General features: G+C 66.8%; 117 protein-coding genes and 2 tRNA genes (2 of these 119 running past the window's edge). 59 read left to right on the top strand and 60 right to left on the bottom strand.

Annotated features, from left to right (window positions below):
• From ACGFZ3_RS01530 to ACGFZ3_RS01490, 9 genes are all read left to right on the top strand, one after another.
• Positions 1–802, top strand: the final stretch of a protein-coding gene (locus tag ACGFZ3_RS01530) for a catecholate siderophore receptor Fiu (RefSeq protein ID WP_392915452.1). The gene continues 1,520 nt to the left of window position 1, outside the view; 802 of the gene's 2,322 nt are visible here — the last part of the coding sequence; its start codon lies beyond the left edge, outside the window; the stop codon is at positions 800–802.
• An 18-nt stretch (positions 803–820) separates the two neighbouring features.
• Complete coding sequence (locus ACGFZ3_RS01525; RefSeq protein ID WP_392915450.1) at positions 821–1,507, top strand: Fe2+-dependent dioxygenase; 687 nt, start codon at positions 821–823, stop codon at positions 1,505–1,507.
• 95 nt (positions 1,508–1,602) lie between these two features.
• The gene (locus ACGFZ3_RS01520) at positions 1,603–2,031 is read left to right on the top strand and encodes a hypothetical protein (protein WP_392915447.1); all 429 of its coding nucleotides are present in this window, start codon (positions 1,603–1,605) and stop codon (positions 2,029–2,031) included.
• Between the two features lie 148 nt (positions 2,032–2,179).
• Entirely contained in the window at positions 2,180–4,612 is a 2,433-nt protein-coding gene (locus tag ACGFZ3_RS01515) for a TonB-dependent receptor domain-containing protein (RefSeq protein ID WP_392915444.1), read from the top strand.
• Positions 4,613–4,694: 82 nt separating this feature from the next.
• Positions 4,695–5,336: a PepSY-associated TM helix domain-containing protein gene (locus ACGFZ3_RS01510; RefSeq protein ID WP_392915441.1), complete on the top strand. Its 642-nt coding sequence runs from the start codon at positions 4,695–4,697 to the stop codon at positions 5,334–5,336.
• A gap of 35 nt (positions 5,337–5,371) precedes the next feature.
• Positions 5,372–5,890, top strand: coding sequence for a DUF2271 domain-containing protein (locus tag ACGFZ3_RS01505; protein WP_392915438.1), 519 nt, complete (start codon positions 5,372–5,374; stop codon positions 5,888–5,890).
• A 54-nt stretch (positions 5,891–5,944) separates the two neighbouring features.
• A complete protein-coding gene (locus tag ACGFZ3_RS01500; protein ID WP_392915435.1) occupies positions 5,945–6,751 on the top strand; it encodes a DUF4198 domain-containing protein in 807 nt (268 codons plus the stop codon).
• A gap of 2 nt (positions 6,752–6,753) precedes the next feature.
• The gene (locus tag ACGFZ3_RS01495) at positions 6,754–7,728 is read left to right on the top strand and encodes an FAD:protein FMN transferase (RefSeq protein WP_392915432.1); all 975 of its coding nucleotides are present in this window, start codon (positions 6,754–6,756) and stop codon (positions 7,726–7,728) included.
• Entirely contained in the window at positions 7,725–9,335 is a 1,611-nt protein-coding gene (locus ACGFZ3_RS01490; protein WP_392915429.1) for a sulfite reductase subunit alpha, read from the top strand. The genes ACGFZ3_RS01495 and ACGFZ3_RS01490 overlap by 4 nt, the downstream gene beginning before the upstream one ends.
• Before the next feature lie 20 nt (positions 9,336–9,355).
• Here ACGFZ3_RS01490 and ACGFZ3_RS01485 read toward each other — a convergent pair whose 3' ends face one another.
• The 4 genes from ACGFZ3_RS01485 to ACGFZ3_RS01470 form a co-directional block, all read right to left on the bottom strand.
• Positions 9,356–9,967, bottom strand: a complete 612-nt coding sequence (locus tag ACGFZ3_RS01485; protein ID WP_392915427.1) for a HutD family protein — start codon at positions 9,965–9,967, stop codon at positions 9,356–9,358.
• A 14-nt stretch (positions 9,968–9,981) separates the two neighbouring features.
• Entirely contained in the window at positions 9,982–10,707 is a 726-nt protein-coding gene (locus ACGFZ3_RS01480) for a murein L,D-transpeptidase catalytic domain family protein (protein WP_392915424.1), read from the bottom strand.
• Between the two features lie 25 nt (positions 10,708–10,732).
• Positions 10,733–11,710: a L,D-transpeptidase gene (locus ACGFZ3_RS01475; RefSeq protein ID WP_392917527.1), complete on the bottom strand. Its 978-nt coding sequence runs from the start codon at positions 11,708–11,710 to the stop codon at positions 10,733–10,735.
• Between the two features lie 553 nt (positions 11,711–12,263).
• Entirely contained in the window at positions 12,264–12,593 is a 330-nt protein-coding gene (locus ACGFZ3_RS01470) for a ComEA family DNA-binding protein (RefSeq protein ID WP_392915421.1), read from the bottom strand.
• 199 nt (positions 12,594–12,792) lie between these two features.
• Between ACGFZ3_RS01470 and ACGFZ3_RS01465 the strand changes: the two genes are divergently transcribed.
• The 4 genes from ACGFZ3_RS01465 (at position 12,793) to murU (ending at position 16,404) form a co-directional block, all read left to right on the top strand.
• Entirely contained in the window at positions 12,793–14,286 is a 1,494-nt protein-coding gene (locus tag ACGFZ3_RS01465; RefSeq protein WP_392917524.1) for a M20 family metallopeptidase, read from the top strand.
• 66 nt (positions 14,287–14,352) lie between these two features.
• Positions 14,353–14,622: a GlsB/YeaQ/YmgE family stress response membrane protein gene (locus ACGFZ3_RS01460; RefSeq protein WP_392915418.1), complete on the top strand. Its 270-nt coding sequence runs from the start codon at positions 14,353–14,355 to the stop codon at positions 14,620–14,622.
• Between the two features lie 58 nt (positions 14,623–14,680).
• A complete protein-coding gene (locus tag ACGFZ3_RS01455; protein WP_392915415.1) occupies positions 14,681–15,706 on the top strand; it encodes an aminoglycoside phosphotransferase family protein in 1,026 nt (341 codons plus the stop codon).
• Positions 15,703–16,404 (top strand): N-acetylmuramate alpha-1-phosphate uridylyltransferase MurU, encoded by a 702-nt coding sequence (murU, locus tag ACGFZ3_RS01450; protein ID WP_392915412.1) that lies wholly within the window; start codon positions 15,703–15,705, stop codon positions 16,402–16,404. The genes ACGFZ3_RS01455 and murU overlap by 4 nt, the downstream gene beginning before the upstream one ends.
• 151 nt (positions 16,405–16,555) lie before the next feature.
• Here murU and hda read toward each other — a convergent pair whose 3' ends face one another.
• The 3 genes from hda to ACGFZ3_RS01435 are packed head-to-tail and all read right to left on the bottom strand — an operon-like array spanning position 16,556 to position 19,553.
• Positions 16,556–17,266 (bottom strand): DnaA regulatory inactivator Hda, encoded by a 711-nt coding sequence (gene hda / locus ACGFZ3_RS01445; RefSeq protein WP_392915408.1) that lies wholly within the window; start codon positions 17,264–17,266, stop codon positions 16,556–16,558.
• Entirely contained in the window at positions 17,263–18,432 is a 1,170-nt protein-coding gene (locus tag ACGFZ3_RS01440) for an AI-2E family transporter (RefSeq protein ID WP_392915405.1), read from the bottom strand. Before ACGFZ3_RS01440 ends, hda begins: the two co-directional genes overlap by 4 nt.
• Positions 18,429–19,553 (bottom strand): DUF2066 domain-containing protein, encoded by a 1,125-nt coding sequence (locus tag ACGFZ3_RS01435; protein ID WP_392915403.1) that lies wholly within the window; start codon positions 19,551–19,553, stop codon positions 18,429–18,431. Before ACGFZ3_RS01435 ends, ACGFZ3_RS01440 begins: the two co-directional genes overlap by 4 nt.
• A gap of 138 nt (positions 19,554–19,691) precedes the next feature.
• Here ACGFZ3_RS01435 and purM point away from each other — a divergent pair, with 138 nt between their 5' ends.
• The 7 genes from purM (at position 19,692) to ACGFZ3_RS01400 (ending at position 24,489) form a co-directional block, all read left to right on the top strand.
• Positions 19,692–20,717, top strand: a complete 1,026-nt coding sequence (gene purM / locus ACGFZ3_RS01430) for a phosphoribosylformylglycinamidine cyclo-ligase (RefSeq protein WP_392917521.1) — start codon at positions 19,692–19,694, stop codon at positions 20,715–20,717.
• Positions 20,718–20,735: 18 nt separating this feature from the next.
• The gene (locus tag ACGFZ3_RS01425; protein WP_392915400.1) at positions 20,736–21,194 is read left to right on the top strand and encodes a hypothetical protein; all 459 of its coding nucleotides are present in this window, start codon (positions 20,736–20,738) and stop codon (positions 21,192–21,194) included.
• Between the two features lie 9 nt (positions 21,195–21,203).
• Positions 21,204–21,641 carry a hypothetical protein gene (locus tag ACGFZ3_RS01420; protein WP_392915397.1) on the top strand — a complete coding sequence of 146 codons (438 nt, stop codon included), beginning with the start codon at positions 21,204–21,206 and terminating at the stop codon, positions 21,639–21,641.
• Positions 21,642–21,688: 47 nt separating this feature from the next.
• The gene (locus ACGFZ3_RS01415) at positions 21,689–22,300 is read left to right on the top strand and encodes a DUF2238 domain-containing protein (protein ID WP_392917519.1); all 612 of its coding nucleotides are present in this window, start codon (positions 21,689–21,691) and stop codon (positions 22,298–22,300) included.
• Positions 22,297–22,956: a phosphoribosylglycinamide formyltransferase gene (gene purN / locus ACGFZ3_RS01410; RefSeq protein ID WP_392915394.1), complete on the top strand. Its 660-nt coding sequence runs from the start codon at positions 22,297–22,299 to the stop codon at positions 22,954–22,956. Before ACGFZ3_RS01415 ends, purN begins: the two co-directional genes overlap by 4 nt.
• Positions 22,957–23,023: 67 nt before the next feature.
• Positions 23,024–23,803 (top strand): DUF3108 domain-containing protein, encoded by a 780-nt coding sequence (locus tag ACGFZ3_RS01405; protein ID WP_392915391.1) that lies wholly within the window; start codon positions 23,024–23,026, stop codon positions 23,801–23,803.
• Positions 23,804–23,805: 2 nt separating this feature from the next.
• On the top strand, positions 23,806–24,489 hold the full coding sequence (locus ACGFZ3_RS01400; protein WP_392915388.1) for a DUF3108 domain-containing protein: 684 nt from the start codon (positions 23,806–23,808) through the stop codon (positions 24,487–24,489).
• A 124-nt stretch (positions 24,490–24,613) separates the two neighbouring features.
• Here the strand turns inward: ACGFZ3_RS01400 and ACGFZ3_RS01395 are convergent, their stop codons facing one another.
• Genes ACGFZ3_RS01395 through ACGFZ3_RS01385 form a run of 3 tightly spaced genes read right to left on the bottom strand, consistent with a single transcriptional unit; the run spans position 24,614 to position 26,484 of the window.
• The gene (locus ACGFZ3_RS01395; RefSeq protein ID WP_392915385.1) at positions 24,614–24,925 is read right to left on the bottom strand and encodes an EF-hand domain-containing protein; all 312 of its coding nucleotides are present in this window, start codon (positions 24,923–24,925) and stop codon (positions 24,614–24,616) included.
• Entirely contained in the window at positions 24,922–26,193 is a 1,272-nt protein-coding gene (murA, locus tag ACGFZ3_RS01390; RefSeq protein WP_095363733.1) for a UDP-N-acetylglucosamine 1-carboxyvinyltransferase, read from the bottom strand. Before murA ends, ACGFZ3_RS01395 begins: the two co-directional genes overlap by 4 nt.
• Before the next feature lie 57 nt (positions 26,194–26,250).
• Positions 26,251–26,484 carry a BolA family protein gene (locus ACGFZ3_RS01385; protein WP_392915382.1) on the bottom strand — a complete coding sequence of 78 codons (234 nt, stop codon included), beginning with the start codon at positions 26,482–26,484 and terminating at the stop codon, positions 26,251–26,253.
• 53 nt (positions 26,485–26,537) lie between these two features.
• Here ACGFZ3_RS01385 and ACGFZ3_RS01380 point away from each other — a divergent pair, with 53 nt between their 5' ends.
• The 17 genes from ACGFZ3_RS01380 (at position 26,538) to ACGFZ3_RS01300 (ending at position 40,158) form a co-directional block, all read left to right on the top strand.
• Complete coding sequence (locus ACGFZ3_RS01380) at positions 26,538–27,539, top strand: KpsF/GutQ family sugar-phosphate isomerase (protein WP_392915380.1); 1,002 nt, start codon at positions 26,538–26,540, stop codon at positions 27,537–27,539.
• A gap of 41 nt (positions 27,540–27,580) precedes the next feature.
• Entirely contained in the window at positions 27,581–28,129 is a 549-nt protein-coding gene (locus tag ACGFZ3_RS01375; RefSeq protein WP_392915377.1) for a KdsC family phosphatase, read from the top strand.
• Positions 28,126–28,686, top strand: coding sequence for an LPS export ABC transporter periplasmic protein LptC (lptC, locus tag ACGFZ3_RS01370; protein ID WP_392915374.1), 561 nt, complete (start codon positions 28,126–28,128; stop codon positions 28,684–28,686). Before ACGFZ3_RS01375 ends, lptC begins: the two co-directional genes overlap by 4 nt.
• A 65-nt stretch (positions 28,687–28,751) precedes the next feature.
• Positions 28,752–29,312 carry a lipopolysaccharide transport periplasmic protein LptA gene (gene lptA, locus ACGFZ3_RS01365; RefSeq protein WP_392915371.1) on the top strand — a complete coding sequence of 187 codons (561 nt, stop codon included), beginning with the start codon at positions 28,752–28,754 and terminating at the stop codon, positions 29,310–29,312.
• Positions 29,312–30,031, top strand: coding sequence for an LPS export ABC transporter ATP-binding protein (gene lptB, locus ACGFZ3_RS01360; RefSeq protein WP_392915368.1), 720 nt, complete (start codon positions 29,312–29,314; stop codon positions 30,029–30,031). The genes lptA and lptB overlap by 1 nt, the downstream gene beginning before the upstream one ends.
• A gap of 41 nt (positions 30,032–30,072) precedes the next feature.
• Entirely contained in the window at positions 30,073–31,518 is a 1,446-nt protein-coding gene (locus ACGFZ3_RS01355) for an RNA polymerase factor sigma-54 (protein ID WP_392915365.1), read from the top strand.
• A gap of 56 nt (positions 31,519–31,574) precedes the next feature.
• Entirely contained in the window at positions 31,575–31,898 is a 324-nt protein-coding gene (gene hpf, locus ACGFZ3_RS01350) for a ribosome hibernation-promoting factor, HPF/YfiA family (protein WP_068849799.1), read from the top strand.
• Positions 31,899–31,918: 20 nt separating this feature from the next.
• Complete coding sequence (locus ACGFZ3_RS01345; protein WP_282246203.1) at positions 31,919–32,371, top strand: PTS sugar transporter subunit IIA; 453 nt, start codon at positions 31,919–31,921, stop codon at positions 32,369–32,371.
• The gene (hprK, locus tag ACGFZ3_RS01340; RefSeq protein ID WP_068849794.1) at positions 32,368–33,318 is read left to right on the top strand and encodes an HPr(Ser) kinase/phosphatase; all 951 of its coding nucleotides are present in this window, start codon (positions 32,368–32,370) and stop codon (positions 33,316–33,318) included. The genes ACGFZ3_RS01345 and hprK overlap by 4 nt, the downstream gene beginning before the upstream one ends.
• Positions 33,315–34,202, top strand: a complete 888-nt coding sequence (gene rapZ / locus ACGFZ3_RS01335; protein WP_392915359.1) for an RNase adapter RapZ — start codon at positions 33,315–33,317, stop codon at positions 34,200–34,202. Before hprK ends, rapZ begins: the two co-directional genes overlap by 4 nt.
• A 74-nt stretch (positions 34,203–34,276) precedes the next feature.
• Complete coding sequence (locus tag ACGFZ3_RS01330; protein ID WP_068849788.1) at positions 34,277–34,669, top strand: PTS sugar transporter subunit IIA; 393 nt, start codon at positions 34,277–34,279, stop codon at positions 34,667–34,669.
• Entirely contained in the window at positions 34,662–34,931 is a 270-nt protein-coding gene (locus ACGFZ3_RS01325) for an HPr family phosphocarrier protein (protein WP_392915355.1), read from the top strand. Before ACGFZ3_RS01330 ends, ACGFZ3_RS01325 begins: the two co-directional genes overlap by 8 nt.
• 2 nt (positions 34,932–34,933) lie before the next feature.
• Complete coding sequence (gene ptsP / locus ACGFZ3_RS01320; RefSeq protein ID WP_392915352.1) at positions 34,934–36,703, top strand: phosphoenolpyruvate--protein phosphotransferase; 1,770 nt, start codon at positions 34,934–34,936, stop codon at positions 36,701–36,703.
• 185 nt (positions 36,704–36,888) lie between these two features.
• A complete protein-coding gene (mgtE, locus tag ACGFZ3_RS01315; protein ID WP_392915349.1) occupies positions 36,889–38,250 on the top strand; it encodes a magnesium transporter in 1,362 nt (453 codons plus the stop codon).
• Between the two features lie 13 nt (positions 38,251–38,263).
• Positions 38,264–38,530: a hypothetical protein gene (locus tag ACGFZ3_RS01310; RefSeq protein WP_392915346.1), complete on the top strand. Its 267-nt coding sequence runs from the start codon at positions 38,264–38,266 to the stop codon at positions 38,528–38,530.
• Between the two features lie 67 nt (positions 38,531–38,597).
• Positions 38,598–39,401 (top strand): prolyl oligopeptidase family serine peptidase, encoded by an 804-nt coding sequence (locus ACGFZ3_RS01305; RefSeq protein ID WP_392915344.1) that lies wholly within the window; start codon positions 38,598–38,600, stop codon positions 39,399–39,401.
• Positions 39,402–39,693: 292 nt separating this feature from the next.
• On the top strand, positions 39,694–40,158 hold the full coding sequence (locus ACGFZ3_RS01300; RefSeq protein ID WP_392915341.1) for a transposase: 465 nt from the start codon (positions 39,694–39,696) through the stop codon (positions 40,156–40,158).
• A gap of 128 nt (positions 40,159–40,286) precedes the next feature.
• Here ACGFZ3_RS01300 and ACGFZ3_RS01295 read toward each other — a convergent pair whose 3' ends face one another.
• Genes ACGFZ3_RS01295 through ACGFZ3_RS01285 form a run of 3 tightly spaced genes read right to left on the bottom strand, consistent with a single transcriptional unit; the run spans position 40,287 to position 42,280 of the window.
• Positions 40,287–41,237, bottom strand: a complete 951-nt coding sequence (locus tag ACGFZ3_RS01295; protein ID WP_392915339.1) for an aspartate carbamoyltransferase catalytic subunit — start codon at positions 41,235–41,237, stop codon at positions 40,287–40,289.
• Positions 41,238–41,253: 16 nt separating this feature from the next.
• Entirely contained in the window at positions 41,254–41,721 is a 468-nt protein-coding gene (gene ruvX / locus ACGFZ3_RS01290) for a Holliday junction resolvase RuvX (protein WP_068849771.1), read from the bottom strand.
• Entirely contained in the window at positions 41,714–42,280 is a 567-nt protein-coding gene (locus tag ACGFZ3_RS01285) for a YqgE/AlgH family protein (protein WP_392915335.1), read from the bottom strand. The genes ruvX and ACGFZ3_RS01285 overlap by 8 nt, the downstream gene beginning before the upstream one ends.
• Positions 42,281–42,371: 91 nt before the next feature.
• On the opposite strand from ACGFZ3_RS01285, the gene ACGFZ3_RS01280 reads away from it, so the two are divergent.
• Both ACGFZ3_RS01280 and ACGFZ3_RS01275 read left to right on the top strand, forming a co-directional pair.
• Positions 42,372–44,162, top strand: coding sequence for a DUF4153 domain-containing protein (locus tag ACGFZ3_RS01280; protein ID WP_392915332.1), 1,791 nt, complete (start codon positions 42,372–42,374; stop codon positions 44,160–44,162).
• A complete protein-coding gene (locus ACGFZ3_RS01275) occupies positions 44,159–44,701 on the top strand; it encodes a DNA-3-methyladenine glycosylase I (RefSeq protein WP_392915329.1) in 543 nt (180 codons plus the stop codon). The genes ACGFZ3_RS01280 and ACGFZ3_RS01275 overlap by 4 nt, the downstream gene beginning before the upstream one ends.
• 60 nt (positions 44,702–44,761) lie before the next feature.
• Here the strand turns inward: ACGFZ3_RS01275 and ACGFZ3_RS01270 are convergent, their stop codons facing one another.
• The 6 genes from ACGFZ3_RS01270 to ACGFZ3_RS01245 all read right to left on the bottom strand — a co-directional run bounded on the left by ACGFZ3_RS01270 (position 44,762) and on the right by ACGFZ3_RS01245 (position 49,968).
• Positions 44,762–45,469 carry a YitT family protein gene (locus tag ACGFZ3_RS01270; RefSeq protein WP_184125063.1) on the bottom strand — a complete coding sequence of 236 codons (708 nt, stop codon included), beginning with the start codon at positions 45,467–45,469 and terminating at the stop codon, positions 44,762–44,764.
• A gap of 83 nt (positions 45,470–45,552) precedes the next feature.
• Positions 45,553–45,768: a DUF4287 domain-containing protein gene (locus ACGFZ3_RS01265; RefSeq protein ID WP_392915326.1), complete on the bottom strand. Its 216-nt coding sequence runs from the start codon at positions 45,766–45,768 to the stop codon at positions 45,553–45,555.
• A 125-nt stretch (positions 45,769–45,893) separates the two neighbouring features.
• A complete protein-coding gene (locus tag ACGFZ3_RS01260; RefSeq protein ID WP_392915323.1) occupies positions 45,894–46,877 on the bottom strand; it encodes an aldo/keto reductase in 984 nt (327 codons plus the stop codon).
• A 130-nt stretch (positions 46,878–47,007) separates the two neighbouring features.
• Positions 47,008–47,586, bottom strand: coding sequence for a hypothetical protein (locus ACGFZ3_RS01255; RefSeq protein WP_392915320.1), 579 nt, complete (start codon positions 47,584–47,586; stop codon positions 47,008–47,010).
• Between the two features lie 114 nt (positions 47,587–47,700).
• Complete coding sequence (locus ACGFZ3_RS01250) at positions 47,701–48,843, bottom strand: PilT/PilU family type 4a pilus ATPase (protein WP_102944162.1); 1,143 nt, start codon at positions 48,841–48,843, stop codon at positions 47,701–47,703.
• An 87-nt stretch (positions 48,844–48,930) separates the two neighbouring features.
• Positions 48,931–49,968 carry a type IV pilus twitching motility protein PilT gene (locus tag ACGFZ3_RS01245; protein WP_068849741.1) on the bottom strand — a complete coding sequence of 346 codons (1,038 nt, stop codon included), beginning with the start codon at positions 49,966–49,968 and terminating at the stop codon, positions 48,931–48,933.
• 130 nt (positions 49,969–50,098) lie between these two features.
• Here ACGFZ3_RS01245 and ACGFZ3_RS01240 point away from each other — a divergent pair, with 130 nt between their 5' ends.
• Both ACGFZ3_RS01240 and proC read left to right on the top strand, forming a co-directional pair.
• On the top strand, positions 50,099–50,770 hold the full coding sequence (locus tag ACGFZ3_RS01240; RefSeq protein WP_392915316.1) for a YggS family pyridoxal phosphate-dependent enzyme: 672 nt from the start codon (positions 50,099–50,101) through the stop codon (positions 50,768–50,770).
• Positions 50,771–50,807: 37 nt separating this feature from the next.
• Positions 50,808–51,629, top strand: coding sequence for a pyrroline-5-carboxylate reductase (gene proC, locus ACGFZ3_RS01235; RefSeq protein WP_392915313.1), 822 nt, complete (start codon positions 50,808–50,810; stop codon positions 51,627–51,629).
• 30 nt (positions 51,630–51,659) lie between these two features.
• Here proC and ACGFZ3_RS01230 read toward each other — a convergent pair whose 3' ends face one another.
• Entirely contained in the window at positions 51,660–52,544 is an 885-nt protein-coding gene (locus ACGFZ3_RS01230; RefSeq protein WP_392915309.1) for a LysR family transcriptional regulator, read from the bottom strand.
• Positions 52,545–52,640: 96 nt separating this feature from the next.
• Here ACGFZ3_RS01230 and ACGFZ3_RS01225 point away from each other — a divergent pair, with 96 nt between their 5' ends.
• Positions 52,641–53,243: a short chain dehydrogenase gene (locus tag ACGFZ3_RS01225; RefSeq protein ID WP_392915307.1), complete on the top strand. Its 603-nt coding sequence runs from the start codon at positions 52,641–52,643 to the stop codon at positions 53,241–53,243.
• A 3-nt stretch (positions 53,244–53,246) separates the two neighbouring features.
• Here ACGFZ3_RS01225 and soxR read toward each other — a convergent pair whose 3' ends face one another.
• Positions 53,247–53,681 carry a redox-sensitive transcriptional activator SoxR gene (soxR, locus tag ACGFZ3_RS01220; RefSeq protein ID WP_392915304.1) on the bottom strand — a complete coding sequence of 145 codons (435 nt, stop codon included), beginning with the start codon at positions 53,679–53,681 and terminating at the stop codon, positions 53,247–53,249.
• Between the two features lie 89 nt (positions 53,682–53,770).
• On the opposite strand from soxR, the gene ACGFZ3_RS01215 reads away from it, so the two are divergent.
• Complete coding sequence (locus ACGFZ3_RS01215; protein WP_392915301.1) at positions 53,771–55,129, top strand: MFS transporter; 1,359 nt, start codon at positions 53,771–53,773, stop codon at positions 55,127–55,129.
• Positions 55,130–55,132: 3 nt separating this feature from the next.
• Here ACGFZ3_RS01215 and ACGFZ3_RS01210 read toward each other — a convergent pair whose 3' ends face one another.
• The 3 genes from ACGFZ3_RS01210 to ACGFZ3_RS01200 form a co-directional block, all read right to left on the bottom strand.
• The gene (locus ACGFZ3_RS01210) at positions 55,133–57,064 is read right to left on the bottom strand and encodes an esterase/lipase family protein (protein WP_392915299.1); all 1,932 of its coding nucleotides are present in this window, start codon (positions 57,062–57,064) and stop codon (positions 55,133–55,135) included.
• Positions 57,061–58,038 carry a DUF4105 domain-containing protein gene (locus ACGFZ3_RS01205; RefSeq protein ID WP_392917516.1) on the bottom strand — a complete coding sequence of 326 codons (978 nt, stop codon included), beginning with the start codon at positions 58,036–58,038 and terminating at the stop codon, positions 57,061–57,063. The genes ACGFZ3_RS01210 and ACGFZ3_RS01205 overlap by 4 nt, the downstream gene beginning before the upstream one ends.
• 115 nt (positions 58,039–58,153) lie before the next feature.
• On the bottom strand, positions 58,154–58,372 hold the full coding sequence (locus ACGFZ3_RS01200) for a hypothetical protein (RefSeq protein ID WP_392915296.1): 219 nt from the start codon (positions 58,370–58,372) through the stop codon (positions 58,154–58,156).
• Between the two features lie 178 nt (positions 58,373–58,550).
• Between ACGFZ3_RS01200 and ACGFZ3_RS01195 the strand changes: the two genes are divergently transcribed.
• From ACGFZ3_RS01195 to ACGFZ3_RS01185, 3 genes are all read left to right on the top strand, one after another.
• Positions 58,551–60,641 (top strand): TonB-dependent siderophore receptor, encoded by a 2,091-nt coding sequence (locus ACGFZ3_RS01195; protein ID WP_392915294.1) that lies wholly within the window; start codon positions 58,551–58,553, stop codon positions 60,639–60,641.
• Positions 60,642–60,703: 62 nt separating this feature from the next.
• The gene (locus ACGFZ3_RS01190) at positions 60,704–61,840 is read left to right on the top strand and encodes a PepSY-associated TM helix domain-containing protein (RefSeq protein WP_392915291.1); all 1,137 of its coding nucleotides are present in this window, start codon (positions 60,704–60,706) and stop codon (positions 61,838–61,840) included.
• Positions 61,837–62,019: a hypothetical protein gene (locus ACGFZ3_RS01185; RefSeq protein ID WP_392915288.1), complete on the top strand. Its 183-nt coding sequence runs from the start codon at positions 61,837–61,839 to the stop codon at positions 62,017–62,019. The genes ACGFZ3_RS01190 and ACGFZ3_RS01185 overlap by 4 nt, the downstream gene beginning before the upstream one ends.
• Here ACGFZ3_RS01185 and ACGFZ3_RS01180 read toward each other — a convergent pair whose 3' ends face one another.
• The 6 genes from ACGFZ3_RS01180 to ACGFZ3_RS01155 form a co-directional block, all read right to left on the bottom strand.
• Positions 62,020–62,898 (bottom strand): LysR family transcriptional regulator, encoded by an 879-nt coding sequence (locus ACGFZ3_RS01180; RefSeq protein WP_392915286.1) that lies wholly within the window; start codon positions 62,896–62,898, stop codon positions 62,020–62,022.
• 49 nt (positions 62,899–62,947) lie between these two features.
• The gene (locus ACGFZ3_RS01175; RefSeq protein ID WP_392915283.1) at positions 62,948–63,829 is read right to left on the bottom strand and encodes an SDR family NAD(P)-dependent oxidoreductase; all 882 of its coding nucleotides are present in this window, start codon (positions 63,827–63,829) and stop codon (positions 62,948–62,950) included.
• Between the two features lie 87 nt (positions 63,830–63,916).
• Positions 63,917–64,297, bottom strand: coding sequence for a YbjQ family protein (locus tag ACGFZ3_RS01170; protein WP_392915280.1), 381 nt, complete (start codon positions 64,295–64,297; stop codon positions 63,917–63,919).
• Between the two features lie 46 nt (positions 64,298–64,343).
• Positions 64,344–64,673 carry a hypothetical protein gene (locus ACGFZ3_RS01165; RefSeq protein WP_392915277.1) on the bottom strand — a complete coding sequence of 110 codons (330 nt, stop codon included), beginning with the start codon at positions 64,671–64,673 and terminating at the stop codon, positions 64,344–64,346.
• Positions 64,674–64,974: 301 nt separating this feature from the next.
• Positions 64,975–65,415, bottom strand: coding sequence for a nuclear transport factor 2 family protein (locus ACGFZ3_RS01160; protein ID WP_392915273.1), 441 nt, complete (start codon positions 65,413–65,415; stop codon positions 64,975–64,977).
• 64 nt (positions 65,416–65,479) lie between these two features.
• A complete protein-coding gene (locus ACGFZ3_RS01155) occupies positions 65,480–66,292 on the bottom strand; it encodes a DUF2306 domain-containing protein (protein ID WP_392915270.1) in 813 nt (270 codons plus the stop codon).
• 88 nt (positions 66,293–66,380) lie between these two features.
• Here ACGFZ3_RS01155 and ACGFZ3_RS01150 point away from each other — a divergent pair, with 88 nt between their 5' ends.
• Entirely contained in the window at positions 66,381–67,592 is a 1,212-nt protein-coding gene (locus ACGFZ3_RS01150) for an ATP-binding protein (protein WP_392915268.1), read from the top strand.
• Here the strand turns inward: ACGFZ3_RS01150 and ACGFZ3_RS01145 are convergent, their stop codons facing one another.
• The 5 genes from ACGFZ3_RS01145 to ACGFZ3_RS01125 all read right to left on the bottom strand — a co-directional run bounded on the left by ACGFZ3_RS01145 (position 67,593) and on the right by ACGFZ3_RS01125 (position 73,079).
• Positions 67,593–68,435: an alpha/beta fold hydrolase gene (locus tag ACGFZ3_RS01145; RefSeq protein WP_392917513.1), complete on the bottom strand. Its 843-nt coding sequence runs from the start codon at positions 68,433–68,435 to the stop codon at positions 67,593–67,595.
• A 232-nt stretch (positions 68,436–68,667) separates the two neighbouring features.
• Positions 68,668–71,598, bottom strand: a complete 2,931-nt coding sequence (locus ACGFZ3_RS01140; protein WP_392915265.1) for a two-component regulator propeller domain-containing protein — start codon at positions 71,596–71,598, stop codon at positions 68,668–68,670.
• A 39-nt stretch (positions 71,599–71,637) separates the two neighbouring features.
• Positions 71,638–72,009 carry a helix-turn-helix domain-containing protein gene (locus ACGFZ3_RS01135; RefSeq protein WP_392915262.1) on the bottom strand — a complete coding sequence of 124 codons (372 nt, stop codon included), beginning with the start codon at positions 72,007–72,009 and terminating at the stop codon, positions 71,638–71,640.
• A 118-nt stretch (positions 72,010–72,127) separates the two neighbouring features.
• Positions 72,128–72,514, bottom strand: coding sequence for a hypothetical protein (locus tag ACGFZ3_RS01130; protein WP_392915259.1), 387 nt, complete (start codon positions 72,512–72,514; stop codon positions 72,128–72,130).
• A 112-nt stretch (positions 72,515–72,626) separates the two neighbouring features.
• Positions 72,627–73,079 (bottom strand): hypothetical protein, encoded by a 453-nt coding sequence (locus ACGFZ3_RS01125; RefSeq protein ID WP_392915256.1) that lies wholly within the window; start codon positions 73,077–73,079, stop codon positions 72,627–72,629.
• A gap of 70 nt (positions 73,080–73,149) precedes the next feature.
• Here ACGFZ3_RS01125 and ACGFZ3_RS01120 point away from each other — a divergent pair, with 70 nt between their 5' ends.
• From ACGFZ3_RS01120 to ACGFZ3_RS01110, 3 genes are read left to right on the top strand one after another with little or no spacing between them, the layout of a single operon-like run.
• A complete protein-coding gene (locus ACGFZ3_RS01120) occupies positions 73,150–73,512 on the top strand; it encodes an H-NS family nucleoid-associated regulatory protein (RefSeq protein WP_392915254.1) in 363 nt (120 codons plus the stop codon).
• Positions 73,513–73,520: 8 nt separating this feature from the next.
• Positions 73,521–74,387 carry a hypothetical protein gene (locus tag ACGFZ3_RS01115; RefSeq protein ID WP_392915251.1) on the top strand — a complete coding sequence of 289 codons (867 nt, stop codon included), beginning with the start codon at positions 73,521–73,523 and terminating at the stop codon, positions 74,385–74,387.
• 17 nt (positions 74,388–74,404) lie between these two features.
• Positions 74,405–75,646: an FG-GAP repeat domain-containing protein gene (locus tag ACGFZ3_RS01110; protein WP_392915248.1), complete on the top strand. Its 1,242-nt coding sequence runs from the start codon at positions 74,405–74,407 to the stop codon at positions 75,644–75,646.
• 12 nt (positions 75,647–75,658) lie between these two features.
• On the opposite strand, the gene ACGFZ3_RS01105 is transcribed toward ACGFZ3_RS01110, so the two are convergent.
• The 3 genes from ACGFZ3_RS01105 to ACGFZ3_RS01095 all read right to left on the bottom strand — a co-directional run bounded on the left by ACGFZ3_RS01105 (position 75,659) and on the right by ACGFZ3_RS01095 (position 77,236).
• The gene (locus tag ACGFZ3_RS01105; protein ID WP_392915246.1) at positions 75,659–75,874 is read right to left on the bottom strand and encodes a cyclase; all 216 of its coding nucleotides are present in this window, start codon (positions 75,872–75,874) and stop codon (positions 75,659–75,661) included.
• Between the two features lie 40 nt (positions 75,875–75,914).
• A complete protein-coding gene (locus ACGFZ3_RS01100) occupies positions 75,915–76,310 on the bottom strand; it encodes a hypothetical protein (RefSeq protein ID WP_392915243.1) in 396 nt (131 codons plus the stop codon).
• 92 nt (positions 76,311–76,402) lie between these two features.
• Positions 76,403–77,236 carry an oxidoreductase gene (locus ACGFZ3_RS01095; protein WP_392915240.1) on the bottom strand — a complete coding sequence of 278 codons (834 nt, stop codon included), beginning with the start codon at positions 77,234–77,236 and terminating at the stop codon, positions 76,403–76,405.
• 88 nt (positions 77,237–77,324) lie between these two features.
• Between ACGFZ3_RS01095 and ACGFZ3_RS01090 the strand changes: the two genes are divergently transcribed.
• A complete protein-coding gene (locus tag ACGFZ3_RS01090; protein ID WP_392915238.1) occupies positions 77,325–78,287 on the top strand; it encodes an AraC family transcriptional regulator N-terminal domain-containing protein in 963 nt (320 codons plus the stop codon).
• 295 nt (positions 78,288–78,582) lie between these two features.
• On the opposite strand, the gene ACGFZ3_RS01085 is transcribed toward ACGFZ3_RS01090, so the two are convergent.
• The 15 genes from ACGFZ3_RS01085 to ACGFZ3_RS01015 all read right to left on the bottom strand — a co-directional run bounded on the left by ACGFZ3_RS01085 (position 78,583) and on the right by ACGFZ3_RS01015 (position 91,721).
• The gene (locus tag ACGFZ3_RS01085; RefSeq protein WP_392915236.1) at positions 78,583–80,268 is read right to left on the bottom strand and encodes a DUF4041 domain-containing protein; all 1,686 of its coding nucleotides are present in this window, start codon (positions 80,266–80,268) and stop codon (positions 78,583–78,585) included.
• A gap of 328 nt (positions 80,269–80,596) precedes the next feature.
• Positions 80,597–80,671, bottom strand: a tRNA-Val gene (locus ACGFZ3_RS01080).
• Positions 80,672–80,736: 65 nt separating this feature from the next.
• The gene (locus tag ACGFZ3_RS01075; RefSeq protein ID WP_392915234.1) at positions 80,737–81,090 is read right to left on the bottom strand and encodes a PilZ domain-containing protein; all 354 of its coding nucleotides are present in this window, start codon (positions 81,088–81,090) and stop codon (positions 80,737–80,739) included.
• Positions 81,087–82,046 (bottom strand): DNA polymerase III subunit delta', encoded by a 960-nt coding sequence (locus ACGFZ3_RS01070; protein WP_392915231.1) that lies wholly within the window; start codon positions 82,044–82,046, stop codon positions 81,087–81,089. The genes ACGFZ3_RS01075 and ACGFZ3_RS01070 overlap by 4 nt, the downstream gene beginning before the upstream one ends.
• Positions 82,039–82,707: a dTMP kinase gene (tmk, locus tag ACGFZ3_RS01065; RefSeq protein WP_392915229.1), complete on the bottom strand. Its 669-nt coding sequence runs from the start codon at positions 82,705–82,707 to the stop codon at positions 82,039–82,041. The genes ACGFZ3_RS01070 and tmk overlap by 8 nt, the downstream gene beginning before the upstream one ends.
• Positions 82,704–83,768: an endolytic transglycosylase MltG gene (mltG, locus tag ACGFZ3_RS01060; RefSeq protein WP_392915226.1), complete on the bottom strand. Its 1,065-nt coding sequence runs from the start codon at positions 83,766–83,768 to the stop codon at positions 82,704–82,706. Before mltG ends, tmk begins: the two co-directional genes overlap by 4 nt.
• A 106-nt stretch (positions 83,769–83,874) precedes the next feature.
• Positions 83,875–85,230 (bottom strand): aminodeoxychorismate synthase component I, encoded by a 1,356-nt coding sequence (locus ACGFZ3_RS01055; protein ID WP_392915223.1) that lies wholly within the window; start codon positions 85,228–85,230, stop codon positions 83,875–83,877.
• Between the two features lie 86 nt (positions 85,231–85,316).
• Positions 85,317–86,579: a beta-ketoacyl-ACP synthase II gene (gene fabF, locus ACGFZ3_RS01050; RefSeq protein WP_307107384.1), complete on the bottom strand. Its 1,263-nt coding sequence runs from the start codon at positions 86,577–86,579 to the stop codon at positions 85,317–85,319.
• A gap of 136 nt (positions 86,580–86,715) precedes the next feature.
• Positions 86,716–86,955 carry an acyl carrier protein gene (acpP, locus tag ACGFZ3_RS01045; RefSeq protein ID WP_068849637.1) on the bottom strand — a complete coding sequence of 80 codons (240 nt, stop codon included), beginning with the start codon at positions 86,953–86,955 and terminating at the stop codon, positions 86,716–86,718.
• A gap of 153 nt (positions 86,956–87,108) precedes the next feature.
• Positions 87,109–87,852 carry a 3-oxoacyl-ACP reductase FabG gene (gene fabG, locus ACGFZ3_RS01040; RefSeq protein ID WP_392915217.1) on the bottom strand — a complete coding sequence of 248 codons (744 nt, stop codon included), beginning with the start codon at positions 87,850–87,852 and terminating at the stop codon, positions 87,109–87,111.
• A gap of 77 nt (positions 87,853–87,929) precedes the next feature.
• On the bottom strand, positions 87,930–88,874 hold the full coding sequence (gene fabD, locus ACGFZ3_RS01035; protein ID WP_392915214.1) for an ACP S-malonyltransferase: 945 nt from the start codon (positions 88,872–88,874) through the stop codon (positions 87,930–87,932).
• Between the two features lie 141 nt (positions 88,875–89,015).
• Positions 89,016–89,798, bottom strand: a complete 783-nt coding sequence (locus ACGFZ3_RS01030) for a serine/threonine protein phosphatase (protein ID WP_392915211.1) — start codon at positions 89,796–89,798, stop codon at positions 89,016–89,018.
• Positions 89,799–89,861: 63 nt separating this feature from the next.
• Entirely contained in the window at positions 89,862–90,839 is a 978-nt protein-coding gene (locus ACGFZ3_RS01025) for a beta-ketoacyl-ACP synthase III (RefSeq protein ID WP_392915208.1), read from the bottom strand.
• A 65-nt stretch (positions 90,840–90,904) separates the two neighbouring features.
• On the bottom strand, positions 90,905–91,102 hold the full coding sequence (gene rpmF / locus ACGFZ3_RS01020) for a 50S ribosomal protein L32 (protein WP_068849629.1): 198 nt from the start codon (positions 91,100–91,102) through the stop codon (positions 90,905–90,907).
• A gap of 109 nt (positions 91,103–91,211) precedes the next feature.
• Positions 91,212–91,721, bottom strand: a complete 510-nt coding sequence (locus ACGFZ3_RS01015; RefSeq protein WP_392915203.1) for a YceD family protein — start codon at positions 91,719–91,721, stop codon at positions 91,212–91,214.
• A 102-nt stretch (positions 91,722–91,823) separates the two neighbouring features.
• On the opposite strand from ACGFZ3_RS01015, the gene ACGFZ3_RS01010 reads away from it, so the two are divergent.
• Entirely contained in the window at positions 91,824–92,396 is a 573-nt protein-coding gene (locus tag ACGFZ3_RS01010) for a Maf family protein (RefSeq protein WP_392915200.1), read from the top strand.
• Positions 92,397–92,400: 4 nt separating this feature from the next.
• Here the strand turns inward: ACGFZ3_RS01010 and ACGFZ3_RS01005 are convergent, their stop codons facing one another.
• Both ACGFZ3_RS01005 and ACGFZ3_RS01000 read right to left on the bottom strand, forming a co-directional pair.
• The gene (locus ACGFZ3_RS01005; RefSeq protein WP_392915198.1) at positions 92,401–94,101 is read right to left on the bottom strand and encodes a hypothetical protein; all 1,701 of its coding nucleotides are present in this window, start codon (positions 94,099–94,101) and stop codon (positions 92,401–92,403) included.
• A 34-nt stretch (positions 94,102–94,135) separates the two neighbouring features.
• Entirely contained in the window at positions 94,136–95,977 is a 1,842-nt protein-coding gene (locus ACGFZ3_RS01000; protein WP_392915195.1) for a glycosyltransferase family 39 protein, read from the bottom strand.
• A 40-nt stretch (positions 95,978–96,017) separates the two neighbouring features.
• Between ACGFZ3_RS01000 and ACGFZ3_RS00995 the strand changes: the two genes are divergently transcribed.
• From ACGFZ3_RS00995 to ACGFZ3_RS00980, 4 genes are read left to right on the top strand one after another with little or no spacing between them, the layout of a single operon-like run.
• On the top strand, positions 96,018–96,971 hold the full coding sequence (locus ACGFZ3_RS00995) for an AAA family ATPase (RefSeq protein ID WP_392915192.1): 954 nt from the start codon (positions 96,018–96,020) through the stop codon (positions 96,969–96,971).
• Between the two features lie 42 nt (positions 96,972–97,013).
• Positions 97,014–97,928 (top strand): DUF58 domain-containing protein, encoded by a 915-nt coding sequence (locus ACGFZ3_RS00990; protein WP_392915189.1) that lies wholly within the window; start codon positions 97,014–97,016, stop codon positions 97,926–97,928.
• Positions 97,921–99,867: a DUF3488 and DUF4129 domain-containing transglutaminase family protein gene (locus tag ACGFZ3_RS00985; protein ID WP_392915186.1), complete on the top strand. Its 1,947-nt coding sequence runs from the start codon at positions 97,921–97,923 to the stop codon at positions 99,865–99,867. The genes ACGFZ3_RS00990 and ACGFZ3_RS00985 overlap by 8 nt, the downstream gene beginning before the upstream one ends.
• Positions 99,864–100,388 (top strand): Slp family lipoprotein, encoded by a 525-nt coding sequence (locus ACGFZ3_RS00980; RefSeq protein ID WP_392915183.1) that lies wholly within the window; start codon positions 99,864–99,866, stop codon positions 100,386–100,388. Before ACGFZ3_RS00985 ends, ACGFZ3_RS00980 begins: the two co-directional genes overlap by 4 nt.
• A gap of 45 nt (positions 100,389–100,433) precedes the next feature.
• On the opposite strand, the gene ACGFZ3_RS00975 is transcribed toward ACGFZ3_RS00980, so the two are convergent.
• Genes ACGFZ3_RS00975 through dnaX form a run of 4 tightly spaced genes read right to left on the bottom strand, consistent with a single transcriptional unit; the run spans position 100,434 to position 103,639 of the window.
• Positions 100,434–100,793 (bottom strand): histidine triad nucleotide-binding protein, encoded by a 360-nt coding sequence (locus ACGFZ3_RS00975; protein WP_392915180.1) that lies wholly within the window; start codon positions 100,791–100,793, stop codon positions 100,434–100,436.
• 48 nt (positions 100,794–100,841) lie between these two features.
• Entirely contained in the window at positions 100,842–101,438 is a 597-nt protein-coding gene (gene recR / locus ACGFZ3_RS00970; protein ID WP_392915177.1) for a recombination mediator RecR, read from the bottom strand.
• Between the two features lie 2 nt (positions 101,439–101,440).
• Positions 101,441–101,761 carry a YbaB/EbfC family nucleoid-associated protein gene (locus ACGFZ3_RS00965; RefSeq protein ID WP_145478448.1) on the bottom strand — a complete coding sequence of 107 codons (321 nt, stop codon included), beginning with the start codon at positions 101,759–101,761 and terminating at the stop codon, positions 101,441–101,443.
• Between the two features lie 6 nt (positions 101,762–101,767).
• The gene (dnaX, locus tag ACGFZ3_RS00960) at positions 101,768–103,639 is read right to left on the bottom strand and encodes a DNA polymerase III subunit gamma/tau (protein WP_392915173.1); all 1,872 of its coding nucleotides are present in this window, start codon (positions 103,637–103,639) and stop codon (positions 101,768–101,770) included.
• A gap of 133 nt (positions 103,640–103,772) precedes the next feature.
• On the opposite strand from dnaX, the gene ACGFZ3_RS00955 reads away from it, so the two are divergent.
• From ACGFZ3_RS00955 to ACGFZ3_RS00945, 3 genes are all read left to right on the top strand, one after another.
• Positions 103,773–103,865 (top strand) — tRNA-Ser (locus ACGFZ3_RS00955).
• A gap of 84 nt (positions 103,866–103,949) precedes the next feature.
• Positions 103,950–105,425, top strand: coding sequence for a DUF6538 domain-containing protein (locus tag ACGFZ3_RS00950; protein ID WP_392917510.1), 1,476 nt, complete (start codon positions 103,950–103,952; stop codon positions 105,423–105,425).
• A gap of 200 nt (positions 105,426–105,625) precedes the next feature.
• Positions 105,626–107,122: a restriction endonuclease gene (locus ACGFZ3_RS00945; protein WP_392915170.1), complete on the top strand. Its 1,497-nt coding sequence runs from the start codon at positions 105,626–105,628 to the stop codon at positions 107,120–107,122.
• Between the two features lie 612 nt (positions 107,123–107,734).
• Here ACGFZ3_RS00945 and ACGFZ3_RS00940 read toward each other — a convergent pair.
• Positions 107,735–108,852: the 3' portion of a MobA/MobL family protein gene (locus ACGFZ3_RS00940; protein ID WP_392915168.1), read on the bottom strand. It continues 415 nt past the right edge of the window; the window shows 1,118 of its 1,533 coding nt (coding positions 416–1,533); its start codon lies off the right edge, out of view; its stop codon occupies positions 107,735–107,737.

Genomic DNA, 108,852 nt, shown 5'->3' with positions numbered 1-108,852 from the left:
CCCGGTGGGCACGGTGATTCCCAACCCGTCGCTGGAGCATTCCGACACCCTGCTCAACTGGAAACTGGGCGCGGTGTACAAGGTCGGCGACATCGTCAGCCTGTACGGCAACTACGCGCTGTCCCAGCAGCCCCCGGGCGGCAGCAACTTCCAGCTGAGCAGCTCGGCCAGCAGCGCCGACAACCCCAGCCTGGACCCGCAGAAGGCCAAGACGCTTGAAGTGGGCACCAAGTGGGCGTTCCTCGATGACGCACTCGCTTTCAACGTCGCGCTGTTCAAGACCGAAGTCAGCAACGAGATCAACACCCAGGTGCTGGACGATGCCGGCAACCCGACCCAGACCGGCAAAAAGTCGGTGCAGGGCATCGAGGTGTCCACCGTGGGCCGCATCACCGAGAACTGGTCGGTGTCGGCCGGCTACAGCCACCTGGATACCGAAGTGGAGGAAGGCGCCAACGTGGCCGCCGATGGCACCCGCAACCTGACCTACACCCCGGGTGCGACCTTCACCAGCTGGACCAGCTACACCTTCCCGTTCGGCCTGACCGTGGGCGGTGGCGTGCGTTACGCCGGCCGCATGCACCGCGGTACCGACGGCGCGGTGGGTACCCCGGCGTTCACCAAGTCGTACACGGTGTACGACGCAGTGGCCTCGTATGAAATCAACGAGCACCTGGTGCTGCGCTTGAACGCCTACAACCTGTTCGACAAGGACTATGTGGCCGCGATCAACAAGAGCGGCTACCGTTACACCCCGGGCGCCCCGCGCAGCGTGCTGTTCAGCGCGGACTTCCGCTTCTGATCCACCAAGGACCCTGCCATGCTCCTGCACGTCCCCGATGTCCTCACTGCCGACGAACTGGCCCACCTGCAGCGCGCGCTTGCGGCGGCGGACTGGGCCGACGGCCGCGAGACCGTGGGCGTGCAGGGCGCGCAGGTCAAGCGCAACCAGCAGTTGCCTGACGCCTCACCGCTGAAGGTCGAGCTGGGCAGGATCGTGCTGGCGGCATTGGAACGGCACCCGCTGTTCTTCGCCGCCGCACTGCCGCTGCGTATCCTGCCCCCGCGTTTCAACCGCTACCAGGGCGGTGGCGAGTATGGCTTCCATGTGGATGGCGCGGTGATGATCACCGACAGCCAGGGCGTGCGCAGCCACCTGCGCTCGGACGTGTCATGCACGTTATTCCTCAACGCGCCGGAGGACTACGAAGGTGGCGAACTGGTCATCAGCGATACCTACGGCGAGCATGAGGTGAAGCTGCCTGCCGGCGACCTGGTGCTGTACCCGTCCAGCAGCCTGCACAAGGTCAACCCGGTCACACAGGGGGCACGGCTGGCCTCGTTCTTCTGGGTGCAGAGCATGGTCCGCGACGACGGCGCACGGCGGATGCTGCTGGAGATGGATGGCGCGATCGAGAAGCTGCGCGTCACCGGCGGCGATGCGGGGGCGGTGCTGCAGTTGACCGGGGTGTATCACAACCTGCTGCGGCGCTGGAGCGAGACCTGACGCTGTAAATCATTCCTATTTGCATTTGCGTCGGCCGCTCTCTACAATGCCCGCCGCGCCAGACCTGCTGGTGCGCCGTCAACAGGTATCCCGCCTTGCGCCACCCCCACCACCACCGCAGCTTTGCCCCCGCCATGCGCGGGCAGCGCCCGGCGCTGGCGACGGTGCTGGCGTGGCTGGCCCTGCTGTCGATGCTGCTGGGCAGCCTGCCCCTGCTGGAGCACCGCCTGCCCGGCACCGCCGCGCTGGTGCTGCAGCAGCCTTCCGAAGAACGTCCCAGCGGCGAAGGCCGCCTGCAGGAAGAAGCGCCGGCAAAGCCGCGCCGGATGGCCGGTGCCCGCCCGGCGGCCACGCCGCCGCGCCTGCCACAGCCGCCAGTAAGCGAATCGCTGGACGCACTGATGGCCACCTTGGCCGAACTGCCGCCGCAGGTGGCACCTACCATCGATTCTGCCCCGGCCACGCCGTTGCCGGCGGTCCCCGGATTGCGCGTCCAGCGCGGCCAGGCGCCACCGCAGGGCTGATTCCGCGCGCGTCCGCGTCGCTGCGCCTGCACGACCGTCGCTGAGCGCACCGCCGCTGCCTGCACTCCAGGCTCCTGACGATTTTCCGATTCGCTGCGGCCGCCGGCCACGGCATTGCCGCGTTCGCGTTCTTTTCGAGGTATTTCCCATGGCGCACCGCCATCGTCTTTGCACGTCCCTGTCCCGCAGCGCACTGAGCGTTGCCCTGCTCGGCGCATTGAGCACCCCCGCCTTCGCCGCCGGTGATGTCGCGGGCGACCCCAAGACCCTGGACCAGGTGGTGGTCACCGCCTCGGGCTTCGAACAGAAGATCGCCGACGCCCCGGCCAGCATCAGCGTGGTCAGCCGCGAGGAACTGGCCAAGCGCCCGTACACCAGCCTGGTGGATGCGCTGCGCGACGTGGAAGGCATCGACGTGGGCATGGAAACCACGGACAAGAACGGCCGCGCCACCATCTCCATGCGCGGCATGCCGTCCGAATACACGCTGGTGCTGATCGATGGCCGCCGCCAGAGCAACGTGGGCCAGCTGTACCCGAACAACTTCGGCGGCGGCCAGTTCGCCTACCTGCCGCCGCTGGATGCGATCGAGCGCATCGAAGTGGTGCGCGGCCCGATGTCCACGCTGTACGGCTCCGATGCCATGGGCGGCGTCATCAACATCATCACCCGGCGCAACCAGGACAACTGGCACGGTTCGGTCACCCAGGGCTTCACCGTGCAGCAGGACGACCAGTTCGGCGATGCGCGCACCACCGATGTGTACCTCACCGGCCCTCTGGTGAAAGACCGCGTGGCGCTGGCCGTGCGCGGCAGCTACTACGATGCCAAGGCGTCGAACCCGGAATGGGACGACCTGCCGCTGCCCGACGGCACCCTGTGGGCGCGCAGCATCGGCTTCGGCGGCGGCGGCAAGGCGGTGGCCAACACCAACTGGAACACCGGCGTGCGCCTGGGCTTCACCCTCAATGACGACCATGACCTGTCGCTGGATTACGACGTGTCGCGGCAGAAGTACGACAACAGCGAAGGCCAGACCGGCACGCTGGACAGCGTTGCCAGCCTGTGGCGCGTGGGCAATGCCACCCTCCCGAACCCGAACGGCACCGGCACCCTCACCCGGCGCGTGGTGCAGCCGCGCGTGGGCTACACCGCCTACCAGCGCTACGAGCGCGACCAGCTGGCGCTGAGCCACCAAGGACGCTATTCGTTCGGCACCTGGCAGACCACGCTCACCCACACCAAGAGCAACAACCTGGGCCGCTCGCTGCCGTTGACCCTGGACGAACGCGCCGACCTGCAGACGCTGTGGAACGACGTGTGCCGCCGCACCGGCGCGGCGAACAACTGCGCCGCCGGCACCCGTAACGGTCTTTCGGCGTTGAACCCGACCGAGCTGGCGCGACTGGAAGCCTTCCTGCCGCGCCCGCTGCGCACCATGGAGCTGGAAGGCTACGTGCTGGACACCATGCTGGACATGAGCTTCGACGCACACACGCTGACCGTTGGCGGCCAGTACACCGACACCGACATGGTTGACGGGGTGTTCGGCATGGATGGCGCCGGGTACCGCGACAACGTCAAGCAGAAGCACCGCATGTGGTCGGTGTTCGCCGAAGACAACTGGGCGCTGACCGATGCACTGACCGCAACGGTAGGGGTGCGCTACGACGACCACAACATCTTCGGCAGCCACGTCAGCCCGCGCGCCTACCTGGTGTGGAACGCCAGCGATGCGTGGACCTTCAAGGGCGGCGTGAGCACCGGCTACAAGACCCCGCGCCCGGACCAGCTGTTCCCCGGCGTGACCGGCTTCGGCGGCCAGGGCGTGCTCCCGCTGGTGGGCTCGCCCAACCTGCAGCCGGAAACCAGCACCAACCATGAGATCGCCAGCTACTACGAGGGCGAGCGCTGGGGCTTCAACCTCACCGGGTTCTTCAACAGGTTCGACGACAAGATCGCCAGCGGGGGTACCTTCCCGAACTGCGAAGTGGCCCCGGCCGGCAGTGGCTACTGCGTGGATGTGGGCCCGGGCTGGGCCGCGCTGGGCTACAGCACCTTCAGCCAGAGCGTGAACATCGACACCGCTGAAACGCGGGGCGTGGAGGCAGCCGCGCACGTGGACCTGCTGGACAGCCTGCAGCTGCGCGGCAACTACACCTATACGAAGTCCGAGCAGACCAGTGGCGTGGACAAGGGCAAGCCGGTAGGCGGCACCACCACGCCAGCCAAGCACATGGCCAATGCGAGCTTGAACTGGCAGGTCAGCGAGGCGGTGAGCCTGTCGCTGATCGGTGAGGGGCGGTACGACCGCTATCGCGACACGCTGGTGTCCAATGTGGGTGGGGTGAGCTCGTCGCAGGTGCGGTACTACGATGACTACACGATCTTCCACCTTGGCGGCAGCTGGAACATCAATCAGTGGCTGACCGTGAACGCGCGGGTGAACAACCTGTTCGACAAGGATTTCGTCTCGCAGTCGTGCGTGTTGATCAATGACAGCGAGTACAACTGCGTGGACGATTACGCGACCAAGGACCAGCGCCGGAGCTATTGGATTTCGTTGAACGCGAAGTTCTGAGGCCCGCCGCCCGCGCGACCAATAATTGCGAACCATTCTCACCAATGGTGTAATTCGGTATTCGCTCTCTTCCTGTGTGACCGTGGCCGCCCCTTCGCCCTCCTCTGCCGTGCAGCAACAGCAAAGCCGTGGCTTCTGGCTGCGTACCCTGCACCAGTGGCACTGGATCAGCTCGGCGGTGTGCCTGATCGGCATGCTGTTGTTTGCCGCCACCGGGATTACGCTGAACCATGCGGCGAAGATCGAGGCCACGCCGCAGGTGGTGAACCGGCAGCTGGAACTGCCGGCCGAACTGCTGGGTCAGCTGGGCGACCGCACCGACGGCAACGCCCCGGTGCCCCGCCCGGCCGTGCGCTGGCTGGACCGCGAGCTGGGCATTTCCATCGGTCGCCGCCCAGCCGAATGGTCGGCCGAGGAGATCTATCTCTCCCTGCCCAGCCCCGGCGGCGACGCCTGGTTGAGCATCGACCGCCAAAGCGGTGCGGTGGAATACGAAGCGACCTCGCGTGGCTGGGTGTCCTACTTCAACGACCTTCACAAGGGCCGCAACGCCGGCCCGGCCTGGGGCTGGTTCCTCGATGTGTTCGCCGTGGCCTGCCTGGTGTTCTGCATCACCGGCCTGTTCCTGCTGCACCTGCATGCCCGCCAGCGCCGCATGACCTGGCCGCTGGTGGGGCTGGGCCTGATGGTGCCGCTGCTGATCGCCCTGATCCTGATCCACTGACTTCCTTCGCCCTTCCCCGTCCCGGAGCCGCACCCATGCGCGTCACCCTCACCATCGCCCTGAGCGGCCTGCTGGCCACCTCGCCGGCCTATGCCACCACCCTGGACATCAACGTCGAGGTGCCCAAGCTCAACGTGGCCGAGTACCACCGCCCGTATGTGGCGGTGTGGCTGGAAGGGGCCGACCAGAAGGTCGCCGCCAACCTGGCGGTCTGGTACCAGCAGACCGGCAACAGCGAAGGCCACGGCACCAAGTGGCTGCCGGACCTGCGCCAGTGGTGGCGCAAGAGTGGCCGCGAGCTCAAGGTGCCGGTGGACGGCCTGACCGGCCCGACCAAGCCGGCCGGCACCCACGCGCTGTCGTTCAGCGACAGGCAGCCGGCGCTGAAGTCGCTGGCACCGGGCAACTACACGCTGGTGGTGGAAGCGGTGCGCGAAGTCGGCGGCCGCGAGCTGGTCAAGATTCCCTTCACCTGGCCGGCCACCGCGCCGCAGACCGGCAAGGCCCAGGGCAGCACCGAGCTGGGCCTGGTCACGCTGTCGTCCAAGCCCTGATGTTCCACTGCCCTCCCCGTCGAGGGCACCCCTCACCTGTACATGGAGTTGTTGATGAAGCGCTCGCTCGTCCTGGCCGCCGCCCTGGCCGCCGCCCTTCCGTTCTCCGCACTGGCCCACAAGGCCTGGCTGCAGCCCTCGCAGACCGTGATCGCCGGTGAACACCCGTGGATCACCGTCGATGCGGCGGTGTCCAACGACCTGTTCTACTTCAACCACGTGCCGCTGCGCCTGGAAAGCCTGGTCATCACCGCGCCTGACGGCACCACCGTGCAGCCGCAGAACGCCTCCACCGGCAAGTTCCGCAGCGTGTTCGATGTCGAGCTGACCCAGCAGGGCACCTACCGCCTGGCCTCGGTCAACAACGGCCTGTCGGCGACGTGGGAAGAAGACGGCAAGCCCAAGCGCTGGCGCGGCACCGTGGCGACCTTCGCCACCGAAGTACCGAAGAAGGCCAGGAAGCTGCAGGTGAGCCAGTCGGTCAACCGCATCGAAACCTTCGTCACCAACGGCACCCCGAACAGCACCGCGCTCGCGCCGACAAAATCGGGCATCGAGCTGGTGGCCGTGGGTCACCCCAACGACCTGGCCGCAGGCGAAGAAGCGAAGTTCCGCGTGCTGGTCGACGGCAAGCCGCGCGCCGGCCTGGCCTTCGAGATCACCCGTGGCGGCACGCGTTACCGCAACGCCCAGGAAGAGATCAAGGTCACCAGCGACAAGAAGGGCGAGTTCTCCGTCACCTGGCCGGAAGCTGGCATGTACTGGCTGGAAACCAGCAGCGAAGACAAGAAGACCACGCTCAAGCAGGCCAAGACCCGCCGCCTGAACTACGTCGCGACGCTGGAAGTGCTGCCGCTGTAACCATGTCCATCCTGCACGACATCGCCAGCCTCGGTGGCCACACCATGGGCACCACCTGGCAGGTCAAACTGACCACCGCGCCCGGCCGCGACCTGCACCCGCTGCATGCGGGCATCCAGGCGCAGCTGGATGCGGTGGTGGCGCAGATGAGCACCTGGGAAGCGGCCAGCGACATCGCAGCGTTCAACCGCGCAGCGGCCGGCACGTCGGTGCCGCTGCCAGCGCTGTTCGCCGAGGTGATCGACTGCGCGCTCGATATCGCCCGACGCAGCGAAGGGGCGTTCGACCCCACGGTCGGGCCGCTGGTCGCGCTGTGGGGGTTCGGTGCGCACGCACACGCGCAACGCATTCCTGATGCTGCCCAGCTTGCCGCCACACAGGCGCGCTGTGGTTGGCGACGGCTGCACAGGCAGGAGGGTCGCCTGCTCCAGCCGGGTGGGCTGGAACTGGATCTTTCCGCCATCGCCAAGGGGTTTGCCGTTGATCTGGTGAGCCGCTGGCTGCAAGGGCAAGGCATCCCGGCGGCGCTGGTGGAAGTAGGCGGTGAGCTGCATGGCTACGGCCGCAAGCCCGATGGACAACCGTGGCGGGTGCTGGTGGAAGCCGGCCCCGAAGAAGAAGCCGCACTCGCGCAGCCGCCGCGCGTGCTGGCGCTCGACGACCTGGCCGTGGCTACGTCGGGCGACCGCTGGCATCAGTTCAGCCACAACGGAGCGCAGTTCAGCCACACGCTGGACCCGCGTGCAGGCGCCCCGGTGAGTCGCGCGGCCGCGGCGGTCACGGTGGTCGCACGCGATGCGATGCACGCCGATGGCTGGGCCACAGCGTTGACCGTGATGGGCGCGCAGGAAGGGCTTGCGTTCGCCAATGCCAACACGCTGGCCGCACGCTTCATCACTCGCACGGCGCAGGGCATCGAAGAACGTCTCAGCACGGCGTTTGCCCGGTTGCTTGCCGAGCAGGAGGCTGCGACATGAAGCGCGGCCCGTCGCGCGCCGTGCTCGGCAATATCGCCGTGATGGCGGCGCTCGCCATGTTGGCGTGGCTGCTGTTGCGCCTGCACCTGCAGGAGGACTGGTGGCTGGGCGCGCCACTGGCCTCGCGCTGGCGCTGGGCGGCAGGAAGCCTCACCGCCTATGCCGCGCTGTGTGCGCTGCTGTGGTGGCGCGGAGCCCGACGCGACGATGCGGGCAGCGCCACCGGCGAAGCACCCACGCTGCTGGTCTGGGCCAGCCAGACCGGGTTTGCCCAACAGCTCTGCGAGCGCAGTGCCGAAGTACTGCGCGCGGCCGGCATGCCGGTGCGCGTGCGCGGACTGCACCAGCTGGATGCCGCGTTGCTCCGGCAGACCCGCCGCCTGCTGCTGATTGCCAGCACCACCGGCGAGGGCGATCCGCCCGACCACACCCTGCCCTTCCTGCGCCGGGTCATGCCGCAGGAGCTGGCGTTGCCGCAGCTGCACTACGGCGTGCTGGCACTGGGCGACCGCAGCTACGGGCATTTCTGCGCGTTCGGCCGCCAGCTCGATGCGTGGCTGCGCCAGCACGGCGCGCATCCCCTGTTCGACACGGTGGAAGTGGACAACGCCGACCCTGCCGCGCTGCGCCACTGGCAGCAGCTGCTGGGCCAGCTCGGCGGGAGCGCCACCGAGCTGCCCGACTGGGCGCCGGCGCAGTACCAGCCCTGGCAGCTGCACGCACGCCGCCAGGAAAATCCCGGCAGCCCCGGCGTGGCGACGTGGAGGGTGAGCCTGGTGCCGGTCGATGGCGTGCTGCCGGCGTGGCAGGCCGGCGATGTGGCGGAGATCGGTCCGCAGCACAGTCAGGTCGAGGTCGATGCCTGGCTGGCCACGCATGGACGCGATGGCGCGGCTCTGGTTGAGGGGCAGCCACTGCGCGATTGGCTGGCGCGTTCGCACTTGCCGGTGCTGCCCGATGCGGTACCGGCCGATGACGCGGCGCTTGTGGCTGCGCTCAAGCCATTGCCGCACCGTGAATATTCCATTGCCAGCATGCCGGCCGAAGGCCAGGTGCTGCTGCTGCTGCGTCGCCTCCTGCGCCCGGACGGCACGCCGGGGCTGGGCAGCGGCTGGCTGTGCGATCACGCGGCGCTGGGCGGGCGCATCGACCTGCGCTTCCGCAGCAACCCGAACTTCCACGCACCGGCGCCGGACGCACCGCTGATCCTGATAGGCAACGGCACCGGCATTGCCGGGCTGCGCGCGCACCTGCGGGCACGGGTGGACCTCGGCGCCCGGCGCAACTGGCTGCTGTTCGGCGAGCGTACCGCCGCGCATGATTTCTACTTCAAGGACGACCTGCAACGCTGGCAGCGTGACGGCATGATCGAACGCCTGGACACCGTGTTCAGCCGCGACGGCGGTGAGCATCGTTACGTGCAGGACCGCCTGCTCGCGCAGCTGGACACCCTGCGCCAGTGGGTCCGCGAGGGCGCCACGATCCTGGTCTGCGGCAGCCTGCAGGGCATGGCGCCGGCAGTGGATGCGGTGATCGAACAGGCGTTGGGCCGCGAAGGCAAAGAAGCCCTGATCGTCGCCGGCCGCTACCGCCGCGACGTTTATTGACCCAGCGCGGCAGGATCGGATTACGCCGTTATGTCGCGCTGGTCCAAGCGGATCGCGAGCAGCTCGCCGCCACCGCGCAACGCGTAGCGGCGGCGCGGTCCTGCCGCCAGCCACGCGGTATCGCCCTGCTGCAGCGGCGCCAGGTCCGCCTCGCCCTCGAACTCGGCCTGTCCGGCCAACAGATGGATCGCCCACGCCGTTCCCGGCTCGGTGAAGAAATACATATCGCCCACCAACGGGCGGTGCAACAGCTCGGCGTGCACCTGGTCACGCCGCCACATCAGGTTGAAGTCATGGGTCAGCCCGTCCACCAGCTCGCCATGGATCTCCGCTTCGCCGGCAAAACGCAGCCGATCATGCGGCGGCAGCAACGTGTGCACGCGGCCATCGGCAAAGCGCAGGCGCAGCCCTTCGCCGCGCAGCAGCACCAGTTCGCGCTCGATGCCGGGAAACGACGAGAACGCCGCATCCTGCTCGATCTCGGCAATCGACAACCGCACCTGCCAGGCGTCGCTGTCCGGCACACGCAGGATTTCACGGGTCCAGCCCAGCCCATTGCGCCAGCGTTCGCGGCGGTATTCAAAGCTGGGAATGACGCGCGTGGCAGCGCTCAATGCGGTGGCGGTCGACATGCCGCCATTGTGCCTCAGCCGGCCTTGCCGCCGCAGTCCGTTGCAAGCAGCTGCGACCGCGCCAGCCAGTCCTTGTCCGGGTAATAGGCGAACACCATCGCCCCGCCGCGCAGACTGTCGATCAACGGCCGCGCCACGGTCAGCCGCACTGCCGGGCAGCCCAGGCTGCGGCCCAGCCGCCCCTGCAGCCGGGCAATGGTGGGGTTCACGTAGGGCGCACCGTGGATGACGATGGCGCGGTCGCGCGCCTTGTCATTGAAGCCCGGCTCCAGCCCCTCCAGGCGCAGGGAATACCCATTGCCGCCCATGTAGGTTTCCTTCGCGGTGAATGCGCCGAGGCTGGACATGAAACTGCCATCGCGGTTGGAAAAGCGCTCGGTGGCGTTGCCGCCGCTGTTGCGGCCATGCGCCACCCATTCCTCGAACAACAGCTTCTGCCGGGCCAGGTCAAACACCCACATGCGCTGCTCGGTGGACGGACGCGAGTAGTCGATCACGCTCAAGCGGCCCGGATCCACGCCCAGCTCCGGCCGGCGCAGGGCGCAGGTCATTGCGTTGGCGGCCAGTTGCAGCACCTTGCGGTCCGCATTGGGTGCCGCGCGCGCCAACAGGTCGGCCAGCTGGGCCGGCGGCAACACGCGCGGGGTGGGGGCAGTCGCTGCACGGGCGATACCGGCCGGCGCGATCAGCGCCAGCCCGCACAGGGCAACGATGGCACTCGAAACGGAAAGGGATCGCATCAACGCGGTACCAGCAGGGCCATCCCTACAGGGTGGTCCCGCCTGCGTCGGATTCCAAGACCGGCTGAAGATGCTGTTCATCCGCCACCGGGCGCACCGCCGGCAGACTGGTCACCAGCAGCGTGGTGCCCGGCACCAGCGCCTTGTACAGCTGCGCGGCAAAAGACGGCGGCAGTGCCATGGGCAGGCTGGGCGTGGCCAGCAGATCCGGGGTGGCATTGCCGGCGCTCTGCCCCAGCAGCGGGTAGGCGGTCCACTTGTGCAGCTTCTGGGTTGCATCCAGCGGGCTGGCGGTGTCCGAATAGCCGTCCTGCATCACGAACAGCGTGGTGCCCTCGAACGCCGGCAGCGCCTTGGCTTCCAGCCGCGATTCACCGATCAGCACGCCATCGCGCAGCACATACAGGCGCTGGTCGTGCAGGCTGACCAGGATGCCCACCTGGCCCGCGGGTGCGGCGCTGTCGTTCCAGTAATGGTCCGGCGCATGGGTGGTTTCCAGCAGCGCCTTGCCGGTGCTGTTCACCGGCGCAAGCACCGCCGGATAGGCCAGCGTCATCGGCGCGCTCTTCGCGTCGGCCACCACCACGGTATCGCCCCGCTTGGTTTCGCCGAACAGCTTCTGCGCGAAGGCCTGGGGCAGGCGTACGCAGCCGTGCGACGCGGGATGCCCGGGCAGGTTGCCGCCGTGCAGCGCGATGCCGTCCCAGGTCAGGCGCTGCATGTAGGGCATGGGTGCGCTGTTGTAGAGATTGGATTTGTGGTCCTTGTCCTTCTGCAGGATGGTGAACACCCCGGTCGGCGTTTCATGCCCGGCCTTGCCCGAGCTGATGGTGCTCAGGCCGATGGCGATGCCATTGCGGTACACGTAGGCGCGCTGCTCATCCAGGCTGACCACCAGCACGATCGGCCCGGCCGGGGAAATCTCCGGATGCCAGAGGAACTGGCCCGGCTTGAGGTCGGTGGGGCTGGCAGCTTCGGGCGCGGACCATGCCGGGAGTGCCATGACGGCGATAAGCGAACCGGCGATGCGGTTCAGCAGCGTGCGACGTGTGAGCATGCAGCCTTCCTTCGGGTGGGTCGAGGACACGCAGGGCGTGTCGCTACCATGATGGCCAGCGCCATCGTCCTGCGCACGTAGAACTTCGTAGTGACACGCCATGCGTGTCAACCGCGCGCGGCCCGGTTCAACCATCCAGCACCGTAAAAGGTACGGTGACATGGGCAGGGCCAACGTTGAAACCCACCAATGCGCCAGACAAAATTGCCCGGTCACACATCCCTGTGCGGACCGGGCAATCGTCACGTCCTTGTCGGCATCCCGCCTTCCCCCTGTGCGTCCTGCCCAGTGTGGGTGCCGGCCATGCTCCATGCACTCGGCCGTATGTTGTTCCGCCATCCCTCCCCTTCCCGGGTATGGATGCCACCGTCCTGGTGGATCCGCGCCAATCCTTCCGCGCAGCGTCCCTGCGGGCCCCATCCCTGCGGCTGTCGAGGTGGCCGGCTCCTGCCTGGCCACCGTGACCGGCGTCATGCCGGTCGCGACCCATCCTGTTACGTCAGCGCCTTGGTACGGGTGCCGGTACTGCCCTCCTGGGCGGTGCCGCCGTGGGCGCCGCCGTGGCCCCCACCGTCATCCGTCGCCGATTCCGTTCGACCGTTGCTGTCCCTATCCCCTTCACCCGTGCCAGGTCCTCGACCCGGAGGAAAGGTCCGTGTTGTCGCCGGTACGCCACGATCGCCTGGGCCTTGTGGGGCCCCACGTTCGTCAATCCCTGCTGCAGCGTCGACGCATCTGCGGTGTTGATGTTGATGCGGTCGGCCGCCGAAGCGGTTCCGGTCAACAGCAATGCCAGCGCAAGCGCCTTCCACGAAAACCAAGGCCCCATCGTGCAGCTCCCTGTGGCGTCGAACCGACTCCTGCCGGCATCCCGTCGGGGCAGTCAGTGTGCGTCGCCACATACACACAGCCTATCGTCCACATGAACTTCACACAGCCAGCCAAATACCTGACGTGGTGTAGGGAAATCCCTACCCCCCACGCAGGCGTAGAATGGCGGGATCAGCCACATGCATTCGGAGTACCAGATGGACAGCGCCAAGCTCGGCCAATTCGTCAGTGACAAGTGGGACAGCGAGATCGTTCCTCAATTGGTCGAATACATCCGCATTCCCAACAAATCGCCGATGTTTGACGCCAATTGGGTCGAAAACGGCTACATGGAGCAGGCCGTCACCCTGATGGAAAGCTGGGCCAAGGCGCAGAAGCTGCCGGGCCTGAAGGTCGAGGTGGTGCGCCTGGAAGGCCGCACGCCGCTGCTGCTGCTGGAAATTCCCGCCACCGGCGCCGAAACCGGCGACGACACCGTGCTGCTGTACGGGCACCTGGACAAGCAGCCGGAAATGACCGGCTGGGACGACGACCTCGGTCCGTGGGTGCCGGTGCTGCGCGGCGACAAGCTGTATGGCCGCGGCGGTGCCGACGACGGCTACGCCATTTTCGGCTCGCTGGCCGCCGTGCTGGCACTGCAGGAACAGAACCTGCCACACGCCCGCTGCGTGGTGCTGATCGAAGCCTGTGAGGAATCGGGCAGCTACGACCTGCCGGCCTATGTGGACCACCTGGCCGAGCGCATCGGCAAGCCGTCGCTGGTGGTGTGCCTGGACTCGGGTTGTGCCAACTACGACCAGCTGTGGTGCACCACTTCGCTGCGCGGCCTGACCGGTGGCAACTTCTCGGTCAAGGTGCTCAACGAAGGCGTGCACTCCGGCGATGCCTCCGGCGTGGTGCCGTCCAGCTTCCGGCTGCTGCGCCAGCTGCTGTCGCGCATCGAGGACGAAAAGACCGGCCGCATCCTGCTGGACGGCATGCACGTGGACATTCCGGAAGAGCGCCAGGCCCAGGCCAAGCGCGCCGCCGAGGTGGTGGATACCGAGATCTTCGAGAAGTTCCCGATGGTCGACGGCCTCAAGCCGATGAACGATGACCTGACCGAGCTGGTGCTCAACCGCACCTGGCGCCCGGCGCTGTCGGTGACCGGCGTGGACGGCATGCCCCCGCTGGCCTCGGCCGGCAATGTGCTGCGCCCGCATACTGCGGTGAAGCTGTCGCTGCGCCTGCCGCCGACCGCCGATGGCAAGGCCTGCGGCGAGCTGCTGAAGGAAGCGCTGCTGCGCGACCCGCCCAATGGCGCTGAAGTGAAGCTGGACCTGGAAAAGGCCTCATCGGGCTGGAACGCCCCGGCGATGGCCCCGTGGCTGACCCAGGCCATCGACGACGCCAGCCAGACCTTCTTCGGCAAGCCGGCGATGTACATGGGCGAAGGTGGCTCGATTCCGTTCATGGGCATGCTGGGCGAGAAGTTCCCCGGCGCGCAGTTCATGATCACCGGCGTGCTCGGCCCGCATTCCAACGCACACGGCCCGAACGAATTCCTGCACATCCCGATGGGCAAGCGGGTCACTGCGTGCGTGTCCAAGGTGATCAGCGAGCACTACGCGGCCAGCCTGCGTGGTGAGACCAGCGGTTCGCCGGTGGCGGCCGACAGCGGCACCCGCCACGGCGGCCACGGCTGCTGCTGATAGCGACGATGACGGACGCAGCCTGCCCTTGGTAGGCTGCGTCAATCTTCTGCGGGAAACAGCGCAATGAATGGACTGTTCGGCAGCACCAGCTGGCTCTACATCATCCTGGTCGGCTTCGTGGTCGGCCTGCTTGGGCGCTTTGTGATGCCTGGCAACAACCGCATGGGCTGCCTGCTGACCATCGTACTCGGCATTGTCGGCGCATTGGTGGCCGGCTGGTTTGGCCAGTACATGGGCTGGTATGCGCGCGGTGAGCCTGCCGGCTTCATCGGTGCGATCCTGGGTGCCGTTGCCGTGCTGGCCCTGCTGCGGCTTTTCAGCAGCAAGCGCTGAACGCCCTTACCCCACTTCCTCCCGGGCGCCGCAGGGCGCCGCTTCGACGTACCTGTCCATGAACGATCCTGCTTCCGACCCACTGCGCGCCGAGCTTCGCCGGCAGTGGACCTGCGCCGCGCTGGGCGACCCCGACCTGCACCTGGACCGGGCGTCAGTGGACGCCGGTTTCCGCAGCTACTGGCGCGCTACCAGCGTGCACGGCAGCCACATCGTGATGGATTCGCCACCCGGGCTGGAGGACGTGCGCCCGTGGCTGCGCATGCATGACCTGCTGGAACCCAACGGCGTGCGCGTGCCGCAGGTACTGGCCCGCGACGAGGAACAGGGGTTGCTGCTGCTTGAGGACCTTGGCGGCCCGACCCTGGCCCGGCACATCGATGACGCCAACGCAGACGCGTGGTTCGATGCCGCCTTTGCGCAGCTGATCCGCCTGCAGCAGATCCCGGTGCCCGAGGGCATGGGGGCGTTCGGCGAAGCCCTGCTGCAGCGGGACGCCGGATTGTTCGACGAGTGGTTCCTGCAACGCCACCTGGGCCTGCAGCTGGACTGCGGCGAACTGGAAACACTGCAGCTCGCCCATCGCCGGCTGATGGACAACGCCCTGCAGCAGCCGCAGGTGCTTACCCATCGCGATTTCATGCCGCGCAACCTGATGCCGACCGAACCGGGCCCGGCCGTGCTCGATTTCCAGGACCTCGTGCGCGGGCCGATCGCTTACGACCCGGTGAGCCTGTTCAAGGATGCGTTCCTGAGCTGGCCGCTGGAACGCGTGGACGCCTGGCTGGCCCGCTACCACGCGCAGGCGCAGGCGGCAGGGCTGCCGGTGCGGCCATGGCCGCAGTTCCTGCGCGATGCCGACTGGATGGGCGTGCAGCGCCACCTGAAGATCCTGGGCCTGTTCGTGCGCCTGCGCGACCGCGACGGCAAGGGCCACTATTTCGCCGACGCACCGCGTTTCATCCGCTATCTGGATGAAGTGCTGCCGCGCCATCCGGAACTGGCCGGGTTGAACACCCTGCTGCAGGAGCGGATCAAGCCGGCGATGGCCGCGCTGGCGTTGCCGATATCCAGCCGCGCATGAAGGCGATCATCTTCAGCGCCGGCAAGGGCGAGCGCATGCGCCCGCTCACGCTCACCACGCCCAAGCCGTTGCTGGTGGCAGGCGGCAAACCGCTGATCGCCTGGCACCTGGAACGGTTGGCCACGGCCGGTTTCAGCGAGGTGGTGATCAACACCTCGTGGCTGGGCCATCAGTTCGAACCGGCGCTGGGCAACGGGGATCGCTGGGGCCTGCGCCTGCGCTACGTCAAGGAAGGCACGGTCCCGCTGGAAACCGGTGGCGGCATCCTCAATGCGCTGCCGCTGCTGGGTGACGCACCGTTCCTGGTGGTCAACGGCGATGTGTGGACCGATGTGGATTTCAGCACCTTGCCTCGGCAGCCGCAGGGCGATGCGCACCTGGTGCTGGTCGACAACCCGGTGCAGCACCCGCGCGGGGATTTCATCCTGCGTGCGGATGGCACGGTCAGTGATGACGGCGATGCACCGCGGCTGACCTATGCCGGCGTGGGCGTGTATCGCCCGTCGATCCTGCACGGATGGCGCGAGGTGATCGGTGCAACGGAGGGCGCGTCAGCGAACCCGCCGCAGTTCGGTCTGGCCCCGCTGATGCGCCACGCCATGGCAAACGGCCGGGTAACCGGGCAGCATCATCAAGGAAAGTGGACCGATGTAGGCACACCCGAACGTCTGGCGGCCTTGGACGCATCCCTGCGGTAGGGTTGGATCCCAATCAACCGCCGACAACGCCCATCGGCGCGGCGAACGCATGACCACGGCCGAAGCCCACGCCGTTTGAGGTCATGCCACAAAAGAACGTTGCCCGGTTACGTGCAGTCGATTGGGATGCGACCCTACCAGCGGCCTACCCTCACAACCGGTGCGAGCCTTCTTCCACCACCTGCCGCAGGAACGGCACGGTAACGCGCCGCTGCGCAGCCAGCGACTCCCGGTCCAGCCAGTCCAGCAGGCTCACCAGGCTGCCCAGCTCCCGCCCGGTGCGGGTCAACAACCACTCAATAGCGGCCTCATCAATCGACAACCCCCGCCGCGCCGCGCGCTCACGCAGCACGGCCGCGCGGCCTTCATCATCCAACGGCTGCAGCACCACGCGCACGCACTGCTGCAGGCGCGAGCGCAGGTCGGGCAGCACCAGGCCCAGCTGGTCGGGCGCGTGCTGCGCGGTATACAGCAAAGTGACGCCAGCACTGCGCGCGCGGTTGTGGAAATCGAACAACGCCACCTCGTCGTCGCGGTTGCCGGCCACCGCATCCAGCCCATCCAGCGCCACGAGATCGCGGCCTTCCAGCGATTCCAGCGCAGCGCGGGTACGACCCGCCACCGCCTTCAGCGGCAGGTAGGTCGGCTGCCGCCCGGCCTGTTCGGCCAGCGAACACATCGCCAGAGCCTGGTGGGTCTTGCCGGTGCCCGTCGCGCCCTCGAGGTACACCCACTGCTGGTCTTCGCCCACGGCAATGGCGCGCAGCTGCGCCAGCGCACCATCCGGTGCACCGATGAAGGTCTCCAGCCGCTCGTCCTGCGGGTAACGCAGGGCAAGCGGCAGCTGCGGCACTACGCTCACTGCGGGTCCGGGCCCTTGGGCGCGTCGACGATCAGGACCGGCTTCTCGATGTACGGATCAAGCACGATCGTGGTCTTTTCGCCGGCGTACAGTTCACTCTCGCGATAGCGCAGGTGCGCATAGCGCAGCAGCACATTGCTGACCGCCGCCACCGGCAACGCCAGCAGCATGCCCAGGAAACCGAACAGCTGGCCACCGGCCATCACCGCGAAGATCACCGCCACCGGGTGCAGGCCGATCTTGTCGCCGACAATGCGCGGGGTGAGCACGTAGCTTTCCAGCAGCTGGCCCACGGTGAACACGACGCCGACCAGGATCAGCAGCTTCAGGTCAAAGCCCTGTGCCTGCACCAGCGCGGCGAGCACCGCCATGACAATGCCGGTGGTGGCACCCAGGTACGGAATGAAGCTGATCAGGCCGGCGATCAGGCCGATCAACAGGCCCAGTTTCAGGCCGACCAGCGACAGTCCGATGGCATAGATCAGGCCGAGCGCGACCATCACCAGGAACTGGCCACGGATGAACGCGCCGAGCACTTCATTGGATTCCCGCGCCAGCTTGGTGATGGTGCCCACGTGGTTGCGTGGAATGGTCGAAGCAACGCGCTCGACCAGCTTGTCCCAGTCGCGCAGGAAGTAGAAGGCCAGGATCGGCAGCAGCAGGATGTTGACCACCCAGGTCACCATCGCAAAGCCCGAGCGCGATACGTAACCGAAGAAGGTCTTGGCGAAGCCGCCGGCCTGTTCCCAGTGGCTGCGCACCCACTCGATCAGGCGGTCTGGTTCCAGCCAGGGCATGATTTCCATGCCGGTCTTCTGCTCGAACCACGGAATGCCCTTCTCCATCAGCCATTGCTGGGCCTGGGGAATGGCCGCGATCAGGGTGGAGATCTGACGTTCGATCATAGGCACCAGGATCAGCAGCGCGGCGGTGATGACCAGCACCATTGCCACGAACACCAGCACCACGCCGGTGTTGCGCGAGCGGCCGTTGGCTTCGATGCGGTCCACCAGCGGATCGCCCAGCCAGGCCAGCGCCAGCGCGAGCACGAACGGGGTCAGGATCGGGGCCAACAGCCACACCACCCAACCTACCGCCAGCGCGAACAGGATGTACTTGACGCGGCGCAGGAACTGCGCGATCTCGGCTTCCGGGGTGAGGGTCATCGCAGACGGTACTCGTTGCTGGCGGGCGGTGGCGGGGTGCCGGGAGCGGCGTCCTCGTCGATCGGTACCGGCAGCGGGGCCAGCGGCACGATCACCCCGTTCTCGCCCAGCATGCGGTTCAACCCGGCCAGGCCGGCGGTCATGTCCAGCGACAGCTCCAGACGGTTGCCCGAGGCGCGCAGCGGCGTGATGTTGCGCACCACCGGGTTCTCGCGCAGGCCGGCGGCCAGGCGCATGTAGTCCTCTGCGCTGTCGACGCCGATCACAGCGATGGTGTAGGTGCCGGCCGCTCCGGTAGCCGCACCGGCCTTGGCGTAGCGCTTGACCAGCGCGTCAGCCGCACCGTCGGCGCCGCTGGACATGGCGCGGCGGGCGTCGCTGTCCTTCACCGTCCACTTGTTCAGCTCCTTGCCGCCATCCACGAACACCCAGTCGGCCACCCAGCCGCCGGTGGTGTCGCGGTAGAGCTTGCCGACCAGCTGCATCGGCGGGGCGTAGCGCGAGGAGGCGCGGGCCACGGCGGCGGTGTCCTGGCGCCAGATCGAGCCGACCACGGCCTGCTCTGCGGCGCTGCCGGTGGGCAGGCCGAGCTTGTAGCCGCGTTCGATGGCGCGATTCAGCAACGGCCGTGCCGCATTGGCCTGCTGCACGGTCACCAGGCGGGGGCCGGACCCATCATCGATGGCCAGCCAGACCACCGGCTTGGGCCGCGGCTGCGGCCACACCGGCAGGCCCAGTGCGGAAATCAGTCCGTCCACGTCGTCCTGGCGGAACCGGGCCACCAGCATGGTGCGGTAGCTGGGGGCGCCGCTGGCCGAGGTGCTCTGGTCCTGGCGGTAGTCATAGCTGACCACGTAGTTCTTCGCATCGCGCAGGGCCTGCATCACGCCAGGGCGGGACAGCACGCTGCGGTCGCCCGACAGCTTGGTCAGCACGTTGCCCAGCGCGCGGGCCAGGGCGCCATTGCGATCGGACTCGCCCTGGCTGTTGACCGGCACTTCGGCCTCGTAGGCCCCGCTGGCCGTGGCCACGTCGCCTTCGGTACGCAGGCCGCTCTGGGCCATCGTGGCCACCGGCAGGCACAGCGCGAGGAACATCATTACAAAGAGGCTGCGGCGCATCAGGACTTCCATTGAGCGTATCCGGGGGGAATTGTTGCCCGAATAGGGCCTGCGCGCCAACGTGGCCTGTTAAAATCCCGCTTTCACCCCAGCGCAGCGCCGACGCCCGTGACCAATTCCCCGTCCAACCCCTCCCCCCTGACCTACCGCGACGCCGGCGTCGACATCGACGCGGGCAATGAACTGGTCGAGCGCATCAAACCGCTGGTGAAGCGCAGCTTCCGGCCCGAGGTGATGGGTGGCCTGGGTGGGTTCGGTGCCCTGTTCGACCTGTCCAGCAAGTACCGCGAGCCGGTGCTGGTCTCGGGTACGGACGGCGTGGGCACCAAGCTGAAGCTGGCACAACAGCTGGGCCGCCACGACACGATCGGCATCGACCTGGTCGCCATGTGCGTGAACGACGTGCTGGTGCAGGGCGCCGAGCCGTTGTTCTTCCTGGACTATTTCGCCACCGGCAAGCTGGACATCGACACTGCCGCGGCGGTCGTGGGCGGCATCGCCAACGGCTGCACCGAGGCGGGCTGCGCGCTGATCGGCGGCGAAACCGCTGAGATGCCCGACATGTACGCCCCGGGCGAATACGACCTGGCCGGCTTCACCGTGGCCGGTGTGGAAAAGAGCGAGCTGAAGGACGGCGCCAGCGTCGCCGAAGGCGACGTGCTGATCGGCATCGCCTCCTCCGGCCCGCATTCCAATGGCTACTCGCTGGTCCGCCGCATCTACGACCGCGCCGGCCGCCCCGCCGACCTGGAGCTGGAAGGTGGGGTCAAGCTGGTCGATGCGCTGATGGCGCCGACCCGCCTGTACGTGAAGCCGATCCTGGCCCTGCTCAAGAGCCACGGCGCAGCCATCCACGGCATGGCCCACATCACCGGTGGCGGCCTGACCGAAAACATCATCCGCGTGGTGCCCGAGGGCCTGGGCCTGGACATCGACGCGTCGTCCTGGACCCTGCCGCCGGTGTTCCAGTGGCTGCAGCGTGAAGGTGCAGTGGCCGACAGCGAAATGTGGCGCACCTTCAACTGCGGCATCGGCTTCGTGCTGATCGTCGCCGCGGACCAGGTGGCTGGCGTGACCGCCGCCGTCGAAGCCCAGGGCCTGGCGCAGTGGACCATCGGCAAGGTCACCCAGGCCAACGGCGCCGAACGCGTGCGGATCGGCTGACCGCTCAAGGAGACCTGCATGGACGCACCGCTCCCGCCCGCCCCCTCGCTGACCGTGGAAGACGCGTCGCATCTGCGGCTGTTGTCGATCTTCCACTATGTGGTGGCCGGGCTCACCGCGCTGTTCTCGCTGTTTCCGCTGATCCATGTAGGCATCGGCATCGCCGCGCTGAGCGGCGCGATGCCCATCGAGAGCAATGGCGGGACGGCGTCGCCTGATGAGACCCGGCTGTTCGGCTGGCTGTTCATCGGGATCGGCTCGATCCTTATCCTGTGCGGGCTGACCCTGGCCGCCTTCATGGCCTACGCCGGGCGCTGCCTGGCCCGCCAGCAGCGGCATACGCTGTGCCTGGTCGTGGCCGCGCTGTCCTGCGTATTGATGCCGCTCGGCACGGTGCTTGGCGTGTTCACCCTGATCGTACTGCTGCGGCCGGCGGTCAAGGTTGCCTTCGATTCTTCTCCCACTGCCCACGCCTGAGGCCTGCCGATGTCTTCCACGCCCCCGCCGCTGAACGTCCCGCGCGGCTGGACACCGCATCAGGTCGCCTCGCACCTGCATACGCTGAAGATCCTGTTCTACATCCTGGGCGCGCTGGAACTGCTGCTGGTGCCGATCCTGGTGCTGGGCGCCGCCGGCGGCTACATCAGCGAAAGCAACAGCGCCAACCCCAACGCCCAGCCGGCGCTGCTGGCGGCGATCATGGTCGGCGCCGGCGCGATCTTCGCCGGGCTGGGTACCTTGAACATCCTAGGCGCGCGGCGCATGGCCGAGCGCCGTTCGCACAAGCTGTGCAAAATTGCCGCCGGTGCGGCCTGCCTGGCCGGCGCGCTCGGCATCGCGCTGGGCGTGTACGCGTTGATCGTGCTGATGCGCCCGGAAGTAGTGGCCAGCTTCAGGGATTCCGACGGTACGGTTGCGGCATGAGCGACGGCAGTCTCCTGCCAGGGTCCAGCCTGCCCCGCGCGCGACGCATGACGCCGGCCAAGAAGGCGGCGTTCGTCGGCGTGCTCGCGCTGTTCGCGCTGACCTGGATCCAGCCGATGTGGCCGGTCGAACAAGGGCTGCACAGCAGCCTCACCGTGATCGGTCTGGTTGCGCTGTGGTGGGTGGACCGGCGCTGGACGCTGGGCAGCGGCGCGTTCGCGGCCGTCTGCGGCTTCATTGCGATCCACTGCATCGCCGCGCGCTGGCTGTATTCCAACGTGCCCTACGACGCATGGCTGCAGGCCGCGGTGCACTGGTCGCCGAACGCGGCCTTCGGCTGGGAACGCAACCACTTCGACCGCCTGATCCACCTGTTGTACGGCATCTGCTTCACCCCGGCACTGACCCAGCTGACGCGCCACGCCTGGCCCACACTGCGTATCGGACAGGCCTTCGCGCTGGCAGTGATGGCTGTGATGTGTTCGAGCCTGGTCTACGAATGGTTCGAATGGGGCATTGCCCTGATGTTGTCACCCGAAGCGGCCGAGTCGTACAACGGCCAGCAGGGCGACCTGTGGGACGCGCATGCGGACATGCTGCTCGCCACGGTGGGCGCGCTGCTCACCTGGCCGCTGCTGAAGCGGAACGTACTGAAATGAGTTCACCCAGCCGCATCGCGGTGCTGGCCTCCGGCCGTGGCAGCAACCTGCAGGCGATCCTCGATGCGATCGCCGCCGGTACGCTCGACGCCGAGGTGGTGGCGGTGCTGTCGGACAAGCCCGACGCCTCGGCCCTGCATAAGGTCGCGCCCGGGCAGCGCTGGGCGCGTTCGCCCAAGGAGTTCGCCGACCGCGCCGCGTTCGATGCCGCGCTTGGCGATGCGCTGGCCGCCTTTGCCCCGGACTGGGTGGTCTGCGCCGGTTACATGCGCATCCTCGGCGAAGCCTTCGTGCAGCGTTTTGCCGGCCGGCTGGTCAATATCCATCCGTCGCTGCTCCCGCTATACAAAGGCCTGCACACCCACGCCCGCGCGCTGGAGGCCGGCGATGCCGAAGCCGGGGCCAGCGTGCACTTCGTGGTGCCCGAACTGGATGCGGGCACGGTGCTGGCCCAGGCGCGGGTGCCGGTCCTGCCCGGCGACAGCGTCGAACAGCTCGCCCAGCGCGTGCTGGCGGTGGAGCATCCGCTGCTGATCGCCAGCCTGCAGTGGCTGGTGGCCGGCCGGGTAGCTGAACGCGACGGTCAGCTGGTCGTTGACGGCCACCCCCTGTTCAGTCCCATGCGCCTAGATTGCGCCGGACAGCTGACCCCCTGACGGCGGCGCACACGCGCCGCTGACCCGGCCGCTGGCATCCTCCTCCTTCCCCCGCTTCCGCGCGCGCATGAAAACCATTCTGTCCAAACCGCTGGTGCTGCTTGCCTCCCTGCTGTGCACGGTGGCGATCGCGCAGGCGCAGGAACCCACCCCGCCGGACCTGCCGGTGCTGCCACCGCCCAGTGCCTGGGAGGCGCCGCCGCTGGAGCCGTTCACGGCCACCTACCAGGCCCTGTACAAGGGCAAGGAAGCGGGCGATGCGACCATGCGCGTCACCCATACCGGTGGCGACCAGTGGCGCGTGGACATGCAGGTGGTGGGCCGGCGCGGCTTTGCCAGCGTGCTGGGCCTGAACCTGGAACAGAGCACCGTGTTCGAGAAGCACGGCACCACCTATGTGCCGCTGAGCCAGGCGACGGTGCGCAAGGGCCTGTTCCTCGGCAAGAAGGTCACCGGCACCTATGACTGGAAGGCCGGTACCGCACAGTGGGTGGGCGACCTGAAGAAGGAACGCACCCAGCCGGTTCCGCTGCAGCCCGGCGACCAGAGCGCATTGCTGCTGAATCTTGCGATCATGCGCGATGCGCGCCCGGGCGGGCAGATGCATTACCGTTATGCGGATATGGGCAGGGTGCGCCAGCATGACTACCAGGCCGCATCCGCCACCGAGAACGTCGAGGTCGGCGAGCTGTCCTACAACGCGCTGCGGGTGTACCGCACCAACGGCGGCAACGATGAAACCATCCTCTGGATCGCCAATGGGGTTCCCACCCCGGTGCGCATCCTGCAACGCGAAGACGGTCAGGATCGGATCGATCTGCGCCTGATCGAATACCAAGGAGTTTGAGCATGAGCATTCCGACCCGCCCGCTGACCTGGCTCGCCGCCGGCGCCCTGGCCGTCATCAGCCTGCCGGCCACGGCGATGGAGCCGTTCACCGCGCAGTACCAGGCCAACTACATGGGCGTGCAGGCCCCGGGCACGATGACCCTGGCCAAGGCCGACGGCAACACATGGACGTACAGCCTGGACGTGCGCAGCCCGATGGCCACGCTCAGCCAGAACACCGTGTTTGAAGAGGCCAATGGCCGCCTGCGCCCGCTCAGCAGCAAGGACAGCTCGGTGCTGCTGGTGAAGAAGCGCAACGTGCAGGCCAACTACGACTGGACGAAGAACCAGGCGACCTGGACCGGCGACATCAAGCCCGACCGTGCCGGACCGGTAACCCTGAAAACGGGCGACATGGACGCGCTGCTGATCAATCTGGCCATCGCCCGCGACCTGGCCGCCGGCAAGCCGCTGACCTACCGCATGGTCGACGAAGGCCGGGTCAAGCCGATGACCTACAAGGTGATCGGCAAGGAGCAGGTCAATGTAGGCGGCAAGGCCTACGACGCCACCAAGGTGTCACGAGTGGACGGCAACAAGGAACTGATCGCCTGGGTGGTCAAGGACTTCCCGGTACCGGCGCGGCTGCTGCAGCGCGAGGGCGGCAGGGACGCGCTGGACCTGACCATCAAGTCATTCAAATGATGCACCCGGTACCGACCAACGGTCGGTACCTACCGCCGGCATTGATACAGGCCGGTGGTATCGGCGGTAGGTATCGACCGTTGGTCGATACACAAAAAAACGCCCGCGATGCGGGCGTTTTTTTTTATTTTGCCGGCGTTTCGGCCTGGAACACCGTCTTGCAGTCCACGCGGATCTGCTCACCGGTCTTGCGCCAGTAGAACGAACGGCAATGGCGGTTGCCTTCCACACTGGTGGTCACCCCGACCGCGTAGAACGCCTGCAGCACCTCGGTGCGGCTGACCGCGCCATCGCCGTCCCAGTCCATGTCCTGCTGTTCCAGGCCCTGGGTGATGGCGATGTCGGCATACCAGGCGTAGCCCAGCCAGCCCAGCACCACCAGCACCAGGATCAGCAGCGCCTTGCGGCGACGGGTGAACTGGCCGCGCAGGATCATGCGATGCGCCGGATGGTGGCGCCCAGCGACGACAGCTTCTCTTCGATGTTCTCGTAGCCGCGGTCCAGGTGGTAGATGCGGTCGATGGTGGTATCACCGTCGGCCATCAGCCCGGCCAGGATCAGCGAGGCCGACGCGCGCAGGTCGGTGGCCATCACCGGCGCGCCGCTGAGCTGTTCCGCGCCGCGCACAATTGCGGTGTGGCCTTCGACCTGGATGTCCGCGCCCAGGCGCAGCAGTTCGTTGACGTGCATGAAACGGTTTTCGAAGATCGTTTCATTGATCACGCCCACGCCATCGGCCACGCAGTTGAGCGCCATGAACTGCGCCTGCATGTCGGTGGGGAACGCCGGGTACGGCGCGGTGGTCAGGTTGACCGCGCGCGGGCGCTTGCCCTGCATGTCCAGGGTGATGCTGTCGTCGGTGGTGTCGATCTTCGCACCGGCTTCGACCAGCTTGGCCAGCACCGCATCCATCGTGTTCGGGCGGGCGCGGTTGACCGTGACCTTGCCGCCGGTCATCGCCGCGGCCACCAGGAAGGTACCGGTTTCGATGCGGTCGGGCAGCACTTCATGGCGGCCGCCGGACAGGCGCTCGACGCCTTCGATCACCAGGCGGGCGGTGCCCAGGCCTTCGATCTTCGCGCCCAGCGCGATCAGGCAGTGCGCCAGGTCGGTGACTTCCGGTTCCATCGCCGCGTTGTCCAGCACCGTGGTGCCTTCGGCCAGCACGGCGGCCATCAGCACGTTCTCGGTGCCGGTCACGCTGACCATGTCGAAGGTGAAGTGCGCGCCCTTCAGGCGCTTGGCGTGGGCCTTGATGAAGCCGTTCTCGACCACGATCTCCGCACCCAGCGCCTGCAGCCCCTTGATGTGCTGGTCGACCGGGCGCGACCCGATCGCGCAGCCGCCGGGCAGCGACACTTCGGCCGCACCGAAGCGGGCCAGCAGCGGGCCCAGCACCAGGATCGAAGCGCGCATGGTGCGCACCAGCTCATACGGCGCCACATGCTGGTTGACCGGGCGCGGGTCGACCACGATCGCGCTGCCGCGCGACAGCGTGCCCTGGTCGATGGTGACCTTGGCACCCAGCTCGCTGAGCAGCTTCACCGTGGTCACCACGTCGTGCAGGTGCGGCACGTTGGTGATTTCCACCGGCGCGTCGGCGAGCAGGGTCGCGCACAGGATGGGGAGGACGGCGTTCTTGGCGCCGGAAATGTTCACTTCACCGTGCAGCGGCTTGCCGCCGGTCACTACGATCTTGGCCATGGAATCCGGGAAATAAGGAGAAAAAAGGTGTCCGGTAGAAGCCGACCGTTGGTCGGCTTACCGATTGGCTTCAGCCTGGGTAACGGTCTTCAGCGCCAGCGCGTGGATCGCCCCGCCCATCCGATCGCCCAGGGTGGCATAGACCATCCGATGGCGCGCCAGCGGCATTTTGCCGGCAAAGGCGTCACAGACCACGGTGGCCTCGAAATGCACGCCGTCATCACCCTGCACGTCCGCGCGGGCGCCCGGCAGGCCGTCTTCGATCAATTTGCGGATGGTCTCGGCGTCCAACGGGCTTTCCTAATAAAATGAGCGCTCATTCTACTCTTCCGCGTGGCGCCCGCATGGCTGTATCGCCCCTGCCCCCCTCATCGGCCGACCCGGCCGCGCTGGTTGCCAGCGGCCGCCGCGTGTTCGAGATCGAGCGCGATGCCCTTGCGGCAGTAGCCGAACGCCTGGGCGACGGGTTCAGCCAGGCCTGCCAGCTGGTGCTGGAAAGCCGCGGCAGGGTGGTAGCCACCGGCATGGGCAAATCCGGGCATGTGGCCCGCAAGATCGCCGCCACGCTGGCCTCCACCGGCACCCCGGCGTTCTATGTGCACCCCGGTGAGGCCGGCCACGGCGACCTGGGCATGATCACCGAGGCCGACGTGGTGCTGGCCCTGTCCTATTCGGGCGAATCGGACGAAGTGCTGATGCTGCTGCCGGTGCTCAAGCGCCAGGGCAACCGGCTGATCGCCATGACCGGCCGCCCCGGTTCCTCGCTGGCGCAGGCCGCCGACGTCCACCTGGACGTGAGCGTGCCGGCCGAAGCCTGCCCGCTTGCGCTGGCCCCGACCTCCAGCACCACCGCCTCGCTGGCGATGGGCGATGCCTTGGCCGTGGCTCTGCTGGACGCGCGCGGCTTCACCGCCGATGACTTCGCCCGCTCGCACCCGGCCGGCAGCCTGGGCCGGCGCCTGCTGCTGCACATCACCGATGTGATGCACAGCGGCGATGAGCTGCCCCAGGTGGGCGAGAACGCCAGCCTGAGCGAGGCGCTGGTGGAAATGAGCCGCAAGCGGCTGGGCATGACCGCCGTGGTCGATGCCGGCCAGCGCCTGGTGGGCCTGTTCACCGACGGCGACCTGCGCCGCGCCCTGGACAGCGACCTGGACGTGCGCAGCGCGCGCATTGTCGATGTGATGACCCGCACCCCGCGCACCATCGGCGCCGACCAGCTGGCCGTCGAAGCCGCACGGGTCATGGAAACCCAGCAGATCAACGGCCTGATCGTGGTCGATGGCGAGGGCCGCGCGGTGGGCGCGCTCAACATTCATGACCTGTTGCGGGCCCGGGTGGTTTAAACCACAGTGACACTCCTCCATTCAGCTGACCCGCACTCCTGATGCCCTACTCCCCGTTGCCCGGTTTCCCGTCCCACCTGCATGCCGTTGCCGGTCGTATCCGGCTGGCCTGTTTCGACGTGGACGGCACACTCACCGACGGTCGGCTCTACTACGACCGGGACGGCAACGAGAGCAAGGCGTATTACGTGCAGGACGGACTTGGCCTGAAACTGCTGCAGCGGCACGGCATCCACCCCGTGCTGATCACCGCGCGCAACAGCCTGTCGGCGCAGAAGCGCGGCGCGGACCTGGGGATCGACACCCAGATCGCGGTCGGTGACAAGCTCGCCAGCGTGCGCGCCCTGTGCGACCAGCACGGCATCGGCCTGGACCAGGTCGCCTTCATGGGCGACGACCTGCCCGACCTGGCCCCGCTGTGCGCGGTCGGGCTGGCGGTGGCGCCGGCCAATGCCCACCCCTGGATTGCCGAGCGCGTGCACTGGCAGACGCGTGCCGATGGTGGCCGGGGTGCGGCGCGTGAGCTGTGCGACGTGCTGCTGGCCGCCCAAGGCCACGTGGATGCGGTCCTGGCGGGGTTCGGGGCATGAACTGGCGAACCGCACTGGGTGGCCTGCTGCTGGTCGCCGCACTGCTGAGCGGCTGGTCGCTGCTGCGCAATCGCGACAAGGCCGAGATCGTCGCTGGCGACGATGCCAGCAAGGATTACGTGCTGCACGATTTCCAGATCATCGCGCTGGACGAACAGGGCCGCGAATCGACGACCCTGCGCGCGCCGCTGCTGGAACGCACCCGCAGCGACGAGACCATGACCATCCAGACCCCGCTGTTCCTGCTGCCCGACCGCGACGGCAACCACTGGGAACTTCGCAGCGACACCGGCTGGGTCAGCGCCACCGGCGACAAGCTGCGGCTGACCGGCAACGTCAGCGGCGACAGCCCGCGCGTGCCCAGCATTCCACCGACCACGTTCCGCACCGAGCAGCTGGACGTGTTCCCGAAGGAAAACCGCGCCACCTCCGACGGTCTGGTGACCCTGACCCGACCGGGCATGGTCCAGTCCGGCGTCGGCTTCGCGCTGAACTCCAGCGACAAGACCTACCAGTTCCTGAGCCAGGTCAAGAGCCGTTACACGCCCCGTCAGTGATGCGCCACCACACTTCAACAACGGCCCTGGCCGTCTCCCCGAATCTGGCAGGAAAGCCCCACGTCATGAAAACCCTCCACGCTGTTGCACTCGCCCTCAGCCTGATGGTGCCCGCCGTCGGCGTGCAGGCCAAGACCTCCGACCGCAACCAGGAAATGACCATCGACGCCGGCGCACAGTCCGGAACGCTGGTCGGCGATGGCGTCACCACCCTGTCGGGCGGCGTCACCATCACCCAGGGCACGCTCGACATCCGCTCCGCCCAGGCCGACATCCACATGAAGGACGGTGAAGCGGTGCGTGCGGTGTTCACCGGCAAGCAGGCCAAGATGAAACAGCAGCTGGATGACGGCACCTGGATGGAAGCCCAGGCCGACAAGATCGACTACGACATCAAGAAGGAAATCATCGTGCTCACTGGCAACTACACGGTCAAGAGCGCGCAGGGCACCAATTCGGGTGGCACGATGACCTACAACACCGCCACCGGCCAGATGAACAGCGGCGGCGACGGTCAGCGCGTGCGCACCGTCATCCCGCCCAAGAACAAGGGTGCCGCCCCGGCCGCCAAGCCGGCCGCTGCCCCGGCCAAGGCCACCGTCCCCACCGCCGGGAGCAGGAAGTAATGCTCGTCGCCAAAGGTCTGCGCAAGCGCTACAAGCAGCGCGAAGTCGTCAAGGAATTCGGGCTGACCCTGGAAGCCGGTGAAGTGGTGGGCCTGCTCGGCCCCAACGGTGCCGGCAAGACCACCTGCTTCTACATGATCGTGGGCCTGGTCGAAGCCGACGCCGGCAGCATCGTGCTGGACGGCAAGGACATCACCGCCGACCCCATGTACACCCGCGCCAAGCAGGGCGTGGGCTACCTGCCGCAGGAGCCGTCGGTATTCCGCAAGCTGACCGTGGCCGACAACCTGCGCCTGGTGCTTGAACTGCGCGAGGACCTGGACAAGGCCGGGCGCGAAAAGGAGCTGAATTCGCTGCTGGACGAGCTGCAGATCAATCACGTGGCCGACCAGCTGGGCGCCAGCCTGTCCGGTGGCGAACGCCGCCGCTGTGAAATCGCCCGTGCGCTGGCCGCCAAGCCGCGCCTGATCCTGCTCGATGAGCCGTTTGCCGGCGTCGACCCGATCTCGGTGGGTGAGATCCAGCGCATCGTCACCCACCTCAAGCAGCGTGGCATCGGGGTGCTGATCACCGACCACAATGTGCGCGAAACCTTGGGAATCTGCGACCGCGCGTATATCCTCAACGAAGGCAGCGTGCTGGCGCAGGGGTCACCAGACGCGATCCTGGAAAACGCAGACGTCCGCCGCGTGTACCTTGGAGAGACCTTCAAGCTCTGACCGCCGGCCGCTGCAGCGCCTTCCCTCCGTTCGGCACAGGCATGAAAGCACGGCTGCAGACATCGCTGGGACAACAACTGGTCATGACGCCGCAGCTGCGTCAGGCCATCAAGCTGTTGCAGATGTCCAGCGCCGAACTGGAACTGGAAATCGCCGAGGCGGTGGAAACCAACCCGCTGCTGGATTGGGCCGAAAATGCCGAACCGACCCTGGATGCCGCACCGGACAGCGACGAGCGCCCGCCCGAGGCAGCCGAACGCGATGCTGGCGGCGACAGCGACTCCGCCCTCTCCGGTGCCGACGACTGGGCACCGGGCGAAGGCGACTGGAGCAGCGGCAGCAGCGGCGGTTCGTTCGACGATGATGACAACGGCAGCGCCGCCGAACGCGTGGCCGAAACCGAAAGCCTGGCCGATCACCTGTTGTGGCAGCTCCATCTGTCGCACCTGTCGCGGCGTGACCGCAGCATCGGCGCTGCGCTGATCGACGCCTTCGAGGACGACGGTTACCTGCGCGAACCACTGTCGGCCATCGCCGAAACCCTGCTTCCGGCCATTCATGCCGACGAAGCCGAAATCCTCACCGTGCTGCACCAGATCCAGCGCTTCGACCCGATCGGGGTGGGCGCGCGCAGCCTGGGCGAATGCCTGCAGCTGCAGCTGGACGTGCTCGACCCGCAGACCCCCGGCCTGGCCCTGGCCCGGCGCATTGCCGACGGCCCGCTGGAGCGCCTGCCGCGCAGCGGCGTGGCCGGGATGGCCCATGAACTGCGCGAGCCGGTGCAGGCGGTGGACATCGCCGTGCAGCTGCTGCGCTCGCTGGACCCGCGCCCGGGCACCCAGATCGGCGAGCTGGCCCACGACAGCTACGTGGTGCCCGACTGCGTGGTCTGGCGCCAGAACGGCAGCTGGCGGGCCGCCCTGGCCGGCCATGCCGGGCCCAAGGTGGTCATCCACCGCGGCTATGAGCAGATGATCCGCCGCTGTGGCGAAAGTGACGCCGGCTACCTGCGCACCCACCTGCAGGAGGCGCGCTGGCTGCTCAAGGGCCTGGAGGCCCGTGGCGAGACCCTGCTCCGGGTCATGCGCTGCCTGCTGCAGCAGCAGGCCGCCTTCCTGGAGTTCGGCGCGCAGGCGTTGCGGCCGCTGACCCTGCGCGAGGTCGCCGCGGAGCTGGGCCTGCACGAGTCGACCATTTCCCGGGCCATCGCCCGCAAGTACGTGCGCACCCCGCGCGGCACCCTGGCGCTGCGCGCCTTCTTCGCCTCGGGGATCGACACCGACAGCGGCGGCGAGGCGTCCAGCACCGCCATCCAGGCCATGATCCGGCGCCTGATCGACGACGAGAACCCGCGCAAGCCGCTTTCTGACGCCAAGCTGGCTGACCTGCTCAAGACCTCCGGAATACCGGTGGCGCGCCGCACCGTGGCGAAGTATCGTGAAGCCATGAACATTTCCGCCTCGCACGAACGAGTACGCATCGCCTGACGCTCACACGCCTGGCGGCAAGGTTCATTGGCTCATCCGAACAAAGGAGAAACCCGATGCGCATCGAAACGTTTGGCAAAGATGTCGAAGTCACCCCGGCCCTGCATTCCTACGTAGAGGAGAAGCTGGCCCGGATCGGCAAGCACTTCGATCAGCATTGCGACGCGCGGGTCACACTGAAGCTTCAGAAGCCCGACCACCACGTCGACGCCAGCGTGAACATCCCAGGCCAGACCCTCCACGCCGAGGCCAACGGCCAGACCATGTATGCGGCCATCGATGTGCTCGCCGACAAGCTGGATCGGCTGGTGATCAAGCACAAGGAGAAAAAGCACCAGCATGCCCCGGTTCCGGCTCCCTTGGGCGACAATGACGCCTGACGCCCCGCTTCCCCTTTTCCATGCCTTTGACTGATCTACTGGCGGCCGTGCGCACCCAGGTGCTGCCGGCCGCCGACCGCGACAGTGTCCTCAAGGCGGCCGCCCGGCTGCTGGCCTGCCGCGAAGCCAATGCCGAACTGCTCTACACGAACCTGCGCGAGCGCGAGACCCTGGGCAGCACCGCGATCGGCCACGGCATCGCCATTCCGCACGGCCGCGCGCCACTGCTGGAACGCCCCCGCGGGGCGCTGCTGCGGCTGGAGACGCCGGTGGACTTCGGCGGCGATGAACCGGTGGACCTGGTGTTCGCCATCGCTGTGCCCAGCCATTACACCCATCAACACCTGATGCTGCTGTCCGAGCTGGCCGAGCTGTTTTCCGAGCCGGCCATCCGCCAGGCGCTGCGCGAAGCGCGCGATGCGGCGGCACTGCGCCAGGTGATCGAATTCCCCCCGCCGGCGAGTGCCGCATGAATACCAGCATCACCGCGCGTGAACTGTTCGAACAGCAGCGTGACCGTCTGAGCCTGCGCTGGGTGGCCGGGCAGAAAGGCGAGCGGCGCGAACTGGAGGCCGGCAACACGGTCTCGCGGCGCCCGTCGCTGGCCGGTTATCTCAACGCGATCTACCCCAACAAGGTGCAGATCCTGGGCACCGAGGAGCTGTCCTGGCTGGATTCGCTGGATTCGCGCCAGCGCTGGGAAACCATCGAACGGATCATGCAGTCGCACCCGCTGGCGCTGGTGATCACCCGCAACCAGCCGTGCCCGGAAGACCTGCGCGCGGCAGCCGACGAATCGCAGACCCCGCTGTGGATCTCGCCCAAGCGCGGCCATGAACTGCTCAACCACCTCTCCTACCACCTGGCCCGGACCCTGGCGCCACGGGTGATCCTGCACGGCGTATTCATGGAGATCTACTCCATCGGCGTGCTGATCACCGGCGAAGCGGGCTCGGGCAAGAGCGAACTGGCACTGGAGCTGCTCAGCCGCGGCCACCGCCTCGTAGCCGACGACGCCCCCGAATTCACCCAGATCGCCCCGGACGTGCTCGACGGCACCTGCCCCGAGCTGCTGCAGGACCTGCTGGAAGTGCGCGGGCTGGGCGTGCTCAACGTGCGCGAGATGTTCGGTGACACAGCGGTAAAGAAGAACAAGTACCTTCGGCTCATCGTGCACCTGACCAAGCCCATGACCGAACCCACCCCCCATGGTTACGAGCGCCTGACCGGCGATTCCGGCACCCGCCACGTGCTGGACCTGGACGTGCCGCTGATCACCCTGCCGGTGATGCCCGGCCGCAACCTCTCGGTGCTGACCGAGGCGGCCACCCGGCTGCACATCCTGCGCACCAAGGGCATCGACCCGGCCGCGATGTTCATCGCCCGCCACAGCAACCTGCTGGAACGCCGCACCCCATGAACGCCGCCGCCGAACCCACCGCCGCCACCCTGATCATCGTCAGCGGGCTGTCCGGCTCCGGCAAGACGGTGGCGTTGAAGACCTTCGAAGACCTCGACTATTACTGCTCGGACAACCTGCCGATCAACCTGCTGCCGGACTTCGTGCGCAGCCTGCTGGCCGGCCACGATGCCGCCGCCCCGCGCCGGCTGGCGGTGGGCATCGACGTGCGGGGCCAGAGCGACCTGAGCCAGCTCTCGCACTGGCGCGAAGACGCCAAGGCGGCCGGGCTCGACGCGCAGCTGCTGTTCTTCGATGCCACCGATGAGGCCCTGCTCAAACGCTACGCCGACACCCGCCGCCGCCACCCGCTCAGCCAGCTGGGACTGTCCCTGCCCGAAGCGATCGCACGCGAGCGCGAACTGACCGCGCCACTGCGCCGCGCCGCCGATGCGGTGATCGACACCACCGCCCTCAACGTGCATCAGCTGCGCCGCAGGGTGGTGACCGAGTTCGCCCTGAGCCACGGCAACAAGCTGTCGCTGCTGTTTGAATCGTTCGCCTACAAGCGCGGCGTGCCGGCCGAGGCCGACTTCGTGTTCGACGCCCGGGTCCTTCCGAACCCGCATTGGAATCCGGAGCTGCGGCCGATGTCGGGCCGCGAGGCGCCGGTACGCGATTATCTGGATACCCAGCCGGACGTGCAGAAATACGTGGAGCAGCTGGTGGATTTCCTCGATACCTGGCTGCCGCGGCTGGGCAACGACACCCGCAGCTACGTCACCGTGGCCTTTGGCTGCACCGGCGGCAAGCATCGCTCGGTATACCTGGCCGAGCGGCTGGCCCGGCACGCCCGTGACCAGGGCTGGCCGGAAGTGGCCACGTTCCACCGCGAGCTGGATTGATCACGGCCAACGGACCAACGGTCCGTTGCAAACGGGTGTATCCCCAATTCATCTTGGGATGTTAACGTTCGGCAATGACCTGTGGCATTCTCCTTGTAACGCATCCCGGCGTCGGTACGTCCCTGCTGGACGTGGCGACCCGGCTCCTGCGGCACCTGCCGCTGAAGACCGAAGCTTTCGAAGTACCGTTCGACGCAGACATGGATGCCCTGCTCCCGCTCGCCTCGGCCGCCCTGCGGCGGGTCGACAGTGGTGAGGGCGTTTTGATCCTGACCGACCTGTATGGCGCCAGCCCGAGCAATCTGGCAGCGCAGCTGGCCCGCCTGGGCACCCCGGCACGCCGGGTCTCGGCGCTGAGCCTGCCGATGTTGTTGCGAGTGATGAATTATCCGGAACAGGGACTGGATCAACTGCCCGCCACTGCGGCGGCGGGCACTCGCAATGGAGCGATTGTCGACGATGCTTGAACGTGAACTCACCGTATCCAACCGCCTGGGCCTGCATGCCCGCGCCACTGCAAAGCTGGTGCAGCTGCTGTCCGCGTACAAGAGCAACGTCACCCTGATAGCGCGTGGCCGCGAGGTCAACGCCAAGAGCATCATGGGTGTGATGCTGCTTGCCGCCGCCCAGGGCACTCCCGTCACCGTGCGCATCAGCGGCGAAGACGAAGCGGCCGCCATGGATGACGTGGTGGCCCTGTTCGAGCGACGCTTCGACGAGGACAGCTGAGCATGCCGGGGCCATCGTCGCGACCGGGGTCCAGCACACTGGCACGGACCGCGTCCGGTGCCCTGCTGCTGGCCGGCCACGGGGCCTCGCGTGGCAATGCCCTGGGACGTGCCCGGGTGCGCCTGCCGCATGCACTGGAAGTGGCCGAGCAGCGCATCGCCCCGGCCCAGGTCGCGGCCGAACTGCAGCGCCTGCACCAGGCCGTGGATGCGGCCCGCGCCGAAATGCACGACCTGCGCCAGCGCCTGCAGGGCGCACTGAACCAGGAAGCAGGTGAATTCCTCGACCTGCACGCACTGCTGCTGGATGACCCGGAGCTGTTGTTCGGCCTGGATGAGCTGATCCGCAGCGGTCCGTACAGCGCCGGCTATGCGCTGCGCGTGCAGCGCGACCGCCTGGCCAAGGTCTTCGACGGCATGGACGATGCCTACCTGAAGAGCCGCATGGACGACCTGGACCATGTGATCGGACGCATCCACGCGTTCCTGCAGAAGCGCCCGCCGGACGTGAAGGGGTTGGCCGGGGAAATCCTGGTGTGCGACAACATCGCGCCCTCCGAGCTGGCCCAGCTGCAGGCGCACGGTGTGGTCGGCATCGTCACCGCCGCCGGCAGCGCGCTGTCGCACAGCGCGATCCTGGCGCGCAGCCTGCACCTGCCGCTGATCGTCAACGTTCCCAACCTGCTGCAGAAGATCTCCGACGGCGACGTGCTGGGCATCGACGGCAGCACCGGCCAGATTACCGTCAACCCCTTGCCGCCGGACCTGCGCGATTACCGCGCGCGCCTGCGCGACCAGGCCCGCGAACAGCGCGAGCTGGGCCGCCTGCGCAGCAAGCCCAGCCGCACCCGCGACAACATCGACATCGCCCTGCTGGCCAATGCCGAATCGCGCGAAGACGTGACCGAGGCGCATGCGCTGGGCGCGCAGGGGCTGGGCCTGTACCGCACCGAATTCCTGTTCCTGCAGCGTGATGAGCTGCCCGATGAACAGGAGCAGTTCGAAACCTACCGCGACGCCGCGCTGGGCATGAGCGGGCGGCCGGTGACCATCCGCACCCTGGACCTGGGCGCGGACAAGGCCGACCGCACCGGGCTCACCCTGAGCAACGAAGAAAATCCGGCGCTGGGCCTGCGCGGGGTGCGGCTGTCGCTGGCCCGGCCGAAGGTGGCCGATACCCAGCTGCGCGCGATCCTGCGCGCCTCGGCCTACGGCAAACTGCGCATCCTGCTGCCGATGGTCAGCACCCGTGAGGAGCTGCTGGCGGTGCGGCGGCGTTTGAACAAACAGGCCGAGCTGCTGCGCGCAGAAGGCCATGAAATGGCTGAGCACATCCCGTTCGGGGCGATGATCGAAGTACCGGCGGCGGCGATCGCGCTGGAGAGCTTCATCGATCTGGTCGATTTCCTGTCCATCGGCACCAACGATCTGGTCCAGTACCTGCTCGCCGCCGACCGCAACAACGAAGCGGTGGGCGAGCTGTATTCGCCACTGCACCCGGCGGTGCTGCGCCTGCTGGCGCACATCCTGCGTACCGGCCGCGAGCACGGCGTACCGGTGGCGGTATGCGGCGAAATCGCCGGCGACCCGCGCATGACCCGCATGCTGCTGGCGCTGGGCCTGACCGAGTTCAGCCTGCACCCCGGCACACTGCTGGAAGTCCGCCGCGCGGTGCGCGACAGCGACCTGTCCGCGCTGCAGGCGGCCGCCCCCAAGCTGCTGGCCGCACGCGACCGGCGCGGCATCGAGCGCTGGATCGACACACACCAATGAATGGCCGGCGCGTCACGACCGTTGGTCGCGACGTAATGAACAGCCCGGTAGGTCACGACCGTTGGTCGTGACGTGCTGACCTACCGGATTGTCATCCATCCAAGCGATAATGACGCGGTGACCACCCCCTCTGCCGCATCCTGTCCGGGATAGCGGCCTTTTTTCTTTTGCCGCGGGAGCTGTGCATGGCCGAAGCCGTACGCCACGACAAGACGGCGCGCCAGTTGCGACTGTTGTCCGATGCACTGGACAGCGGGCGGCTGGGTCCGGTGCGCCGGCTGGTCAATACGCTGGCGCCGGCCGAAATCGGCAACCTGCTGGAATCGCTGCCGCCGGGCAAGCGCGAAGTGGTGTGGGGACTGGTCGACCCGGAAGACGACGGCGAGGTGCTGGTCCACGTCGGCGAGGAAGTGCGCGAAAGCCTGCTGGCCGACATGGACCCGGACGAAATCATCGCCGCGGTCGAAGACCTGGACATCGATGACCTGGCCGACCTGGTCGAAGACCTGCCTGATACGGTCATCGACGAAGTGCTCAAGTCGATGGACCGCGAGAACCGCGAGCGGCTCGAGCAGGTGCTGTCCTACCCGGAGGACAGCGCCGGCCGCCTGATGAACCCGGACGTGGTGACCGTGCGCGCCGACGTCAACGTCGACGTGGTGCTGCGCTACCTGCGCCTGCGCGGCGAACTGCCCGACCACACCGACCACCTGTTCGTGGTCAGCCGCCGCCACCAGTACCTGGGCCGGCTGTCGCTGGCCTCGCTGGTCACCCACGAGGACAACACCCCGATCAACCGGCTGATCGACGACGAGCAGCCGGCCATCGATGTGGGCGAGAGCGCCGACGAAGTGGCCCGGCAGTTCTCGGATCACGACTGGGTGTCCGCGCCGGTGGTGGACGACAACAACATCCTGCTCGGCCGCATCACCATCGATGACGTGGTCGACATCATCCGTTCGCAGGCCGAGCACCAGGCCTTGGGCGCGGCCGGCCTGGACGAAGAGGAAGACCTGTTCTCGCCGATCAAACGCGCCGTGCGCGGTCGCGTGGTGTGGCTGGGCATCAACCTGTGCACCGCCTTCCTGGCGGCCACGGTGATCGGCCAGTTCGAACTGACCCTGCAGAAGGTGGTCGCGCTGGCGGTGCTGATGCCGATCGTGGCCGGCGTCGGCGGCAACGCCGCGGTGCAGGTGCTGACCCTGATGGTGCGCGGCATCGCGCTGGGCCAGGTGGGCCAGAGCAACGCGCGCATCCTGCTGTGGAAGGAGTCGCGGGTGGCGCTGATCAACGGCACCCTGATCGGCACCGTGGTCGGCATCATTGCCTACCTGTGGTTCCACAGCTTCCTGCTGTCGCTGGTGATCACCCTGGCGCTGATCATCAACTTCTGTGCGGCGGCGCTGGCCGGCGTGCTGCTGCCACTGCTGCTCAAGCGCATGAACGTGGACCCGGCCGTGGCCGGCACCGTGGTGGTCACCGCAGTCACCGACGTCATGGGCTTCTTCAGCTTCTTGGGCCTGGCCACCCTGATCCTGCTTCACTGACTGGTTCACCGACATGGCCCTGACCTTGGACAACTACTTCGCTGCCGGCTGGCGCGACCAGATCCACACCTGCCCCGCCTGCGAATGGCAGGGCAGCGCGCGCCAGATGAGCATGGAGCTGCATGAGGACGAGGCCGAGTTCGACTGCCCGCAGTGCGAGAACCCGGTCCTGCTGGTGCTTCACCCCAGCCTGGCCCAGGTGCAGGCCGCTGCCGCCGAGGGCCATCCCGAGGCAATCGAGCAACTGGAGATCCTGGCCTCGGCGCCACGCCCGCACTGATGCACTGCAAGATGTCCAGTGGTGTCTCGACGCCTAGACTGGAAACGATTCCAGCGAGGGACAGGCGATGGCACGACGGGCGGGCGGATGGTGGTGGGTGGCGGTGCTGGCGATGCTTGCGTTGAGCGGCGTCGCATCGGGGCGTACATCCGACAGCGGGCAGTTCGTCAAGCGGACGGTAACCGTGGACGGGCGCCAATCGCGCTACCAGGTGTTCGTGCCGCGCGATGCGCAGGCCCAGCGCGGTTCCCTGCCAGTGGTGTTGTTCCTGCACGGCTCGGGCGAGCGTGGCAGCGATGGCCGCAAGCAGACCCAGGCCGGCGTGGGGCCATACCTGCGCGCGCATGCCCGCGACTTCCCCGCGCTGGTGGTGTTGCCGCAGGTGCCGGAAGACGAAGAGTGGGCAGGTATCAACAACCGCATCGCGTTGGCCGCGCTGGACGCCACCATTGCCGAATTCGGCGCCGATCCCGCGCGCCAGTATCTGACCGGCATGTCGATGGGTGGCTATGGCAGCTGGAACATCGCGCTGGAACATCCGGACCGGTTCGCCGCGCTCGTGCCGGTATGCGGCGCGGTGCTGGCACCGCGCGCGGTACGTGCCACGCTGTTCGTCGAAGCGGTGGCCGACGAAGCCGATCCGTATGCCGCCATGGCCGCGCGCCTGAAGGCCACGCCGATCTGGACGTTCCATGGCGCCCTGGACGACGTGGTCCTGCCCGCCGACGACAGGAAATTGAAGGCAGCGTTCGATGCCGCCGGCGCCCGCGACATGCGTTACACCGAGTACCCGCAGGGCAACCACAACGCGTGGGACGCGACCTACGCGGATGCCGCGATGTGGGAATGGCTGTTTGCACAGAGGCGCTGACGGGAGAGCGCGACGACCAACGGTCGTCGCCTACCAGGGCTTCGGCGCGTTGGCGCGACGACCAACGGTCGTCGCCTACCAGGGCTTCGGCGCGTTGGCGCGACGACCACAGTTGTCGCCTGCCGGTAGGTATCGACCGTTGGTCGATACGGCGCAGCGCGCGAATATCTCGCCCCCAGATTCGTCGTGGTAGGTATCGACCGTTGGTCGATACTTCCCCGCGCAAATTACCGACAGCCACACAAGGCGGGCACCGATAACGCCCCTGCTCCGCAACGCCAAGAATCGTTGCATGAACAGCCCACGTCTGCGTATCGGGCGCGTATCAATGATCCATCATGCGTACGAGCTCACCATCGTCTGTGACCAACGCCGCCGCTGGTTCGATGACATCGCCACCGCCCGCATTGTCGCGGAACTGTTCCCCCTCATGGACCAACAGAAGCTCACAGCGTCCATCTCGTGGGTGGTCATGCCCGACCATGTCCATTGGTTGTTCCAACTCGGGGAACGGCCGCTTTCGTATGTGGCACAACGATTCAAATCACGCAGCGCGCTGCTGCTCAATCGTCTGCACCAACGGCAGGGACGGGTGTGGCAGACCGGGTACCACGACCATTGCCTGCGTACGGATGCGTCACTCCGCCGGCATGCGTTCTACGTGATGGAGAACCCTGTCCGGGCGGGACTTGCGAGCCGGGTCGGGGAGTATCCGCACGCATGGTGCCGATGGCCCTTGGATGAAGATTCCCGGTAGGTATCAACCGTTGGTCGATTGGCGCGACGACCAACGGTCGTCGCCTACCAGGGCTTCGGCGCATTGCGCGATGGCCAACGATCGTCGCCTACCGGTAGGTATCGACCGTTGGTCGATACCTCCGCAGATCACCCCAACAACGTTTCCAGCACCGCCATGCGCACGGCCACGCCGTTGGCGACCTGGCGCAGCACCCACGACTGCGGGCCGTCGGCGACCTCGTCGGTGACCTCCACGCCGCGGTTGATCGGGCCCGGGTGCAGCACGGCCGCCTCCTGGCCGGCGCGCTTCAGGCGCGCGGCGTTCAGGCCGTACTGCGCGTGGTACTGCTCGATCGAGGGCACCAGTCCTTCTTCCATGCGCTCGCGTTGCAGGCGCAGCATCATCAGTGCATCGACGCCTTCCAGCATCTGGTCGAAATCCTGGCCGACGATGCAGCCCTTCAGCGTTTCATCTTCCGGCAGCAGCGACTGCGGGCCGCACACGCGGATCTCGCCCACGCCGAGCGTGCGCAGGGCATGCAGGTCGGTGCGGGCCACGCGCGAGTGCTTCACGTCACCGACAATCACCACCTTCATCTTCGAAAAATCACCGCCCTTGGCCTGGCGCAGGGTCAGCATGTCCAGCAGCCCCTGGGTCGGGTGCGCGCTGCGGCCGTCGCCGGCGTTGATCAGCGCGGTGCCCTCGCCCGCCGCAGCGGCCAGCTCGGCCACGGCGCCGTCATCCGGGTGGCGCACCACGAAGCCACGCACGCCCATCGCTTCCAGGTTCTTCAGCGTGTCGCAGGCGGTTTCGCCCTTGCGCGTGGACGAGGTGGAGGCATCGAAGTTCAGTACGTCCGCACCCAACCGCTGCGCGGCCAGCTGGAACGAGCTGCGGGTGCGGGTGGAGGGTTCGAAGAACAGCGTGCACACCGCCGACCCACCCAGCACGTGGCGCTTGTTGCCGACCCGGCCGACCGCCGCATCCCGGATCTGGCCGGCGCGGTCGAGCAGCTGCAGCAGGGTTTCGCGGGGCAGACCTTCCAGGGTCAGCAGGTGGCGCAGGCGTCCGTCGGAATCGAGTTGCGAGGCGGTCATGGGCAGAGTCTGGGGGTCAGGAAACGGGGGTGGCATCGTCCGGCGAGGACAGCCAGCGTTCGATGATCACCGCGGCGGCCACCGCATCCAGCGTGGCCGCATCGCGGCGCCGTTTGCGGCCTTCGGCACGCTCGACGGCGAACCGGCGGGCCGCTTCGACCGAGCTGGAACGCTCGTCGATCAGCACCACCGGCAGCTTGAAACGTTCCCGCAGCTGGCGGGCAAAGCCCTGCGCGCGCTTGCGGTTGGGCTGGTCCTGGCCATCCAGGGTGAGCGGGTCGCCCACCACCAGGCCATCGGGCCGCCATTCCTTGATCAGGCGTTCGACCGCGGTCCAGTCCGGGCCGTTGCCGTGCACGTCCACCACGGCGATGGCGCGTGCGTGGGTACCGAACGAACTGCCGATCGCCACCCCGATCCGCCGCGAGCCGACATCGAAGCCGAGCACGGTTCCATCGCGGCGGATGGTGGCCGGCTCAGACATTGCCGCTGTAGTCCGTCAAGCGGAACAGGTCCACCCCGATCCGCGCGGCGGCGCCCTGCCAGCGTTGCTCCAGTGGCGTGGCGAACAGCAGTTCGGCATCGGCCGGCACGGTCAGCCAGCTGTTGTCCGCGATCTCGCCTTCCAGCTGGCCCTCGGTCCAGCCGGCACAGCCGAGCGTGACCAGCGCATGGCGCGGGCCTTCGCCGCGGGCCATGGCTTCCAGGATGTCGCGTGAGGTGGTCAGGTACACGCCCTTGCCCACCTGCAGGCTCGATTCCCACGCACGCGCATCGTCATGGATGACGAAGCCGCGCTCGGGGTGCACCGGGCCGCCGTTGAGCACCACCTGGTCGCGCAGGACGAGGTCGTCGGTCTGGATTTCCATCTGCGCCAGCACATCGCCCAGGGTGTACTCGGACGGCTGGTTGACCAGCACGCCCATGGCGCCCTTTTCGTCGTGCTGGCAGATCAGGCTCACGGTGCGCGCGAAGGTCGGATCGGTCAGCGACGGCAGCGCAACCAGCAGGTGATCGGCAAGGGAGGTAGGCAACGTGGACATGGGCCCATTCTACCCGCTGCATCCGCACACGGGCGTGAGCCTCGGCTACGATGCGTGCAGTCACGGACGTGTGCACGCCATGGAGAGCACGATGAACCCGCAGTTGCCGCTACCCCCTGCCTCGCGCGCCGCCATCGTGCTGATCGCGCTGCTGCAGGGCCTGATGCTGTACGCGGTGCAGGAAGCGGCCGACCACGGCCCGTTCCAGGCGTTCGGCACGCGCCTGTGCTGGTACACCTGGGTACTGAGCGTCCCCACCGCCGTTGCGCTGACCCTGGTGGACATGCGCGACCGCCGCCTTTGGCTGCACGCGGCACTGGCCTCGGCCGTGGTGCTGGCGATGGCCGGCTGGATCGGCTGGAACCTGAGTGGAACGCCCGACGACCTGCGCCAGGCACCGCTGCTGTTGCCGTTCTCCGTCTGCGTGGCCGTCGCAGTGTTCGTCGCGCTGCCGTGGTGGCAGTTCCGGCTGCAGCACGGACATTGGCGCGCCACCTACGCAGCCCTGTTCGAGCGCGCCTGGCAGAACGGGCTGACCCTTGCGCTGGCACTGGGCTTCACCGGACTGACCTGGATGCTGCTGTGGCTGTGGGCGGCGCTGTTCGACCTGGTGGACATCCACTTCTTCCGCGACCTGTTCCGCGAAAAAGCCTTCATCGCGCTGGCCACCGGCATGCTGTTCGGGTTCGGCGTGTTGATCGGGCGCACCCAGGACCGGGCCATCCAGGTCATCCGCCAGGTGCTGTTTGCCGTGGCGCGCGGCCTGCTGCCGCTGCTGGCGTTCATCGCGGTGATCTTCGTGGTCTGCCTGCCCTTCACCGGCCTGGAACCGCTGTGGCGCACGCGCTCGGCGGCCACGGTACTGCTGGCCCTGGTGCTGCTGCTGATCGTCTTCAGCAACGCGGTGTACCAGCACGAAAGCGAGCTGCCGCCTTACCCGGCGTGGCTGCGCCGGCTGGTCGAGGCCAGCCTGCTCACGCTGCCGGTGTATGCGGCACTGGCGCTGTATGCGATGGGGCTGCGCATCAGCCAGTACGGCGTCACCCTGGAGCGCTTCTGGGCCTTGCTGGCGGCGCTGCTGGTGTGTGGCTACGCGGTGGGTTATGCGATCGCTGCAGTACGCCAGCGCGGCCGCTGGCTGCAGCGGATCGAGCCGGTCAACCGCTGGATGTGCTGGGTGGTGCTGGGCGCGGCGGTGCTGGCCAATACGCCGGTGCTGGACCCGATCCGGATCAGCCTGGCCAGCCAGATGGCCCGGTTGCAGGCCGATGCGCCGGCGATCAAGCTCGACGATGCCCTCCTCCTTCGCTCCGGCCTTGGCCGGCGCGGGGTGGAGGCGCTGAAGGAACTGCAGCAGGACCCGCGCTTCAGCGCCGATCCACGGGCCAACGCCCTGATCGCCAACGCGCTGAGCGTGGATCCGCAGGTGCGCAGCCACGGGCAGTATGTCGACACCATCAAGGACCTCAAGGTGCTGCAGCAGCAGGTGAAGCTGGCCAAGGGCTCGTCGGCGCCGGATACCGCGTGGTGGCAGGCGGTGTTGGCGGAAACGGTGACCGTCGGCAGCTGCCTGCGCATGGATGAGCGGTGCGTGGCGCTGCGCCGCGACCTGGATGGCGATGGCGTGGACGAGGTGCTGCTGTGCCATGAGCCGTCATGGGGCGGCGCGGTATGCCGCCTGCACGCGCGCGAGGGCAAGGACTGGGCGGACGCCGGCAAGATCGAATTCCCGATGCCCTCGGAGTATCAGGGCGACCCGGCGTACGACCCGCTGCTCCGGGGTAACCTGACGATACATCCCGCACGCTGGCCGCAGCTGTCGCTCGGCGATGGGCCTAGACTGGGCATCGAACAACCTTCCGTTGAAGACGACACCCCATGAGCGGCTACTGCCTGATCGCACCGGGACATCCGGTGCACGGTCACTACCATGACCACGAATATGGCTTCCCGCAGCGCGACGAACGCGAGCTGTTCGAGCGCCTGCTGCTGGAAATCAACCAAGCCGGCCTTAGCTGGGAAACGATCCTGAAGAAGCGCGAGGGGTTCCGCGCGGCGTACAGCCAGTTCGATGTGGACACCGTGGCTGGCTACGGCGAACGCGACGTGGAGCGCCTGCTCAACGATCCGGGGATCATCCGCAACCGGTTGAAGGTGCATGCGGCCATCCACAACGCCCAGGTGATCCAGCAGCTGCGCGCCAGCCACGGCAGCTTCGCGGCCTGGCTGGACGCGCACCACCCGCGCGACAAGGCCGATTGGGTGAAGCTGTTCAAGAAGACGTTCCGCTTCACCGGCGGCGAAATCACCGGCGAATTCCTCATGAGCCTGGGCTACCTGCCCGGCGCACATGCAAAGGATTGCCCGGTATACAAGCAGTTGGCAAAAATCCCGCCGCCGTGGGCTGCGAAATCCCGTTGATACCGCGGCACCGCCTGGGCCGGCCAACGGCCGGCGCTACCGGTGTCCGGCGCCATGCCCTCAGACGCCCATGTACCTGCCGGGCCGATGGTTGAACATCAGCACCAGGCTCAGCACCACCGCGCCGATTGCCGAGTACATCACCTTGTCAGGCGAGAGCACGAAGAACGCCACGCCCATCAGCAGCGTGTCGAACGACATCTGCACCTTGCCCGCGCTCCAGCCACGGGTACGCTGCAGGTACACCGCCAGGATGCCGATGCCGCCCAGGCTGGCGCGGTGGCGGATGTAGAACAGGATGCCCAGCCCGGCCAGCGCGCCGCCCACCAGCGCCGAATACAGCGAGCTCATGTGGGCGAAATCGGCCCAGCGCGGCAGCAGGTCGGTCAGCACGCCGCAGGCGGTGACCGCGGCGAAGGTCTTCAGGGTGAATTCCCAGCCCATGCGCCGCACCGCCACCCAGTAGAACGGCAGGTTGACCAGCACGAACACCAGGCCGAAATTCCAGCCGAAGGCGTAGTGGGCCAGGAACGCCAAGCCGGCCATGCCGCCGATCATCAGCCCGCCCTTGGCAAAGATCGCCAGGCCCAGCGAGGCCACCAGGGTGGCCAGGATCATGCCCTGTACGTCCTCGGCCACCGAATGACGCAGGGCTTTTGCATCGGCCACGGTGCCGGCGCTGTCCGGCGGCGGGGTCAGCGGGCCGGCGGTGACCAGATGGCCGTCAGCGTCGTCGCACGGCGCGGGGCCATGGGATTCAAGGGACATGGGGGGTGGGGCCAAGCACGTGGGGAGCGGTATTAGACACGATCCGCGTGACAGTTGCAGGTGAAATCGATTCACCCCGCCGTTCAGCCGGTCCTGTCCTTCAAATGATGCGCCACCAATGCATTGGCGTGGCCATGGCCCACGCCATGCTGGCTCTTCAGGAACGTGACCAGCGCCATGTGCGCGAGCCCGCCCTGAGTGGCCAGCAGGGCAAACCAGTGTCCCACTGGCTGCCCATAGGTCTTTTCGATGGACGGGAAGTACGACGCGGGGCCTTTGACCGGGGTGTTGTCGCTCATGACCTGTTCCTTGCAGAGGGGTTCACCGGGTACGACGTTGGTCAGCGGAGCAAATCGACATCCGTGCCCACCAACGGTGGGCACCTACCGGGGTGCGCACGACCGTGGGGTGTGCGCGCCCCGCGTCAGCGGGTGACCTGCTTCTGCCGTTCGGCGTTGTAGCGGTCGCCGACGATGGCGATGCCCTCCAGCGCGGCGGCGATCTGCTGCAGGTCCGCCTCGTTCAGGGTCAACTCCACCGCCGCCAGGTTCTCTTCCAGCCGGTGCAGCCTGGTGGTGCCGGGAATCGGCACGATCCAGGGCTTGCGCGCCAGCAGCCACGCCAGCGCCACCTGCGCGGGGGTCGCCTGGCGGGCCGTGGCGATCGCACCGATGGCTTCGACCAGCGCCTGGTTGGCGCGGCGCGCCTCCACCGCAAAGCGCGGCAGCGAACTACGGAAATCCGTCGGCGCGAACTCGGTATCGGCGGTGATCGCCCCGGTCAGAAAGCCACGTCCCAGCGGGCTGAACGGCACGAAGCCGATGCCCAGCTCTTCAAGCACCGGCAGCACGCTCTGCTCCGGCTCGCGCCACCACAGGGAGTACTCGCTCTGCAGCGCCGCCACCGGCTGCACCGCATGCGCGCGGCGGATGCTGGTTTCGCCGGCTTCGGACAGGCCGAAATGCTTTACCTTGCCTTCCGTGATCAGGTCCTTGACCGTACCGGCGACATCCTCGATGGGCACGTTCGGGTCGACCCGGTGCTGGTAGAACAGGTCGATGCGGTCGGTCCTGAGCCGCTGCAGGCTGGCCTCGCAGACGGCGCGGATGTTCTCCGGGCGGCTGTCCAGTCCCAGGTCCGCATTGGCCTCCTTGAACCCGAACTTGGTCGCAATGACCACCTGGTCGCGGTACGGCGCCAGCGCCTGGCCCAGCAGTTCCTCGTTGCGGAACGGGCCATAGACCTCGGCGGTGTCGAAGAAGGTCACGCCGCGCTCCACCGCTGCGTGCAGCAGCGCAATGCCATCGCTCACCTCGGGCGCCGTGCCATAGGCGTGGCTCAGGCCCATGCAGCCAAGCCCAAGCGCGGAAACGCGCAGGCCGCTGTTGCCAAGGGTTCGTGTCTGCATGAGGTGCTCCTTCCAGTGGGGAGCCCCACGATACGCCCGCCACGGCCGGTGATTGGACGGCCCGCAACGCTGCTGGTCATGAGCACAATTCATCAATGGCGCCTGCGTGCGCAGGCGCCATCTGCCCGTCTCAGCTTTCGGCCACGGTCCCGATCAGGGCCAGCAGGAGCAGCAGGCCACCGGCGATGATCACCAGGATGTGCCAGACGTTGAACCGGTCCATGCGCCCCATGTCGACCCGCTCGTCGTGGTGGTAGCGGCGCAGCAGGCTGTTGACCGGCAGCAGCGGTACGAAGGTGAACAGCGCCAGCAGCCAGCCGGCGTTGGGCAGGCGGCTGGCGAAGTTGAGCAGGAAATAGGTCAACGCCAACAGCCCAGGGGCGAAGGCCAGCTCGCGGCGTCGGCTGCTGGCCGCGTCACTCAGGTCGCGGAAGCAGAAGAACGACCAGATCGGCGAGAACAGCGCGCGCGCCCAGGGCCACTGGTCGCCGCCGGTCTCGCGCTTGATCGCCTGCCAGTTCCGCCAGAACCAGTACAGCGGGTACAGCCCGAGCGTGGTGGGTGAAAGCAGCACCATTTTCAGCGTAGACGGCGAGTAGTACTCGGCCGCATCGGAAATCGCCCGCGCCTGGGACTGCGGAAGCGCGCCGGGCAAAGCAGGTGGCATCGGGATGGTCGCCGGTGCGCGGTAGGGATCATGCAATTCCATGTGCATTCTCATCATTGGCAGTGTCACCGGCGCGGTGCCGGCCCCTTGAAACACCACTTGCAACAAAGGCGCGCCGGCAGTTCACCGAACGCGCCTGGTTCCGCGCCCGCGGCTTCAGCGGACTTCGGAAATCTCCACGCCGTCCAGGCCCTGCGACAGCGTCCGCGCATCGCCGCCCTGCGAAAGCTTGATGCGCAGGCGCACTTCGTTCTGCGAATCGGCGTAACGCAGCGCGTCTTCGTAGCTGATCTCGCCGGCCTGGTAAAGCTCGAACAGGCTCTGGTCGAAGGTGCGCATGCCCAACTGCACCGACTCCTTCATCACTTCCTTGAGCTTGTGGATCTCGCCATCGCGGATGTAATCCTGCACCAGCGGGGTGCCCAGCATGATTTCCATCGCCACCTTGCGCGACTTGCCATCCGGTGAGGGGACCAGCTGCTGGGCAACCACGCCCTTGAGATTCAGCGACAGATCCATCAACAGCTGGTTGCGGCGGTCTTCCGGGAAGAAGTTGATGATGCGGTCCATTGCCTGGTTGGCATTGTTGGCATGCAGGGTACACAGCACCAGATGACCGGTTTCGGCGAACGCGATGGCGTGGTCCATGCCTTCGCGGGTACGCACTTCGCCGATCATGATCACGTCCGGGGCCTGGCGCAGGGTATTCTTCAGCGCCGCTTCCCAGCTGTCGGTGTCGATGCCTACTTCGCGCTGGGTGATGATGCAGCCTTCGTGCTTGTGCACGAATTCGATCGGGTCTTCGATGGTGATGATGTGGCCGGTCGAATTCAGGTTGCGGTAACCGATCATCGCCGCCAGCGAAGTCGACTTGCCGGTACCGGTCGCACCCACGAACAGGATGATGCCGCGCTTGGTCATCGCCAGCGTCTTGATGATCGGCGGCAGGCTCAGCTCTTCCACGGTGGGAATGCGCGTCTCGATGCGACGCAGCACCATGCCGACCTGGTTGCGCTGGTAAAAGCAGCTCACGCGGAACCGGCCCACGCCCGACAGGCCGATGGCGAAGTTGCACTCGTGGGTTTTTTCGAACTCTTCGCGCTGCGCCGGGGTCATCACGTTGAGCACCAGGTCGCGGCTCTGCTGCGGCGTGAGCGGGGTCTGGGTGATGGGCGAGATCTTGCCGTTGACCTTGATCGCCGGCGGCATGCCGGCGGTGATGAAAAGATCCGACGCCTTCTGGTGCGCCATCAGCTTGAGGAACGAGGTGAAATCGATGGTGGTGCTGGTGGTGTTCATGGCGGTGTGCTCCGGAAACCTTGCCGAGGGCCGGGCATCGCCCGGCGCTGCCGAATCTGTCGCGCCGGGACGGGCCCGGCGCCACCATCATTCGAAAATGCGCTTGTCCTTGGCGTATTCCTTGGCCTGGTTGCGCGTGATCAGGCTGCGCTTGACCAGGTCCTGCAGGTGCTGGTCGAGCGTCATCATGCCCATCTGCTGGCCGGTCTGGATCGCCGAGTACATCTGCGCCACCTTGTCTTCGCGGATCAGGTTGCGGATGGCCGGGGTGCCGACCATGATTTCCCACGCAGCGGTACGCCCGCCGCCCACCTTCTTCAACAGCGCCTGCGAAATCACCGCGCGCAGCGATTCGGACAGCATCGAGCGCACCATCGGCTTTTCGCCAGCGGGGAACACGTCGATGATGCGGTCGATGGTCTTGGCCGCCGAGCTGGTGTGCAGGGTGCCGAACACCAGATGGCCGGTTTCAGCCGCGGTCAGGGCCAGGCGGATGGTTTCCAGGTCGCGGAGTTCGCCCACCAGGATGATGTCCGGATCTTCACGCAGTGCCGAACGCAGTGCTTCGTTGAACCCGTGCGTATCGCGGTGCACTTCACGCTGGTTGATCAGGCACTTCTGCGAGGTGTGCACGAATTCGATCGGATCCTCAACGGTGAGGATATGGCCGTACTCGTTCTTGTTGATGTAGTCGATCATCGCCGCCAGCGTGGTCGACTTGCCCGAACCGGTCGGGCCGGTCACCAGGATCAGGCCCTGCGGCTGGTCGATCAGCTCGCGGAAGATCGGCGGCGTATTCAGGTCTTCCAGGGTCAGCACTTCGGACGGAATGGTACGGAACACCGCACCGGCGCCACGGTTCTGGTTGAACGCGTTGACGCGGAAGCGCGCCAGGCTGGGAATCTCGAAAGAGAAGTCGACTTCGAGGAATTCCTCATAATCGCGGCGCTGCTTGTCCGACATGATGTCGTAAACAAGCGCATGGACCTGCTTGTGGTCCAAGGCAGGAATGTTGATGCGACGGACATCGCCGTCCACGCGGATCATCGGCGGCAGGCCTGCCGACAGATGAAGGTCCGACGCTTTGTTCTTAACGGAAAACGCCAACAGCTCGGCGATATCCATACGCTGCTACTCCCCATAGACTGCTGCGACTGGAAGGATCTTTCCCCGGTCGGCAGTATAGCCTCCCTGATCCACCGCGAAATCCCTTTCAATCCTGCCCTTTGTGTCCTGCCCCCCGAGTGCCCCAGCCGTGACCGCCCTGCCCCTGTCCACCCTGCTGTCGAACCTGCACAACGCGGCCACGGCCGCCGGGCGGCCACCGCCGCGCCTGCTGGCGGTGTCCAAGACCCAGCCGGCCGAGGCGGTGGCGGCGCTGGCCGCGCAGGGCCAGCGTGCGTTCGGCGAAAACTACGTGCAGGAAGCGGTGGCCAAGATCGACGCGCTGGCTGGCCTGGGGCTGGAGTGGCATCTGATCGGCCACCTGCAGTCCAACAAGGCCGAGCTGGCCGCGCAGCGCTTCGACTGGGTGCAGAGCGTGGACCGGGCCAAACTGGTCACCGCCCTTGCCGCGCACCGCCCCACCGCGTTGCCGCCGTTGAACGTACTGGTGCAGGTCAACATCGACGATGAAGACAGCAAGCATGGCTGCACGCCCGGCACCGTGCCTGAGCTGGCTGCCGCCATCGCCGCCGAACCCCGCCTGTGCCTGCGCGGATTGATGGCCATCCCTGCGCCGTGGCCGGACCCGGACCGCCGTGCCCGGGCCTTTGAACGCATGCACGCGCTGTTCGCCGATCTCGCTACCCGGTACCCGCAGGTCGATACCCTTTCGATGGGCATGAGCAGCGACTACCCCGAGGCCATTGCCCACGGCGCGACCATGGTCCGCGTCGGCACTGCCTTGTTTGGCGCGCGTCAGTAAGCCGCGCCCCCCCCCAGATCACGTACAAGGACGCCCAATGAGCACCGATTCCATCACCTTCATCGGCGGCGGCAACATGGCGCGCAGCCTGATCGCCGGCCTGGTCCGCCAGGGCACTGCCCCGGGCAACATCCACGTGGCCGAACCGGTTGCCGAGCTGCGCAGCCAGCTGACCACCGACTTCGGCGTCAAGACCTACGCCAGCGCCACGGAAGCGGCCGCCCAAGGCGCGGTATGGGTGCTCGCGGTGAAGCCGCAGGTGCTGCGCGATGTCTGTGCGTCGCTGGCCGACATCGCCCAGGCCAAGGCCCCGCTGGTGGTGTCCATCGCCGCCGGCATCACCAGTGCGCAACTGCTGCGCTGGCTGGGCGGTGCGGGCGCTGTAGTGCGCGCCATGCCCAATACCCCGGCGCTGCTCGGTGCAGGCGTGACCGGGCTGTTTGCCACTTCAGGGGTCAGCGCCGAACAGCGTGGCCAGGCCGACACCGTGCTGGCCAGCGCCGGGCGCACGGTCTGGATCGAGGATGAGGCACGCATGGATGCGGTCACCGCCGTCTCCGGCAGTGGCCCGGCCTACGTGTTTCTGCTGGCCGAGGCGATGGAAGCAGCCGGCATCGCGCAGGGCCTGCCGGCCGACGCCGCGCGCACGCTGGTGGTGCAGACCCTGCTGGGGGCCAGCCGCATGCTGGACGAATCCGGCGAAGCGCCGACGGAGCTGCGCCGCCGGGTGACCTCGCCCAATGGCACCACGCAGGCGGCAATCGAGAGCTTCCAGGGCGACGATTTCGAAGCGATCGTGGCGCGCGCGATCGATGCGGCGACGCGGCGCGGGCAGGCGCTGTCGGCGGCCAACGATTGACGTAGCGCCACGCCCTGCGTGGCTGGCGTATCAATCGGGCGCCAGCGCACCCAATAGAAACTCTACAAAACTTCCCAGCTTCGGCCGCGGCCGCCGGTCCGGCAGATAGACCAGGTGCAACGGCCTGGGTTCGGGCAGGTAATCACCCAACACCGGCACCAGCCGCCCCGCCGCGATATCGTCGGCCAACAACACCGCCGGCTGCAGGATCAACCCCGCCCCGGCCAGCGCGGCACGGCGCAACCCATCGCCGTCATTGCACAGCAGCCGCGAATGCGCCGACCAGTCCTGCTCGGGGAAACCGCGCAGGCGCCAGCCGTGACCACCGCGCCAGGCCAGGTGGGTCAGGCAGTCATGCGCGTGCAGCTCCGACGGGTGGGTCGGCACGCCACGCCGCTGCAGGTAGGACGGCGCCCCACAGATCTGCATCGCATACGGCGGCAGCGGCCGCGCTACCCACTCGGCCGACCCCAGTTGGCCCATCCGCACCACCGCGTCGAACTGCTCTTCAATCAGGTCCACGCGCCGGTTGCTCAGGTCCAGTTCGACGCTGACCTGCGGAAACGCGGCCAGGTAATCCGCCACCAGCGGTGCCAGCACGCAGCTGCCCCACGTCACCGGCGCGCTGATGCGCAGCACGCCCTGCGGCTGCGCCTGCAGCCCTTCCACGCTGGCCTCGGCCTGCTGCACCTGCTCCAGCACGGCGCGGCAGCCGGCCAGGTAGTTGCGCCCGGCATCGGTGAGGCTCTGGCTGCGGGTGTTGCGCTGCAGGAGGCGCACGCCCAGGTGGGCCTCGAGCTGCTGTAGGTACTTGCCCACCATCACCGGCGACACCCCCAACTGCTGGGCGGCCGCGCTCAGGCTGCCCCGGTCGACCACGGCCGCGAAGGCCTGCATGCAGCGGAGGGTGTCCATTGGAAACTCCTGGTTAGGAATCTGCAAAGCATATGCCGGTTACCAAACCCCGTAAGCCGGCGCAGACTGGCCCCATTCCTTACTGGAGCAACCGGCATGAAGATTCTTCTCGTAGGCGCCAGCGGCACCCTGGGCAAGGCTGTCGCCAGCACGCTGGGCGTGCACCACCAGCTTATCCGCGCCGGCCGCCACGGCGGCGATGTGCAGGTGGACCTGACCGACGATGCCAGCGTGCAGGCACTGTTCGAGAAGGTCGGCATGGTGGATGCGGTGGTGGCCGCCACCGGCCGGCTGCACTTCGGGCCGCTGGCCGACATGCAACCGGCGCAGTTCAACCTGGGCCTGCAGGACAAGCTGCTGGGCCAGGTGCGGCTGGCGCTGGCCGCGCAGCATCACCTGAGCGTGGGCGGCTCGATCACGTTGACCAGCGGCATCGTCGGCGCGCAGCCGATCCGCGATGGCGCCAATGCGACCGCCGTCAATGCCGCGCTGGAAGGATTCGTGCGTGCAGCGGCCTGCGACCTGTTGCCGCGCGGGCTGCGTATCAACGTGGTGAGCCCGAACGTGCTGGTGGAATCCATGGACGACTACGGCGCGTATTTCCCGGGGTTTGAGCCGGTGACCGCGCACCGCGCGTCGTTGGCCTACCAGCGCAGCGTGGAGGGCGTGCAGAGCGGGCAGGTCTTTACCGTCTGGTAAACATCAGCCCCAGCGCTGCGGACCATCCCCCTGCTCGCCCAGCGCATCGCCCGGGTTGGCCAACCGGCAACGCTTCAACGACAGACACCCACAGCCGATGCAATCGGTGAGCTGGTCGCGCAGCAACAGCAGTTCCTCGATGCGCTGGTCCAGCTCACCGCGCCACAACGCCGACATCTTCGCCCACTCGGCGCGGGTCGGCGTCTTGTTTTCCGGCAGCGCCGCAAACGCATTGGCCACTGCTTCCAACGGCATGCCCACCCGCTGCGCCACGCGGATCACCGCCAGCCGGCGCAGCACGTCCCGACCGAAACGGCGCTGGTTGCCGGCCGTGCGCAGGCTGCGGATCAGCCCCTTGCGCTCATAGAAGTGCAGCGCCGATACCGCCACGCCGCTGCGACGTGCCACGTCGCCTACACTCAGCTCCTGCGCGATCACTGCTTGACCTCAACCATGGTTAAGGTGTCATCGTGCGTCACCTCGCGGTGTGCCGCAAGCACCGCGCTTCCTCGTTGCCTGGATTCCGCATGTCTTCCGATGTCGCTGCACTGCCCGCCGACGCCCCCACGTCGATCCTCTCGCCGCGCTACCGCGCCACCACCATCGGCATGGTCGCGCTGGTGTCACTCCACGCCTTCGAGGCACTCGCGGTGGCTGCCGCCATGCCCACCGTGGCGCATGAGCTGGATGGTTTGCGCCTTTACGCGCTTGCGTTCGGCGGCACGCTGGCCACCAGCGTGATCGGCATGACGCTGGCGGGCCGCTGGAGCGACCGGCTCGGCCCGGCGCGGCCGTTGTGGCTGGGCCTGTGCTGCTTCATCGCCGGCCTGCTGGTGGCCGGGCTGGCGCAACACATGCCGGTACTGGTGGTCGGCCGTCTGCTGCAGGGGCTGGGCGCGGGAGCCATTTCAGTGTCGCTGTACGTGCTGGTCGGGCGCACGTTCCCCGAATCGCTGCGGCCGCGCGTGTTTGCCGCGTTCTCGGCCGGCTGGGTGGTGCCCTCGCTGATCGGCCCGGCCATCAGCGGTCTGATCGTGCAGCACGCCGGCTGGCGTTGGGTGTTCCTGGGCGTGCCGCTGCTGGCCATACCGGCCGCGCTGCTGCTGCGGCCCGCCCTGCGCGCGGTGCCGCCGCTGGCTGCCGCGCCGCGTTCGGAGGGCAGCGTGGTGCGCTGGGCGATCGGTGCGTCCGTGGGCGCGCTGCTGTTGTACGTGGGAGGCCAGCAGGTAGGCTGGCCGGCACTGGCCGTGCTGCTGCCGGCAGTGGCGCTGCTGGTGCTGTGCAGCTGGAAACTGCTGCCGCGCGGCACCCTGCGCCTGCGCCGTGGCCTGCCCAGCGTGATCGCCCTGCGCGGCATTGCGGCGTCGGCGTTCTTTGGCTGCGAAGCGTTCCTGCCGCTGCTGCTGCAGCGTGAGCGTGGCCTCAGCCCGCTGCTGGCCGGGGTGGCGCTGAGCCTGGGCGCGCTGGGCTGGTTCAGCGGGTCGTGGTTCCAGGGCCATGGCGGCCAGGGGCTTTCGCGTCGCCAGCTGCTCACTGCCGGTGCGCTGCTGATGTGCACCGGCATCATCGGCACCGCACTGGCGATCCAGCCGGGCGTACCGCTGGCCCTGGCGCTGGCCGGGTGGACCTTGACCGGGCTCGGCATGGGGCTGATCTACCCCAGTCTGTCGGTGCTGACGTTGTCGTTGTCGCCGCCGGCGCAGCAGGGCGCGAACAGCTCTGCGCTGCAGTTGAGCGAGGCCTTGGGCGTGGCCACCACGCTCGCCATTTCCGGTTCGCTGTTCGCGCTGATGCTGTCGGTGGATGTGACGCTGGGCTATCTGCAGACGTTCGCGATCATGCTGCTGCTGGCCGCTTCAAGCGTGGTGGTGGCGCGGCGGGTGTGACCGCTACGGCGCCACCTCTTCCAGGTCTTCGCGCAGGATCCGCCGGATCTCCAGCACCGCCTGGGGGGTTTCCTGCACGCTGTGGCCGGAAATGATCACCTTCTCCGACACCGCGCCCGGCAGGTGTGCGCTCCAGTACGGCACCAGCCCGTCATCAGACTTCTCCAGCGGCACCTCCGGTTTGCGCTGGGCGATGATCGAGTGGTACTTCAAACCCGGCTTGATCGGCAGTGCAGCGGCCGCCTTCACGAACGGGTCGGTGGCCTTCAGGTTGTCGATGCTGTTGGGGATCTGCAGCTTGGTGGACTGTGCAGACTGCACTTCCGATTGCTGCAGCGTCTGGAACACATCTTCGAACTTGCCCAGGAGGGTGATCGGCAGGCGCACCAGGCGCCCGATGAAGCGCCCCACCCGGTTGCCGGCGATATCAGTGCCCTTGTGGGGTGCGGCGATGAAGATGGCGCGCTCCACGTCCGGTTCGGCATCGAAGTGCAGCAGTGGCCCCAGTTTGGCCTCGACGCGCTTGAGCCGTTCACCCTTCAGGTCGTAGTTGGCCAACAGCTGGTTCCATAACGTGTCGCCGGAACTGGTGACGAGCAACCGGGCCAGCACGCCGCCCATGCTGTGGCCGATGAATACCATGTCCTTCGAGGCACGCGAGGTGCCCTTCGGGTCGAAATGCCGGAGCGTGTTGTCGAATGCCTGGTCGATCTCGAAACGGTTCAGTGCAATCGGCGCATTGGTCGGGTAGTACACCTGCCACACCTGGAAGTGCCGGCGCAGTTCGGGATCGCCGAGAATCTCGTTGGCCACGTTCACCCAGGCCTCCGGGCTGCTGCCCAGCCCATGCAGCATGAAGATGATGCGGCGGTTCGGGTCCCACGGCTGCATCAGGTACATGTGCGGTTCGGCAATGCCTTCACTCAGCCCGAACAGCGTGCGCAGCGACTGGGTGGCGAAGCCGGACTGGGCCAGCCACATGCCGTAGGCGGCGGTGAAGTTGCCGGCCAGCGGCACCTTCTCGCCATGCAGGTCCACGCTTTCGGTCGATTCAGGCGAATACACGTCGAACAGCACCTGGGTGGTATCCAGCACCTGCTGCAGCGTGTCGCCCTTGAATCGCAACAATGCAGTGGCATTGATCGCCGACATCTCGCTGTACTGAGGAATCTCGGCCTTCTCACCTTCCAGCGGGGCGATCAGCTTCGGCGGGTCCATCACCACGACCAGCTCGGCACCAAACCCGTCGCGGCGATAGGTACTGCGCAGGCCGGCAAAACTCACCGAGGACGCCGACACCATCGTGGTGGGAATGCTGGTCAGGCGCAGCTCGTCGAAGTCCGACGTCAGCGTCCAGCGCTCGCCCTCAACAGCGGCGTTGTAGTCCTCGCCTTCCAGCGCGCTTTCGCGGCTGCGCTTGAACACCACCGTGGCGGTCTGCTCGGCGGCGTAGTTGTAGTAGTCGCGCACCTGGGTCTGGCGGTCTTCGAACGCACGGTCAGACGGCGTGCGGCCGCTGAAAAACAGGTACGCATACGCGTACCGCGCTGCTTCCAGCCACGCATCCAGCGCCGCATCGGATATCGGGGTCTTGTCGCGGTCCTTCGGCTTGGGGGTGAGCGCCAGCGCGTTCTTTACCCACAGCTCGGACAAGGTCGACAGACGCTGTTCCTCGGGCAGGTCGCGGGTGTCTCTCAACGTCGTTTCGCAGGCGGCCACGTCCTTTTCGCACAGCGCCACGTCCAGCCCGATCACGCTCAGCGTTTCCTGCGAGGCCATGCTGAACTTGCCGGAAGTGAGCACGTCACCACGCTTGTTGGCCAGGTAGTCGGTGGGCGAGACCTGCTTCATGGTGACCATGGCGCAGCCGCTGGACAGCAGCAGCGACAGCAGCACCGCAAGCAGGGGCGCGCCACGGCGCAGGAGCCGGCTCATGGCGTCACCTCGGGATCAATGCCAGGCACGCCGGCGCGGATCAGCTGCGAGAAGCGGGGATCATCACCGGCCGCCCGCGCGCGATCGGTGATGCGCCCACGCGCCTTCAGCGTGGCGAAGTCCACGCCGGGCGTGAGCACGCCCAGGTCACGCGCGTACTCGGCGAAATAGCCGGAGGCCAGCAGCCGGTAGTCCAGCGGCAACCCCGGCGCGATCTGCTTTGCCAGCTCGTACACGATGGTGGTGCAGTTGCTGGTCAGCGTGTTGTAGAACGCCGGTGCGGCATCCAGTTTGCGCGCTTCGCCCAGGTAGGACACGAACAGGCCCTTGAGCTGCTCACGGGTCATTCCCTTCAGGCGGTACAGGTACACATCCTCACCGCGCACGTTGCTGCGCACCCGCACAATGTCGGTTTCCTCGGCCGCCACCAGGGTCATCTCGAACTTGCGGAAGAACCCACCCAGTGCCGAGAACGATTCGCCGCGCTCCTTGCGGATCTCCAGCGAGAACACCAGCTGACGGCCGTCGGCGAAGCCGAACGACACCAGCGTGTGCGCGATCAACGGCCCCATCCAGTACGACAGCACCAGGTCGGCCGAACGCAGCTGGTCCAGGTCATATTCCCTGCGCTCCCAGCGCACGTCGTGGTCGTCTTCGCTGCACCAGGTGAAATTGCGCACGTTGTCGAGCACCACCCGGGAGCCATCAAACTCCACCACCTTCAGGCGCTGGGCCACATCATCGGCCCACACCCGGTCCTGACGCGGACTCAGCAGCAGCCACCAGACCCCGCACAGCACCAGCACGGCCACGAACAGCGGGCCCGGCCAGCGCCCCGCGCGGGCGCGTCCAACGGCCACGGCACTGGTGAGCGCAAACGCACCCCAGGCTGCGAGCAGAACACCCTTGAGCCAACCCGGTCCGGGAAGCTGATACGCCAGCAGCCCGGCCACCCACAGCGCGCCGACCAGCATCACTACGGCCAGCCCCCATCGTCCTGCTGTCTTCACACATCGTTCCGTCGGTTGGTCGGGGCGCTAGTTAGCCACAACCGGGGTGTGAGAAACATGTTCCCCTGTTCAGGTTCGCTCAGCGACGCGGGGCGCCCACCTTCTGCCACGGTGCCATGCCCTTCCGGGCGCGCGGCAGCGCCCGCCGCAGCGGCAGACGGCGCGGCATCGGAATGCCCACCCCCGGCGCGGCAGTATTGTCACGGCGCAGGTCGTCGGCGCGCTCGCCCACCAACAGGGCCGCCATCTCCTCCAGTCCGTTGCGCATGGCCCGGGCGGCCGTCTGCAGGGTATTCATGGCGTGTCTCCAGTAACAACGTGGGGCCAACTACGGTAAGACCGGCGGCGCCTACGAGCCGTGCAGGGGATGTGGCAAGAGGATGAAAACCAGCCTGGACGTCTCTGTATCTGAGATTCATTTGCGTTCGCATCCTCACCTCCCGATAATCCGGGCCCTTGGTCCCGGGATCCCCGTCATGTCTGCCCTGCCGCGCCGTTCGCCCTTGCTGCTGCTGGTTCCCACCCTGCTGGCGTCGGCCATGGGCAATGCCCAGGACACCAGCACCGCCCGCACGCTGGACGCGGTGAGTGTGGTCGCCGACCGCGCCAGCACCGCCACCAAAACCGATACCCCGCTCACCCAGACCCCGCAGGCGATCAGCGTGGTGACCCGCGAGCTGTTCACCGACCGCGGCGCCCGTAACCTGCAGGAAACCCTGCGCTACAGCGCCGGCGTGACCGCCGATGCCTACGGCCTGGATACCCGCAGCGACGGCAGCACCGTGCGCGGCCTGGACCCGGTGCAGTACGTGGACGGCCTGCGCCGCAGCTACGGCTTCAATCCGCTGGCACGCACCGAGGTGTACGGTCTGGAGCGGGTGGAAGTGCTGCGCGGCCCGTCGTCGGTGCTGTACGGCGCCGGCGCCACCGGCGGCATCATCAATGCCATCACCAAGCGCCCGACCTTCGGGGAGCTGGGTGGTGAAGTGGCCGTGCAACTGGGCAACTTCGACCGCAGGCAGTTCCAGGGCGATGTGGCAGGCGCCCTGAACGACGCCGGTACCCTGGCCGGTCGTATGGTCGGGCTGGTGCGCGAATCCGGCATGCAGACCGACTTCATCGACGATGACCGCGTGTACCTTGCGCCGTCGATCAGCTGGCAGGGCGAGCGCAGCACCCTCACCGTGCTGGCCAGCTACCAGCACGACAAGACCGCCTCCAGCCAGCAGTTCCTTCCGGTGGTGGCGACCCTCAACGCACCGGCCGGGTCGCCGCGCCTGGATCCGTCGACCTTCCTGGGCGACCGCGATTTCGACAAACTCGATTCGCGCGTGTACAGCGTGACCGCCCTGTTCGACCACCGCTTCAGCGACAGCATCAGCCTGCGCTCGGCCGTGCGCTACCTGGACGGCAAGACCGAATTCCGCGAACTGTACCCCGATACCTACTCCAATCCGCTGGACCCGTTCATCGACGCCGACAAGCGCGTGCTCAACCGCAATGCCTACGGTGTGCGCCCGGACGTGCGTTCGCTGACCAGCGACAACGCGGTGCAGTTCGACTTCGCCACCGGCGCGTTCCAGCACCTGCTGCTGGCCGGCGTGGACTACAGCGATTACCGCGAGAAGTCCTACGCCCTGGATGCCACCCCGACCCCGATCGACATCTACACCCCGATCTCCACCGGCGTGACCATCAACGGCTGGGGCCGCCTGCCCGACCAGCAGACCACCCAGCTGGGCGTGTACCTGCAGGACCAGATCCGCTGGGCCGACCGCGTCTCGCTGGTGCTGGGCGCACGCCGCGACCATGCGCGCAGCAAGACCGAAGGCCTGCCCAGCCAGACCGACAACGCCACCACTTGGCGCGCTGGCCTGATCGGCGAGATCGGCGCGGGCGTGTCGCCGTACATCAGCTACAGCGAATCGTTCCTGCCGGTGACCGGCCAGGATCTGTACGGCCGCGCGTTCAAGCCGATGCAGGGCGACCAGTGGGAAGGCGGCATCAAGTGGCAGCCGGCATCGAACATGCTGGTCACGCTGGCGGCGTATCGCATCACCGAAACCAACCGCCAGACCAACGATCCGGACAACGTGTTGAACGTGATCCAGACCGGTGAGATCGAATCGAAGGGCGTGGAAGTCGAGGGCCAGTTCCAGTTCTCGCACGACGTCACGCTCACTGCGGCGTACTCGCGCAACAAGGCCGAAGTGACCAGGAGCAACTTCGCCATGGAGGTGAACCAGCGCCTCAACGACACCCCGCAGGAGCTGGCCTCGGTGTGGCTGGGCAAGGCCTTCCACCTGGTGGATGACGCGCGCCTGCGCCTGGGCATCGGTGGCCGCTACGTAGGCAACACCCAGTCGCTGGGCTACGGCGGTTTCATCCGCACGCCCAGCTACACGCTGGTGGACGCGCTGGCGGAAGTGCAGGTCACCAACTGGACGATGGCGCTGAACATCACCAACCTGAGCGACAAGAAGTACTTCGCCCCGTGCCGTAACTTCGGTGACTGCTTCACCGGCAACCCGCGCACGGTGACCGCCACCATCAGCTACCGGTTCTGACAGCATCCGCAGTGACGGGCCATGCCCGTCAACCCAATCTCCAGCCGCCGCCAGAGAATTCAATGCAACGTAACACCATCAAAGCCTGGTTCCTGGTCCACAAGTGGACCAGCCTGGTCTGCACCCTCTTCCTGCTGCTGTTGTGCGTGACCGGCCTGCCGCTGGTGTTCGGCGAGGAGATCGCCCACCTCAGCGAACCGCACGTGGACAACCCGCAGCCGCAGGCCGCGCATCGCAACCTGGACGAACAGGTGCGCACCGCCGTGGCGCAGTACCCGGGCAACGTGCCGCTGTTCGTGGGTTGGGACTGGGAAGGCCATACGGTGTACGTCAACACCGGCACCGAGCCGGCCACGCCACCGCCGCAGATGAAGACCGCGCTGCTGGATGCCAGCAGCGGCGAGGTGCTGCCCGCGCCGCAATTCAACGAAGGGGTGATGTACTTCCTGTACCGCCTGCACACCGACCTGTTCCTCGGCCTGCCCGGCATGCTGTTCATGGGCGCGATGGGCCTGCTGTTCGCCGTGGCGATCATCTCCGGCCTGGTGCTGTACGGCCCCTTCATGCGCCGCCAGCGCTTCGGCACCCTGCGCACCGGGCGCAGCCGCCGCTTGGCCTGGCTGGACCTGCACAACGTGATTGGCGTAGTCACCCTGGGCTGGGCGCTCGTGGTGGGCATCACCGGCGCCATCAACACGATTGCCAAGCCCCTGGAAACCGCCTGGCAGAGCCAGCAGCTGGGCGAGTTCGCCGCGCGTTACGCAGGCCAGCCGCGCCCGACCACACTGGCCTCGCTGCAGGCCGCGGTGGACACCGCACGCGCTGCCGAACCCGGCATGCGTCCTGCGTTCGTCAGCTTCCCGGGCACCGGCTACAGCGGCGACCACCACTATGGCGTATTCATGCAGGGCAACACCCCCCTCACCGAACGCCTGTACCGCCCTGTGCTGATCGATGCGGCCAGCGGCGAACTCACCGCCCGGCCACAGCTGCCCACCTACATGAGCGTGCTGCTGCTCAGCCAGCCGCTGCACTTCGGCGACTACGGCAAGCTGCCGCTGAAGATCCTGTGGGCGCTGCTGGACCTGCTCACCATCGCGGTACTGGTCAGCGGCCTGTACCTGTGGTTCAAGCGTGGCAGCACCGAAGCGCGGGTAACCGAGATTGAGCGTGCGGAACAGACCGGGGGCGCGGCATGAGCCGGCCGCCTGCGCGCAATGGCAGCCCGTTCACGGCGCCGGCGTGGATCGCCGCGGCCAGCGTACTGGGCCTGGTCAGTGCGCTGATCGGCGACGGCGCGTTCAACGTGGTGTCGTGGGTCGTCTTCGCCGCGTTGATCGGACTGGTGGTGCGTGCCTGGGTGAAGCGCACGCGCTGATCAGCCGGCCACGTTCCGGGCGAAGTTCACTACCGCCGGTGACGCCTCACCCGCACGCAGGCACAGGTGCAGCTCGAACGCAGCATCATCGCCGCTGATCGGGCGATACACCACCTCGGCCTCGCGGAACCCGGCCATGCTGGCGGGCACCACCGAGATGCCCGCCTCCACGGCTACCAGGGACAGCACCGCATGCATGCCGTGCGCTTCCTGCACCACCCGGGGGGTGAATCCCGCCGTCGCGCACAGGCGCACCACCTGTGCGTGGAAACCCCTGCCCTCGCGGGCCGGCCACAGCACGAACGCTTCATCCGCCAGCGCCGCAATGGTCAAGTGCGCCCGCTGTGCAAGCGGATGCGCGCGCGGCAGCGCGATTGCCAGGCGGTCGCTGTCGAACGCCTGCAGCCGCATGTCGTCGGCCTCGAACACCGGCGGAATCACCACGCCCACGTCAATCCGTTGTTCGCGCAGCATCTGGATCTGGCGTGCGGACGTGGCCTCGATCAGCTCCAGGCGAACGTCCGGGCTGGCCTGGCGGAAGCTTCGGATCACCCCGGGCAGCCGCCCGTACAGCGCGCTGCCCATATAGCCCAGCCGCACGGTACCGGTGCGCCCTGCGGCCGCATCGCGGGTGGCGGTAAGCGCATGGTCGGCCTGCTGCAGCAGCAGGCGTGCTTCGGCCAGCAGCACCGCCCCGGCCGCGGTGAGCCCAAGCGTGCGGTTGCCGCGCTGGATCAGCTCGCTGCCGATCTCGTCTTCCAGCTTGCGGATGGCCGCTGTCAGCGGTGGCTGCGACATGTGCAGGCGCGCGGCAGCGCGGTGGAAGTGCAGCTCTTCTGCCACGGCAACAAACTGGCGAAGCAGGCGGAGATCAACCATGGGCATGCATGCGCTGGACGGAAACCCCGCCAGTATGCCGTGCCGGTGACTACCTGCGGGGTTCCACCGTGGGCTGCGCGATGCGCGACCATTGCGCGGCGATGTCTTCAATGCTGTCGGCGGACGTGGCGCGCAGGTCACGCGGGTAGGCCACATCGTCGGCCTCCACGCTGCGGGTTGCGTGGAACTGGCCGTTGCTGGCGCGCAGGATCCAGCCGCCATCGCGGCAGGCCGCTGATGCAAGGAAGGCAACGCCGGGCGCGACTGCATCCGGGTGCAACTCATCCGGCTCGCCTTCCACGCCCCACATGCGGGTCTTGGCCACCGGCGAGATGGCATTGACCATGATGTTGTGCGGTGCGCCTTCGGCGGCCAGCACGTTGACGATGCCCACCGCCGCCATCTTCGCGGCGGCATACGCGGCCAAGCCCTTCTGCACGTACTGCGGATACAGCGCGCGGTCTGAGGTGGTCAGCACGATGCGGCCATGGTGGTTGGCCTGCATCGAGGGCCACGCCGCCTCGGCCAACCACAGCGGCGCCTTGGCCGCGATGGTCATCATGTGGTCGAAGCGGTCCTCCTCCAGCGCATCGATCTGCTGGTACTCCACCCACCCCGCGTTGTGGATGATGAAGTCGATTCGACCATGGCGGGCAACAATGTCGGCGATCAACGCGCGGCAGCCATCGCGCTGGTCGATCGCCGCATGCGCGGCATGCACGTCCAACCCGGTACCACGCAGCAATGCAACCGTCGCATCAATGCGTCGCGGGTCCTGCCCGTTGCCATCCAGCCCGGCGCCCACGTCATGCATGACGACCAAGGCGCCACGCCGGGCCAACAACCGGCTGTAGGCCAGCCCCAATCCACTGGCCGCGCCGGTAACCAGCCCGACCTGCCCTTCAAACGAGATATCGCCGTGCGTCTGCATCCGCACAGGATCGTACTGACAGCATGCTCAGCGCCAATACCCGCTGCAGCAGTCCACGATACGAAACGCGTATCGCTCTCCAACGATTCACCGCAACGGCTCGACCACCACGGCGGTGCCATAGCACAGGACCTCGGTCAGCCCGGTCATGATGTCGGTGGCGTCGTAGCGCATGCCGATGATCGCGTTGGCCCCAAGCATCCGGGCATGCTTGGCCATGTCGCGGTAGGTTTCCTCGCGCGCCTGCTCGCACAGGTCGGTATAGATGGTGATGTTGCCGCCGAACAGCGTCTGGATACCGCCCAGGAAGTTACCGACGATGGAGCGCGAACGAACGGTGATGCCGCGCACCACGCCCAGGTTGCGCGCGATGCGATAGCCCGGCAGCTCGAACGCGGTGGTCACCATTGAATCATCAAGACGGGGCCCGTTCGGCGGGCGTGCGGCGCTGTTATATGGATCTGCCATGGTTGCCTCGTTGCCAGGGACGGTCCGCCCCGGAGGATGGGAAGGATCAATGCGCGTGTGGCCGTCGCGGGCCGAGGATCCAAAGGAGGCATGTCTGCACCAATACCGCCAACCAAAGCGTGCAATACACTCCCACCGTTATTCCCTTGGTCACGCGTTGGCTGTCATTGGCGTACGGCCAGAGCCGCCACGTATCAATCTCGAATACCCACACGCCCCCCAGCAGCAGTGCCGCTGCAAGGAACGTAGCCAGCCATGTGAGCCATGAACGCGGCCGCGTGCGCACAAACAGCATGGTCAGTAACAAACCTGCTGCGCCGAAAAGCAAAGGAATGCCGATCGCGGTGGTCAGTACACCGGTGTAGTTGGTCGCCAACGCAGTGAGCGGCGCGCAGGAAGCCGCTGCGATCACGCACTTCGCAACCGTTCGATGCCGTGCACTCACGCCCGCAGCACCTGGGTCAGGGTATGGCGCGCGTCGGTGTCGAGTTCGTGGAAACGGGCGACGAAGAATTCAGTTGAGTACATGGTCCCCCCTGGACCGGTCGCGCGTGGCGGGGCCGCGTCGCGCTCCGTGCTGATGTGCTTGTTGCAGGTCCAAGCTTAAGTAAGGTGGCCTGGGCGGACAAGGTCCCATCAGGCGGACAAGGGACCGCGCAGCCACGCAGGGCGTGGCTCTACCGGGAACTGGCGGGCTTGGAGTACCAGAGCGCGTTGACGATGATCCAGCGCTCTCCGAAACGGCCCATGTGGAAGTAGTCCACGAACCAGGGCGTCTCCAGCCGCACCGAGGCCGCGTTGCCGGTAACGTCCAGCACGCGGCAGGTGCGGTCCCACTCCGCCTCGGGCGTCTTCAGCGCGCCCTGACGGGTCAGGCCCACCAGTTCTTCCTTGCTCATGCGGCGCAGGCCAAGCCGCTCGTCCGGGGTTTCGCCCAGCACCATCCGCTTGGCCAGGTCTGGATGCAATGACCGCGCTACCCGCGTGTGATCGGCTTCCAGCTGGCCATCCACATAGTCAAAGCAGGTCGCCTCGATGGCGGCTACGGTGGCGGCATCAGGTGCCGCCGGGGTATTTGCGGTGGCGGCGGCGGCAAACAGCAGGGCAAGTGCGGACATGGAATCCCCAAGAGAGTGACAAGGTAGTCAACAGGTGACGCATCCAACGATTGGATCGATGCCGCTACGGCGCGCCAGGTCGGACCACCTTGCAGTGATAACACCCGCAGGTTGCGCCGTCGACGTTGTACCAGGAATGCACGCCACCATGCGCCTCGCAATCCCTGCCTTTACCCGCGAAACCCAGGTTGATCAGGAACCAGGGCAGGTGCTGCCTGATGGCAGTCCTCCAACGGTAGGGCGAAGGCGTAGCAGCCAGGACCAGTCGCCGGAATACTTCCACCATGACGAGGGGCAACAGCCAGCTTGCCCACAGCAGGCACGAGATGAGCGCTGCGCCCGGTGCCAAGCCTGAAGCAATGGCCACCGGCAACATCAAACGGAACAGGACGGGCGCCAGGGTCACCGCGTAGTTGCGGAGCATCCACGTCCTATGACGCTGCACCCGGCCACGGTGGATCGCGATCATGGCCAACAGCGCCGTGGCCAACCACGCCAAGGCGGTGCCGGCAAACCCAAGCTTGATGGAAAGCGGTGCGGGAGTGGTGGCGATCAATCCGGCCGCCGCCGCGCTGGCCGTGAGGATACCGCCGAAATAGAGGTACCCCACCCGCCGATGCAATGCCGGGCGCTCCCACCACCAGCGCGCCAGCAGCTGGATCGGCCCGGCCACGATGGCCACCACGCCACCGGCCAGGTGCAGCCACAGCCAGCCGTGGCGATCCACGAAGCGGCCATACGCGGGGCTGTCTAGAAGCCCGTACTTCCCATACGCAGCCAGCAGGAATTCGGCCGATATCAACACAACGATCGTCCAGACCAGGACCCTGGAGGCGGTTCTCACCACGTTGTCCCGGCGCGATGGCAGTACACCCACGGCATGGCCTCCTGTCCTGTTGGCGGACTGTACGACGTAATCGCTGCGAAAGTGCGTCACTTCACAATTCATGTGAACATTCCCGCCAATGACCAGCCCTGCCCCCCTCCCGCCGCTCACCGATCCCGCACTGCTCCGCGATATCGCCGAGATCGGCCGCATCGCGGCCGTCCCGCGCATCCTCGAGACGGTCGCCCACATCACCGGCTGCCGGTTCACGGCCATTGCCCGGGTGACCGATACCACGTGGACGGCATGCGCCACCCACGACACCCTCGGCTTCGGCCTGGTGGCGGGCGGCCAGCTGGTGCTGGAGACCACCATCTGCGACGAGATCCGGCAGTCGCCCAGGGCGGTGGTCTTTGCTCATGCCAGCCTGCACCCGGTCTACTCCACCCACCATACCCCACGCATCTATGGGCTGGAGAGTTACGCCTCGGTACCGATTCTTCGTCCGGATGGCAGCTTCTTCGGCACCCTGTGTGCGATCGATTCGGCGCCTGCCACCTTCGATGAGCTGCATATCCAGCGCTCGATGGAACTGCTGGCCGAGCTGATCGGCAATTACCTGGATACCGAAGAACGCCTTGAGCAGGCGGCGGTGGCACTTTCCGATGCGCAACAGGTAGCCGAACTGCGTGACCAGTTCATCGCGGTGCTGGGCCACGATCTTCGCAACCCGCTGCAGTCGATCAGCATCGTGACCGAATCACTCGAGGCGGCGCCGCACTCCGACCAGCAGCAGCGCATGTTCGATCACATCACCGCCAGCGTGAATCGCATGGAGGGGTTGGTGAGTGATGTGCTCGACTTCGCGCGTGGCCGGCTGGGCGGTGGCATTCCGGTGGCATTGCGCAGCGTCGACCGCTTGGCAGCCGATCTGCAGCAGGTGGTGGACGAGGTGACGAACGCTACCGGGCGTGCTGATATCGCGGTGCGGATGGAGATCGGCGGCGCGGTGGTGTGTGATCCGAACCGGCTGGGGCAATTGCTGGCCAATCTGCTGACCAATGCCGTGCAGCATGGCGATGCCGACGCGCCGATTGCGCTGGAGGTACAGGCCGCTTCAAACGGACTGGTATTGACCGTGCGCAACGGCGGGCATATTCCCGCCGAGCGGCTGGCGAGCATTTTCCGGCCGTTCTCACGCGAGCAGGCAGAGCTCCCGCGGCCCGGCCTGGGCCTGGGACTTTACATCGCCGCGGAGATTGCGCGGTCGCATGGGGGCACGCTGGTGGTGGCCTCGGATGAGGCCACCGGGACAGCGTTTACGTTCCGGATGCCGGGTGGCAGCGCCTGATCAGGACTGGATGAAGGCCAGCAGGTCCGGATTGATCACGTCGGCATGCGTGGTCAGCATGCCGTGCGGGTAGCCCTTGTAGACCTTCAGGGTGCCGTTCTTCACCAGCTTCACCGAGAGCAGCGCCGCGTCTGCGATCGGCACCACCTGGTCGTCGTCGCCGTGCATGACCAGCGTCGGCACGGTGATCGCCTTGAGGTCTTCGGTCTGGTCGGTTTCGGAGAAGGCCTTGATGCCTTCGTAGTGGGCCTTGGCGCTGCCCATCATGCCCTGGCGCCACCAGTTCTGGATCACGCCCTGTGAAATGGTCGCACCGGGGCGGTTGAAGCCATAGAACGGGCCGGTCGGGAAGTCGACGAACAGCTGCGCACGGTTGGCCGCAACACCGGCACGGATGCCGTCGAATACTTCCATGGGCAGGCCACCAGGGTTGGCCGCCGTCTTCAGCATCAGCGGCGGCACCGCGCTGACCAGCACCGCCTTGGCAACGCGACCCTGCGGCTGGCCATGCCTGGCCACGTAGCGGGCCACTTCGCCGCCACCGGTGGAATGGCCGATGTGCACGGCGTTGCGCAGGTCCAGGTGTTCGAACACGGCGGAGGCATCGGCCGCGTAATGGTCCATGTCATGCCCGTCGCTGACCTGTTCCGAGCGGCCGTGGCCACGGCGGTCGTGGGCAATCACGCGGTAGCCCTTCTGCAGGAAGTACAGCATCTGGGTGTCCCAGTCGTCCGACGACAGCGGCCAACCGTGATGGAAGACGATGGGCTGCGCGTCGCGCGGGCCCCAGTCCTTGTAGAAGATGCGGACGCCATCTTTGGTGGTGACAAAATTCTCGGACATGCGGGTGTTCTCCGGAGCGGGGGAAGGGGTGCGCGCCATGGCAAAGCCCGGCAGCACCATCACGGCCAGCGCCGAGGCACCGGCCTGCAGCGCCTGGCGGCGGGTGAGCATCAACGTTTCCAGCAATTGGGGGGGCATCGGTCAATCCTGCGCATGGGCGGCAGCCCACATGGGGCCAGATATGGTCGTGCCGGCGCTTGTACGCCGTTGCTCTTCATGCCCCGGTCGCGGGTCAGCGACGCCTCACGTCCCAGGCAAACGCGGCCGGTATCTGCAGGTCGATCTCCGTACCGCGCCCTGAGCGTCCCGACAGGATCGTCAACGTGCCACCGGCGCGCCCCGCGCGCTCACGCATGCCTTCCAGGCCCCAGTGCCCCTGCAGCGCCTCGGCGCCCTGCGGCAGTCCGATGCCATCGTCATCGATGCGCAGCCGGAAGCCCTGCCGCCCATAGCTGACCAGGATCTGCACCTGCGCGGCACGCGCGTGCCGGAAGGCATTGAGCAGGGCCTCTCGCCCAATCATGTAGGCCTCTTCGGCCGCACAGGTCTGCATGGTGCGCGGCGTGCCCTCCACCACCAGCCGAACGGCGGGGGTCTCGAGCCCGTGCGCTTCCTCCGCGACACCCAACAACGCCGCGCCCAGGTCGCGCGTACGCTCCACGTCACCGCGCAGGCCACGCACGCGCTCGCGGCCATCGGCCGCTACCTGCTCGGCCATGGTCATCGCCGCCTCCAGCTCAGCACGAACCGGGTCGGTGGGTGGCAGCTTGCGGCTCGATGCATGCAACCTCAGGATCAGCCCCTGGGTGCTCTGCAGCAGCGTATCGTGCAGCTCGCGTGCGATCCGCTCGCGCTCGCGGTGACGCTCGTCCAGGCGTGTACGGATGCGTGCGGCCAGTTGCCGCAGCCGCCCCAGGTACAGCAGCCACAGCAGTGCCGCGCCCGCGATCACGCACAGCACACGGAACCAGGCGGTTTCCCAGTAGTGCGGTGCAACGTTGACCACCAGGCGGGCGCCCTGCTCGTTCCAGACCCCATCGTTGTTGCTGGCCGCCACCCGGAATACGTACTGCCCCGAGGCAGGTGCGTTGTAGAACGCCGAGCGCGCGGTCGAGGCCTCGAACCACTGCGAATCGAAGCCCTCCAGCTGATAGCGGAACCGGACCCGCTCGGGAATTGAAAGACTCAGTGCGGTAAAGCGGATGCGCAGGTTCTTCGTCCCTGCCGGCAGCTCCACGCTGCCCGCGTTGATCGGTACGTTGGCCCCATCCACCGCCACCGACAGGATCTCCACCGGCGGTGCCACGGGATTGCGCACGATCTGCGCCGGATCCATCGACACCAGGCCGCTGGTGGTGGAAAACCACAGCCGCCCATCCTGGGTCCGCGCAGCGGTGGGCAGTGGCCGGAACTGGGCCGCGATGCCAGGCAACGCATCGAGTGCATCGAAGCGCTCGTAACGGGGCGTGCCCCGCCCGTCGAACAGCCCGGCAATGTCGCCGGCGCGCACACGCACCACGCCGCGCGCGCCGTTGAACCACAGGTCGCCCGCCGCGTCGGCGACGATACCGCTGATGCCACGCAGGTCTTCGCGCACCGCAGGCAGCACGTTATGCAGTTGGCCATCAGCCACGCGCGCCAGGCCGCGTTCGCCGCCCACCCACATGCCGCGCGCGTCCTCGAAGAATGCGGTGACATTGCCCACGTCCAGCGGTTCACCCGTCCATGGTGTGGAGAACACCTTGTTGTCGAGCACCGCCACCGCGTTGCGGGCAAAGCCCAGCCACAGCCGCCCGCTGGCATCGGCCTGCATCACCAGGGGCGAACCGCCCGTGGGCAGTCCGGGCCTGTCCTGGAAGTGCGCCCACTGCCCGTCCTTCAACCGGTACACACCCGGCGTGTTCAAGGACACCCAGAGCGCGCCGTCCGGGGTGGTCGCGATGGCCTGCACACCCGAGCGCCCCGACACCGGCAGCCTGGATACCTTCGAGAACTCCTCCCCGTCCTTGCGCCACACCCCGTCTGGCCCGGCCAACCACGTCGTGCCGACGGCATCGCGGTGCATGGCGGTGATTCCTGCCGGCAGTGCAAGCGTCTGCCGTGAAGCCATGTCCACGCGCTGCAGCGGGTGGTTGCGGGTACCCACCAGCAACGCGTTGCCGTCCGCGACCATGGCGAACTCCTGCGCACCTTCCGGCATCGGCACCTGCGCCAGGTTGGCGTGACGGAAGCGATCCAGCCCACGGCTGCCGCCCACCCACAGGTTGCCCTCGCGATCCTCCAGCAACGGCTGCACGTAATCGGAGCTGAGCCCGTCCACCCGGCGGAAGCGTTCCAACTGCGCCTGGTTGCGTTGCGGTGAGCGGCGAACCAGCCCGGTACCCAGCGTGGTCGCCCACAGCACGCCATCGCGGTCGAACAGCAGCCCGGCCGATTCCACGGCGTCGCCCTGGCCGGACAGCGGGCGCACACCGCCGTCCGCTTCGGCGACCCAGATGGCGCCGTCCGGCGCCTGGGCGATCTGGCTTACCCGGCCCACGCGCGCCGGCACCCGTTCGAATGCACTGGCACCGCGCCGCAACACCACCATGCCGGCCTCGGTGGCAACCCACAGCGTGCCCTCGCGATCCGTGAACAACGTACGCGCCTGTCGTCCCGGGTAGCCCATCGCCTGCGTGGGCCGCACCCAGCGCTGGCCCTGCAGGAACAGCGGGCCGGTAAAGGTGGCGGCCCACAAGCGGCCCTGCCCGTCTTCGGCGAAACGGAATACGGTGCTGGTCGGCAGCCCTGCCGCCGGCCCGTAGTGACGCACGCCCGTGCGCTCGACCCGGCTTACCCCGCCGTAGCGGAAGCCCACCCACAAGGCACCATCGCGGGCGGCGTACAGGGTAGACACACTGGTCGCGGGAAAGGCGTCATCGCCGGGCGGCGCGAAGCGCGTGAAGCGCACGCCGTCGAACCGGTACAGGCCGATCTCGGTGCCCAGCCAGAGATACCCGTCGGCGGTCTGGGCCAGCGCGGTCACCTGCCCCGGCGCGCCCTGGTTGACCGTCCACGCGGTGTGGTGGAACTGCCCGATCGCCCGCTCGGGATCCAGGGCTGCAGCATTGCCGCCCAGCAGCAGCAGGCACGCGCAGGCAATGGCCCGGAATGTGATCGTCATGGTCAGCCCCTGCGCGTCGGGACCATCATACAAAAACAACTACCGGCAAGGCGCACCGTCGCACGGCTCGCACCCCGATGGCACGGCCGCGCGCACGTAGGCGGTGGGCGTGCAGCCCAAGCTGCGGCGGAACCAGCGCACGAAGTGGCTCTGGTCGTAGAAACCCAGCGCGCTGGCGACCTGGCAGATGCGCTGCCCCTCGGCGCGCAGCAGGTGCCGGGCGCGCTCGATGCGGCGCATGCGCAGGTATTCCATCGGGCTCAGCCCGGTCTGCTCGCGGAAGGTACGCGCGAAGTGGAAGCGACTCATGCACGCCGCTCCGGCAATCGCGCTGAGTTGCAGCGGCTCGGACAGGTTGGCCTCGATGTAGTCGACCGCCCGCTCCACCGCGCGCGACGGTGCGCCCGACATGGGTGCCACGGCGGATGCCGGACGATTGGCATGCATTGGCTCGAACCTCGCGAAATCCATCCGTGCATGCTGTTCCTGCTGTGCAGCGCGCCCAAGCCCCGATTGGCTGGCCGCGCGACTACTCTTTCGGGTGAGTGTCCTTGTCGTCGGCATGGCCGCGCCGCGACGCAGGCAGTTCCAGCACCCGCCGACCGAACAGCACCGCATCCACCGAATAGGCACCCGGGCCCAGCAACAGCAGCGCCAGCAGCAGCCCTGCCAGCGGCCAGCCGTCCAGCGCGCCATCCAGCCCGGCCAGGAGCAGTGCCCCGCCTATCCCCAACGGCAGCAGCGCGCCGAACGCGATCAGGGCGGCGGCTACCCAGGCCAACCCGAGCAGGTCATCCGGGGGCAGTGCCCCGCGCAGGCCCCATGGCGCTACCAGCATCGACGACAGCAACAGGCGGAACAACAGCAGGCCCACGCCGGGCATGCGGTCGGGAAAGGTTGCGTACAACAGCTGCACCGGGGCGCCTCCAGCGTCGATCTGGCTGTGTCCATTGAGGACCCATCGAAGCCGGCGCGCATGCCTCGAAAGAGTAATGCGGGCCTCCCCCGCGGGTTGCCAGGGTCGCGCCTCAGCGCATGTAGGTGCGCCAGTAAAGGACGCGATCCCCGGCGTTGCTGATGGCGATGAATACCGTCTTGTCGAACTCGGTATTGCATTCCAGGAACCGATACGACCGCTCCAGAGCTCGATCACCGGGCCACCACGGGCGGTTGAAGGCTGCTGGCGCCGCCTGCGCGTAGGCCACCGGTCGGCAAACGGGCGGGAGGTCCAAACCGGTGCCCGGTGGCATGAAGAACGAAAGCTGGCTCGCATTCGAGTCGAGGTCGTGCACTTCGCGAAGTTTCGTCGCCTCGCGAGGAACCCATTCGGGAATCCACCCCTTCCGGACCATCCCGGCAGCGTCTGCCTCCTTCTGGGTGGCGAAGTCGCTGTCCATCACCAGGCTGCAGCCCGCCACGATCAAGCAGAGCACCAACAACGTGACAAGTCTCACGATCTTCGTTCCTTCAATGAATGGCATGGTGCCAAAGCGGGCTGATCACACCGGCATTTGTTATCGTGCCCGCCGTCAGCCCTATTCCTGGAATCATATGCCCCGCAAGCCATCTGCCTCCCTCTCCCCGCACGCGGTGCTGCGGGCAGCCACCAAAGAGGCGTATGAGCGCGTCACACTGCTGCTGACCACCAGCTTTGGCGATTTCAGCCCGGAACAGCAGCGCAGGCTGCGCGCCCTGCTCGGCAACGAGGGCGCGGCCAGCCCGGTCAAGCGGGCCAAACCCGCCAAGGCCGAGCGGAAGGAACTTCCGCCACGTTACTGGCTGCCGCATACGCAGGAGACCTGGTCCGGCCGTGGGCGCGTGCCGAACACCTTCCTTGCCTGGGAAGGCACCGTGGCGCATACCGAGTGGAAGAAGCACCACCCCGATGAGCGCTTCCCGGCCTATCCGGGCTGAACGCGAAGATGAGCGGCGACCTCAAGATGCGCAGGGCCGTGGGAACGCGCGGCACGCTGCATCGGATCGACGGCCTGCAGAAGCGCCACGATACGCAGCAGACCCTGCCCACCCTGCTGTGCGACAGCGAAGGGTGCGGCGCCTCGGTCAGGTTCGTGGCGGCGGAACCTTCCTATATCGCCTTGGCCAAGGGCGCCGAGCACCAGCCCAGCTGCCGGTACAACGCCGCGGGCCGCTTGCAGGCCATTCTGGCCGCAGGTTCGGATCCTGATTTCCTGCCCTCTCTGGACGACGGCCGGCACGAGCTGCGACTGCTGTTGCCGCAGCAGGCCCTGAAACGTGGCGGGGCCGAACAGCAGACCGTCGATGGCTACCTGGGCACTCTCGCCGACCTGCTGGTCCTGCGTGCGATGTGTGAGCGCGATGACCTCGTGGCGTCGCAGGTCATCCTGCGCCTGGGCAAGAAACGCGTGGACTGGGAAAATTTCTTCTACGACCAGGAGCGCTACGACCAAGCCTGGGAGCGTATTGGCACCGGGACTACCGACCTGCCCATGGCGCTGGTCGACACGGTAAGGTCGCACCGCGCGCCGCAGCCGGGTTCGCTTTTCCTCAACTGCGCGCCGAAGTACCAGCACACCGGCGTGGCCGATCGCCGTGATTTCTATGAAGTCAGCGTCGGGCATGCCGACGCCGCCTGGCTGAAGTCGTTCCCGATGGGCGCGGAGATCGTGATGTTCGGGCTGTGGCGCCAGGGCAGAAGCAGCACGTCGTCCCGGCCGCACCCCACCGACCCGCGCCGGACCATCACCAACGTCACCCACAAGCTTGCGCTGTGGCCGGGATTCAAGCGGCAACTTGCCCTGGTTGAATGAACTGGAGAACGAACAGCATGAGCCGACCCACCCCATCATTCCTGCTGTTCACGGCCCTGTCCTGCGCCTCGATCACCGCCTGTGCGACGCCACCGCCGCCGGCCACCACGCTCTTCACCGACGTCACCGCCACCCACGTGCCGGCGGATTCCGAGCTGCACGCCTTGGATGCGGCGCTGCTGGATGCCGATGGTGACGGCGACCTGGATGTCGCGGTGGCGGTGGAGAACGGCGCCAACCGGCTGTACCTCAACGATGGCACCGGCAAGCTCAGCCACACACCCGGTGCGTTCGGCTCCATCGCCGGCGACAACGAGCATGTGCGCGTGGCCGACTTCAATGGCGATGGCCACCTGGATGTGGTGTTCGTGGCCGAAGATACCGAGCAGCACAACCTGTTCCTGGGCGACGGCAAGGGTGGCTTTACCCTGGCGAGCGAACGCCTGCCTGCTACCAGCCAGGCCAACGCGGTGGCGGTCGGCGATGTGAACGGCGACGGCCTGCCCGACATCGTGGTGGGCAACACCACCGAAGGAAAGGAGGGCGTGGCGCAACCATTCCTGTGGCTCAATGACCGTGCACGCCCCGGGTGGTTCATCGATGCCAGCACCACCCACCTGCCCGCCATCGACGTGCAGGCGCAGGGCATCGTGCTGGCCGATCTGGATGGCGATGGTGACCTGGACATGGCCATTGCCAGCCAGGATCCGATCAACCGGCTGCTGCTGAACGATGGCGGCGGGCGCTTCACCGATGCCACCGATCGGTTGGGCCCACAGATTCCGACCGAGACCCGCGAGGTGCATGCCCTTGATGCAAACGGCGACGGCCGGCTGGATCTGGTGTTCTTCAACCTCACCAGCAACAACCGGGACTGGGACAAGGACCCGCAGACGCGGATGCTGATCAACCAGGGCAACGCGCGGTTCAAGGATGAAACCCGCGCCCGCCTGCCCACCCACCGCTTCTCAAGCTGGGGCGGCACCGTGGTGGACTTCAACGAGGATGGTCATCCTGATCTGGTGGTCAGTGCCATCGACGTGCCCGGCTTCGTGCCGCTCCAGGTACGTGCGTGGCAGAACGATGGGAAGGGCAATTTCAGCGACGCCACCGCGAAGGTGATTCCCGCTGCCACCGTGGGCCGCAGCTGGAGCATGGCCCGTGGCGACCTGGATGGCGATGGCAAGCCGGATCTGTTCATCGGTGGCTGGCAATCGCAGGCGCGTCTGCTGCTGACCAGCGACCAGGCGACGCGCTAGGACGAAGCGAATCTATTCAACCCTGCGCTTATGCGGCTCTTCGATGATCCGTTTGTTGAGGATGCGTACCGTACCCACCATCAGCAGCCGCATGTCACGAACGATGTAGTCGGCGAGCGCGTCATCACTGATGTCATCGCCCTCGATATCCAGCCGGAACTCCTGGCCCTGGATGCCGCCACCGTTGCTGAACTCTATTTCGAAATCAAAGCAGACACGCTTTTCCATGTTGACTGGTTCCTCCTGTATGTCTGAACGTGACCGTCGGTCATGCCCTGCGTGCGAACAACCAGATGACCACGAACACCGGCAGTGGCGAGAGCATCATGATGATGCCCAGCCCGATGTTGGCGCCGCCGCCGGTGTTCATCCATCCATCTGCGTAGTACCAGCCCCACAACGCAAGCGAAGCAAGCAGCCCGGCGATGAAGCCTCGGCGCACGCGGGGCGGGCGGCGGATGCCTACCCACAGCGAGAACAGCGCGAAGGGCGCCAGAGCCAGCGCGGTGCGTACCCAGCGTGGCTGCAGTTCCGGCCCCATGCCAAACGTGCGTGAGCGCAGTAGATCGAGCAGCCACTCAACGCCCCACACAATGGCGAGCGCGTAGACCCCGGAAACAAGCAGCAACGCTGCGCCGGAAATCCTTCTGGTATCAGACGGCATGGATGTCTCTCTGGACACATGCGGCAGCATGCGATTCCAATGAAAGCACAGGCCGAAGTCCGCTCGCCACCCGCGATGTAACTGCCCCTCGTTCAGCCATCGGTGGAGAGGGTAACGCTCTCCCAGCGCACGAGGTCATCCAGCGCAGCCATGTACTTCTCGCGAACCAAGGCCAAGGCATCGCTGCCAAGCAGCAGATGCGCGGGCGGCGCTTCGCTTGCCATCAGGGCCAGCATGGCCTGCGCGGCCTTGCGTGGGTCGCCGAGCTGCTTCCCACTGACCTCCTGCCGGCGTTGGCGGATCGGGTCGAACACCGCGTCGTAGTCGCTCAGGGTTCGCGGTGAACGCACCATCGAGCGGCCTGCCCAGTCGGTGCGGAAGGAGCCCGGCGCCACCGCCGTCACATGGATCCCCAGGTCACAGACTTCCTTGCCCACCGCTTCGCTGATGCCCTCCAGCGCGAACTTGCTGCCACAGTAATAGGCAATGCCCGGCATGGTGATCATGCCGCCCATGGAGGTGATGTTGAGGATCCATCCAGAGCGACGGGCGCGCATTCCGGGCAGTACGGCCCGCATCATCGCCACGGCGCCAAACACGTTGACGTCGAACTGTTTGCGCATTTCCGCCAGTGGAGACTCCTCCATGACGCCTTCATGGCCATAGCCGGCGTTGTTGACCAGGACATCGATCGGCCCCAGCTGCGCCTCAACCGCGCTGACGACCGCCCCGATGGCTGCCTCATCGGTAACGTCCAGCAGGCGCGCATGCGCGCGCCCGGGCGCCAGCGCCTCGAACGCCGCGATGCCGTCGGCTTGGCGCAGCGTGCCAACCACCTGGTGGCCAGCGGCCAGGGCTTCACGGGCGAGCGCCAGGCCAAAGCCGCTGCTCACACCGGTAATGAAGATTCGCTTGGGGTGCGTCATGGGGTGCTCCATCAGGGGATGGGGTGCACAATAGTTCCAGCACACGGTCTCGCTAAGGCGTAATTCGCTCCGCTTATTGCCTAATCCTATGAACCCCTCCAACGCCACCGCCCGCTCCGGACCGGCCAGCCCCCTGCCGCTGGCACCGCTCGTGCTCGCACTGGCACCGGTGGAGGGCTACAACCTGACCGCGCTGCCAAGCGTGCGGGTGCTGCGGTCCGACCGCCCGCTTTCGCGAACCCCGGTGCTGTACGACCCTGGCATCGTGGTCGTCTGCCAGGGCTGCAAGCGCGGCTACTTCGGCCAACGCACCTACGTGTATGACGCCAACCAGTACCTGGCCGTTTCCGTGCCGGTGCCGTTCACCATGGAAACCGATGCGTCGGCGGAATCCCCGCTGCTCGCGCTGTACCTGCACCTGGATTTTCCGCTTGCGGCCGAGCTGATGCTGGAGATTGACCGCCACGACATCAGCACGGACGTGGCGCAACCGCAGAGCATGATGTCCAGCCCGCTGGATGCGGCCATGCAGCTCTCCCTCGAGCGTCTGCTACGCGCGCTTGCCGATCCCGTGGAATCGGGACTGTTCGGCCCCCAGCTGCTCCGTGAGCTGTACTACCGCGTGCTCACTGGCCCGCAAGGGGCTGTGCTGCGCGCGGCACTCTCCCAGCACGGAAGGTTCGGAAAGATTGCCAAAGCGCTTGAACGCATCCACTCGGACTACGCCCAACCGCTGGATGTCGCGCGACTAGCGCAGAGCGCCGGCATGAGCACGCCCTCGTTCCACAGTCACTTCAAGGCGGTCACCTGCACCTCGCCCATGCAGTACCTGAAATCAACGCGCCTGCACCAAGCACGCCTGCTCATGGTGCGCGAGGGCATGACCGCCGCTGCGGCCTGCCATGCGGTAGGATTTGAAAGCACCTCGCAGTTCAGCCGCGAGTTCAAGCGGCTGTTCGGGCTGACACCGGCAAAGGAAGCACAGCGCATGCGCGAGAGCTTCGCAGTCCCGCGGCCTTGGCCCGGCGCCGCCTATGTTTCATCTCATTGACGCAGCGTGCCAGCACGCGGAAAGAGAAGGGGGCATGGGCGCCCCTCTCACGATAGTTGCTGCGCCGCGTCGGCCGGCATCTGTCACGTTGCACCTCCTGAGCGTGCTTGATCAGTCCGACAGGCGAAGGACCGCGGACCGCAACAAGCACAATCAATACAAGAAGAACAACTCTCGTCATTATCAAAATCAGTGTAGTTTTTCCTCCGGCTTGTCATCCATGGATGACGCTACCATGACGAAATTTGCACGCAGCTGAGGGCTGGCACCTCTTCCACCGAGGTGAGATTGCCAGTCAGTCAAGAGCTTGTTCGGCAGAGTGGTGTTCGGGCTCATCACTGCTCCCCGCAATCAGCTCATCAGGAACTTCGAGCTGGGCGCGTATCCATCGTTGAGCATCCTCACTCTGGCGCAAAAGCTGTTCTTCGATAGCCTTCGACTCACGGAACTGGGCAGCATCTGCTGCCATCGTCCACGAAGCCTGAAGCCCCAGTTCTTCAATCGCACTACGAAGATTCTCAAGTGGAACTCTGAAGAATTCCTTCCTAGGGTTAACCTTGTTGACCTGTGAAGTGAGGAACCTGCGATGCAGCGCTCCCTCCAGCGCGGGAGCGTCGTCCGACCAGATCATTGCGTGAACGTCGAACGGGAAAGGAACACTGGCGTCGCCCAACTCTCTCACCCGGTCATGAGGTTCCAATCGACGCGTCATTCCAACCTTGAATACGCGATCACCGAATGAGCCGATGTTGGAAATGACGTACACGTGCCCGGCCTTGGTCTGCTGAGCCATTGAAAGTGCACGTTGGTTCTTGGCTTCAGCCTCGGCAAGCTTGGCTTCGAGGGCAAACATCTGAGCCTCGAACATAGAACGCTGCTCTTCACTCGCCTTATCGAGCTGTACGCGAGCCTTGGATAGCGCCTTTTGGAGCATATCCTCTTCCTTGGCGGCTTCCTTCAACGCCCTATCAATCTCCCGCTGGGCTCGCTCCTCCTCGCGAATCTGATCTCTGATTCGGCGCTGCTCCTCCTTGTCCCTCTCGCGCAAAGCGATTGACGATGCTCCCCAGCGCAGCTCTTCCAGGCGACTAGCGAGGTACTCCTTCGTAATTCGGGCGGATCGGAATGAGCTACCATTGTGGTTGACCAGCGAGTATGCGTCGCGCACCTGCTGCTCCAACGTCCCGAAGTTGTCGGACTTCAGCCTTCCCAGAATCGTATCGACCTTGCCATTGAAGGCGTCGATCACGAACCTTATGGCCGTCTCGCGTCTGTTCTTCTCGACATAGTCACATTCTGCGGCCCGACCGGAAGTAACCATCGATACAGAATTCGCCCTCGCGCGCTTCAGCTCCTGAGCTGCTGACTCGAACTCATAGTCCTGCGCAAGCTGATCCAACAAACTGTAGGTTGGCTTCAGGTAAAGATCACCATAGCCTTCAATTACGTTGCGCATGGCAGCAGCGCTCTGCTGAATGCTCTCGGCCTCATGTAGAGCTCTATACGCGTCGCCAGCGATCTCTTCTGCACGAAACTCTGCCTGTTGAACCAGCGAGGCAGCCCGCCTATTGGCATCCTCGATTGTCCGCTCTGCCTTCTGGCGAGCATCTGCGTTGGCGCGTCGCCCATCTGTGAGCAATGCACTGACCTGCTGCTGGGCTTCAATACGCAGTGTCTCCAATGTCGACTCTGTAGCCGCACGGAGCGCATCGATCTCGATACGAGCGGACACCGAAGCTGCCTCAGCATCTGCAAGTATTCGACGTGACTCACTATCCGCGTCGCGAACCTGCGTGAACTTGGCCAGCGACTCATTATCTGCAGTCAGCCGATCTATCTGCGTTTGAAGCCATGCCGCTTGGCGCGCGGCATCCAACTCAAGTTGGGCAATACGACTCCGGGATGCTTGTGCGGCAAGCTTCCGGAGAACCAGAAGTACGCCAATTGATACAGCCAGTGCAAACGAAAGAATCCAGCCCATGAGCGCCCCTGTAAGCCCCATTCATTGATGATAGACCTTGGCTATCAAGATGATCGGGCTGACGGCGGCGGCCCGTCTATAGGAATTCTCTTACGCAGTACTTTGCGGAGAGATCATGTGGATGTCCCAATCCCATCAGGCTCGTGCTTTTAGCTCTACTACGGAAGTCCGGCAGCGGCGGAGAGGAAGTTGGCCGCACCCTTGTATACGTGCGTTTTGCCCACGGCTGAACCAGGGACTCGCTGGCGACTGCACTTATGGGTGCGCATACGAAAAAGCCGACCTTAGGTCGGCTTTTCGATTAACCCTAATAACTCAGGGCTCTAATTGGTGGGCGGTACAAGGTTCGAACTTGTGACCCTTGCCGTGTGAAGGCAATGCTCTACCGCTGAGCTAACCGCCCGATGCTGCTGAGCCGCTCATTATAGGGCGGCAAAATTTCGCGTCAACGGGTTTCCATGAATTTCTTCACATCGTGTGCGTGGGCTTGTCCGAGTTCAGGGTGCCGGCCAGCGCGGTCTCGATCTTGTTGCGCACGTTCTCGCCTTCCTGGCCGTCGGCCAGCTGCACGCCGATGCCCGCCGCGCGGTTGCCCTGGGCGCCGGCCGGGGTCACCCAGATCACCTTGCCGGCTACCGGCAGGCGCTCGCTGGAGTCCGGCAGGGTCAGCAGCAGGAACACCTCATCGCCCAGGAAGTAGCGCTTGGGCGTGGGCACGAAGATGCCGCCGTTCTTCACGAACGGCATGTAGGCGCTGTACAGCGACGCTTTGTCCTTGACGGCCAGCGACAGGATGCCCTGGCGGGCGTTGGTGGCGCTCATGCTCTATTCCCCTTTACTTGCCGCTCGTTGACCTTGTTCCAGGCCAACAACAATTCCACCACCGCCAGGTCGGCGCGCACGGTGGTGCGCAACAGATCACGGGTACGGTTGGCGGCGTCGAACCAGGCGCCCAGCTTGTGCAATCGCTCGGGATCGGTCAAGCCGCCGCCGGTGGCCTGGGCCAGCGCCAGATCGGCGGCGTGGCGCAGGCGCAGCGCGGCATGGTCGTCGGCGGTCCAGCGCTGGGCCAGTTCCACCGCGCCCGCGCGCCCGGCCACCAGCGCTTCCAGGTCGCTTGCCACCTGCCGGCGCAGGGCCAGACCGTCGTTGCGCAGCCAGTCGTCGGCCAGCCCGGGGTGGCCCCGGGCCGCGTCCAGCGCTTCGCGGGCGCTGGCTTCGCTGTGGCCGTGCGCCTGCAGCCAGGCCAGGCTTTCCTCGCGCGGCGGCAGTTTGAATTCAAGGCGCTGGCAGCGGCTGCGCACGGTGGCCGGCAGGCGCGCCGGGTCGCTGCTGATCAGCCACAGGTAGCGGCCGGGCTGCGGCTCTTCCAGGGTCTTGAGCAGCGCGTTGCAGGCGGCGCGGTTGATGGCGTCGGCCGGGTCCACCACCACCACCTGGGCAACGCCGTACTGCGGGGTGAGCGAGAGCTTCTGGGAGATCTCGCGCACCTGCTCGATGACGATTTCGGTGCGCAGCTTGTCGCCGGATTTGTTCGGAATGAACGAGACCAGCTGCAGGTCCGGGTGGGTGCCGGCGGCGATCAGCTGGGCGGCGCGCTGGGCGGCGGCCGGCTCGCCCCGGGTCAGGACGTGGCTGGCCATGCGCAGCGCCACCTCGCGCTTGCCCAGCCCGGCCGGGCCGCAGATCAGCAGGCCATGGCCCAGCCGGCCCGCGTCGAGCGCGGCGATGGTCTGGTCATAGGCGCGCTGCTGCCAGGGGGAAAACGTCTCACTCATTGGCCTGCTCCTGCGCCAGCCACGCTTCGATGGCGGCCACCACCTGGGCGGCCACGCCGGCCTGGTCCTGGCTGGCGTCGATGAGGCGGAAACGCGTGGGGTCCTGGGCGGCGCGCTCGCGGAACACGGCGCGCACGCGCTGGAAGAAATCGTCCTGCTCGCTTTCGATGCGGTCCGGCCACAGGTCGCGGCCGTTGGCGCGGGCGCGGCCCACGGCCACGTCCACATCCAGCAGCAGGGTCAGGCCGGGCAGCAGGCCCACGGCGCGGCGTTCGAGCTCGGCGATCCAGGCCGCCTCCAGGCCACGGCCACCGCCCTGGTAGGCGTAGCTGGAATCGGTGAAGCGGTCGCTGAGCACGTAGCAGCCCCGGCGCAGCGCCGGTTCGATCACCTGGCGCACATGCTGGGCACGGGCGGCGAACACCAGCAGCAGTTCGGCCTCGGCGCTGAGCGGCTCGGCGGCGATCTCCGCGTCAGGGGTCAGCACCAGCGCGCGGATGCGCTCGGCCAGCGGGGTGCCGCCGGGTTCGCGGGTGAGCACTACCTCATGGCCCTGCGCCTGCAGGGCGCCGCGGATGGCGTTGAGCGCGGTGGTCTTGCCGGCGCCCTCGCCGCCTTCCAGGCTGATGAACCGCGGGTGGCGGCGCAGTGCGGGGCTCATTGCGGCGCCGCTTGCGGCTGGGCGCGCTGCTGGCGCAGCTGCTGCAGGTAACGGGCTACGGCGGCGTTGTGGTCGGTGTAGTTGGCCGAGAACACGTGCGCGCCGCTGCCATCGCCCACGGCCACGAAGTACAGCGCGTCACCGGCTGCCGGGCGTGCAGCAGCCTGCAGGGCATCGCGCCCCGGCATGGCGATCGGCGTGGGGGTCAGCCCGGCGCGGGTATAGGTGTTGTACGGCGTATCGGTGGTGAGGTCGCGCTTGCGGATGTTGCCGTCGTAGCTGCTGCCGATGCCGTAGATCACGGTGGGGTCGGTCTGCAGGCGCATGCCCATCTTCAGGCGGCGCACGAACACGCCGGCAATCTGCGGGCGCTCGCTGGGCAGCGCGGTTTCCTTTTCGATGATGGAGGCCAGGATCAGCAACTCATACGGGGAATTCAGCGGCAGGTCGTCGGCGCGGCTTTCCCATGCGGCGGCCAGTTCCTTTTCCATGGCGGCGTGGGCGCGCTTGAGCACGTCCAGGTCGGTGTCACCGCGCTGGTAGACGTAGGTCTCGGGCAGGAAGCGGCCTTCCGGGTGCTGGCCGGCGAAGCCGAGCGCCTTCATCAGCGCGGCATCGTCCAGTTCGTCGGTCTTGTGGATCAGCGGATCGGCGCGCTTGAGCGCGGCGCGCAGCTGGCGGATGTTCCAGCCTTCAACGATGGTGACCCGGTGCTGCAGGGTGCGGCCCTGGCGCATGCGGGTGAGCAGTTCACGCGGGGTGAGCTTGGCATCCAGTGCATATTCGCCCACTTTGAGCTTGCCGGCGGCATCGAGCTGGCGCGCGAGCAGCTGCCACTGGGTGTCGTTGCCTTCATCCACGCCGGCGTCGCGCAGTTTGCGCACGACGGTCTGCAGGCCGTCGCCGGGGGCGATGACGACGCTGGGCTGGTCGGGGCTGATGGCGGTGTCGGCGAAGCCGCTCTGGCTGTGCCAGAACCATGCGCCGGCAGCGGCCAGGAGAAGTGCGCCTAGCAGCAGCACCGTCAATATGGCCAGACAACCCCGTTTCGCACCCGCCATGGTCACCTCTGTTGTTGAACGTTGTTGGCGCCGGCGCCGGCGCCGCACGACCAACGGCCGTGCGCTACCGACAGGATACCGCGCGGGTGGTGCACACACACTTACGTCATTCCTGGCGGCCGAGCGCGCGCATCAGGCCGCGGGCCTTGGCGCGGGTTTCGTCCAGCTCCCTGGCCGCATCCGAGTCGACCACGATGCCGGCGCCGGTGCGGAAGGCAGCGTGGGTGCCGGCCACTTCGGCGGTGCGGATCAGGATGTTCAGATCCAGGTCGCCGTCGCGGTTCAGCCAGCCGAACGCGCCGGTGTAGGCGCCACGGGCAGTCTGTTCCAGCTCGGCGATGATCTGCATGCAGCGCACCTTGGGGCAGCCGGTGATGGTGCCGCCGGGGAAGGTGGCAGCAATCACCTGGCCGGGGCTCACGCCGGGACGCAGGCGGCCGCGCACGTTGCTCACGATGTGGTGCACGTGCGCGTAGCTTTCCACGCTCATCAGCTCGTCCACCTCGACGCTGCCGGGGGTGCAGATGCGGCCCAGGTCGTTGCGCTCCAGGTCGATCAGCATCACGTGTTCGGCACGCTCCTTGGGGTGGCCGACCAGTTCGCGGATGCGTTCGGCATCATCGTCGCCGGCGAAGCGCGGGCGCGTGCCGGCAATGGGGCGGGTCTGCACGTCATCGCCATGGACGGACACCAGACGCTCCGGCGAGGAGCTCACCACTGCCCTGCCCTGCGCGATGAACAGCCCGGCGAACGGCGCGGGGTTGGCCACGCGCAGCTGCGCGTACAGCGCCTGCGGTGACAGCACGTCATCGAAGTGCGCGACCCAGCGCCGCGACAGGTTCACCTGGAACACATCGCCGGCACGCAGGTAGTCGATGACCTTGCCGACGCCGTCGGTGAAGCGCGTCGGCGCGTCCTCTTCCATCCGCGCCGGGGGCTGCCACTGCGGCAGCGGCGGCAGCGTGGCGGTGGCCTCCAGGTCCAGCAGCAGCGTGTCCAGCTGGTCGGCGTGGTCGGTTTCGCACACGGCGTGGAACTGGCCCAGCACACGGTCGTGCAGTACGGCGGCCGGGCAGCGCAGGGCGAGTGCACCGGGCAGGCCGTCGGCGCGCGCAGGAAGACTCAGCACGGTTTCGATCTGGCCGGCCAGTTCGTAATCGAGCATCAGCGCCCAGCCGCCCCGGAACGGCAGGCCGGTTTCTTCGCGCGGCAGGCGCAGGGACTGCCAGTGCGCATCGAGCACGTCCAGGAAGGCGCCGGCATGCGCAGCACCGTGGTGGTCGCGCACCACGCCATCGGCATGCAGCGCCAGGGATTCACCGTTGCCCATCAACAGCAGGTCCCAGCGCCCCTGCGCGGTACCCGAGGCGGTGGATTCCATCAGCAGCGGATATCGCTCCGGCGCCAGCCGCTGCAGGGCCAGCAGGTCGGTGGTGTCGGGCAGCAGGCGGGTCTGGAACATGGCAGGACAACCAAAGTAAGTGCGGGGGCCAGATACACCAAGGCCGCCAAGATGGCGGCCCGGTGCGGTGGCGTTGGAAGGCGCGGTCAGACGCGCTTGAACACCAGCGTGCCGTTGGTGCCGCCGAAGCCGAAACCATTGGACATCACCACATCCACCTTGGCTTCGCGTGCGGTGTTGGGCACGTAATCCAGGTCGCACCCCTCGCCCGCTTCGTGCAGGTTGATGGTGGGCGGAATGATGTTGTCGCGCAGCGCCAGCACCGAGAAGATGGCTTCCACGCCGCCGGCCGCGCCGAGCAGGTGGCCGGTCATCGACTTGGTGGAGCTGACCATCATTTTGTAAGCATGGTCACCGAAGGCGGTTTTCATGGCCATGGTTTCGCCGAGGTCGCCCAGCGGCGTGGAGGTGCCGTGCGCGTTGAGGTAGCCCACCTGGTCCGGGCTGACGCCGGCGTCCTTGAGCGCCATGGTCATGCAGCGGGCGGCGCCTTCGCCGTTTTCGCTCGGGGCGGTCATGTGGTATGCGTCGGAGCTGGCGCCGAAACCGGCCAGCTCGGCATAGATGCGCGCACCGCGTGCCTTGGCGTGTTCGTACTCTTCCAGGATCAGGATGCCTGCGCCATCGCCGAGCACGAAACCGTCGCGCTCCTTGTCCCACGGGCGCGAAGCTTCGGCCGGGGCGTCGTTGCGGGTGCTCATCGCCTTCATGGCGCAGAAGCCGCCCAGCGCGGTCGGCGAGGAGCCACGCTCGGCACCGCCCACCACCATCACGTCCGCATCGCCGTACTGGATCATGCGCATGGCGGTGCCGATGGAATGGTTCGAGGTGGCGCAGGCCGACACCGCCGAGAACGACGGACCCTTCAGACCGGTGATGATGCTCAGCTGGCCGGGCAGCATGTTGATGATGGTCTTGGGCACGTAGAAGGGCGAGATCTTCTTGCCCTCGTGGAACTCGATGGTCTGTTCCTCGATGCCCAGCAGGCCGCCGATGCCCGCGCCGACGATGGCGCCGATGCGTTCGGCATTGCCGTCGGTGATCTCCAGGCCCGAATCGTTCAAGGCCATGAAGGCGGCACCGAGGCCGTAATGGATGAACGGATCCATCTTCTTGGCATCCTTGCCACTGACCCGGAACTTGCCGAACTGTTCGTTGTCGGCGGTGATGTCGAAGTCCCTGACCTCACCTGCAATCTTGGTGGTGAAACGGTCCAGATAAGCCTGCGAAACGTTGGTCAGCGGGCCGATGCCGGAACGGCCTTCGGTGATGCCCTTCCAACTGGTGGCCAGATCATTGCCCAACGGCGAGACCATGCCCATGCCGGTAACGACGACGCGACGCTTCATTGCAGATTCTCCTGACCCGGGTGATACGGGGTTGACGCGGTGTAACGCTCAAAAGCACAGGGCCGCAAGCGCGGCCCCATGGGTTTGCCGCACGCGGTGGCGGCAACAACCGCTACCGCGCGCCAGCCGCCCGACATCACGCCTTGACGTGCGCCTTGACGTAGTCGATCGCAGCCTGGACGGTGCTGATCTTCTCGGCTTCTTCGTCCGGGATTTCGCACTCGAATTCTTCTTCCAGCGCCATCACCAGCTCAACGGTGTCCAGCGAGTCGGCACCCAGGTCATCGACGAACGATGCGGTGGTGACAACTTCTTCTTCCTTGACGCCAAGCTGTTCGACGACGATTTTCTTGACGCGTTCTTCGATGGTGCTCATTGGATATCGCTCCAGATGGAGTAGTGGTTCAAAAAGTGACGCCATCAAATGGCGATGGCCGTTGGATAGTGTAGTGGAAACCGAAGGCGCCTTGCATGACTGCAAAACTCCATTCAGATCAACCACTTGCGGTGCATTCCCTGCACCACATGCTCACGGCATGTACATGCCGCCGTTCACATGGAGGGTTTCGCCGGTGATGTAGCTGGCCGAGGGACCGGCCAGGAACGCCACCGCATTGGCGATATCGGAAGGCTCGCCCAGGCGTTCCAGGGCGATGGATTTGACCAGGCCGGTACGCTGTTCTTCCGGCAACGCCTTGGTCATGTCGGTGTCGATGAAGCCCGGCGCCACCACGTTGACGGTGATGCCGCGCGAGCCGATCTCCTTGGCCAGCGACTTGGAGAAGGCAATGATGCCGGCCTTCGCTGCAGCGTAATTGGCCTGGCCGGCATTGCCGGTCACGCCGATCACCGAGGCGATGTTGATGATGCGGCCCTTGCGCGCCTTCATCATGCCGCGGATGACGGCCTTCGAGGTACGGTAGACGCTGGTCAGGTTGGTGTCGAGGATGGCCTGCCAGTCCTCGTCCTTCATGCGCAGCAGCAGGTTGTCGCGGGTGATGCCGGCGTTGTTGACCAGGATGCTGATGGCGCCAAATTCCTTGGCAATGCCGTCCAGCACGGCCTCGAGCGCGGCCGGGTCGGTTACGTTCAGCGCGCGGCCGTGACCGCCTGCCGCCGCCAGGCGCTGACCAATCGCGGCAGCGCCGGATTCGGTGGTGGCGGTACCGATGACAGTCGCGCCCTGCGCGGCCAGCGTGTCGGCGATCGCCGCACCAATGCCACGGCTGGCGCCGGTCACCAGTGCGATTTCACCCTGAAGGGGCTTGCTCATGCTCAGTTTCCTTTAACGGGGACCGGTCCGCAGCGCCGGCCCGGGGGCTGGCACGGGGAAGACGCGGTCGAAAGCCATCAGGCGGCCCAGGTCTCGCGGGCCGTCTCGAAGTCGGCGGGCGTGGACAGTGTGCGCGCATCCAGGCTCTTGTCGATGCGCTTGATCAATCCCGTCAGCACCTTGCCGGGGCCGCATTCGGCCACGCAGGTCACGCCGCGCGCGGCCAGGGCCTCGACGCAGCCGGTCCACTGCACCGGCAGGTACAACTGCTGGACCAGGGCGGTGCGGATGGCATCGATACCGTCGTGGACCTTGGCATCAACGTTCTGTACCACCGGCAGTGTCGGCACGCGCCAGTCCAGGCCGGCCATGGTTTCAGCCAGGCGGTTGGCCGCTTCGCGCATGAGCGGAGTGTGCGAGGGCACGCTGACGGCCAGCTTCACCGCCTTGCGCACGCCCTTTTCGGCGAGCAGCGCCAGGGCGCGGTCGACGGCGGCGGCGTCGCCGCCGATGACGATCTGGCCGGGCGAGTTGTAATTGGCGGGCACCACCACCTGGCTGCCGGAGGCCTGTTCGCAGACCTCCTTGACGAGGGCATCTTCGGCGCCGAGCACGGCGGCCATGGCGCCCACGCCGGTCGGCGCGGCGTCCTGCATCAGCTGGCCGCGCAGGCGCACCAGGTGCGCGCCGTCCCGCAGCGACAAGGCGCCGGCGGCTACCAGGGCGGTGTACTCGCCCAGGCTGTGGCCGGCCAGCACGGCCGGCTGCGCACCGCCCACGGCCTGCCATGCGCGCCACACGCCAATGCTGGCGGCCAGCAGCGCCGGCTGGGTGTATTCGGTGCGGTTGAGCATCTCTTCCGGGCCGCCCTGCGACAGCGCCCAGAGGTCCACGCCGGCACCATCGGAGGCTTCGGTGAACGCTTCACGCACCTGCGGGTGCAGTTCAGCCAGTTCAGCCAGCATGCCCAGCGACTGCGAGCCCTGGCCCGGGAACACGAAAGCGAGATTGGAATCGGTCACGCGGAGTTCCGCCTGCAAAAATCGAACGGCGAATGATAAGGGGGAATACCGCGCTTCGTCTGTACTGGCGCGTATTGACCGCCCGGCCGGAACGCCAACCGCACCCCGCCGGTAGGTGCCGACCGTTGGTCGGCACGGCACTCAAACGAAGAGCTGCAGAATATCCAGATCGCCATCGCTGAAGAAGTCGAAGCAGATCGCCACCAGCATCAACATGCCCAGCGTGGTGGCCCCATGCACGATCACGATGGCATGTGCCAGCGCGCGCGCCGACCGCCCCATCTTCATGCTGTAGCGGGCCAACCGCTGCAACCGGCCCGAGACCGCGTGCGCATGCGCCAGCACCGGGGCATCTTCGCCGTCCATGGCCGCGGCCATCAGCGCCTGCAGCTGCGCAGGGCGGTGTTCGTAGTACTTGGCCACGCCATAGCCGAACATCAGCCAGTCGCGGGCCTGGGCCTGGGCCAGGTCCATCACTTCCAGCGGATCTTCCTCGAAATCGATGAAGCCGATGGCCTGGCCATCCCAGGTCAGGTTGCGCGGCAGCGGCTGGCCGAAATAGGCACCCTTGGCGTGGGCAGCCACGATGGCCTGCATGGCCGCCGACACCAGCGCGTCGCGGCCGGCATCGTCGGCCTGGCGCAGACAGGTGTTGAAGGAGCGGCCGTTGTCGCCGAGGACCAGCGAGGCATGACCACTGCCGATTACGTGCGGCACATTCACCCCCTGCGCCTGCAGTTCGGCCAGTCGCCGCGCTTCGGTCTTGCGGGCGGCGTCGCCGCCGCGGTGCGGCGGTGGGCGCAGGGCGTCCAGCTGGAAGCGGTGGGCCACGAAGTCGAGCAGGCCCAGCGCGACCGCGCGGCTGCTCTCGCCGTACTGTTTCAGCCAGGCGCGCTGGCCCTCGATGACGATGGGTTCAACCATGACACACCTCCAGAAATGCAAAACGGCCCCATCGGGGCCGTCTCGTATGAACCGATTAACATATCAATAACGCAGCAGCGCCGAACCCCAGGTGAAGCCGCCACCGAAGGCTTCCAGCAGCAGCAGCTGGCCGCGCTGGACCTTGCCCGAGCGCACCGCCACGTCCAGCGCCATCGGCACCGACGCAGAGGAGGTGTTGCCGTGCTTGTCCACGGTTACCACGACCTGGTCCATCGACATGTCCAGCCGCTTTGCGGTGGCTTCGATGATGCGCAGGTTGGCCTGGTGCGGGATCAGGAAGTCCAGGTCGGCCTTGGTCAGGCCGTTGGCATCGAGGGTTTCGTCCACGACCGAGTCCAGCGCCTTGACGGCGTACTTGAACACGTCGTTGCCCTTCATCAGGATCGCGCCGCGGGCCTGCTCGCCTTCGCCGAAGCCGGCCGAGACGCCCACCGGGTTCCACAGCAGTTCTTTCTTGCTGCCATCCGAATGCAGGTGGGTGCTCAGGATGCCGGTGTCTTCATCGGCCTTGAGCACCACCGCGCCCGCGCCATCACCGAACAGCACGCAGGTGGTGCGGTCGTTCCAGTCGACGATACGGGTCAGGGTTTCCGCACCGATGACCAGCACATGGCGGGCATCACCGGAACGGATGAATTTGTCGGCCACGCCCAGCGCGAACACAAAGCCCGAACAGGCGGCGTTGACGTCGAAGGCAGGGCAGCCGGTCGCACCGAGCTTGGCCTGGATCAGGCACGCGGTGGACGGGAAGATCAGATCGGGGGTGGTGGTGCCCACCACGATCATGTCGAGCTGGGAAGCATCGATACCGGCTGCTTCCAACGCACGTACCGCGGCGTGGTAGCCGAGGTCGCTGGTGGTCTCCGTTTCGGCGGCGATGTGCCGCTCGCGGATACCGGTGCGCGTCTGGATCCACTCATCGCTGGTGTCGACCATTTTCTCCAGATCCTGGTTGGTCAACACTTTTTCGGGCAAGTAACTGCCAGTGCCCGCGATCCTCGAGTAGATCCGCTTGCTCATTGCATTTCCTGTAACGGAAGAAAGGGGTAAAGGCCGCTGCCCGACCGGGCAGCGGCCCTCACGAATCAATCTTCTTCGACGGCCGAGTTCGACTTGGTCGTGATCACCTTCTTGCCGCGGTAGAAGCCGTCAGCAGTGATGTGGTGACGCAGATGCACTTCGCCGGTGGTCGGGTCGGTGGACAGCTGCTTGGCGCTCAGGGCGTCATGCGAACGGCGCTGGCCGCGGCGGGACGGGGTAACACGGGATTTCTGCACAGCCATGGGATTGCTCCAAACTCGGTTCGTTTTTGCTTCGTCGTATCGTCGCGCAGGACGCCAGCGCCCAGCACAGTCTTCGCTTTCGCCGCAGCCGCCGACGACAATCCGGCTGCTATTGTTTCTTCAGCGCCGCCAATGCCGCGAACGGATTGGCCTTGCTCTGTTCTTCTTCGGTCGGTGCCCAGTCCCGGTCAACCGCTTCACCGTCGGGCGACAGCGGCACCACCGGCACGGCCAGGACCAGTTCGTCCTCGACCAGATCCAGCGGACGCAGGCTGCCGTCTTCGGGCACCAGCATCGCCTCGTACTCTTCCGGCAGCGAGGACTCTTCGTCTTCGCTGCGGATCAGGCCGAGCCGCTGCTTGACCGACACCGGCAGCAGGAAGCGCTGCAGGCTGCGCTGACAGATCAGCGGCAGCTCGGTATCGATGGTCAGATCCACATAGGATACCCGCAGGATGTCGTCGTGGCCGAATTCAAGCGCAAACGTGCACTTTCCCTCGGTATCGGCAACAAGGCCCTGCAGGCGGGTCATTTCTGCCAGTTCTACCTGACCGTCGAAGCACCTTCGTGCTGCGACCATCCGCCAGGCATCCAGCAATTCGGGCACGTTCGCGGACATAAGCCGCTGAATGTTAAGGATGCCATTGGCCGTTGTCAATTCCCCGCGACGCGCGGGCCTGCGGTAGAGTGCCGCCCACCCCTGTCACCCCGGTATTGTCGCATGCTTCCCCTGCTGCTGGCCTCCACGTCCCGCTACCGTCGTGAACTGCTGGAACGGCTGGGCCTGCCACTGGAGACCGCGCGACCGGACGTGGACGAGTCCCCGTTTCCGGGCGAAGCGCCACGCGCGTTGGCCGTCCGCCTGGCACAGGCCAAGGCCGCTGACGTGGCGGCCCGTCACCCGGGGCGCTGGGTAATCGGCTCGGACCAGGTCGCAGACCTGAACGGGAACCCGCTGGGCAAGCCCGGCGATGTGTCGGGGGCACATGCGCAGCTGGCGGCAATGTCCGGGCAGACGGTGGCCTTCCATACCGCGATCTGCCTGATCCGCGATGACCGGGTGCTGGAGGCCTGCGACCTGACCGAAGTCCGGTTCCGGGCGCTTGGCGCGGACGAAATTGCCCGCTACGTGGCGGCCGAGCAGCCGCTCGACTGCGCCGGCAGCTTCAAATGCGAGGGACTGGGCATCACGCTGTTCGAGGCGATCGACAACCGCGACCCGACCGCTCTGATCGGGCTGCCGCTGATCACCCTCAGCGATCTGCTGCGCCAGGCCGGTTACACCTTGCCCTGAGCCCTCAGCGCAGCTGCAGGGCGCTCAGACAGGCCGCGTCCACCGGGCCGGTGGCCCAGCCCGTCCAGCGTCCGGCTTCAGCCAGCGCCAGCCCGACCGGGCGCTGCCCACACTGCAGGACCAGCCGCCTGGCGCTGCTGTCGGCATCGAAGTCGATGCGCCAGGCCACCCCTCCCAGTGCATTCTCGACCGGTACAAGTGCAACGCCGCCCATGGCAACGCCAGTGCCGGCCAGGCCGGCCCGCTCGCCCTGCAGGTAGCGGGTTTCCGGCCAGGCGAACATCGAGATGCGCTGCGCCTGCACTACCGGCAGTGCGGACAGCATTTCACCCACCACGGTTTCGCCATGGACCTGGGCCGGGTCCACCACGCCGGCCGCCACGGCGGTGGCGGTGGCGGTCGCCACGCGCTGCATGCCCAACCCCAGCATGCCCATCCAGACGGTACTGGGCAGCAATGCCAAGGCCAGCAGCAGGGCCACGCCGGCGGCGCGGCGCGGGCGGCGTGGCCCGACCCGGACCACCGACCACAGCACCAGCCCGCACCAGAACAGCCACGACCACAGCACGTAACGCGGCGCGGAGAGCTGGTCGGGATAGTCGACGAAGTAGCCCATCCGGCCCAGCGCGATCAACGCGCCCACGGCCAGCCCGAACCAGGCCAAAGCCAACGCCAATACTTCACCGGCGCTCGCGGCGCGACCGCGCCGTCCACTACGCCAGCTCATTGCCAGCAGAACGGCGACCCCGGCGACACCCAGCAGCAGGTGCGGCCAGCGCGCGCCCATCACCGGGCCGAACACTGCGTGATACCCGCGGGCCACGCCCACCGCAGCGGCGCGCAGCGGTGCCACCGGGAGCTGCTGTGCGATGGCCGGATCCAGCAGCGGCCACGCCGCGTAGATGAAAGGCGACGCCAGCCAACGCAGCACCAGGTCGAGCTGTGGCAGCGGCGCAAGTACCATGTCACTGCGCATGCCGGTGTTGCCCATGCCCAGGTGCACACCCACCGCCAGCGCGGCGCCGGTAACCAGGACCCCCCAGTGCTGCCACGGCGCGCGGCGCACGCCCAGCACCGCGGCAAAGCCGACGAATACCGCCACGCCACTGCCAAAGGAGAACGTGGCAGCCATCCCGCACAGCGCCGCCACCGCAGCGCCACGCCAGCTGCCACGCAGCAGCGCCACGACGCCCGCGATCAACAGCGCGGTGATCAGGTAGGCATGCACGGTTTCATTGGCGTGGGTGAGCACGCGCTGGCCACCCACCCAGAACAGCGACAACGCACCTGTCAGCACCCCCGCTGCACGCACCACCGGCGCAGCCGCGTCGCGACGCAGGATGTACGCCATGCCTGCAAGTGACAGCAACGCCAGCAACATGCCGGTGATGATCTGCAGCCACTGGTTGCCGTGCAGCCACACCAGTTCGGCGTAACGCACCAGGTTGGGCAGGATTTCGCGGTGGCCATTGTCCGAGGCGAGCACGTTGCGTGGCCAGGGCAGCTCCAGCAGGCTCTGGGTAAATCGCCACGGGTCGGCATACAGCACGCGTGGGGCCAGCCATGCCATGGCCGCCAGGCCCACGGCCGTGACCGCGAACGCGGCGCACCACAACAGGCGGGTCAATGGTGAAAGATCGCGCGGTGCGGTGGTGGCAGGTACGGCAACGGCGGAAAAGGCAGCAGCAGGCAACGCGTCGCGCATGGAATTTTTCTTCCGTGAAAAAATGCCGGCGCGATCAGCGCGCGGGGACGATGAAGGACTGTTCCTGCCACTGCTCCACGCTGCCATCGTTTCCGTACAGCGTCATGCCCAGCCAGTGTTTTCCCGGCGCGAGCCGGCGCGTGTCGAGCGTGGCATCGAAGGCCACGCGCGGGTGCTGCGGATCGGTGGAGATCTTCCACGCGGCCGTGATGTCATACGCGCGGCCGTACACCGCATCGCCCACGGGCTTGCCATCAATCAACAGTTCCACGCGCGACAACCCCACGCCGTCCTTGAACGCCCACCCGCGCACTTCCATGCGCCCGGCGACCTTCTCATCCTGCAGGGGGGCATCCAACCACGCCATGGCAGGGGTCACGCAAGGGCCATCGATGCGCTGTGCAGGCAGCTTGAACAGCAGGAAGCGCTGGTAGCCGTGGTCCTGGCTGACCACGCGCGGCGGCGGCAACGGGCCCACCTGCGCGCAGATGTCATGGTAGCGCTCCAGCAGGTCGCGGTAGCGCTGGTCACTGGGCGAGAGCACCAGCAGCATCGGCGCATCACGCCTGCCATCGTGCAGCAGGCCCCACAGTCCCAGCTGCGCAGTGCGACCGTGCTTGTCGTTGAGTGGGTGGCGCAGAACTTCGATACGCGGATCACGCAGCTGGAAGCCAAGCTCGGCCCCAACCTTGAAGTTGCCGGCCAGCACCCGCGTACCCGGCGGCATGCCCGCCAGTTCGGCGCGCACCTCATCGGCCAACGGCGCCCAGCCGGCGAAGTTGCGCGGGTAGTACTTGTCGCCGGCCAGCTGCTCGCGAAGCCCGGGACTGGAGGCCATCAGGTAATACAGGAACGCCAGCGCCAGTCCTGCCCCGGCCAGCCACCAGCCGGTGCGGCGCAGCCAGCGTGGCCAGCCATTGAGCACCACGGGCACCGCCACCAGCAGCGCCAGATAGCCGGGCAGCGGCCAATGGAAGCTGATGCGCTCCACGTCGGTGAAAAAGCCCAGCGCGAAGATCGCCAGCGTGGACACCGCACCGACCAGGCCGAAGTAGCGCCACTGGGCGCGCGCACCTCCGCCGGACCGGGTGCCGGCCAGGGCCACCTTCCACATCGCAACGCACAGGATCGGGGTGACCAGCATGGGCTGGATCACCAGAAACCACAGGCCACTCCACTGGAATGCCCACGGATGCCGTTCGACCACCTGGAACTTCAGGCCGGCATCCTGGTTGTCGGCATTCCATGCCAGCAGCGGCAGCCAGGCCATCACGCCCACCGCCAGTGCCACCCATACGCGCGGATCACGCAGGGTGCGCCGCCCCTGCGGCAGCAGCAGCAGCGCGATGAAACCGACCACGATCACGCCGATGAAGCGGTAATGGCTCAACGCACCGATCACCAGTCCCAACGCCAGCTTCACCGCAGCGGCCGCATCGACATTGCGCAGCAGGCGCGCACCAGCATCCAGGCACAGCACCGCCGCCAGCGCCATCGGCACATCGGGCACGGCCAGCATGCCCAGGGTGGCCGACAGTGGCATCAACACGGTCAGGCTGCCGGCCTGCCAGCCCGCCACCGCACCAAACCAGCGGGTGGCGATGCGTGACACCAGCCACGGCAACATCGCCCCGATGGCAAGGAACGGCAGGCGCAGCGCAAGTACGTGGTTGCCGCCCAGCTCCACGCCCAGGCGTGCCAGCCAGGCGGTCAGCCCGGGCAGATCGGAATAGGCGGCGGCCAGGTGCTGACCTTCCTGCCAATAGAACGCTTCGTCCACGAACAGGGGCAGACGCGCGGCCACCACGAGCTTGACGGCCGTGATGAGCGTCCATAACAGCAAAAAAATCGTGCGTGCGCGTTGTTCGCCCTGCATTGCTCTATAGAATCGAAGGAATCATCGACACGAGACGAACATGGATACTTCGCCCCGCGTGCCCGCCATGCTACCCGAAGAACTGCGACAGTCCCTGCGCAGCGCGCAGGATCAGGTCAATGGGCTGGTGCTGGGCAAGGCCCATGAAGTCCGCCTGGCATTCGTCGCGCTGCTCTCCGGTGGGCACCTGCTGATCGAGGATCTGCCCGGGCTGGGCAAGACCACGCTGGCCCACGCGCTGGCATCAAGCCTGGGCCTGGGCTTCCAGCGCGTGCAGTTCACCTCCGACCTGCTGCCCGCCGATGTGCTCGGTGTCTCCGTTTACGAGGCCACCAGCCGCCAGTTCCAGTTCCATCCAGGCCCGGTCTTCACGCATGTGCTGCTGGCCGATGAAATCAACCGCGCACCGCCACGCACGCAGAGCGCGCTGCTCGAAGCGATGGCCGAGCAACAGGTGACGCTCGATGGCGTGACCCATCCGCTGCCCGATCCGTTCTTCGTGATCGCCACCCAGAACCCGGTGGACCTTTCGGGCACGTTCCCCCTGCCCGACTCCCAGCTCGACCGCTTCCTGCTGCGGCTTGCACTCGGTTACCCCAACCCCGAATCCGAGCGCGAGCTGCTGCGGGGCACCGACCGCCGCCACCTGATCGCACAGGCCACCGCCTGCCTGGATGACAACCAGGTACGCGCACTGCGCGACGCCGTCAGCCAGGTACATGCCAGCGAGGCCCTGATCCAGTACGTACAGGCGCTGTTGGCGCGCAGCCGCCAGCACACCGGTGTGCGGGTGGGCCTGTCGCCGCGTGCCGGCCTGGCGCTGCTGCGCGCAGCCAAGGCGCATGCGCTGCTGCTGGGCCGCGGCCATGTGGTGCCCGAAGACGTGCAGACCCTGTTCATTGCGGTGGCCGGGCATCGTCTGGTGCCCGAAGCCGAAGCCAGCAGCGGACCGGCGCTGGCCCGCGCCATCCTTCAGACCGTACCGGTGGACTGAGTGCGCAGCGGCTGGGGAGATCGCTGGCGCAGGCTGGTGCTGATGGCCCGGCCCCGGCAGCCGGAGCGCCTGCCGCGCCGGCTGGACCGCCGTCGCATCTATGTGCTGCCTACCCGCTTTGGCCTGTTCGTCGCGCTGTTGCTGGTCGCGATGCTGCTGGGTGCGCTCAACTACAACAACAATCCCGCGCTGCTGCTGGCGCTGCTGCTGGCCACGGTGGCCATCGCCAGCACGCTCAGCGCGCACCTGCAGCTGTCGGGCCTGCAGGTCGATGCGGTGTCGGCCGAACCGGTGGTGGCCGGCGCCACGCTTCGCCTGCGCATCAACCTGTCGCGTGCCGATGCGCGCGTGCGTCGGGGGCTGGAGCTGGCGCTGGGCGACAGCCGCGGATACGGGCATCTGGTGGATACCGATCAGATCGAAGTAGACCTTTCCCTGCCCACCGGGCGTCGCGGCTGGATGGACGTGGAGCGCATCCGCATTGCCACCACGCAACCCCTTGGGCTGGTGCGCGCATGGTCGTGGGTGTGGCCCGATACGCCGTTGCTGGTCTACGCCGCACCCGAGCAGCAGCCACCGCCACTGCCCGAAGGCGATGGCGACCCGCTGCACACCCGCGTGCACGCAAGCGGGGATGAGCTGCACCAGCTGCGCCCGTATCGACCGGGCGACCCGCAGCGAAGCATTTCCTGGAAGCACTCCGCACGCCGCGACACGCTGCTGGTACGCGAGTACGAAAAGCCGGTGGGAGTGGACATCCTGCTCGACTGGCGGCAGATGGGATCACTGCCGCTGGAAGTGAAGATCTCGCGGCTGGCACGCTGGGTCGACCTTGCCGAACGCGAAGGTCGCCGTTACACACTGCAGCTTCCCGGCCAACCGGTGTTGGGCCCCGGCCAGGGCAGCAGCCACCACCACCTTTGCCAACGCGCCCTGGCGCTGATGCCGCATGGCTGAATCTTCCGCCTCGCTGCTGTCTCCCGCCGCCCGCCGCTGGACCCTGGCCAGCGCGGCGCTGGCGCTGGTGCCGCTGCTGCTGCAACTCCCGCCGCTGCTGGCCAGCGTATTCGCACTGGCGGCGGTGCTTACCGCGCTGGTGTCCGGGCATCGGGTGCTGCCCGGCCCGGTCCGCGTGCTGCTGGTGCTGGGCATGCTGGCCGCCATCTACTGGCAGATGGGTGCCCGCCCGGGGCGCGATACCGGGTGTGCACTTCTGGGAGCGATGCTGGCACTGAAATCCAGCGAGCTGCGCAGCCTGCGCGATGCGCGCAGCCTGCTGGGGTTTGCACTGTTTGCCCCGTTCTCGGCATTTCTGCTCGACCAGGGACCGCTGACGATGGGATTGGCGGTGCTCGCCGCCATGGCCACGCTGCTCACATTGCAGGGCTTGGCGCGCGCCGAAGGGCATGCCGCCGGCGCGACCCTGGCTGAACAGCTGCGCGGCGTGGGCAAGCTGGTAGCGATGGGCCTGCCGTTGGCGCTGGCTGGGTTCTGGCTGTTCCCGCGCCTGAGCGAACCGCTATGGGGGCTGCCGGACCGCGCGGTGGGCAAGCCCGGCCTGTCCGACCACATGGAACCGTCAGAGTGGCTGGACCTGATGGCCGACGATGCGACCGCGCTGCGGGTGAGCTTCGTCGGCGCGGCGCCACCGCCCGAGCAGCGCTACTGGCGCGGCCCGGTGATGACCCGCTTCGATGGCCGGCGCTGGGACCGCGACCCCTACAGCGAGCGACGCCCGCCACCGCCGGTGGCCCGCGGCGCGGCACGCTGGGACTATCAGATCGACTACGAGCCCACCGACCGCCGCCAGCTGGTGGCGCTGGACCTGCCGCTGCAGGCACCGGCCGGTACCACGCTGGATGGCACCTACAGCCTGCGCAGCGATCGCAGCCTGTCGGCGCTGACCCGGTGGCGCCTGCAATCGGCCCCGGCAGCGGCCTACACCGAACCGCTCAGCGCGTTCCAGCGCCAGTTGGCGCTGCAGCTGCCACCCGACCTCAATCCGCGTACGGCGGCACTGGGCCAGCAGTGGCGGCAGGAGGCGGGCGGCAACGATGCGGCGATCGTGGCGCGGGCGCTTGACTGGATCCGTTCGCGCTTTGCCTACACGCTGTCCACTCCGGCACCGGGCCGGAACAGCGTGGATGAGTTCCTGTTCGACCAGCAGGCCGGCTACTGCCAGCACTTCAGTTCGTCGTTCGTGGTGCTCATGCGCAACGCCGGCATTCCCGCGCGTGTAGTCACCGGATTTGCCGGCGGCCAGCGCAATCCCTACGGTGACTACTACGTAGTGCGGCGCATGGATGCGCACGCCTGGGCCGAAGTGTGGCTGCCACAGCGCGGCTGGGTTCGGGTGGACCCCACCGCGGCCGTCGCGCCAGAGCGTATTTACGACACTCTGGAAGACCGTCTTGGTGCCGGCGCAGGCACCGCGCTGGAAAGCCGCTGGCTGCAGTTGGGCCAGGTAGGCGATTTCCTGCGCCGGGGCTGGAACGACCTGGTGCTGTCGTTCGATGCCAACCGCCAGCGGCAGCTGCTGCGCCCGCTGGGGATCGACGCGCTGGAGCCGGCACAGCTGGTGGCTGTTTTCATTGCCTTCGCAGGCGTCGCGCTAGGCTGGATGGCATGGCTGCTGGCCCGAGGGGAGCGCGAGCGCGATCCCCTGCTGCGGGCCTGGCACCGGCTGGGGCGGCGCTACGCGCGGCATGGCCTGGCCCGGGAACCTGCGGAAACCGCCATGGACTGGGCGCAGCGCGTGCACCGACTACGCCCTGACCCGGCGTTGATTCCGCTCAGCCAGCGTTTCGTTCACGCGCGCTACGCTGGCGCTGAGCTCGACCCTTCACTCGTGCGCGACCTGCACAGGCATCGCCCGTCCACCGGAGCAACCTCATGAACGTCAAGAACCTGCTTCCCCTTGCCGCGTCGCTGGCGCTGGCCGCCTGTGCCACGGCGCCCAAACCGTTGCAGGGCCAGTTCAGCGTGGTCAGCCCACGCGATTCGGTCGCCACCCAGCAGGTGGGCACGCCGGTGCGCTGGGGCGGCCGCATCATCGAAACCACCCCCGGCCAGGGCCAGACCTGCTTCCAGCTGCTGTCGCGCCCGCTCAACGCCAGCGGCCGCCCGAACACCAGCTCCAATGACGCCAGCGATGGTCGCTTCGTGGCCTGCCGTGCCGGCTTCTACGACCCGGCCGTGTTCGAGGAAGGCCGCGACGTGACCTTCATCGGCAAGATCGCCGGCTACGAGAACACCCGCATCGGCGATTACGACTACCGCCTGCCCAAGCTGGAGGCCGACGTGATCTACCTGTGGCCGGAACAGCGCCAGGTGGATGTCGTGCCGGTCTACCCCTATGGCCCGTGGGGCCCTGGTTGGGGTCCCGGCTGGGGCTACCGCGGTTGGGGTTGGTGGTAACTCCAGCACTGAAAAAAACCGCCCTTCCGGGCGGTTTTTTTTGGCTCAGCCCGCAGGCGTTCCGAAATGTCCCAGCGGCGCGCCGGCCAGCAGGTGCAGGTGGATATGGAACACGGTCTGCCCGGCATGCTCGCGGCAGTTCATGACGATGCGGTAGCCATCCTGCGCGAAGCCCTCGCGCCGTGCGTATCCGGCGGCCGCCAACGCCAGCTTCCCGATCAGGTGGGCCTGGGAAGGCTGCACGTCATCGAGCGTGGGAATGGCTTCGTTCTTGGGAATGAACAGCACGTGCACCGGCGCCTGCGGCGCGATGTCCTTGAACGCCAGCACCTCGTCATCTTCGTAGACGATGGTGGCCGGAATTTCGCGGCGGATGATCTTTCCAAACAGGGTGTCCTGGGTCATTGCATCACCTGATGTCTGGGTAGACCGGCCAACCGCCGGCGCTACCGGTTAGGTTGCTTCGGTACGGGTACCGAACGCGTGTGACAGCGTGCCGCGATCCACATATTCCAGCTCGCCGCCCAGCGGCAGGCCCTGCGCCAGACGGCTGGGCCGCACCTTGTGCGCACGTGCCAGCTGCGCCAGGTAATGCGCGGTGGCTTCGCCTTCCACGGTGGCGCTGGTTGCGATGATCAGCTCCTGCACCTCGCCCTGCCCCAGCCGTGCCTCCAGCTGGTCCAGGCCGAGCTCGCGCGGGCCGACGCCGTCCAGCGGCGACAGCCGCCCCTGCAGCACGAAGTACACGCCGCGGAAACCCGTGGCGGTTTCGATGGCCAGCCGGTCGGCCGGTGATTCCACCGCACACAGCTGCTGGCGCTCGCGGCTGCCATTGGCGCATACCGCGCAGATCTCGGTTTCACTGAAATCGCGGCACTGCGCGCAATGGCCGATGCGTTCGATCGCCCTGGCCATCACCTCGGCCAGCTTTTTTCCGCCCTCACGCTCGCGCTCCAGCACGTGGTACGCCATGCGCTGGGCGGTCTTCTGACCGACCCCGGGCAACACCCGGAAGGCTTCGATCAGCTGTTCGAGCAGGGGCAGGCTCACGCTTAGAACGGCAGCTTCATGCCAGGCGGCAGCTGCATGCCGGCCGTGGCCGAGCCCATGCGGTTCTTCGATTCGGCATCGATCTTGTTGGAGGCATCATTGAAGGCGGCTGCCACCAGGTCTTCGGTCATTTCCGCATCGGACAGGATCGACGGATCGATGCGCACCTTGCGGCACTCCTTGGCGCCGGTCAGGGTCACGCTGACCATGCCGCCGCCGGCGCTGCCGGTGACTTCCAGCTTGGCGAGTTCTTCCTGGGCCTTCTGCAGGTTTTCCTGCATCTTCTGGGCCTGCTGCATCAGTTGGGCGATGTTGCCGCGCATGTCGTATCACTCATCAAAAGGACGGATGGAATCGGTCACGACCCGCGCGCCATGCTGCTGGATGAGCAGCTGCACCGACGGGTCGGCCATGAAGGCGGCTTCGGCCGCCTGCTGTCGCTCGCCACGCTGGCGGTCGGAACGCTGGTGCAGCGTTTCGGCCTCGGCGTTGCCATGTTCGATCAGGATCTTCGGGGTCATCCCGAGCGGGCCGGACAGGGCCTCGGTCAGGGCCGCCAGCGAACGGTCCGAGCACAGGTACTCAAATCCGGGCGATACGGCCAGTTTCAAGACGCCGTGCTGGAATCCGATGAAGGCCGCATGCGCGGCGAGCTGGCGCGACGGACCATTCAGCGGGCTCTGGGCAACCAGTTCCAGCCAGGTTTCGGCCGACGCCAGCGCGACCGGGCGGGAATGGACGGGCGCGGGCAAAGGGCTGATGGCGATGCCCTGCGGGCGCGGCGACGGCGCGGCAGGCACCACAGGACGAGCCGGCGGAGCTTCCCACGGCGCGGCCATGGCGGCGTCCGGGCTGGCCAGTTCCACGGCCAGGGCTTCGTCGCGGTGGTCGCTGCCGGCCTGGTGCCACGGCGGCAGATCGTCGTCGGCAGGTTCCGCTACCGGCGCAGGTGTCGGTTTCGGCGCGGCCGGGGCGACCACGGGCGCCGCAGGGGCCACCGGCGCCGAAGCCGTCACGGGCACGGCCGCCGGCGCGGCGGCCATGCCACCGTGCTCGGCACCGCGCGAACCGCTGCCCACTTCGGTACCGGTGCCCGGGTCACGCGGCACCGGCGGTACCGCAGCGGCCGGGCGGAACGCCAGCATGCGCAGCACGGCCATTTCAAAGCCGGCGCGCGGGCTGGGCGCCAGATGCAGGTCGCGGCGGCCACTGAGTGCCATCTGGTACCAGAGCTGCACCACTTCCGGGCGCAGGCGCTGGGCGAAGGCGGCGGCGTCGATGCCCTCGCCGTCGGCCTGGGCGCCGGGCACCAGCTGCTGCACCTGAATGCGGTGCAGGGCTTCGGCCAGCGCTTCCAGCACGCCGCTCCAGTCCGGCGAGAATTCGGCCAGCGCGGCCACCACCTGCAGCAGGCGCACGCCATCGCCGTCAGCCAGGGCCTCCAGCATGGCCGCCACCTGGGTGCGATCCACGGTGCCCAGCATGGTGCGCACCACATCTTCGCGCAGCGCGCCACCGGCATAGGCGATGGCCTGGTCGAGCAGCGACAGGCCATCACGCAGGCTGCCGTCGGCGGCCTTGGCCAGCTGCACGATCGCGGTCGGGTCGGATTCGATCTCCTCGGCGGCCAGGATCCGGGTCATCTGGCCCTGGATCTGGTCCTCGTCCAGCCGCTTGAGGTTGAACTGCAGGCAGCGCGACAACACCGTGACCGGCAGCTTCTGCGGGTCCGTGGTGGCCAGCAGGAACTTCACGTGTTCCGGCGGTTCTTCCAGCGTCTTCAGCAGCGCATTGAACGCCGCCTTGGACAGCATGTGCACTTCGTCGATCAGGTAGACCTTGTACTTGCCGCGCGAGGGCATGTACTGGGCGTTCTCGATCACCTCGCGGACATCATCCACGCCGGTGTTGGACGCGGCATCGATCTCCAGCAGGTCGATATAGCGCCCGGAATCGATATCCAGGCAGGCCGGGCACTGGCCGCAGGGATCGGCGCTGGTGCCCTGTTCGCAATTGAGCGACTTGGCAAAAATGCGCGCGATGGTGGTCTTGCCGACCCCTCGGGTACCGGTAAACAGGAATGCGTGGTGCACCCGGCCGCTGTCCAGCGCATTGCTGAGCGCACGGACCACGTGTTCCTGGCCTACCAGCTCGGCAAAACGCTTGGGACGCCACTTGCGGGCAAGGACGAGATAGGACATCAGGCCACCGTCTTCATCGGGACGTCCATTGTGCCACGCCTGTCCAGCCCCTCAGCCGGGTGATCGCGCCGCTTGTGCCAATCGCATTCCCCGGCTAGAATCTGCGCCCCTGCAGCGTCAATGCAGCAGGTCCGGAGAGGTGTCCGAGTGGTTGAAGGAGCACGCCTGGAAAGTGTGTAAGCGTCTAAACCGCGCTTCGGGGGTTCGAATCCCCCTCTCTCCGCCAGATTACGCAAACCCCTGTTAACGCAGGGGTTTTTGCTTTTCTGGGGGGACCCTCGACGGGACACAAATCGGGACACATCTCATGATGCGCATCCCACACCATCTTGTTCGCTCGCCCTCCGGGCTCTGGTCCTTCCGGCAACGGGTCCCCACTGATCTCCAGGCCATGATTGGCCTACGCACCTTCAAACGCACCTTGCGCACATCCGAACTGGCCGTGGCCCAGCTGCGCGCCTTAGGCTTGGCTGCGCGTTATGCTCGGGCCTTCGACGTGTTGAGGGAACAACGCATGGAAACGAAGGACGAAGACATTGGCGCACTGCTGGATCGCCTGACCAGTGGTGACCCGCTGAAGCAGCTGACCTTGAATCGGACGAAGGCCGCAGACGGCACGGTCACCGAGCACTGGCAGATCGACACACCCGAGGACGTGACGCTCTATCAGCAGATGATGGAACTGACGGCCCAGCGGCCGAGCGCTCTTTCTGAGCTCATCCGGAATGAGGTTGCACCCCTCCCCCGGCCAAACCGCGTCTCCAAGCCCGCGGTGGAGACCATTACGCTGGGCAAGGCCCGGGACGCTTGGCTGGCTAGCATCCAGCCCGGCTGCCTGCCGAAAACCTACACCATCAAAAAGACCGCCATTGAGGCATTGACGGTCTTTTTGGGCGATAAGGCCAAGCTGCACTCCATCACCCGGTCGGACCTGGCTCGGTGGTATCAGTTCATGCGAGATGGAGGAGCGGCCACGCCGACCCTGACCAATAAACAGTCCTACATCGGCGGCAAGGGCGGATTCTTCGAGTGGGCCATGGCCTCCGGCCACTATCCGAAGGGCGACAACCCGGCAGCCGGCCACATCACCTACTCCACCCGGGAAAAGCGTGCCCGGAAGAAGTTCGGGTTTAAAGCCTACGACGCCCACCAGGTCCAGGCGCTGTTCGCCCCGGCAGCCTTTGAGGAGCTGGCGCTGTCCGCCCGCTGGGCGGCCTTGATCGGGCTTTACACGGGCGCCCGGGCGTCAGAGGTCGGCCAGTTGCTGGTCGAAGACGTGCTGACGGTGGATGGCCTCCCCTGCATTAGGATTTCTGACGAGGGCGAACACCAAAAAGTGAAGACCGAGGTCAGCCTGCGCACCATTCCCGTCCATCCAGACCTCGTTGAACTGGGCTTCCTGGACTGGGTGGAGGGCCTGCGCACCCAGAAGACACCTCGACTCTTCCCAGCCGCCAAGGCGAACGCCAAAAACGGGGCGGGCAACTGGATCACGAAGGCCTTTGGCAGGCATCTGGAGCAGGTAGGGGCGAACTGGCCCGCGGCCAAGAGAGGGTTTCACTCTCTGAGGAAAACGCTAATTCAAGAGCTCCAGGGCGCCGGCGTCGTGTCCGAACTCCGGGCGCAGTTGGTTGGACACGAGCTGGACGATGAGCACCATGGGACCTACAGCAGGACCTTCACGGTCCGGGAAAAGCTGGAAGGCCTTAAAGGCGTCTCGCCGGGGCTTAAGGTGCTTTCGTATGGGTTGAATCTGCCAGTCCTCAGGGGTCTCCTGACCGGTTAGAGCCCTAAACGCCCGTCGACAGCGGGTGAAGCGGTGTGTCTTTTAGGTTTTCAACATCAGGAGGATGTATGGGACGGCGAAGCGGCTTAGAAGGGTTCTTGCGAGCAGCCGGGCGGGCAGCGGCAGCGGCAGAGCGGGAGACCAAACGCCAACAGAGGATGCAAGCCACTCAACAGAGGCAGCTGGAACGCCAAGAGCGTATGGCCGCCGCCCAGCAGAGACGGGAACTTCAGGCCTTCGACAGGCAAGAGAAAGAGGCCGCTCGGCAAGCCAAGGCGGACTACCTCCAGGACCGGCAAGCCGAGGCAGATGACCTTAACGCCGAGCTCAAAGACCGTCTGGAAGAGTTGGAGGGCTTGCTGCTGCATACCCTGTCCGTGAACGACACCATCCGCTTAGACAGCCTGCGCCACACTGATCCCCACCCCGCTTTCGAGGTTCCGAAGGAGTTAGTGCCGGGCTTCGCACCAGCCGCTGCCGAACCCATCCCGCCGACGGGTCTTGCCCGCTTTTGGCCGGGAGCCGGGAAGAAGCACGCGGCGGCAATAGCGGCGGCGCAACAGGCTCACCAGCGGGTTCTGGACCAGTTCAATCGCGCAGAAGCGCAGAAGAAGCAGCGCTTGGCCGACTTAAGGGCCCAACACGAGACCGCTCGCGCGCTCTACGTCGCCGACGTGGCCCGCCGAAACGCGGAAGTGGATGAGTTCCAGCGCGCCTATCGGGCGCATGAGCCAGACGCCGTCGTTGCCTACAACGAAATGGTTCTGACGCGCTCCGAATACCCGGCGGAGGGATTCCCACAAGCCTTCAAGCTGGCTTATGCAGAGGCATCTAAGGAGCTGGTCATTGAATACGACCTTCCAGAGCTTTCTGTCGTGCCGTTGGAGGCCGACTACCGTTACGTCAAAGCCCGTGATGCGATCGACTCCAAAGCCCGCAAGGCCAGCGAAATCAAGACGCTTTACCAAGACATCATCGCCTCAATCGCTTTACGGACGCTGCACGAGGCTTTTGAAGCCGACCAAGCCGAAGCGTTGGCGCTGGTGACGTTCAACGGCGTGGTGGACACGCACGATCCCAGCACCGGGCAAGAGGTCCGCGTCCCGGTAGTGTCCGTCCGCGCTACCAAAGAAGCCTTCCTTCAGCTTCGACTTGAGCGCGTAGAGAAGGTTTCCTGCCTGCGCAATCTGGGCGCGCAGGTGTCCAACAGACCGGACGAGTTGCAGGCCATCAAGCCCATTGTCGAGTTCAACATGGTCGACAAACGCTTCATTGCGCAGTCGGACGTATTGTCGGGCCTGGAGGCACGGCCAAACCTGCTGGAGCTTACCCCAGGCGAGTTTGAAGCGCTCGTGTCCAACCTGTTCAGTCGGATGGGGCTGGACACCAAGCTGACACGCAGTTCCCGAGATGGCGGGGTGGATGCGGTCGCGTTCGATACCCGACCGGTGCTCGGGGGAAAAGTAGTTATCCAAGCCAAGCGCTACAAGGACACGGTCGGGGTCAGCGCCGTGCGCGATCTCTACGGGACGATGCTTAACGAGGGGGCGAGCAAAGGCATCTTGGTGTGCACCAGCGGCTACGGGACCGCTGCCTTTGACTTCGCCAAGGACAAGCCCATTGAGCTGATCGATGGCGGAGGCCTGCTTTATCTTCTTAGAGAGCACGCCGGGCTGGACGCTCGCATTGCGAGCTAGGGACGCTCGCCCAGGATTCGTTCAATGGGACGTCTGGCATTGGTCTAAAGGATGTCTCCGAACCAGCACGGCACCTAGGGATCCAGCCTCATGCTGGGCTGGATCCGTTGCGATGCCTAAGCAAAGGGAGCAATGCTCATATTTGTGAGCTCGCGCAAGTTCTGACGCTTGCGGGTTCGGGGATTGGTGCTTCGATGTGAACATCATTCACCCATGGAGTTCCAATGCCCGCCAATGTTGAGTTACGCATCGCCAGCCGTCTCTTGCCCGCTTTACTGTCGCAGAGTGAAACGCGCGAACTAGCCGACCGCGAAGCCGACATCCAGCACGCACTTGATGTTGCCGCTGCGCTGATGCGTCGCTTCGCTGCATCCCCCTCCGGCCAAATTCAACAGGCCTACGCCCCCAGTCCAGGAGGCCGGTCGTCTCCACGAGCGGCGACAGTGGACCGAGGTCAGGAGCCGCCAACCTTCGTGTCCCAGGAGGACTGGCGACGAGCCAGGGGGCTGGGCCCCGCTCCCACGCCAAAGCCCAGCCGAACGTCTCCGGCAGGCCTCTCCCTCCGTTGAGCCCCACTGACAAAGAGCCCCGCATTTTGCGGGGCTTGTTCGTTTAGTGCAGGGAGGGGGGCCTCGGCCTGAGAACCGGCAATGGCACCTCCTCGGCAATCGGCGGGACCTCGAGCAGCTCAGGGGCGAGTTCGCTGGGCGCCGGCATGGCCTCCAGCTCTGCTGCCCGGCGAACGACATCAGCGTCTACCATCGCCAGCGCTTCTGCCGATCCCCGGAGCCGGGCTTTCTCCAACTCCCCCGCCCGCTGCTCAAGAACGGACATCCGCCGCTCGCGCCGATGGGTCCATTCGGGTCGCGAGTAACACGTGGAACCAGGCGGGTAGTCCGAGTTGAAGCGCTCCCACTCCTGCAGGGCGATGTGATGCAGTCGCTCGGCCCTCCCGAGGGCAATCAGTCGCGTCGCACGCCCGAGGACCGCGTTCCGCAGCGCACGCACCCGGATGACTGCTTTTGCGACCCATTGCCGGAGGGCCGGTGTCTCTCCTGAGCCCGCCAGCACATCCCGCACCCATTCAAGCCCGGCGCGAACGCGCTGCACGGAGAGATCCGCCCTGGCCCGTGCCACTTCGTGCAAATCCCTCAAGGCGTTGCTCACGTGCTCCAATAGGCTCAGCGGAACTGGGGCTAGGGCCTCCTCTGTGGCACGGCCGGCAATGGCAGGCAAGCGCATGCCCAACATGCCCCGAATCTCCAGGCCGGGCGCAAGCTGCGCAGACCGCACGGAGCGCCCTCGTTCGGCATTTCCCGCCGAGGCTAGTTGGGGATTCCCCGCCAACTCCTCTCGGCCCGCTGCTTGGTCGAGAAACACCAAATGCTCAGCGTTGATGGTTTCAATGGCTTCGTTCTCCGCCGCCAGCCGGCTGTCCATCCCCTTACGGACCCGCGCGACCGCGTTTTTGCCTAAATGCTTCGTCGGTTCCCTGGACAGCGCAGCCGCCTGAAGCTCGTCGCCTCGGTCCGAGGCGGCCCGCGCTTGCTCGGCCAAGCTGCGGTGGTCGACGGACGCCGACAGCCCCGCAGCTTCCAGATGGGCGTTGGTGGTTTCGGCGACCATTTCCCGGATCCACTGAACCTGCGACTTTCCAGATACCCCGCCATCGAGCTCCCTGGTCTTCTCCCCGAACCCGTCCGGCCCTATGCGCCTGGTGCTGGCCAGCA

Source organism: Stenotrophomonas sp. NPDC047960, assembly GCF_043204395.1.
In the GTDB taxonomy this organism is placed as follows: domain Bacteria; phylum Pseudomonadota; class Gammaproteobacteria; order Xanthomonadales; family Xanthomonadaceae; genus Stenotrophomonas.
Note: the sequence above shows the minus strand (reverse complement) of the source record. Positions and strands in the feature narration are given on the sequence as shown.

Bases quoted from the DNA above. Each gene is read 5' to 3' on its own strand.
- ACGFZ3_RS01525 (WP_392915450.1), top strand. From the start codon at position 821: ATGCTCCTGCACGTCCCCGATGTCCTCACTGCCGACGAACTGGCCCAC.
- ACGFZ3_RS01515 (WP_392915444.1), top strand. From the start codon at position 2,180: ATGGCGCACCGCCATCGTCTTTGCACGTCCCTGTCCCGCAGCGCACTG.
- ACGFZ3_RS01505 (WP_392915438.1), top strand. From the start codon at position 5,372: ATGCGCGTCACCCTCACCATCGCCCTGAGCGGCCTGCTGGCCACCTCG.
- ACGFZ3_RS01500 (WP_392915435.1), top strand. From the start codon at position 5,945: ATGAAGCGCTCGCTCGTCCTGGCCGCCGCCCTGGCCGCCGCCCTTCCG.
- ACGFZ3_RS01495 (WP_392915432.1), top strand. From the start codon at position 6,754: ATGTCCATCCTGCACGACATCGCCAGCCTCGGTGGCCACACCATGGGC.
- ACGFZ3_RS01490 (WP_392915429.1), top strand. From the start codon at position 7,725: ATGAAGCGCGGCCCGTCGCGCGCCGTGCTCGGCAATATCGCCGTGATG.
- ACGFZ3_RS01485 (WP_392915427.1), bottom strand. From the start codon at position 9,967: ATGTCGACCGCCACCGCATTGAGCGCTGCCACGCGCGTCATTCCCAGC.
- ACGFZ3_RS01480 (WP_392915424.1), bottom strand. From the start codon at position 10,707: ATGCGATCCCTTTCCGTTTCGAGTGCCATCGTTGCCCTGTGCGGGCTG.
- ACGFZ3_RS01475 (WP_392917527.1), bottom strand. From the start codon at position 11,710: ATGGCACTCCCGGCATGGTCCGCGCCCGAAGCTGCCAGCCCCACCGAC.
- ACGFZ3_RS01470 (WP_392915421.1), bottom strand. From the start codon at position 12,593: ATGGGGCCTTGGTTTTCGTGGAAGGCGCTTGCGCTGGCATTGCTGTTG.
- ACGFZ3_RS01465 (WP_392917524.1), top strand. From the start codon at position 12,793: ATGGACAGCGCCAAGCTCGGCCAATTCGTCAGTGACAAGTGGGACAGC.
- ACGFZ3_RS01460 (WP_392915418.1), top strand. From the start codon at position 14,353: ATGAATGGACTGTTCGGCAGCACCAGCTGGCTCTACATCATCCTGGTC.
- ACGFZ3_RS01455 (WP_392915415.1), top strand. From the start codon at position 14,681: ATGAACGATCCTGCTTCCGACCCACTGCGCGCCGAGCTTCGCCGGCAG.
- murU (WP_392915412.1), top strand. From the start codon at position 15,703: ATGAAGGCGATCATCTTCAGCGCCGGCAAGGGCGAGCGCATGCGCCCG.
- ACGFZ3_RS01440 (WP_392915405.1), bottom strand. From the start codon at position 18,432: ATGACCCTCACCCCGGAAGCCGAGATCGCGCAGTTCCTGCGCCGCGTC.
- ACGFZ3_RS01435 (WP_392915403.1), bottom strand. From the start codon at position 19,553: ATGCGCCGCAGCCTCTTTGTAATGATGTTCCTCGCGCTGTGCCTGCCG.
- ACGFZ3_RS01425 (WP_392915400.1), top strand. From the start codon at position 20,736: ATGGACGCACCGCTCCCGCCCGCCCCCTCGCTGACCGTGGAAGACGCG.
- ACGFZ3_RS01420 (WP_392915397.1), top strand. From the start codon at position 21,204: ATGTCTTCCACGCCCCCGCCGCTGAACGTCCCGCGCGGCTGGACACCG.
- ACGFZ3_RS01415 (WP_392917519.1), top strand. From the start codon at position 21,689: ATGACGCCGGCCAAGAAGGCGGCGTTCGTCGGCGTGCTCGCGCTGTTC.
- purN (WP_392915394.1), top strand. From the start codon at position 22,297: ATGAGTTCACCCAGCCGCATCGCGGTGCTGGCCTCCGGCCGTGGCAGC.
- ACGFZ3_RS01405 (WP_392915391.1), top strand. From the start codon at position 23,024: ATGAAAACCATTCTGTCCAAACCGCTGGTGCTGCTTGCCTCCCTGCTG.
- ACGFZ3_RS01400 (WP_392915388.1), top strand. From the start codon at position 23,806: ATGAGCATTCCGACCCGCCCGCTGACCTGGCTCGCCGCCGGCGCCCTG.
- ACGFZ3_RS01395 (WP_392915385.1), bottom strand. From the start codon at position 24,925: ATGATCCTGCGCGGCCAGTTCACCCGTCGCCGCAAGGCGCTGCTGATC.
- murA (WP_095363733.1), bottom strand. From the start codon at position 26,193: ATGGCCAAGATCGTAGTGACCGGCGGCAAGCCGCTGCACGGTGAAGTG.
- ACGFZ3_RS01380 (WP_392915380.1), top strand. From the start codon at position 26,538: ATGGCTGTATCGCCCCTGCCCCCCTCATCGGCCGACCCGGCCGCGCTG.
- ACGFZ3_RS01375 (WP_392915377.1), top strand. From the start codon at position 27,581: ATGCCCTACTCCCCGTTGCCCGGTTTCCCGTCCCACCTGCATGCCGTT.
- lptC (WP_392915374.1), top strand. From the start codon at position 28,126: ATGAACTGGCGAACCGCACTGGGTGGCCTGCTGCTGGTCGCCGCACTG.
- lptA (WP_392915371.1), top strand. From the start codon at position 28,752: ATGAAAACCCTCCACGCTGTTGCACTCGCCCTCAGCCTGATGGTGCCC.
- lptB (WP_392915368.1), top strand. From the start codon at position 29,312: ATGCTCGTCGCCAAAGGTCTGCGCAAGCGCTACAAGCAGCGCGAAGTC.
- ACGFZ3_RS01355 (WP_392915365.1), top strand. From the start codon at position 30,073: ATGAAAGCACGGCTGCAGACATCGCTGGGACAACAACTGGTCATGACG.
- hpf (WP_068849799.1), top strand. From the start codon at position 31,575: ATGCGCATCGAAACGTTTGGCAAAGATGTCGAAGTCACCCCGGCCCTG.
- ACGFZ3_RS01345 (WP_282246203.1), top strand. From the start codon at position 31,919: ATGCCTTTGACTGATCTACTGGCGGCCGTGCGCACCCAGGTGCTGCCG.
- hprK (WP_068849794.1), top strand. From the start codon at position 32,368: ATGAATACCAGCATCACCGCGCGTGAACTGTTCGAACAGCAGCGTGAC.
- rapZ (WP_392915359.1), top strand. From the start codon at position 33,315: ATGAACGCCGCCGCCGAACCCACCGCCGCCACCCTGATCATCGTCAGC.
- ACGFZ3_RS01330 (WP_068849788.1), top strand. From the start codon at position 34,277: ATGACCTGTGGCATTCTCCTTGTAACGCATCCCGGCGTCGGTACGTCC.
- ACGFZ3_RS01325 (WP_392915355.1), top strand. From the start codon at position 34,662: ATGCTTGAACGTGAACTCACCGTATCCAACCGCCTGGGCCTGCATGCC.
- ptsP (WP_392915352.1), top strand. From the start codon at position 34,934: ATGCCGGGGCCATCGTCGCGACCGGGGTCCAGCACACTGGCACGGACC.
- mgtE (WP_392915349.1), top strand. From the start codon at position 36,889: ATGGCCGAAGCCGTACGCCACGACAAGACGGCGCGCCAGTTGCGACTG.
- ACGFZ3_RS01310 (WP_392915346.1), top strand. From the start codon at position 38,264: ATGGCCCTGACCTTGGACAACTACTTCGCTGCCGGCTGGCGCGACCAG.
- ACGFZ3_RS01305 (WP_392915344.1), top strand. From the start codon at position 38,598: ATGGCACGACGGGCGGGCGGATGGTGGTGGGTGGCGGTGCTGGCGATG.
- ACGFZ3_RS01300 (WP_392915341.1), top strand. From the start codon at position 39,694: ATGAACAGCCCACGTCTGCGTATCGGGCGCGTATCAATGATCCATCAT.
- ACGFZ3_RS01295 (WP_392915339.1), bottom strand. From the start codon at position 41,237: ATGACCGCCTCGCAACTCGATTCCGACGGACGCCTGCGCCACCTGCTG.
- ruvX (WP_068849771.1), bottom strand. From the start codon at position 41,721: ATGTCTGAGCCGGCCACCATCCGCCGCGATGGAACCGTGCTCGGCTTC.
- ACGFZ3_RS01285 (WP_392915335.1), bottom strand. From the start codon at position 42,280: ATGTCCACGTTGCCTACCTCCCTTGCCGATCACCTGCTGGTTGCGCTG.
- ACGFZ3_RS01280 (WP_392915332.1), top strand. From the start codon at position 42,372: ATGAACCCGCAGTTGCCGCTACCCCCTGCCTCGCGCGCCGCCATCGTG.
- ACGFZ3_RS01275 (WP_392915329.1), top strand. From the start codon at position 44,159: ATGAGCGGCTACTGCCTGATCGCACCGGGACATCCGGTGCACGGTCAC.
- ACGFZ3_RS01270 (WP_184125063.1), bottom strand. From the start codon at position 45,469: ATGTCCCTTGAATCCCATGGCCCCGCGCCGTGCGACGACGCTGACGGC.
- ACGFZ3_RS01265 (WP_392915326.1), bottom strand. From the start codon at position 45,768: ATGAGCGACAACACCCCGGTCAAAGGCCCCGCGTCGTACTTCCCGTCC.
- ACGFZ3_RS01260 (WP_392915323.1), bottom strand. From the start codon at position 46,877: ATGCAGACACGAACCCTTGGCAACAGCGGCCTGCGCGTTTCCGCGCTT.
- ACGFZ3_RS01255 (WP_392915320.1), bottom strand. From the start codon at position 47,586: ATGGAATTGCATGATCCCTACCGCGCACCGGCGACCATCCCGATGCCA.
- ACGFZ3_RS01250 (WP_102944162.1), bottom strand. From the start codon at position 48,843: ATGAACACCACCAGCACCACCATCGATTTCACCTCGTTCCTCAAGCTG.
- ACGFZ3_RS01245 (WP_068849741.1), bottom strand. From the start codon at position 49,968: ATGGATATCGCCGAGCTGTTGGCGTTTTCCGTTAAGAACAAAGCGTCG.
- proC (WP_392915313.1), top strand. From the start codon at position 50,808: ATGAGCACCGATTCCATCACCTTCATCGGCGGCGGCAACATGGCGCGC.
- ACGFZ3_RS01230 (WP_392915309.1), bottom strand. From the start codon at position 52,544: ATGGACACCCTCCGCTGCATGCAGGCCTTCGCGGCCGTGGTCGACCGG.
- ACGFZ3_RS01225 (WP_392915307.1), top strand. From the start codon at position 52,641: ATGAAGATTCTTCTCGTAGGCGCCAGCGGCACCCTGGGCAAGGCTGTC.
- ACGFZ3_RS01215 (WP_392915301.1), top strand. From the start codon at position 53,771: ATGTCTTCCGATGTCGCTGCACTGCCCGCCGACGCCCCCACGTCGATC.
- ACGFZ3_RS01210 (WP_392915299.1), bottom strand. From the start codon at position 57,064: ATGAGCCGGCTCCTGCGCCGTGGCGCGCCCCTGCTTGCGGTGCTGCTG.
- ACGFZ3_RS01205 (WP_392917516.1), bottom strand. From the start codon at position 58,038: ATGCTGGTCGGCGCGCTGTGGGTGGCCGGGCTGCTGGCGTATCAGCTT.
- ACGFZ3_RS01200 (WP_392915296.1), bottom strand. From the start codon at position 58,372: ATGAATACCCTGCAGACGGCCGCCCGGGCCATGCGCAACGGACTGGAG.
- ACGFZ3_RS01195 (WP_392915294.1), top strand. From the start codon at position 58,551: ATGTCTGCCCTGCCGCGCCGTTCGCCCTTGCTGCTGCTGGTTCCCACC.
- ACGFZ3_RS01190 (WP_392915291.1), top strand. From the start codon at position 60,704: ATGCAACGTAACACCATCAAAGCCTGGTTCCTGGTCCACAAGTGGACC.
- ACGFZ3_RS01185 (WP_392915288.1), top strand. From the start codon at position 61,837: ATGAGCCGGCCGCCTGCGCGCAATGGCAGCCCGTTCACGGCGCCGGCG.
- ACGFZ3_RS01180 (WP_392915286.1), bottom strand. From the start codon at position 62,898: ATGGTTGATCTCCGCCTGCTTCGCCAGTTTGTTGCCGTGGCAGAAGAG.
- ACGFZ3_RS01175 (WP_392915283.1), bottom strand. From the start codon at position 63,829: ATGCAGACGCACGGCGATATCTCGTTTGAAGGGCAGGTCGGGCTGGTT.
- ACGFZ3_RS01170 (WP_392915280.1), bottom strand. From the start codon at position 64,297: ATGGCAGATCCATATAACAGCGCCGCACGCCCGCCGAACGGGCCCCGT.
- ACGFZ3_RS01160 (WP_392915273.1), bottom strand. From the start codon at position 65,415: ATGTCCGCACTTGCCCTGCTGTTTGCCGCCGCCGCCACCGCAAATACC.
- ACGFZ3_RS01150 (WP_392915268.1), top strand. From the start codon at position 66,381: ATGACCAGCCCTGCCCCCCTCCCGCCGCTCACCGATCCCGCACTGCTC.
- ACGFZ3_RS01145 (WP_392917513.1), bottom strand. From the start codon at position 68,435: ATGTCCGAGAATTTTGTCACCACCAAAGATGGCGTCCGCATCTTCTAC.
- ACGFZ3_RS01140 (WP_392915265.1), bottom strand. From the start codon at position 71,598: ATGACGATCACATTCCGGGCCATTGCCTGCGCGTGCCTGCTGCTGCTG.
- ACGFZ3_RS01135 (WP_392915262.1), bottom strand. From the start codon at position 72,009: ATGTCGGGCGCACCGTCGCGCGCGGTGGAGCGGGCGGTCGACTACATC.
- ACGFZ3_RS01125 (WP_392915256.1), bottom strand. From the start codon at position 73,079: ATGCCATTCATTGAAGGAACGAAGATCGTGAGACTTGTCACGTTGTTG.
- ACGFZ3_RS01120 (WP_392915254.1), top strand. From the start codon at position 73,150: ATGCCCCGCAAGCCATCTGCCTCCCTCTCCCCGCACGCGGTGCTGCGG.
- ACGFZ3_RS01115 (WP_392915251.1), top strand. From the start codon at position 73,521: ATGAGCGGCGACCTCAAGATGCGCAGGGCCGTGGGAACGCGCGGCACG.
- ACGFZ3_RS01110 (WP_392915248.1), top strand. From the start codon at position 74,405: ATGAGCCGACCCACCCCATCATTCCTGCTGTTCACGGCCCTGTCCTGC.
- ACGFZ3_RS01105 (WP_392915246.1), bottom strand. From the start codon at position 75,874: ATGGAAAAGCGTGTCTGCTTTGATTTCGAAATAGAGTTCAGCAACGGT.
- ACGFZ3_RS01100 (WP_392915243.1), bottom strand. From the start codon at position 76,310: ATGCCGTCTGATACCAGAAGGATTTCCGGCGCAGCGTTGCTGCTTGTT.
- ACGFZ3_RS01095 (WP_392915240.1), bottom strand. From the start codon at position 77,236: ATGACGCACCCCAAGCGAATCTTCATTACCGGTGTGAGCAGCGGCTTT.
- ACGFZ3_RS01090 (WP_392915238.1), top strand. From the start codon at position 77,325: ATGAACCCCTCCAACGCCACCGCCCGCTCCGGACCGGCCAGCCCCCTG.
- ACGFZ3_RS01085 (WP_392915236.1), bottom strand. From the start codon at position 80,268: ATGGGCTGGATTCTTTCGTTTGCACTGGCTGTATCAATTGGCGTACTT.
- ACGFZ3_RS01075 (WP_392915234.1), bottom strand. From the start codon at position 81,090: ATGAGCGCCACCAACGCCCGCCAGGGCATCCTGTCGCTGGCCGTCAAG.
- ACGFZ3_RS01070 (WP_392915231.1), bottom strand. From the start codon at position 82,046: ATGAGTGAGACGTTTTCCCCCTGGCAGCAGCGCGCCTATGACCAGACC.
- tmk (WP_392915229.1), bottom strand. From the start codon at position 82,707: ATGAGCCCCGCACTGCGCCGCCACCCGCGGTTCATCAGCCTGGAAGGC.
- mltG (WP_392915226.1), bottom strand. From the start codon at position 83,768: ATGGCGGGTGCGAAACGGGGTTGTCTGGCCATATTGACGGTGCTGCTG.
- ACGFZ3_RS01055 (WP_392915223.1), bottom strand. From the start codon at position 85,230: ATGTTCCAGACCCGCCTGCTGCCCGACACCACCGACCTGCTGGCCCTG.
- fabF (WP_307107384.1), bottom strand. From the start codon at position 86,579: ATGAAGCGTCGCGTCGTCGTTACCGGCATGGGCATGGTCTCGCCGTTG.
- acpP (WP_068849637.1), bottom strand. From the start codon at position 86,955: ATGAGCACCATCGAAGAACGCGTCAAGAAAATCGTCGTCGAACAGCTT.
- fabG (WP_392915217.1), bottom strand. From the start codon at position 87,852: ATGAGCAAGCCCCTTCAGGGTGAAATCGCACTGGTGACCGGCGCCAGC.
- ACGFZ3_RS01030 (WP_392915211.1), bottom strand. From the start codon at position 89,798: ATGGTTGAACCCATCGTCATCGAGGGCCAGCGCGCCTGGCTGAAACAG.
- ACGFZ3_RS01025 (WP_392915208.1), bottom strand. From the start codon at position 90,839: ATGAGCAAGCGGATCTACTCGAGGATCGCGGGCACTGGCAGTTACTTG.
- rpmF (WP_068849629.1), bottom strand. From the start codon at position 91,102: ATGGCTGTGCAGAAATCCCGTGTTACCCCGTCCCGCCGCGGCCAGCGC.
- ACGFZ3_RS01015 (WP_392915203.1), bottom strand. From the start codon at position 91,721: ATGTCCGCGAACGTGCCCGAATTGCTGGATGCCTGGCGGATGGTCGCA.
- ACGFZ3_RS01010 (WP_392915200.1), top strand. From the start codon at position 91,824: ATGCTTCCCCTGCTGCTGGCCTCCACGTCCCGCTACCGTCGTGAACTG.
- ACGFZ3_RS01005 (WP_392915198.1), bottom strand. From the start codon at position 94,101: ATGCGCGACGCGTTGCCTGCTGCTGCCTTTTCCGCCGTTGCCGTACCT.
- ACGFZ3_RS01000 (WP_392915195.1), bottom strand. From the start codon at position 95,977: ATGCAGGGCGAACAACGCGCACGCACGATTTTTTTGCTGTTATGGACG.
- ACGFZ3_RS00995 (WP_392915192.1), top strand. From the start codon at position 96,018: ATGGATACTTCGCCCCGCGTGCCCGCCATGCTACCCGAAGAACTGCGA.
- ACGFZ3_RS00990 (WP_392915189.1), top strand. From the start codon at position 97,014: ATGGCCCGGCCCCGGCAGCCGGAGCGCCTGCCGCGCCGGCTGGACCGC.
- ACGFZ3_RS00985 (WP_392915186.1), top strand. From the start codon at position 97,921: ATGGCTGAATCTTCCGCCTCGCTGCTGTCTCCCGCCGCCCGCCGCTGG.
- ACGFZ3_RS00980 (WP_392915183.1), top strand. From the start codon at position 99,864: ATGAACGTCAAGAACCTGCTTCCCCTTGCCGCGTCGCTGGCGCTGGCC.
- ACGFZ3_RS00975 (WP_392915180.1), bottom strand. From the start codon at position 100,793: ATGACCCAGGACACCCTGTTTGGAAAGATCATCCGCCGCGAAATTCCG.
- ACGFZ3_RS00965 (WP_145478448.1), bottom strand. From the start codon at position 101,761: ATGCGCGGCAACATCGCCCAACTGATGCAGCAGGCCCAGAAGATGCAG.
- dnaX (WP_392915173.1), bottom strand. From the start codon at position 103,639: ATGTCCTATCTCGTCCTTGCCCGCAAGTGGCGTCCCAAGCGTTTTGCC.
- ACGFZ3_RS00950 (WP_392917510.1), top strand. From the start codon at position 103,950: ATGCGCATCCCACACCATCTTGTTCGCTCGCCCTCCGGGCTCTGGTCC.
- ACGFZ3_RS00945 (WP_392915170.1), top strand. From the start codon at position 105,626: ATGGCCGCCGCCCAGCAGAGACGGGAACTTCAGGCCTTCGACAGGCAA.